Origin of the sequence: Paenibacillus xylanexedens, from assembly GCF_001908275.1 — a bacterium.
Lineage (GTDB): Bacteria > Bacillota > Bacilli > Paenibacillales > Paenibacillaceae > Paenibacillus > Paenibacillus xylanexedens_A.
Genome location: NZ_CP018620.1, coordinates 922,743 through 1,038,085, shown reverse-complemented (window position 1 = coordinate 1,038,085; position 115,343 = coordinate 922,743). Strand labels below are relative to the sequence as shown.

Below are 115,343 nucleotides of genomic sequence, written 5' to 3'. Positions count from 1 at the left end.
GATGAGACCATTTCGGCAATCTTATCGTGATCCATAGGGGCATAACCGACCGCTCCGTATACGTCTCGTGGGTCAACTTCCTTCAGCCGCACACCATCCTTCACATGAGTATGTACGATGTAATCCTTGAGTAGATGAACGCCCCGCGCCGGATCATCTCCGGTCACCATTACCATATTCGCCGGGTCAAAATTCACCGATACTCCGTTGGTCGACAGCGTATCCAGGAATCCTTTTAAGTCAGCAGCCGTCTCCGGTCCTGTCTCAATGGCAAAGTATGCGCCAACACTTTTGGCATATTGACCCAGTTCCTCACAAGCAGCATGCAGCGTAGCGTAGACTTCCGATGAAGGGTCATGTGGGACAATGCCGATATGCGTAGTGACAATGTTGGTGCCCAGATCGAGGGCCAGATCCACGATCCGTTTTGACTTCTCTACTTTCCACGGATTATCTGCCTTGACTTGGAACCCATGTCCACCCAGGTCACCGACCAGTGCTGAAATTTCAAGACCCAGAGAATCGATGTAACTCTTTAACTCTTTGCGCGCCGCAGGTGACAAATTTTCAGGGTCCATCTCTCCCTTGACGGCATAGATCTGCACACCTTCTGCACCCACGTCTTTGGCTTTGTTCAACCCTTCCCGTACACCTACGCCAAAACTATCCACGATGACACCAATCTTATTCGTTAATTTCATGTCATACCTCCTGTGATTGAATGAGTAACTCTACGTTCTCATGTAAATGTAAGGTTCGACTCATTACTGATATCAACAAGTTTCACCGACTTGATCTCATACGGTTTAAAGGCCAATTCGAATGTGCCGTTTGGACAAACCAACGGATGGATCTCATCCTCCAGCAGATTAATGATGGACGCTTTGATTTCCTTTTCAGCCCACTGAACCTGCACCGTTTCCCGACCTCCTGATGATTCGTAGAAACGCAGCACCGTTCCCGAGCCATCTTCTGCAGCCTTAATGGCATCCAGAATGACATGCTCACTGTGGAACCGAACCCAAGTATGTTCACCTGGCAAGTGACCCGAAGATGGACTCGCAGCAACAACCTCCACCGGATGATTAAGCTCCATCGCCCGGCGAACCACGGCGGCTTGTCGCCAATCTCCCTGATGAGGCATGATCGAATACGTGAATTCATGATCGCCTTGATCGGCATGTTCATCCGGCCATTTCGGGGCACGAAGCAGGGACAGGCGGATCGTCCGATCCTTGATGTCATACCCGTACTTGCAATCATTCAGCAAACTCACACCGCTGTTACCCTCCGAGATATCCGCCCAACGATGTCCACAGACCTCGAACTGCGCCTGCTCCCAACTGGTGTTGTTATGAGTTGGACGCTCCAACGCTCCAAACGGGATTTCATAGGCTGCTTTGGCTGCCACCAGATCCACCGGAAATGCCACCTTGAGCAGCTTATGACTCTCCTTCCAGTTCACTTTTGTATGGAAGTCAACACGCCGCTGGTGACGATGCAAAATGATATCCTGGCTAATCTCCGATTGATTCAGCTTCCAGACCAAACGCAGTACATCTCGCGTAGCCCCGCGCTGTACAACCTCTCTGGAGATCAACTGCACCGAACCTGCTCGCTGGGATTCAAATCGTGGATCGATATCCCAAGCATCCCAGTACGTCGGTTTGTCGCGGAAAAACTGCCACTCATTCGCCCGATCACCGGGCTTCAGCCAGTCACGTCCTACCGTTTTGTCATACCATCGGGTGATCTCTCCCAAGTCATTGAACTCAAGGGTATAGAATTCGGTTTCCCATGTGGAAGGGAAGCGTTCTTCTTCCCTTAATGGAAGGATAACATCCGATGCCTCGCGCAGCCATATGGTTGTATACCCAAAAGCAGGAATCGACGGAACATGCACGAGCAGCGTATACTGGTCTTCCTTTTGTTCAAGATCACAGGCCAGACGGTTCCCTTGACGATCAAATGCAGCCACCCCGGCGAGGTGGGCATCCCCTGTAATGGTGATATTCTCTCCACGTTCCCAGCCAAGGCTGTTGAATATAATGTAGGGAAGACCATCCACTTCATCTGTTGCAATGTTCTCCGCAAGGGTATCCAGCGTTTCCCGCAGTGCGGATGTACCTAATGCAAATACTTTCGTGTATTCCTCGGTGGACGTTACGTAAACTTCTGGAATCGACGTTCCCGGAATAATGTCATGGAATTGGTTGAGCATAATCAACTTCCAGCCTTCATCCAGATCATTCTTCGTGTGCGCGCCGTAAGCCCCGGCAAATTGCCCCCAGATCTCCGCTTCCCGATACAATACCTCTGCCTTACGGTTGCTACGTTTGTTCCTCGCATGAGTTGTATACGTTCCGCGATGCAGTTCCAGATACAAGTCCCCGTGCCATTTCGGCAACGTCGGATTATTTAATGATATGTCTTCAAAAAAAGCCCCTGCTGTGCTGAATTTGCTGATTGGCTGTCCAACCATCAAATGGGAACGCTCCGCAAACTCCACCATCTCATTCGTCACACCGCCACCACCATCGCCATGTCCGTAAAGCAACATTTGCTCAGGGTGCACATCCTTTTGTTTAAATGATTGCCAATGTTCATCCACATCTTTGGGACGCGTATGTTCATTCACCCCATGGTTCAGATACGCAAGCACGGAAGTGCCATCTATGCCTACCCAGTCGAAGAGGTCATACGGAAACGCATTGGTATCATTCCAATTCAACTTGGTGGTCATAAAATAAGGAATATCCGCGAGCTTCAGCATCTGCGGCAAGGAAGCACAGTAACCAAAGGTATCCGGCAGCCACTCGATGTTGGAGCGTTTGCCAAACTCCGCCTGGTAGAAGTTCTGTCCATACAGGATCTGCCGAACCAACGACTCGCCACTCGGAATATTCAGATCCGGCTCCACCCACATGCCTCCAACCAATTCCCAGCGTCCTTCGGCAATGCGTGCTTTTACTCGCTCATACAACTCCGGGTAATGATCCTTCACGAAGGCATACAACTGCGGCTGGCTCTGGGAATACACAAAATCCGGGTACGTGTCCATCAAAGTGCACATGGTCGAAAACGTGCGACTGGACTTGCGAACTGTCTCACGTACAGGCCACAGCCAGGCAATATCAATGTGGGATTGTCCAACCAAATGCATAAAGCCACTTCGATATTCCTCCGGGTCTTCCTGCTGTACCGACTGTGCTAATGCATATTCGAAGTTCTGTATCCAGGCTGCATCACTCCAGCGTTCCGGGTCATTGTACATGTTATCCATCACCTGATGAATGGCCTGAACAAGTGCCATCCGCTTGGGCTCCTTCTCGTTATATGCCCGGAGGGACTCGGCGAGTACCGTCACGCTGTACATCAGGCTCTGCAGTGGCTGATATACATGAACCAATGCTGCCCGAATGCCCTGAATAGGCGGCTGAATAACAGCTTGTCGGTTGAGTGGATCATGCGGCTCTGGAATTGGATCGTAGAGTTCGATCTCCAACTGCGGCGTATTGCCTACCCGACTTCGCGGAAGGGGTACGAATCCGTGATTTCGATCCAGTCCGTGATAAGGCATGCCATTCACCTTCAGCAGCCCTTCTCCTCCAGCCTCGAAGACCAGCCCAACAGCTCGATCCTCCCAACTGTCCGGAATCTCCACACATTTGCTCAGAAAATACGTCGTTCCATGTACGCTGTTCAGCGGATTCAAGCTTTGTATGGCCTTGTCTGCCTGTTCGTACTCGTATTCCCCTGGCCGAATGTATCTGGCCCTCTGCATCTCCCACGCCGGAAGCTCGATCGTATCCAGCCATTGCCGCTGTTTCAGATCTTCGATGAATCGCTGAATTCGAATCATACCTCCACCCCCACCTTCTGGATATGCAGACTGCAAGCGTTCCAGTCAGCCGAATTGCGGCCAACCATGAGCCTGAATTCACCCGGTTCTACGACAGACTGGAGACGAGAGTCGATGAGTGCGAGATGTTCTTTTTGCACAGGGAATGTAACGGTCTGGGTCTGTCCTGGCTTCAGATGAATTTTACGAAAACCCTTAAGTGACATTTCAGCCCGCGTAACCGAAGCCGACACATCCGTGATGTACAACTGCACAACCTCGCTTCCCTCAACTACTCCGGTATTCGTGACTTCAACCATCACCTGAGCTTCATCGTCCAGGCCGATGATTTCTGGCATCACTCTTACATTCTCGTATTTGAATTTGGTATAGCTCAGTCCATATCCGAAAGGATACTGCGGCGCCAGATCCATCTCCAGATACCGCTTGCCACGAGTGCGTTTGGCATGATAATAGACCGGAAGTTGCCCAACATGCTTGGGAATGGAGACGGTAAGGCGGCCAGATGGATTCACATCGCCAAACAGAATATCTGCGATAGCGTTACCACCTTCCTGCCCGGGGTACCACGCTTCCACAATGGCATGGACATGCTCATCAATCCAAGGTTCAGCAATGGGGCGGCCGTTGATATAGACGACGATAACGGGTTTTCCCAGCTTATGTACCTCCTGCACCAGCTCCAATTGAACACCCATGAGATTCAGGGAAGCCCGGTCAATGCCCTCGCCACACTCCATGTCGTTCCATGGATAATCGGTTACCACAGACGCACCTGTCCGCAAGTCGATCGTACCTTCACCAAAATCGCGGGCGCTGGAACCACCCATCACCATCACGATGACATCGGCCTGTTCCGCACAGGCGAGTGCTTGTGCAAAGCCCTCTCTGGAATCGCCTTTAATCCGGCAGCCGGGTGCGTACAGCACCTGACCCGAATCCGCACCAAGCTTGCGTATAATGCCATCCAGTACGGTGACGATCTGCTCTCTCGGCTGTGGCGAGGTATAGTCTCCAAGCTGGTTATAGATATGGTTCGCGTTCGGACCAATGACAGCTAGCTTTGGACCTGTTTTGGCAAGCGGAAGAGTATTTCCCTCATTTTTCAGTAAAACAATCCCCTCTTGTGCAACTTCCCTCGCCAGCTGTGTATGGTCTTCACATCCGATGACCTGTTCTGCAAAGTCAGGATCTACGAAAGGTTGTTCAAACAGACCAAGTCTGAATTTCATCTCCAGCACTCGCCACACAGCCAAGTCCAGATCCTTCTCTTCGATCATTCCCTGCTCCAACGCCTGACCGAGATGTTTGCGGTACATGTACCCGGACATCTCCATATCCACTCCTGCTTGAAGGGACTGTGCCACCGCCTGCTCCCCGTTCTCGGCGGTGTTATGTCCATGGACCAGCATCTGAATAGCACCAAAATCAGTAATGACAAATCCATCAAAACCCCACTGCTCCCGCAGAAGATCATTCAGCAGATACGTGCTGGACGTGCAGGGTACGCCATCAATCTCGTTATATGCGGTCATCACGGAGCAAGCCCCGGCTTCCACTGCCTTTTTGAACGGCAACAGATCTATTTCATGTAATTCACGTAAGCCCATATGAACTGGAGCAGCATTGCGCCCACCCTCCGAGCTGCCATAAGCCGCAAAATGCTTAAGTGTAGCGACAATCGTCTGGTTGGAATCAAGGCGGTCACCCTGCAGTCCCTTCATCGCTTCTACTGCAAATTCACCGATTAAGTAGGGATCTTCGGCAAAACATTCCTCCGTCCGTCCCCATCTCGGGTCACGTACGACATCAAGCACCGGGGAATACGTTGCCGCTCCCCCCTGACTCCGGGTCTCCACAGCGATGGCTTCACACATCTTGCGGTATAACTCCATATTCCACGTACTTCCCACCATTAACGGTACCGGAAAAACTGTTGCCCCGATCGCCATATGCCCGTGGGAACACTCTTCCCCAAACAAAATGGGTATGCCCAGCCGGGAATGCTCCATGGCATACTGCTGAATGACATTTGTGGCAACGGCTCCCTGCCGTGGAGTAAGCCCCGTTTCCAGTGTCACTTCGGTCCATGGATCGGCCCGAAGCACACCGTACAGAGAACCGACACCCCCCTGTTCCATGTACGCTTTGAACTCTTCCGTCACCTGTACTGTACCATCAGCTGCTTTATCATACGTCTTCCATCCCATCGGCTGAATGAGTTGTCCAATTTTCTCTGCCATTGTCATCCGTCCGATCAGATCCTGAACCCGCTCCTGAATGGGAAGCGAAGCATCTTTATAGTCCATATGCACATTCTCCTTATGCGTTCGGAATTAGTTAGGCGGGTGCACTTACATCACATGGCTTTGCGGTAGTCACTTGGTGCCACACCCACCACGTTTTTGAAAGCCCGGTTGAAGGAATTATAGTTTGTGTATCCCACTTCCTCACTGATCTCCTGAATAGCCTTATCGGTCTCCTGCATGAGCAGCTTGGCTTTTTCGATACGATGACTAATGAGCAGATCCACAAACTTCTCCCCAATCTCATCCTTGAAAAGCTTGCTCAGATACTTCGGATTAATATCGAATAGATCACTAAGGTAGTTCAGTGACAGATCAGGATTGTTGTAATGCTCTTCGATGTATTTGCGAATCTCCAGAATATGTGATCTGTGTTTTCGGGAACAATGCAGCGTCTGCATCTGCAGCGCCAGTTCCCTGAACCCTTCCCAACACAGCTTACGCAGGTCATCTAAGGTCTCCCAGCCCTCAAGCCTTGGGAGAAGCGGGGTGAATATAGCGGCCCACGAATCCTGGTACTCCCGTGGAAGTTCGGCGAATTCCCGATTGTAATGTTGGAATAACAATTGGATCGTATTCATAATCTCCTGACGGGACAGAACGGACTCACCGATTTGTTCAAACAGTCTTTCAAAATGCTTTTCCCAGACATCGTCCGATAAACGCATCGCCTGTACCAACAGTGAGATGGTCTTCAGGAACTCATACACATCATTGGTCGAATTCGGCACATCACTACACGGAATGATGCGATTTATCCCCATTACAGCCTTGTACTCCAGCGCGTGTACAGCTTCTTTCAATGAAGCTCTCAACCCCCGAATATCGACAGCAACCCGACCAACACCAATGGTCACGGTGAAGTTCAGATACTGATCGATTCTGTCCAGATAACCAGCAAGCAATCGATGCTCAGTCTCCTCGGCCTGTTCCATGTCCGGAATCCAGAGGATGGCGTACAGACGCTGATCGGAGATCCATTCAGCCCATACTTCCGTTCCTTCATGACGCGCACTCTCCTGCAGGATACTGGATAACACAAATTTCAAGAGGGATTGGTCCTGATCATGATACTCCGTCACAAATGCATCATACCGATCCATTTCAACTACCATGACGGCCCAATGATGCTCTAGCTCAGGCAGTTTGAACTTCTTCATCTCCGCTGTCAGCTCCGTGCTCGTAAAGTCTCGTGTGCCCTCCAGCAACTCCTGAAAGAACATTTTTTTCTGCAAAATCAGATTCTCTTCGTGCTCCTCCTGATATTGCCTCGTCTGATCAATCATGCGTTCCAGCGTTGTATGGATGAATCGAAACTCATTCTCCTTGCCATAGCCCAGCCCCGATTGCTTCTGCGAAGAGACGGTCTGAATTAACGTGACAATTTGCTGAATCGGCTTGTAGTTTCTGCGGGTAACATAGATCACCCACACCACACCAATCAACACAACCACTACAGCAAAGGCAAACCAGATATTATAAAATTGCAGCGTCCATTTGACGATTTTTCCATTGTTGAGACCTGTCTGCACCTTCCAACCACTATAACTCGACGTAAATTCGGAGAAGACTTCTCCCGACGTGGTTTTAGTAGAAGCTGCAACCCCTCCTGGCATGCTGCTATCCCACAGATTGCCGCCCGAACGGTTGAAGATGTTCACAAACGTAAATTCCGGATCATACATCTGCATAATGGATTTCCTCAGGGTACTCAGGTCCACATTTGTCACCACAAGTCCTTTGCCGTTTCCTACACTTCGCACAATCGTAATCACCTGCTCCGTCGCTTGCGAAGGAAAAGCTCGGAACGCTCGTGCCCCTGCCCACTTCTGTTCATCCCTTGACCGGCTATCTGCAATAAAGTCTGCATCCGGGAACTCTTCAATCGGAACAGCCTTCCCGTTACTGAAGACCGTGCCATCCCCGTATCGAACGAGATAAATTGAATCAATCAGCGGATACTCTATTTTCAATTCATCAACCACCTGGACCGCCTGAATGCCGGCATACACATCATCGCTGCCAGATACCGAGAAATAATTCTTCAAGTTAGGGTTGGTCAAAATCTCACGCAGTACCTTGAAGTCGATGGAACGTAGGGAGTTGTCCAGATATTGCGTAACCTGTGAGGCCAGAAATTCATTGGCCTTGAGCGCTTCTCTACGGTTCTGTTCATTGAACACTTGAAAGAAAATGAAGAATAGAATGGTCGTCACAATAAAGAAAACAGGCAGATACGATAACAGCAAACGTCTAAACCAATTGTTGTTCATCTCCGAGATCCCCCCACCGTTACTGTTCATGCTGAATGACGACAAACATCTGTGCTGATCGCTAATTTTCCATAAACATTCAGTACATTATATCGGATGACGTGGGGTTGTCATAGGAGAAGACCGTCCCGGTCACGGGTGACAGACGGGACAGCCTCTATATTGAATCCTTCAATTATTGATTCTTCTCAATAGCACGCTGGTAGATCTCAAGGTAATTACTCAGTCCGAGACCATCGAAGCCTTTGACATACGAATCCCATTCCTTATCAATGCTCTTGCTGCCAATAATGAACTGTGCCATATTCGTCTGCACATAATCCTTGATGGCCGTAGTCAGTTGTGCAGCTGATTCCGTATCCTCTGGACGAATAAATACGTTCGCAGGGTATACTTCTTTGGGTGCATAAGGTTCATACACATTGGTAGCTTGAGCCAGACGTGTACCATAACCCTCTGCTTCTAGAGGATTCTGTCCTTCCGCAAACAGATTACGGAATGTGTTGGATAAGTCATGCGCTCCGATCTGTGACCAGCTCTCGTTCACAACAACGTTCGGATCACGCTCAGGCAGGTTGTAGTAGCTGTATTTGGCCGGCTCGCCATTGATGTTTTTCTCATCGTTATCTGCCTTCTTCCAGCCTTTGCCTTCAGTTGGTCCATACTCCGCGTACAGCGCACCTTCTTCACTGAACATGTAGTCTACAATTTTGATAGCGGCAATCTGCTGTGCTTCTGTCGCTTTGTTGGTGATGGCAAACTCAAACTCACCTACGCTCTGCGTGGCGCCTGTCGTCTGCACTCCATCTGGTCCTTTCAATGGAGGAACGATCTCCCAGTGCTGGTGACGGGTGATATCTTTGTCATAAGTATTCACGAGATAACTGACCAGCGCCGTTGTAATGGAGCCGACCACTTCATCGCCTTCCTTGTTCCCCAGCTGTCCAATCGCCTGATCATTCTGTGTAAAGGAAGCCGGATCAATCAGGCCATCTGCATAGAGCTTGTTCATGTACTCCAGCCCTTTCTTCCAGCCTTCCTGATTGGCGGCAAAACTCACCTTGCCATCGTTCACGATCAGATATTTGTCGTTATCATTGTATATAAAACTATTCATCAGGTAGGCATCAATATTGCCATTCCATACATACTTGTTCGGTGCGCCCGTGAGTGGAATCTCGTCCGCTTTCCCGTTACCGTTTGGATCTTGTGTCTTAAACGCCTTCAGAACGGTGTACAGTTCATCAGTTGTGGTTGGCATTTTCAGACCCAGATTATCGAGCCATTCCGTGTTGATCCAGTATTTCTGTGCATACGTACAGTGGTAACATTCATTGAAGATAGGCAGCGCATAGATGTTGCCGTCCGGTGCCGTAATGGCTTCTTTGAAGTATGGTTTCTCTTCCATAATCTTGGTCAGATTCGGACCATACTTCTGAATCAGATCTTGTAGCGGAAGGAACACGCCCTGTTTTCCATAGGTTTGAAGGTCTGAGGTGGTGAACTTGCCGTGAAGAAACACTTCGGGATAATCACCACTGGCCAGCAGTAATTGTCTACGATCCTGCAAGGCGTCCGTTGGGGCCAGATCCCATTTTAGGGTAACGTCGAACTTGTCTTCGATAAATTGGGTGAATTCATTCTCTTCCATGGACGCTTTGCCTTGCGGAGCAAAGAGGGTCATGGTTACAGGACCGCCGCTCTCCCCGCTACCGTCGCTACTTCCACCCGACTCCTCGGATGAACTGCATGCGGACAACAAAGCCACCGAAGCAAAGACCAGAAACAACATCGAAATCCAAGATTTTCTCAATCTGACTCCTCCTTTTTGTTCATAACGGCAAATTATTGACTTGTACTGCACGTTTATAAAATCTACCCCGGAAGCCGGCGTGTTCCTTCCACCTCCTTTCAAGAGGCAACCGGGCTTAACTCACAAGGATTAACCTTTCAGGGAACCAACCATGACCCCTTTAACAAAATGCTTCTGTACAAATGGATACATGATCAGAATTGGAATACTCGCCACAACGATCAGTGCATATTTCAACACCTGCTCGAACCCTTGGTCCCGCATCTGTTGGCTGGTATTGGCGAGCATCGCCGGATCAGCCGCGTTCAGGATGAGCAGATTGCGAAGCACGTATTGTAAAGGGAACAACTTCTCGGAACGCAGGTAGATCAGTGCATCAAAGTACGCATTCCAGTGACCTACGGCATACATGAGTGTCATGACCGCCAGAATGGGCTTTGATAAGGGAAGAACCACGCTGATCAGATACCGGATATCCCGGCAACCGTCCATTTCCGCGGCCTCCCCGAGTTCTTCCGGAATGGAAGATTGGAAGAAAGTCCTTGCCACGATGACCTGGAATACTGCGAGCGCCCCAGGCAGCCACATCGCCCAACGTGTATCGAGCAGGTGCAAATCCTTCATCAAGAGGTAGGTGGGAATCAGACCGCCATCAAAGAACATCGTGATCATCATGAAAATGATGATGGCCCCTCGTCCATAGAACGATTTGCGTGACAAAGGATATGCCAGCATGACGGTCAGCACTACGTTAATGAACGTGCCCACCACGGTGTAGATGATCGTGTTATAGAAACCGAGCATAAGCTGTTGGCTTTTGAAAATGGAGATGTACGCCTTGATGTTAAAGTCGACCGGGAACAGCCACACCTGACCGGATGTCACGGCTCGTGAAGAGCTGAACGAAGAACTGATGATATACAAGAGCGGGTAAAACACCGTTAGCAGTATGGCGAACAGAAAAATATAGTTGAATGTCATGAAAATGCGGTCACCGAGTGGGTCCTTGATCCGGTTACGATTAATCAGGTTGAACATGGATAAGCTCCTCCTTTACCACAAGCTGTTCTGGGATACTTTACGCGATATGCCGTTGACGATAACCAGCAGGATCAGGTTGATAATGGAGTTGAAGAATCCTACTGCCGAGGAGAAGCTGAAATTTGCCCCGATCAGACCCACCTTGTACACATACGTGGAGATGACCTCCGAAGCGCTTGTGTTGAGCGGATTCTGCATCAGGTATATTTTCTCAAAGCCCACGCCCATAATGCTGCCCAGACTCAGAATCAGCATGATAACGGTGACTGGAACCAGCGATGGGAGGTCGATGTGCCATATTTTCCGAAGCCTTGATGCGCCGTCCATCTTTGCTGCTTCATAGAGAGATGGATCAACACCAGCAAGAGCTGCGATATATATAATTGATGAATATCCCATGCCCTGCCACACACCTGACCAGACATAGATCGATTTGAAGTATTCCGGAATGCCCATGAAGTTGGTCATCGGGAAGCCGAGCAGTGTGAACAGCTTGTCTACTACGCCCACATGCGGGGAGAGCATCAGAATGATAATGGATACCATAACAACCGTTGAGATAAAATGCGGAGCGTAAGTGACCATCTGCACGGTCTTCTTGAAGTAACCCGTTCGAATCTCATTCAGCGCCAGCGCCAGCAAGATGGGAATAGGGAAACCTGCGATTAAGGAATAAAAGCTGATGCCTATCGTGTTTTTGATTAACAGCCAGAAGTTTGGAGATTGGAAGAAGGCTTCAAAATGTTTGAATCCGACCCACGGGCTTCCCCAGATTCCTTTGACTACACTGAAGTCCTTGAAGGCGATCTGGACACCCACCATAGGGATGTACTTGAAGATCAACAGATACAACACCGGGGGCAGCACGAGCAGGTAGAGCTCCCAGTGTTTCTTGAGGCTTTTGATGAATGGATGCTGCCGCTTGGGCTCCACATGTTTCCTCTGCTGGAGTTCCATCTTGGCGGGTATGCTTTCCGTAGCTCGACTCATTTGCGTCACTCCTTCTACACCTCAAGTGTAATAATACATTACATTCAAATCCCTTAAACATCCTTTTTTCTGTTCATAGTTCCTTGTTAAACAAATATGATGTAAACATTCATATCAGGTAGCGCTTTCTTTATTTGATAGTACATCGCACAGTAAACTTTTATCAATTTGCAATTTTCTCCGACTTCTCTTTATTCCATAAATCCTTGTGTGGCAAGCGATTGTGAGCCGTTTCTGTCGGGAATTGTATTCCTTATGTATAAGTAAAAAAATCCCGGAGGCTGTGATATCTCCCCCGGAATTGACATGGCGTTCTATGTGGTTCTATGCGCTTGTGACCAATCTGAACGTGTATGTGATCGGAGCTGCACTGGTTGTAGCCGATTGTGGCAGTTCCACGAGAAGTCCATCTTCCGTCTGCTGATACGAAAGTACGTCATCGCTACCAATAAGTTCGATACGCTCTACCTTTTCCAGATAAGGAATGGTTAACTGTGGTTGTACGGTCTCATTCTCGTTTCGGTATAAACGGAAAGCATATACGGTGTTGATCTCTTCCTTCTGCGTGAAAGCCCAATCTTTCGTAAAATACGGCCCGCATATCCGGGTTCCATAGACACCTTCTCCGTGAGTACCCAGCCATTCACCGAGGCCCTTGATGCCTCGAATTGCCCCTTTTGGCAGACGGCCATCGGGTTGTGGTCCTATATTCAGCGCCAGGTTACCGCCCTTGGACACGACTTCGAGTAGAATATGTGCCAGCTGTCTTCCCGTTTTATACTGATCATCGAATCCGAAGGCAAAGGAGTTCCCCACGGTAATACAGCTCTCCCATGGAATGTTCATCGGATGTTCCGGTATGGTCTGCTCGGGGGTAACGATATTCTCATACGGTCCACCGACGGTGCGATCTGCGGACAGGAGCCAAGGCTGTGTGGTCTGACGCGCCCGTTCCACGACTTCTCCAAGCCTAATATCCTGACCGTGACGACCTTCGCGCACCCAACCGGCATCCAGCCACAGACATTCGATTCGCCCGTAATTGGTCAGCAGTTCCATGATCTGCTCATGTGTGAACTCCACAAATTTCTCCCACAACCATGGATACTTATGGGGATCATACGAAGGGCCGCGCCACATATGACGTCCACGCTCCATGCCCGGTGCCCAGTAATACGGGGTATGCCAGTCCGCTTTGGAGAAATACGCTGAGATGCCGAGTCCTTTCGCCCGAAAAGCGTCAAACAGTGCTCGACAGATGTCCGCATACTTATGGGTATGAAAAAGCGTGTCCTTACCCGTAATCCGGTAATCCGTCGTCTTGGTATCCCACATGCAGAAACCGTCATGGTGCTTGGTGGTGAACAGGAAGTATTTGAACCCGTTATCTGCCGCCATTTGTGCCCATTCCTCAGGCTGGAAGCGAATCGGATTGAAGGTTTTGTTCAGATCGAAATATTCCCGCTTGAAGTCTTCCATGTCATCCGTCCAGTCGATGTCATCACGCGACCAATCGCCGTCCTCGTCGCTCAGCGCCCAGGATTCCACGAGGCCAAGCTGAGAATACGGCCCCCAGTGCATCATCAGCCCCAGCTTCTGGTCCTTGAACCACTCTAGCCGCTCATTCAGCAGCGGATCTTCCGGTTTGATCCACTCTTCCTCTTTGCTAAAATTGTGCACCCCGGCTTCGACGATCTGCTCTTCCTGCTCCAGTACGGTTTCTTTGGTTTCGCTCATCCTGTTTCATCTCCTCTGGATTGGATAAAAGATAAACCATGCATGTTACGCCTGGTCACTCCGAGTGCAGTACCATCTTTCGATCGCTGTTATCCCCTGATTTCTCTTATTTCACTTTATAATTGTTGGAAATCCGTTGATAAAGGCGAGCGCTTCGCTTCTTCAGATTGGTTCTGCCCTCTCCGTTTTGGCGTAAACGCTTAGTTTAACTATTAAGGGCGTAGGTAACTTTGTTATTTCGAGTGCGGTGCCATCTTCAATTACTATGAAACCCTTATTTCCCTCATTTCTATAGGGAAATCCACGGGCAGAGAGCGAGCGCTTCGTTGTTTTGGATTAGTTCTGCACTCACCATTTTGGTGTAAACGGTAAGTATTATAGGACGTCTCTTCAACTTCAGTTTAGGAAGATATACGATGATGGATGTCCGCGCGTTTATAACGTCTCGAAATCCAAGTGGTTGATCCTGGCGAATGGGTAGAGAATTTTCTAAGGAATTCAGGGCGTCTTATTTAGCCTTTTGGTCCTCTTTTTAAATTGTAAGGAACATCAGACACGTTATTTCCCGAAATTAGCTGATAAAAACGCTGTAAACTGCTGTTAATTCTCATATAGCGTGTCTCAGGTTTCTTAGATTTCTACTGGTGCTTCAGAGCCTTAAATAAGACGCCTCAGATTCGTTAGCGCTCGCTCCATGCTCTGCTCCAATCGCGGGACGAGAGGACGAATCCATACCCGCCCGGAGCGAGCTTTTCATTGAAAGGGAGCGAAATGCTCATAACTTTCAATGCCACGGGAGTAGTAAAGTATCAACTTGGAGCAACTCCGTACTGCAAAGCCCCTTTTATAGTGTGATTTCGCGGCCCTGACGGGCTGATTCGTAAATGGCGCAGAGCATTTTCATTACCTCGACGCCGTCTTCGACGGGACTAAGTGTTTCTTTGCGGCCCTGCGTGCTATCTATAAAATGGTTGATTTCGTTGCGGAACGATCCCATAAAATCGAATGATTTGAAATCCACCTGTGGAGTCATGTTCAAAATGGTGTTGAATTTCTCGCCAATAATCGAAATTTCCGGCTCCAACTCGGCACCGCCCTTGTCGCCATATAGTTTGACCGAAGTCTCATCCGCTTTGGCATGGAGCGTGAAGCTGACATCCACGAGCAGGCTCGCACCGTTCTCGAAACGGATCAGGGCATTTGCCATATCCTCAACGGTGTTCTGTTCTGCGTCGTAGTCGGCTGCTTTGTAGAACGACAGATTGTTAATGTTCGAGCGGTTCCCCAATCGGTTAGACACGTTAGCGGAGACGGATTTCACCTTCGGTCTGCCCATCAGATACCAGCAAATGTCGATCACATGCACCCCGATATCGATCAGCGGACCCCCGCCGGAACGGTTGATATCCGAGAACCAGCCACCCGGATTGCCCAGACGACGCAGACTGGAGGCTTTGGCATAATAGATCTCGCCCAGTTCACCCTCATCGATGAACTTCTTCAGAATTTGTGCATTGTCGCTATAGCGGCGAACAAAACCAACTTGCAGCAGCTTTCCGCTGCGATGAACGGCCTTCTCTACTTCGAGGGCATCCTCCACGGTTTGGCAGAGCGGTTTCTCACACAGCACGTTTTTGCCCGCGTCCAGGGCAGCAATACTAATCTCCGCATGGGAGTCGTTCCATGTGCAGATGCTGACGGAATGAATCTCGGGCAGTGCGAGCAATTCTTTGTAATCGGTAAACACATGAGGTGCATCATATTGCTTTGCCACTTCTGCGGCACGTTCTGCATTCAGGTCGCAGATGGCGTATATTTCAACGTCCGGATTACTGGCGTAGGCTTGCAAATGGCAATCGGATATTGATCCGGCACCGATAACGGCGACTTTCAATTTGGACATAGTGCTGATTCCTCCATAAATAAAATAATTGACGTCCAGCAGGTAGACGTTCCGGTTGCGAATCGTTCTTCCGATCGCTCTTACCCCCAGATTTCTTTAATCCCCTTTTTCCAAAGGGGGAAATCCGGTGATAAAGGCGAACTCTTCGTTTCTTCAGAATCGATTTCGCCCCCTCCACTACTTTTTCTGACTGAACTAACTTTCTGTTTGAGCCATACGTAACAATTCATATTTCATTTAAAACAAGCACTCAGCCCTATGCCTCTTCCCATAGGCGGCGGACGTTATCCATGGCAATGCGTGAGGCGGTTTTGCAATCCTCCATGCCTTCAAATTCAACCGAGATATATCCGTCATACCCGGATTTTTTCAACACACGGAACACCTCAGGCATGTCGATATCGCCATGGCCCACAATGGCACCGCGCAGGTAATTGCCATGCGAGGTTTGAAACCAGCCTTCACCGGGGTTCCGGTAGGAAGGTCTCCAGTAGAAGTCTTTGGCGTGCACGATCGACGCGTACGGAATGTTATTTTTTACGGCACTCACCGGATCTTCATCCACACAGAGGAAATTGCCGACATCCAGTGTGGTCTTGAAGTTACTCCGCGCTGTTTCGTGTAACAAACGCTGAATTCGCTCACTCGACTGCACATAGTACCCATGGTTCTCAACGCTTGTTGTAATTCCAAAACCCGCTGCATAATCGGCTATGCGCTGACAAGCCTTCACTAGTACCGGCAGGTCGATCTCAAACTGTGCTACGGTTCCCTCTGGTGCAGGGCGGAAAGCCACATCATGACGCATCAGCTTCACACCGAGCGCTGCAGCCACATCCACATGTCGCATCACATTCTGGATCTCTTGCTCCAACGCTTCGGCGTCCTCCTGCACAGCAAAGTTGGCGCCGATGGCATAATTGGAAATATCAATTCCAACCTCTTTTGCCGCAGCTTTAATCTCATCAATCAACTCCGGGTTATCGATCAGACTGAATCCCATCGGTACAATCTCCACATGTTCCCCACCCTGATCGGCGATCCAACGAATGGCATCTGGTACGGTCAATTCTTTGCGATCCAATGCTTGTTGCAGACTGTAGGTGCTGAGTCCAACTTTCATTTCCCCTCATCCTCTCCTGTAGGACGTGTCTCAAAACTCACTGAAGTGCATCTTTTACCACCTTTTCGCCCCCTGCTGCGTCACTTTCCCTTGACGTGCCCCGGCACGCCTGCAGAAAATTTCCTTGCTTGGAACGAAAATTCGGCAAAATCTGCGTCCTTCGGAGTTTTCAGACACGCCCTAGTCATTGTCCATACCCAACGTATACCTTTTTCTGGCGGACACGACAATTCTCAATAATCGTTTGGCTCACCTATTTTCCTTTTTCTAGCTCAAATCCGGTGTATCCACGAACGTTACGGCGAATTCAGACGTCTGATGAAGCTCGAATACGATGATTTCATTCTCACCTTCACGAAGGAGCGGGGCTGGTACATATAACGTTTTTTGCGGTCCTTTATTCCAGTAGCGCCCCAGATTGAATCCGTTTACAAATACAACCCCTTTGGTCCAGTTATCCAGTCGCAGAAAAGTATCTCTTACATCCGTGATATGAAACTCTCCTTGATAAAATGCTGGTCCCTGTACTTCATTAATTGCTTCGCTAATCACATCACTAAATTGCAAATCCGACAGATCAGTTAATGGCAGACAATGAATCGTCCAATTATATAAAAATTGAAAGCCATGTCGCACACCCTCGGTGATTCCCTTCGGATCTCTCAGGTACGGGCCATAGTTGATTCGCCCCATATTTTCAACAAGGATCAATAGATCTACGCCCCCTGGCGGCACTTCAAAGGATACCGATAATGCTGGATTTCCGCGTTCCAATACACCCTGAAATTGCCTATCAACAAACACAAGCGCACGGTCACACACCTCCTGAACCACCAGTTCCTGTCGCTCCCTGGGCCCGGATATTCGGGTCTGATAACAAATAAATCCATAATCCTGACCCAGCTTCTCCATCGGTTCCGGATTCGTACGCTGCACCGGGGCTGATATCCGGTCCAACTGCGCCAGTAATGATGCCTGCTGGTTCAACTCCACCCGCCCATAAGCGATGGTCCCCTTTGATTCTGGCAGCACAAGCTCACCCAGATCTTCATCGCTATACCGAGCAATAAGGTCCCTCACCGCATGGAATTTCGCTGTCGGCTCCCCGGATTCACTAAGCAGTGAATCGTAGTCGTAACTTGTAATCGTTGGTTCGTATTGATCCTTCTGCTGACAGTTCGCCCCGTTGTAAAATCCAAAGTTTGTTCCACCGTGGAACATATAAAAGTTAACCGAAGCTCCCGCTCGAAGCATCTCCTCAAACACACCAGCTACATCAGCGGCTTCTCGGGTATGATGTGACTCTCCCCAGTGGTCGAACCAGCCGTTCCAATATTCCATGCACATTAAAGGTTCGCCCGTCTGATATTCACGCAGCTTGGCGAACGCTCCCTCCGTTCCTGATCCAAAATTAACCGTAGCCAGATGCCCTGGCACTGATCCCGCTTGCAGCATGTGGTCTGTCGGTCCGTCCGAGGTAAATAACAACATATCCATACCGCGCTTCACCATGCCATCCCGTAAATATCGCAGGTAGCTCGCATCATTGCCAAAACTGCCGTACTCATTTTCAATCTGCATCGCGATGATCGGCCCACCAAGGGTGCTCAGAAGGGGTTTCAATTTGGGTAAAAGCACATCATAGTAACGATCCACATTCTCCAGAAATTTTGCATCATTACACCGCAGACGAATATCATCATCAGCAAGCAGCCAGGCAGGTAATCCGCCAAACTCCCACTCAGCACATATATAAGGACTTGGGCGAACAATCACATGTAGACCCACATCTCCCGCAATGCGAATAAAACGTTCCAGATCAGCCATGCCTTCAAAACAATACTGCCCCGGCTGGAGCTCATGAACATTCCACGGCACATACGTTTCTACTGTATTGAAACCGCAGGCTTTCAGCTTGAGTAACCGATCCTCCCAATAGTCGGGGACCACTCTGAAATAATGGATGGCACCCGACATAATCCGAATGGGCTCGTCATCATACATAAATTGTGAACCTTTATACATCAGCACCGCCATTTTACAACCCTCCCCGCTCGCTCAGATATATGCCTAACCCGGACAACGTAGGGTACCATCTGGATTCATGAATGCTTAATCGCATCTTTCTCGATGTGACCTGTGGGAAACAGCAAATTCGCTTATGCCCCACCACCGTCCCCGTGTAAAACGTTTCCCAACCACCATCTGCCCTCTGCGACTCCAGTGTAAAACGCTCAATCCGTTGACCTGTCTGGATATGTTCCATCAGCACCACCCGGTCAAATGATCTTTCTTCCTGCAAATCCAGCTCAATCCAAGCCTGTTCTGTTCCTTCGTGAGGACACCAATACGTATCCCGGCGTTCCGTCAGCACTTCCGATACGGCATGTTGTTCATCCATCGTCTCCGATGCTTTTACCAGCGCCTGCAAGGCGAAATTTTCCTGAAAAATGGTACGCAGCGAATCTCCCAATTCCTGTAGTCGCTGCACATCCGTTTCGTGAATGAGACCACGCCTATCCGGTGGAAGATTCAGCAAAAAGGTGGCGTTACCCCCCACTGAACCGTAGTACACGGCGAGCAGTTCTTCCAGTGTTTTGACCTGATCATCTTCACTGGCATGATAGTACCATCCTGGGCGAATCGAGGTATTCACCTCGGCAGGGTACCAGATCAGTGGCTCACCTTGGGAACGAATGACCTCTCGGCTTCCCAAATCACCGTCCTGCGTATTGATCCTTGTGGCGAACTCACCATCATCCACCTGTTGCGATTGCTCCTGAATCTTCTCATTACCCTGCATATGCGCTGGCACAACGCTCCATTCCGATTCCCGTGTATGCCCTGCCTCATTGCCACACCAGCGAACATCCGGGCCACATACCGAGATGACAGCCTCAGGCTGAAGTTCACGAATAAGCGCATAATAGGCGTCCCAGTCATAGACCTGCCTTTTGCCATTCGGACCCTCACCACATGCACCATCGAACCATACACAGAAGATGTCGCCATAATTCGTAAGCAGCTCGCGCAACTGTTGGAGGAAAAACTCGTTATACCTCTCGGAATCTCCATAAGTGGCTTCATGACGATCCCAAGGAGACAGGTACACGCCAAACTTCAACCCGCCCTCACGGCAGGCATCGGAAACTTCCCGAACCAAATCCCCCCTACCATTCCTCCACGGACTAGCCGCGACCGTATGCGCTGTAAATTGACTGGGCCACAAACAAAATCCATCATGATGCTTACAAGTCAAAATCAGCCCCTTCATCCCCGCAGCCTTGCACGCCTGCACCCATTGCGCTGCGCTCAGTTCAGAAGGATTGAAGATCGCCGGGTCTTCCTCCCCAGTGCCCCATTCCTGATCCGTAAATGTATTTACCGTAAAATGAATAAACGCGTAGAACTCCATCTCCTGCCATCTCATCTGGCGTTCGGATGGGCTGACCTGTGCTGCGGACTTAATCCATTCGGCTGGTTGCAGTTCACGATTCATGGCGTATCACTCCTTTTATTTAGCGCATCCCTATATCAACACCCTTGCTTGGACCACTACTCAGTGCACTACTGTCCATGAATGGCCTTGATGCAAGCAATAACTGCTGCTTGGCTTCTTCAACCAAATGTGGATCAATGGGATAATTAAAGCTCCCTTTGTACCTCACGCCTGATCCCATATGGATTTCCGTGATACCCGTCTGCCTCACTAGCGTTTGAATTCCCTCTATGGTGACCCCCGACCCTGCCATGACAGCGATGTTCAAGATTTGCCCCAATTGCTGAAGCTGTTTCAGTTCTTGCATCGCTTCAGGTGCTGTCTGTTTTCCTCCCGATGTAAGTACACGCCCCACGTTGCCCAATGTGTTAATGGCCTTGAGCGCCTCAGTCAGGCTTGTGCTCACATCAATAGCACGATGAAACGTAACGCCCAAACCCTGAGCTTCGGCCATACATAATTGCATGGATAAAAGGTCCACTTCACCATCTCCGGTGAGGGCGCCGATCACGATGCCAGCGGCTCCAAGTTCCCTCGCCACGCGTACATCCCGGGTCATGGCGTGGATGTCATCTGCGCTATAGCGGAACGAGCGGCTATGGGGACGGATCATGACATACACCGGAATGGATACCTGGGATACCACATGCTCCATGACGCCATAACTGGGGGTAAGTCCTCCTTCGGACATCGCAGACACCAGCTCAATCCGATCAGCCCCTCCCTCCTCAGCTGCTTTGGCATCTGCCGCATCTACAGCGATGACTTCCAATACAGGCTGTCTTTCCATAATGTAGCTCCCTTCACTTCATCGTAGATTATTCCAGCGTATTAAGGTGATCATCAGCAGGACATTATGTCGTAAGTAGATACTTCCGAGATTGCAATCCCGTATTCTCACCCAACCCTCGCATCGTTAACCAGTATTGATAGACATCACTCGAACTGCACACAGCCTGATCCATGACATAAAGGACCGACTGAACGCTTCATCAGCGCTCCTGCGGTCCTTCTTCATCATTATCTGAAGACGGTCAGCTTCCAGATGAAAATCTGCAAAGGCTGGCCGTCCTGAACAATATATGGTTTGTCGGCAATGATCTTCATGATTGGATTCTCCTTTGGGGACCGGAATGGGCTAGCAAATAGAGAGCGCAACGGATACCATATACTTTGTTTGACGAGTTTTGTTATTTTTGTTATTTATAATGTTATTATCGATTAGCAATAGTCTAAAACGTTAGGATCAGAACGTCAATACAAAAAAAGACACCCGGAGGGTGTCTTCGTGTCTTGGATAACCTTCTGGTTATCCGAGCTTTTCTATTTTCTACGCCGAGCCTTCGTCATTCGATTAAACATAATCAGTGCAGCAATAATCATGGCTATCATGGCAATATTACTCGCCACTTCTTGTGATAGTCCGAAAAGAACTCCCAGGTTAGTCACCAGGCCTCTTACAATCAGCGCCACCACAACCAGCAGGATTGGACTCAAAAAATTATAATTTCTCATTCCTCGCAACACCCCTGACTCCATTGTTCAGAACTACGAATCTCATAACATTATCATAACAGTAGCTATTCCGTGTTACAACAAAGGACACCCGCGAACGGTGTCCTTTGTCATGTACCCACGTATTCTACTTTTGATGACAGAACAATCTTTCGATTGTTGCTATCACCTGATATTTCCGATTATCTTCTACACCTGTTTGAATTCGATCCAGTCAATCTGGAGACCTGGTTTCGTGAAGTCCAGTTTCAATTCATACAGTCCTGCTTCAAGATCTACTTTGACAAGTTTCTGTCTGATCCATTTGCCTTCCGTACCATTTGTTTGGATGGTGGTTACCAACTGGTCATTCAGGAGCAGGTTACATGCACTTTGAGCAAGTTCCGGCTCAGGGGACATGATCTGTACGATAATCCGATAATGACCTGCCTCGTCCACTTTCATGTAGACGGGTTCAGCTACCGCAGGTTTCACCTGTGCGTTCTCAACCAGCGCCTGAGCTTTTGCAGCAGATAGGGATGCATTCGCTTGGAACGAAGCGACGTTCTCCACGATCTCGTGTTTTCTGCCGGACACTGGTGCATTCATGATGAACTTGCAGATATTAATCGCCGAGCGTTGCAGCTCTCCGCGAGTCAATGTTCCATTTTCCAAGGATTCAATCGTGTTATCGTCCCAGCCGTTAATCTCTGCGCCATAGTTCGGTACAACCATGTAGAGATCATTCTGCGCACGAATCATCCAGTTGGTGTATTTGCGATCAGCCTCGCCACCTTCGGTCACATCGTTCATAATCGCCCACCAGTCGGTCATGACGATACCCTCGAAATTCCATTCGCCACGCAAAATCGTGGTGTTCAGGTCGTAGTTGGATGCCGCCCAGTGTCCGTTAACCGGGTTGTAGGAGGTCATGATGGAGTTTGCTCCGCCTTCTTTTACAGCGATTTCGAACCCTTTCAGGTAAATTTCACGCAGTGCACGCTCAGAGACAACAGCATCTACTTTACTGCGGTGCTTCTCCTGGTTGTTGCAGGCAAAGTGTTTCAGTGTCGCATTAGAACCACCCTTCATAATACCTTTTGTACACGCTGCGGCAAATACACCCGAGATCAGTGGATCTTCGGAGAAGTACTCAAAGTTCCGGCCATTGAGCGGGCTCCGGCGGATATTGAGTCCAGGCCCGAGCAGGGTATCCACCTGATTTCTCAGCAATTCCTGTCCTTCCATCACATACAACTCTTCAACAAGATCCTTATTCCATGTCGCCGCAAGCAACGTACCAATGGATACCTGTGTTGCTTTCTCGCCACTATCCATACGAATACCGGACGGGCCATCTGCCGTACATGCTACCGGAATACCGTAGTTAAACAGGCTGTCGCTGACACCACCAAATGCAGATGCCGTCCCCGAAGTAACGAGCGGACTGCTCATGCCTTCGCCACGGACAATCGCCGCCAGATCCTGATCACTCAGTTGAGCGATGAAGGTTTCCAGACTCACTTTGCCAGCCTTAACGTCACTCAGCTTGTGGCCCTGGTTACCTGTCTGCTCCAGCGTTTGCGGGAGATTCTGCTCAATCCGATTCGCCATGGATATCTTACGTTTCGGTACTTCTGCATAAGTCAGTTCATAAGATCCATCTTCCTTGCGTGAACCTGGTTTCATCCGTGTAAAATCTTCAGTTGGGGCCATCGCTTCTTGCAGTTGCTCCACCAATTGAAGAGATTCAATACTATAGCCATCCTGGCAATCAATGCTGATATGCTGCACTTGTTTCACACTGGTTCCTACATGCAGTCGGTATGTGCCTTCTTCCAGAACGTATGCGGAAGCATGGCCCGTAACGCCTGCATCATCGTAAGATGCCATCGCATGGATCGGGAAGCTGATCGTCAGAATTTCTGACTCGCCCGGCTGCAACAATCCTGTTTTGCCAAAAGCCACCAAAGCCTTCACCGGTTGTCCCAGTTTGCCTTGTGGTGCTTCATAATAAACTTGCACAACCTCTTTGCCCGCATATGTTGTACCTGAGTTGGTCACATTTACACGAACTTCAATGTAGGTTTCGCCGTCTTTGGACACTGATTTTGCTTCTTCGTGCTGAGCCAAAAACGTCGTATAAGACAGGCCGTAACCGAATTCAAACTGAACACGCTCAGGTCGAAACGTTTCGAAATAACGATAACCTACATAGATATCTTCCTGATACAGGTTCTTGAACTCATTGCCGTAGTTGCTTGTCGAAGGGTAATCTTCGATGGAATATGCAATCGTATCTGTCAGTTTACCGCTTGGTGTAACGTCCCCCGCCAGCACATCGGCAATCGCATTACCACCCTCCATACCACCATGCCAGGAGTAAATTACACCTTGGATTGGATGTAGATACGTTTCGTTTAACCAGCTCATGTCGATGATATTTGAGACATTCAACACAACGATTGTTTGTTCAAATTGCGAAGTAACTTGCTTCAACATCGCTTTCTCATCTTCTGTCAGTTGGTAACTTCCTGGCGCATCCGCATTATCCTGGTCTTCTCCTGCTGTACGTCCAATCACGATAATGGCTTTGCTGGATTTGCTTCTAGCCTGTGCAACAAGTTCATCCGTCAAAGGCATTTCTTTCTGATTCCATGGCTCAGCCGCCCATACTTTTCCGCCATCATCAAATGGATTTTCCTCAATCCACTTCTCATAGACAGCTGCCAGCTCTTCATTGACCGTTATATTCTTTTTGCTGCGCAGACCATCCAATAGATTCGTTGTGTAGGCCACATGAACACTACCGCCTGAACCTGTGCCGCTGCGATAATAATTGACTTGAATCCGTCCAAAAACTGAAACGTTTTCGTTTTCACGAAGTGGAAGCACTTGGCCTTCATTTCTGACTAAAACGGCTCCTTCTGCGGCAACCGTACGACTAAACTCTGCAAACCCTTCCAATGGAACTCCGATTTGATGTGTGCTCAATGATTTCCCTCCTGATTGTCATCCCCATACCTACGAATCGCTATATATAAAATGAACTATATAAATTGAACTAAAGAATATTTACACTGGACACTCCGATGACAGAATAACCTTCCGATCGCTGTTATCCCCAGATTTTATGAATCCCCCTTATATGGGGAAAATCCGGGGATAGCGTATGCTTCCGATGCAGCTTTCTTTCAGAAAGCTTTTAGGCGAACGCTTTCGCTTCTTCAGGTTTTTTCTGTCCTCTCCGTTTCGTGTAAATGTTTAGTTCAATTTATATAACAAAACGTACACTCATTTTATAAAAAGATATTCTATGATCTGGTAGATTCACTTGTACCTAGTCTCATATTAACAGATTCTATAGAAGAAATTAAATTAGATTTGTGCTTTATTTATTTAATTAAAACATGTCCAGGATTATCGGCATAATAAAAAGCCACGGACATCTGTTGTCCGTGACTGTTCTTCATTTGAGATACGCATATCAAGTTGTAAGTTTCGCATACACCAGGAAGAATAACATTTCTTCGCCCATGATGACATAACCCGGTACCTGGTAGACCAGATCCACAAGGACAAATGCCACCAGCAACCCTACCATGACCGCCAGATGACGCGGGCCCAGCCGCAGATGTGCGTGTCTGTAGCGGTGGAACACAAGGGAAGTCGACAAGAAATACAACAGCGTTGATCCAAATACAAACCCTAGCATGAACACATAGTTTAACTGATTCTGATATAACAGCTGAATTGAAGCAGCGATCATACTCATGGAGATGTAGATGAACAGATGACCGTATATGATCGCTTGCCCGGCAGTCTGGATCTCTTTGCTGACCTTTTTCTCCACGTTGTCGAAGTACTGCCACCACATCGCAATGACAAAGATGGACGTAAAGGCGGCAAACAAAATCGATTTCATATCCCAATGATCGGCTTGCAACACAGCGATAATGCTCACCACCGATTCACCCAGCAGGATGAGTGTAAATAACGCGAAACGCTCCAACAAGTGATGGGTCTGAACGGGCACTTTCACCAAGTTTTTGCGTCCGATCAGCGGAAGCAAAATATCAACGGCAATCCCCACATACAAAATCAAGTAGCGCAACCAGGAATCGAAGAATAGTGAGCCCGATGAGATCAATATACCAATGAGGAAACAGATGCCCAAGTAACGAGCGGCTTGCTGTTGATGCTCACTTTTCGACTTGTGAACCGTCAGATACTGAATCGCCGTAAAAGCCCGTGAACCGATATAACCCACGAAGAAAGACAAGTAGTATTGGTCAAAATGGGTAGAGAGACTCGCCGTCATGACCATCACGGACAGGAGCTGAAGGATGAGGAATATTCGATGGATCAGGATATCTTGACCATAGCGGTTAATAAATAAGGTCTGACCGACCCATGCCCACCAAACAGGGATAAAAATAAGCACAAACTTCATTAAATATTCAAACGTAATTACTCCGTGTTCGGCATGTAACAAGACATGACCCGCTTTGGAGACCGCTGCTACAAAGAGCAGATCGTAAAACAGCTCCAGCCAGGTAACCTTTTTCTCCATCATCCTTCGTTGCTCCTTTAGGTTTTTCATTTACACCTACACTCCGATGACAGAATAACCCTCCAATCGCTGTTATCCCCAGATTTTTTTGATTCCCTTTTCCTAAGGGAAAATCCGGGGATAGCATATGCTTCCGATGTAGCTTTCTTTCAGAAAGCTTTTAGGCGAACGCTTCGTTTTCAGGTTTTTTCTAATAGAACTCTTATTAATTCGCAGCTGTAGCAGGTGCAAGCGTTCTTACCACAATTGGTTGCAGATTGTCCTCAATTTGAGGGCGGTATTTCTCAAACCACTCAGGCAGCATCAATTTTTGTCCAAGCGAATCAGCAGGTTCATCTTTGGCAAAGCCCGGAGGATCTGTAGCAATTTCAAACAGAATGCCACCAGCTTCTCTGAAATAGATTGCGTTAAAGTACTGACGATCCCGCACTGGAGTCGGTTGGTACCCGTAATCACGTACAGCTTCACTCCACTGTGCATGCTCTTCATCGTCTTTGGCGCGCCATGCAATATGGTGCACGGTTCCTGCGCCGCCCATACCCAGAGCCATACGGGTCACTGGAACATCTACGACATTACCGATATCCCCGCTGGACCGGAAACGGGCATACTCTTCATTTTCACTCACTCTGACAAATCCCATGATTTTCTCAAGAGCATCCATCGTTCTTTGCGGATTAACACTGAACAGGACAGCACCACCGAAGCCTTTGATCGCTTTATCTGTTGGAATCCCTTCGTGTGTCCAAGTGCTGGTTGCTCCTTCTTCCCGTTCAACAAGCTCAAGCCGCAGGCCTTCGCTATCTTCGAATTGAAGCAGCTCTTCATTGAAACGACTTGTTTTGGTTACCTCAATGTTATACTGTTCCAGCCGATTCTGCCAGAAGCCAATCGACCCAGGAGGAATGACATAGGAAGTGATACCGACCTGACCTCCGCCAATTTTGCCCCGTGGTGATCCAGCGGATGGGAAGAAGGTAATGATGGTACCCGGGCTTCCGTGTTCGTCTCCAAAGTACAGATGATACACATCAGGTGCATCGAAGTTGATTGTTTTTTTCACGAGACGAAGTCCCAGAACTCCGGCATAAAAATCAACGTTGGCCTGTGGATCTCCTGCGAAAGCTGTAATATGGTGAATACCTGCTGTTTGCATAGTCATGATTAATTCCTCCTTGGTTTGGTAAGCATGTTTTGAATTGAGTAGATGTTAGAGTATTTGAGTTAGTTAATTTATTTATAGTAAATTTGTATTATCTTAAAATTAAGATATATGATCTAGCGAATTATATGCTAGTTTTTATTTTGATTGGCCTGTTCTTGTTTCAATTTATCAGGAGTCACGTCATCGCCGTTTGGATCATAGATGGTTGCATTCAGCAGAATGTCGTTGACCGAACCACGAAAAGTTTGCAGATATTCCTGGCGAAGACGAACCTGTTCCTCTTTCTCCATCTCCGTCAATCCGCCCTCTTTGGCTTTTCTAGAAAGTTCATTTATTCTGGTCAATGTTGGGATCATCATCTTGATCTCTCCTCATAATGGATTAAAGATATTTGTTCTTGGCTGTTATTTATATTTAAATTAAATATCTTAAGTTAAAGATAATTGATTTATGATCGGTTGTCAACTCTTTTATAAAAATTAAATGACTGCACCCGTTCCTCTGCTCTACTCCATGTTGCTTTAAGTATGACTCCAAACAAAAAAGGGCTAGCTCCGCAGTAATTTCACTTACTACGAACCTAGCCCTACATGTATTTATTTTATTAGCCCAGTTTTTGACCACAGTTCGGACAGAAGTTGGCTCCTTCATTTTTGGCTCCACAGTTCGGGCAGAAGTTTGGCTTCTTGTTGCCTTCTGTAGATGGAGAGTTACCTGAATCACCGTTGCTATTGCCCGCTGGCTTCTGGTCAGCATTCTGATTCTGAGACGAACCCGCATTGTTGTTCTGATTCTGGCCTTGGTTCTGGTTCATGTTTTTCATCATTTCATTGGCCATATTCATACCCATCATCATACCCGCCATATCCGAAGCTGCGCCGCCGCCCTGTACTTTACCGGATGAGATGCCGTCTGTCATGCTGACCTGCTGATACTTTTGCAGATTACCAATCATCTCATGCGAAGCGGTCTTTGTAATCATATCCTGAATCTCTTTTGGATAATTGAAGCTCATCACCTGGAAACCGGTAATCCCAATTCCGATGTCCATCATCTGCATATCCAGATCTTCCTGAATCCCCTTGGCAATATCCGATGCATTGGCCTGCAGGTTGAACATATCCTTCCCTTCACGGCTAATCCACTTCATTAGAAGCTGATCCAGCACTGAAGTGATTCGGATCTTGACATCCTCGACCAGATAACTCTGTTTGATGCCTGCAATCTTATCAATCAGGGTCACATAGTCACTTACTCTGAAATTAAATGTTCCGTTGGCCCGAATCGGCATCCCGCCCGGGAGTTGTGGAGTCGGAATCAATACCGGGCTTTGCGTGCCCCAGCGCACGGTGAACTCTTTGGTATTTACAAACAATACTTCGACCCGCATGCCGCTGTTGAATCCGAATTTGAACCCTTTTAAGGTAGAAAGGAACGGAATGATCTCGGAATCAATATTAAACGATCCTTCGTCCTCGAAAATCCCTTCCACTTTACCGTTATTCAGGAAAATGGCGTCCTGACCGGAGCGGATGATGAGTTTACTCCCCTTCTTGATCTCCCGGTTGCTCCACTTCCAAAATATCATGTCATCTCTGAACTCTTCCCATTCCACCACATTCGAAAATTGATTTCTGAAAAATCCCATACTCGTTCCCATCCCTTCTATTTAACATACTTCGCAGACTCGTTACTAAAACGAACCTCTACTTCCACTGTGTGAATGACCGCCTCGGGAGGTACCTCCACCGCCGCCTCCTCCACCGTTGTTATTGTTCTTCTCGATTTTGCGCTTGGTTACGGTTGTACGGATGTAACGATCCTGACGATCAATTACACTGGAATTGCTTGAATCCTCATAAGTCGCACGATTGACCGTGACACGTCCTCCGGAACGATAGGTCATAATACCAACAACAATACTGCCAAGAACTACAGATACTCCCAATTGAAACCAGCCGTTGAACAAAATGTTGTTTGGATTCACACCGGGTTCATACCCCATATATTTGTAAGAGAGCTCAATATATTTCTCAAATGCGAGTTTATAATCCCCACTGGACAATTCAGAGGTAATCCGGTTACGGATAGAATCTAGTCGCTGATCACTCAAATATTCTTTTGCCTTATAAAATCCAGCCAGATACACTTCGCGATTATTCATATCCATCGTTAATATGACAGCATTGCCAAGTTTTTTGTCGTACCCTAGCTCCTGCTTATCATAAAAATCTTCAGTTAAGAGTATAACATCCTGATTCTCAACATTATTTGTTGTCAAAATAACAAAGTCCGTCTGCCGTTCCGCGCCATACTGATTCGCAAGTAGATTCAGTTCACTTATCTCCTGCTCACTCAGCAAGTTGGCCTCATCGTAGATGAGATTTTTGCTCTCCGCTGCGGATGCCGATGACATGGGAAACAACGGAGCGACAAGGGTTATCATAAGTAAAATGAGCGTAGCCATCACGGCCAGAGGGGTTCTTTTCCTCATAAGAATCCACCTCCCATCATCCAGGAAACCAGCTTCAGTGACAACAACGAGACCGCAGAGACTCCTGCGAACCATCCGGCCACTTTGGCTTTGCTGATCGGTGGTTTACCGACCACTTTACCTGTCTGACCATTCATGGCAAAGGTATACTGTGCCCGATTGTAGTCATAGTTGACCATCCACACTGGGAGCAGCACATAGTCCGCATTTTTGAGCGTAGTATTAATCTGTTTGTCCGTGTAGCTCACGCTGGTATATCCGGATACAGTTGAGGCAATATAAGAATCAATGTACGATCTCGTTTTATCCTTGGCCCGTGGAAAAAGTTCCTCGTCCGTATAACTATATTTTTCCGCAATGTACCCCGCCAGATACGGGGTCTTGAACAATTTCAGCTGATTATATGGGAAAGGCTCCAGCTTATCCATCAGTTCATCTTTCATTTTCTCCGATGCATCGATGGGCAGGTTCACGTAATTCAGCCGAATCCGGCGGTATATATCGAAGTGCTGTGTTTCCGTGTAATGGTAGTCGCCCTGGGTGTAGGATCTGACCTTGGTGCCACGACCATGCACTTCGATTTTGTTATGTAACTCGTACAACCAGAACGGCACGTACATGCCAGTAATGCTCTGAATCCGATCGGCGGACATGAAGCCACTTGGCGTTAAAAGGCCGTTTTTGCACCACTTTTTGAAAGCCTGCTTGGCTTGATCCTTGTTGATCGAAAAAGGAATCACCATCGCAGGGGCCAGATTGCCCGTCAGCCGATCACTGAGTACAACCGCTGCACCGCAGAAACTACATGTCGTCGCACTGGTCTCCGGTTCTGTCACAATGTCAGCTCCGCAGCTGTTACAGTGGTATTCTTTGACCTCGTTTTCGGTGAATACTTGTCTTTTCAAGGGATCGGGGATCTGCTCTATGTTGTCCTGGCGGCCGCAGCTGGGACAGGATAATGCACCTGACACACTGTCAAAGATCATGCCACTGCCGCAGTTTGGACATTTATATTCAATAACCGGCATCTGCTCACCTCAATGTTAACGAAATGGTGTAACGTATTACTTATTCTTCAGCTTTTCCTGAATCGCTGCGAGTTCTTCCTCTGCACTTGGCGACGCACTCTCATTATTACCCGCATCTGCGTTCATGTCCCTCTCCAACTGGGCAATTAATTCGTCCAAATCATCTTCCTGTGCCCCAGCACGAAGTTCTGCCAAAGCCTCTGCTTCATTCAGCGCCTGGTTCGCCTTGTCTTCCATGGCCTTCAATGCAGCATCAGCTCTGCCCGCAGATGCATTCCGTTGGTTGGCCTGTTGCTGCGCCTTTGCATCTGCCATGCGACCTTTCAGTTCTGCATGCCGCGCCTCCAATTTCCCCAGATCTGCAACGAGTTTATCATTCATATGTTTCATCATCTTCGCTTTGGCAGAAGCACGTTCATAGGCAGCCTGTAATTCGTTCAATTTGTCAGCTAGCTTCACTTTCTTCTCCAGAAAACCGCGTGCCTTATCTTCGTCTCCCGACTCCGCCGATTTTTCCGCATACCGCTGTAACTTCTTGACCTCGGTGCTGCACTCATCCAATGCTCGCTTCGCCCGGCTCTCATCCGACAGCACCGCTGCCGTTTCAGCCTTCACCTGACCCAGATCACTACTCAGGTTGCGCATATACTCATTCACACTTTTCTCCGGGTCTTCCGCCCGAGACAACATGTGGTTCACATTGGCCTTCATCACGTCTCTAAACCTCGATAAGATTCCCATTACTTGTTCCTCCTCCGAAAAGTTCATATGTATACTATAATACATGAATACGCCCACATACGTTTCACATTTCACGATTGGAAGTGGAGTTACTACGATCCAAATCCGTACTATAAAACGTAATATAAGAAAAGACGAGCACTTTATAGTGTCGCCTTATAATCAAAAAAATCACTCATAATTATCAGTATCATTCTTCCTCAATCACAGTTCATTAATGAATTGCATACTTTCATCTGCGATCGGATTTGGATCGGTATTATGGGCTTTAGTCCTTTGTTCCTATCCCACAAATCCCTACCTAACTATGGCTCCACCGGAAGGCTCTCCACCTCTGTGAAAAACACATCCAATAATTCAACGTTATACGTTTTATGGACGTATTCGGTTATTAACGCCACATCCTCTTCCCTCTGATACTCCAGACATGGACGGCCTTCACTCCACAGCACCCTACACGGGAACTTCCCGACAACATCCTTAATGATGTGATCCGGCTCAGCTACTTTATGAATGTCTCCCATATGAAATCTCCTCATTTCTCTATACTTATCGTGTGCAATTATGCATTAATTTGAGATAGATAACGATTCGATTCAGTGTACTTCATCACATTCCATTCGGGAGAGCTATGAAGGCATATCACACAAGCATTTTGCAGACACAACAGGGCTGGTTCCCCCATAGGTGCCATTCCTTCGTAAGTTGGCTATAATAAGGGGATCAAAGTTTTCTATAAAGGCAGGAAAATTATGCGTACACGAGTTCACTTTATTGCTCCCTACGAATCGATGATTCCTATTATACAAGAGTGCATTCCTCGTTTTCCCCAGTTAACCATTCAGACGGACGTGGGCGACTTGGCAAACGGTGTGGAATTAGCAACTCAAGCTGAGAAAAATGGTGCAGAGATTATCATCAGCCGCGGCGGAACCGCCCAACTCATTAAAAAAGCAGTGACCATTCCCGTCATTGATGTGCAGTTATCGGGCTATGATATGATTCGTTCACTTACACTGGCAAGCCAGTTTAACGGCCAAACAGCCATTGTTGGCTTCTCCAACATCACCTCTGGTGCACAATCGATTATTGATCTGATGGATCTGCCCCTCAAGGTCTATACCATACATAGCTCGGAAGATGTGGCACGATTACTCTTGGAGTTGAAAGCTTCCGGGTACCGACAGATTGTCGGAGATGTGATCACCGTCAACACCGCGAAGACCTATGGTCTGGAGGGATTGTTGATCCAATCCGGACAGGAATCCATCCTTAGAGCGATGGAGGATGCGCAGCTGGTCTATCGTTATTTGAGCAAAAATCATGCGATATCTATCATACTGAATGACCTCGTTACACGGGAACATCCCAATTTACTTATTTTAAATGAACGGAATGAAGTTGTATTCGAGAACCTGACCGATTTTGAGAAAAATCCGCTGACCGATAATCACATGTATCTGACCAATACCAGTCTGGAATTTCATCAATCCCAGATCCAAAATGTGTTCATGGTGGACGATTACCAACTCACGGTTAACGCCTATGAAACGACCCTGGATAACAAGAACTACAAGGTATATATGCTGGAAAAAGGACAACCCTATGCCTTTGCACAATTCGGCATAACAACGTTCACGGACGCATCGATGGAGCCCATTGTTGCTGAATCCCCTGCCATGCAGGCGGTATTGAAGAACATTCGGGCACTATACGAGCATCATGAACCGATCTATCTGCTGGGTGAAGCGGATTCCGGTAAATCTTTTCTGGTCAAACACATTCATCAGATGCACTCCGGTGGTGGGCTGCTATTACAGATCGATCTCACGCAAGTTCCGCCCGGTCATTTGCACAAGATACCACTAGCCAAGGTTCGGAATGTAGAGATTAACCGTATGGAAGCACGTATCGAAGATCCCGAGTTGCTCTCTTTTATCCAGAGCTGCCTTCAAAGCCGGATTGGCGTGTTTATACTCGGGGAACAGACCTTGAACCCACAGTGGTCTCTCGACCTGAAGCTTAATACGATCATGATGCCAAATCTTGCGGATAGACCAGAGGATCTGGCTCCACTGATGCAGCATTTCCTAACGGGTTACTACCAGAAATACGGAACTACTGCGGTGAGAATAAAAGAAGATGCACTACAGCTGATCCGGGATCAGATCACACATATGAACGTCAACCAGTTGAAGCATCTGATCAAGCAGGCTGCACTCAATGAACAGGACTATGTAATTACAACGGCTACCTTGTCTCGCTTGCTGGATCAGCAACCTGTTTCAAGCCAAATGAAGTTGAGTGGAACTCTGAAGGACATCGAAAAGGAAGTTATTCAGTTCGTACTCCAGGAGGAAAATAATAATCAATCGAAGGCCGCAGAGCGTCTGGGGATTAACAGGGCCACATTATGGCGTAAACTTAAAGATTAACTTTAAGTTTGCGTCTTTTTTATCGCCTTTATGTGTTGCATTTTTAAACAGTTTATTGTTTATTTAAAATTTACAATAATTTATTGTTGCTATATTAAACGATATGGGATAACATAATCCCTGCAAGCGCTTCATAAAAACGATTACTTCATAAGGAGCTACTACTATGAACATTAAAGCAACTTTAGATCGCATCCCTGGCGGTATGATGGTCGTTCCTCTGTTACTCGGTGCAACCATTAATACATTCTTCCCAAATGCCTTGCGCATTGGCGGATTCACGGAAGCTCTCTTCGTTAACAGTTCCAGTACATTGATTGCACTGTTCCTGTTAATTGCCGGTACACAGATTACATTCAAAACAGCTGGTTCGTCCGTCGGTAAGGGTGTTACCTTGCTTGTCGTCAAGTGGGCAATCGGTGCAGCACTTGGTCTCGTTGCCATTTTGTTTGCCGACTCAAGCGGGTTATTCCTGGGTCTGGCCCCACTTGCCATTATCGCTGCGATGACCAACTCTAACGGTGGTCTTTACATCGCACTCGCTGGTCAATACGGTAAAGAAGATGACAAAGCAGCCTATCCATTCCTCGCGCTCAGCGATGGTCCATTCCTAACCATGGTAGCGCTCTCCATCTTTGGTGCGATGGGTTTTGCAAACGGTATGTTTTCCCCTATGGCCTTTGTTGCGGTATTGCTTCCACTCATCGTTGGTGTCATTATTGGTAATCTGGACCGCAATCTGGCGGAATGGCTGCATAAAGGCAGTGACAAACTTGTTCCGTTCTTTGCATTTGCTCTGGGTATGAACATTAGCTTCTCCTCCATCATTCAAGGTGGTCTTAGCGGAATTTTACTGGGTGTGTTAACCGTGTTATTAACGGGCGGAATCGGTTTCCTGCTCTTTAAAGCCATCGGCTGGAACCCCATCGTGGGTGCTTCCGAAGGTTCAACAGCCGGGAATGCCGTAGGTACACCTGCTGCCATCGTGGCTGCTAATGCTTCATTTGGCCCAATTGCCGAGATTGCTACGGTGCAAATTGCAGCGAGCGTTGTAACAACAGCCATCCTGTTGCCGATCTTCATCGGGTTCCTCTCCAAACGACTGGAGAAATCAGGTGGAGTCGAGAAATACAATCAACGACCAACCACATAAATGGGTATCACCTGATTTAATTTGCTTAATCTGTGCTTAATGGATGATCTGAACGGACTTTTTATTAAATTGTGCTTACAAGGAGGGATGACTGCATGAAATTAGCCATTATTGCAGATGATTTGACCGGTGCCAATGACAGCGGGGTGCAGCTTGCCCGTCACGGCTTGAAGACCAGTGTTCTTTTTAATATAGATGAAGGCCCTCTTACACGTTACGATGCCGTCGTCTTTGATACAGATAGTCGTTCCATATCCTCGCAGGAAGCGTATGACCGTGTATATCAGGCTGCTGAATTGCTGACGAACAACGGATTTGAGACGATTTTCAAAAAAATGGACTCCACCATGCGCGGTAATATCGGCATCGAGATTGATGCTGTATATGATGTCGTAAAGCCGGACTTTATGATGATTGCCCCGGGTTATCCAAAAAATAACCGGACGATATTGGAAGGAATCCATTACCTGAACGGCGTTCCGCTGGCAGATACTGAAATTGCCCATGATCCGAAGACACCTGTAACGATTTCCTACCTTCCGGACTTGTTGAAACAACAGACCAAGTACGAAGTTGGCGAGATCACCGTCGCCGATCTGGAAGCCGGGCAGAATCATATTCGCACTAAGCTAGAGCAGTTGAAAACAAAGAATATCCCGTATGTAATGGTGGACTCCACCGAAGAAAGACATCTGGAACTGATTCTGCAGATGACTCGCGAGTTGGAGTATACGTTTACTTGGGCAGGTTCGGCGGGCATTGCCAATTACCTCCCCGCACATTACAAGTTGGAATCCAGGGCTGCGTCACTTGATATCCCGGAGAATCCCGGTCCAATCCTAACGGTGGTTGGCAGCGTGAACAAAAACTCCCGAGAGCAGCTGCATCGCTTGATGCGCAAGTCCCGCGTAGCTTCAGTCTCCTTCCATTCCTTCAAAGCGGTATCCGCAACCGCAGACCGCGCGGAAGAGATGGAACGTGTCTATAACGAGGTTCGAGACAAAGCGCTGGAAGGACAAGATGTTGTCCTCTACTCCACCGCTGAACAGGTGGATATCGAACTGGCACGAGCAACGGGCGAAATTCGCGGTCTCAATCACACGGAAGTCAGCAACGAGATTGTACTTGCGATGGGTGAGATCTGTGCCAGACTGCTGGAAGAAGGAGTGTTCAAAGGGGTATCCATGACCGGCGGTGATACAGCAAAACAAATCTGTCTGAAATGGAATATTAGCGGCTTCGAGTTGCTGGATGAGCTTGAAATCGGCGTGCCGATCTCCAAGTTTATAGGGATTGATGATCTGCATGTGATTACCAAAGCAGGCGGATTCGGTAAACCGGATGTCTTTATCCATGCGATTCAAAAATTAAAAGGGGGTATTCTCGTATGAAACCTACAATTGGAATTACGATGGGCGACGCAGCAGGTATTGGACCGGAGATTATTATGAAAGCACTGGGTCATCAAGAAATGTACGATCAGTGCAATCCACTCGTTATCGGTGATGCAAAGATTCTGGAGCGTGTGTTGCCTGTCATCGGTTCAAGTCTGAACGTTAACGCGATTCAAGAGCCTTCTGAAGCCAAGTATGAATTCGGTACTGTGGATGTGATTGATCTGAACCTCGTTCCTGCGGATCTGGAATACGGTAAAATATCTGCCGTGGCGGGAGATGCAGCATTCCAGTTTCTCGCCAAAGCCATTGATCTTGCCAAAAAACAGCAGATTCACTCTATCTGCACCGCGCCTTTGAACAAAGAAGCTCTGCATCAAGGGGGGCACCTGTATCCGGGGCACACCGAGATTCTGGCTGACCTGACGGATACGCAGGACTTCTCGATGATGCTGACCACGCCTAATCTGCGCGTTATTCACCTGACAACACACATGGGTCTGATCGATGCCATTGCAAGTATTAACCCGGAAAGAACCTACACCGTCGTGAAGCTTGCTCATGATACGTTGAAAAAAGCAGGCTTTGAGAATCCGCGCGTTGCCGTATGCGGAATCAATCCTCATGCCGGAGAGAACGGCTTGTTCGGTAATGGAGAAGAAGAAGAGAAACTTCAGCCCGGTATCGAACGTGCACAGCTGGAAGGCATTAACGTTGTTGGTCCACTCCCGGCGGACACACTCTTCTTCCGCGCTGGTCGCGGTGACTTCGACATCGTTGTTGCGTGCTACCACGACCAAGGCCATGCGCCGATCAAGGTAATGGGCATCGAGGAAGGCGTGAACATCACCGTTGGTCTGAAAGGCGGTATCATCCGTACATCCGTTGACCACGGTACAGCCTTCGATATCGCCGGCAAAAATATCGCCGATGATAAAAGCATGCTGGCTGCCATCCGCTCCGCTATTGAGTTGGCGCCGAAAGATCAAGTTTAAGAGTAGCCGTCATACGGGGAAATGAGCGAGAGAGTGAGTCTGATCAGGAGGACCATCTCCAGGTAGACGTATCTTTATATAGAAGGAAAAAGAAAAAGGCATTCCCTTTGTATCTTAGAGGGTTTGCCTTTTTTATTTGTCCTCTATACATTCTTGGCTGTCGCGATTTATGCAACACATCTACACTGACATCCCCAGATTATCTCTGTCTTCAATCAGCGCTCAGGACTACCCAAAGATATCAGTTCACGCTCGCTCTGTGAATGTCTGCTACGGCGATATGCACTCGGTGACATGCCATTCAGTTTATTGAAAATGCGATTGAATTGAGAGAAGCTGGCGAAGCCACACTGTGCTGCAATTTCGGTGATTTTTTGGTTAGAGTTCAGGAGCATTTGTTGGGCGTTACGTATTCGGGTCATCTGAATATACTCGGTAAACGTAAAACCTGTGACTTTGTTAAACTGACGGGATAGATGATGGGCACTCACGAAAAACCGTTTGGAGATCTCCTCAAGGGACAACTCGTTCTGATAATGGCTGTGAATATACGAAGCAATGGCATACATCCGCTGCGACATAGACGAACCTGTCTCTTCACGAACGTAGCTATTCTCCGCTGAGTATCGATGGATTGTACAGAGAAACTCAACGAATTTGCTATGAATTGCAACCGAATGAAGTGCGGAGGGATTCTGCGATAAGAAAAAGATTTCGTTTAAAGGAGCCATTACCGCCTGGCGCTTTTCTTCTGTAAATCGGAATATCGGAATTGATTCATCAAAGATCGAAAACAGTTCTGTGTAACCGCTCTCAAGACCGGGTGTATTCCGTGGCATGGCAAAGGTGATCATCAAGCGTTTGGGTGGCACTCCCTTGGGATATTGCGTTTTGTGCAGTAAAGAGGGTCTCAGCAGAACGATATCATACGGCTGAATCTCGTACAAACTGCCTTCAATGATATGCGCAGCCGTACGATCCAGAAGAATACAGATTTCATAGAAATCGTGGAAATGCTGAAACTCCATATTCAGTTCATGGGAACGTTCGTCATAATCCAGATGATAAAAAAGTGAATCTCCAGGCTCGTTCACATGGATCACATATCCCTGCTCGTATGCCAAAACCGATGGTGTCATGGACATGCCCCCTATCCCGATTCTAATGAGTTTATTTTAGCATGAAATGCAATAAAAATACGTTATTTTCAGCATACAATACGTAGTTTCGCCCATTTCTCTTTTGTTATGATAGAGTTGATATGTTAGCGCTTGCAGTATTATAACTCCAACAACGACTACAGCCTGTACTTACTACAAACCAAGGTGGGAAACCAACATGAAAATGAATTCCTTGTATACTCGGATCCATACCATTGTGAAACACTTGGAACGTGCACGACTGACCTCAAAAACATATATCCCTGAGCTTTATCATAAAGAAAGTGGTTACCACTCCTGGGAACTGGTGCATGAGGACCCTTCCTCCTGGAACGTATTCCGTAAGGGTGATGGCTGGGGTGGCAAAGATGTACACAGCTGCTTCAAAACCCGAATTCAAATTCCGGATCATATGGAAGGAAAAAAGGTCGTTTGTGCCATCGTTACTGGTGCTGATGACATCTGGAATTACGATAATCCGCAATTCCTGGCATTCCTCAATGGGGAATTGATCTGTGGTCTGGATGTTAACCATACAGAGATTGACCTGACACCTGCTGCGGCAAAAGGTGAAGAATTCGAACTGGCTTTATATGCGTACTGTAGTACTTCGGCAGCCGATGTCTTTCTCAATGTATATATCGCTGAGCATCATCAGCCTGTCACAGATCTATATTACGATCTTAAGGCTGCACTCGATGCTGCAGATCTGCTGCGTGAGGATGATCTGGAGCGGCTGAAGTTAGTCGAACATCTGAATAAAGCCGTGAATTTGCTGGATTTGCGTCAGGAAAACAGTGCAGAATTCCATGCGTCGGTGCTGGAAGCGCGCCGATATCTGCAAGATCATGTCTATGGTGATATCCGCCCTGCCGGTGATCACATCCCTACCGTGCACTGTATCGGACACACGCATATTGATGTGGCATGGCTGTGGACGCTGGATCAGACTCGGGAGAAGGTCATTCGCAGCTTTGCGAGTGTACTCTACTTGATGGACAAGTTCCCAGAGTATACCTTCATGTCCTCTCAGCCCCAGCTGTATGCATACCTGAAAGCAGACTACCCATCCCTATATGAGAAAATCAAAGAAAAGGTGGCCGAAGGCCGCTGGGAAGCGGAAGGTTCCATGTGGCTGGAAGCCGATTGTAACCTGATTTCGGGTGAATCCATGATCCGTCAGATTATCTACGGGAAACGTTTCTTCAAGGAAGAATTCGGCGTGGAGAACCGTGTGCTCTGGTTACCGGATGTATTTGGTTATAGTGCAGCGATGCCGCAGATTATGCGCAAGAGCGGCATTGATTATTTTATGACAACCAAAATTGCCTGGAATGATACCAACCAGATTCCAAACGATACGATGTACTGGAAAGGAATCGACGGATCAGAGGTCCTGACCCATTTCATCACAGCAACAGACTATGACAAACATCCCGATTTCAGGCAGCGCCGATTCGAAACGACCTATAATGGTCGGTTTAATGCTTCGCAAGTAAAAGGCACGTGGCAGCGATACCAGAACAAAAACATCAATACAGATGTCCTGCAATGTTTCGGATTCGGAGATGGCGGCGGTGGACCAACCGAAGAGATGCTGGAGCATGGCAGACGACTTGATATTGGATTGCCGGGTGTACCCACGGTGAAACGTACCTTTGTACGCGAGTTTTTCGAGAAGCTGGAGCAAAATCTGGCGGATGTTCCTTCCGTTCCTCGCTGGTCGGGTGAGCTGTATCTGGAGTATCACCGGGGTACCTACACGTCCATGGCGCGTAACAAACGGTACAACCGTCATAGCGAATTTGCACTGGCTGATGCCGAGCTGTATGCCATGATTCATCGTCATTCGAATGCACAGGCGGCCTATCCAACCGATGCACTGGAGCATGCATGGAAGCTGACGATGCTGAACCAGTTCCATGATATTCTCCCGGGTAGCTCCATTGAGCAGGTATATGTGGATTCCAAAGAGCAATATGAAGAAGTTCTGCGTGTCACGGATGAGCTGAAAGACATTGCACTGAACGGCATTGCAAGCCAAATTACGTCTGATGGCGAAGCCATTGTAGTATTTAACACGACCGGATTTGTACGGACGGATGTGGTTGAACTGCCTGCTTTTGCGAGAAAAGTGACCGTTTATGATGGAGATCGCCCTGTACCAAGCCAGCGGACTCCCGAAGGCGGACTTGTATTCCTTGCAGAAAACGTGCCTGCATCCGGGTATAAATCCTTCCGAATTACACCGGATCTGACAGGCGAGCTTGTTGCGGGCGTATCGGTTGCACAGTGGGAAGCAGATCGGCGCCACATCCATACACCTTGGTACGATATTCACCTGAATGAAAGTGCCGAATTCACATCCGTATGGGACAAGCTGGAGGGCCGTGAGCTGCTTCAGTCTGGCAAGCGCGGTAACGTGTTGCAAGTGTTCGAGGATCGACCTGCGGAATACGAGGCATGGAACATTGACGATTATTATGAACAGCATATGTGGGAGATTAATGACCTGCAGTCGATGGAGTGGGTTGAAAGTGGGCCAGTACGTTCCGTGCTTCAAGTGAAGCGACAGTTCCTGGACTCGGTCATTGAGCAGACGATCATCTTCTATGCGCATACACGCCGGATTGATTTCCGTACGTTTGTGGACTGGAAGCAAGAGCATTTGCTGATGAAAGCCGCATTCCCGCTGGATATCTGGAGTGAAAAGGCCGTCTACGAAATCCAGTACGGCAACGTTGAGCGTGCTACCCACCGTAATACGAGCTGGGATCAAGCCCGGTTTGAAGTATGCGGGCAGAAGTGGGCCGATCTGGCGGAGAACGGGTACGGTGCTGCTCTGCTGAACGACTGCAAATACGGATATGATATTCATAACTCGGTGATGCGACTGTCACTGATCAAGAGCGCAACGTACCCGAATGAAAATGCCGACAAAGAGCAGCACGTATTCACCTACGCGCTCTATCCGCATCAGGGCGACTTCCGTGAGGGACGTGTCATCCAAGCCGCTTATGATCTCAACCGTCCGCTGGTTGCCCGTGAGATTGCATCGCAAACCGGTACGTTGCCGGGAACATGGTCACTCGCATCGGTCGATCAGGACAATGTCGTGCTGGAGGTTATCAAAAAAGCCGAGAACAACGATGATATGATCATCCGAGTCTACGAAGCACATGGCCGCCGCAGTCGTGCTTCCCTGCAATTGCCTGAGGGAGCAGGTGCTACGGCGTACGCATGTGATTTGCTCGAGAACAACGAAGCGGAATGCGCCGTGGAAAATGGTCGAATTTCTTTTGATATCAAACCGTATGAGATTCTGACCTTCCGGATTCCGAGAGTGTAGCCGGCATTTTTCGGTGAATATGTAGCATAGCCGTTCATATTATGGGTGCTTCTTGTCATGGCTGACAAGGGCACTCTTTTTCTTTTTACCAGACTGCCATCCCTAGGTATCAAAAACACCCCGGAATATCATCGGTAGAGCCAGAAGGCTTTACCATGTTTATTCACAGGGGTTTCTGATCACCGATGGTAGATTATAGAGCAACCAACTTAGCCGTCGGATACGTCGTTCTTTAAAATTCTTCGTACTCGCTTGGGTCCTGATCCCACAACCGTCCATCCGGACGATTAAATGCAGAGATGACCTGCATCTCTTCTGTGCTCAACTCAAAATCGAATATATCGATATTTTCCTGCTGATGCTGCAAGGAGCCAGCTTTCGGAATGGGAATGGAACCTAGCTGAACATGCCAGCGCAGAATGATCTGAGTTGGCGTTTTGCCATGTGTTTCCGCAATCCGAAGAATGTTCTCATCCTTCAGAATATCCTGTACAGCATCATTGCCACGTCCAATCGGACTCCAGGATTCGTTCACGATGCCATGCTTCGTATCCTGTTCCCGCTGATCGGCTTGGTCGAAGAATGGATGCAGCTCAATCTGATTCAGACTCGGCGCTATCCCCGTTTCCTTAATCAGCCGTTCATTGTGCTCAGGCAGGAAGTTGCTGACTCCAATGGATCGGATATATCCACGCTTTTTGGCTTCGATCAGCGATTGCCATGCCTCGACATACATGTCCTTCTTCGGATTGGGCCAGTGAATTAGATACAGGTCATAATAATCCAGATCCGCTCTGTACAGGGATTCCTGAATCGCCACAAGTGCGTTATCATGAGCGTGATAACGCCCCGGCAGCTTAGAGGAAATGAGCAGTTCTTCTCTGGCGATGGAGCTTTGTTTGATTGCTCTGCCCACCGTTGCCTCATTCTCATAGTTATACGCCGTATCAATTAATCGATAACCCGCATCCATTGCGGACGCGATCGATTTAACCCCTTCTTCACCTTTTAAACTATAGGTACCAAATCCAATTGCAGGCACTTTCAAGCCATCGTTCAATGTATATTCCGGAATTCGATGATTCATCTGAAGACTCTCCTTTGCAAAAGGTATACGAACAATATGGTAAAAATAATGCCCCTCTCCGTTTATCTACCCCTCCATATGCGCTTGAATCAATTGGAAGCCACCACTCCGTTTTAGGCGGGTGATGGCTTTCTCGTCTTGCTCTCATGAAAGGCAGTCTCCTTTTCACTCAAAAGAAGAGATCGGCGTGGCCGATAACGGCTGATTGCCTATAAAGTTCTTAATGGCCATAGCAGCATGCTTATACCCGCCAGCATCGCGTAACGTTTTCCCAATAACCTCAGCATGCTCCTTGTAGGAGGCATTACCTAGCACTTCTAATACTGCGTTTCTAAGCACATCAGGTGTAAGGTTATTTTTGTCCACGATGACCCCTGCTCCCAACTCCTGTATCCGGCCTGCTACACGAGGCTGATCCGAGGTTAACGGGAGCATGATCAACGGTACATTGTAATACAAAGCCTCACTTGCACTGTTCATACCTGCATGTGTCAGAAAAGCATCTACACACTGCAACACTTCCAGTTGAGGGACATAGGGTCTTATGATGAAATTGTCAGGAATGAGATCAGCAATGGGCTCTATATCGGTATCCTTCCCAGAAGATAATATAAACTGCACAGGCAAATTACGAAAGGCCGTGAAGCAAAGCTTATAAAAATCAAGATCCTTATTTAAAATGGTTCCCATCGAAATATAAACTGCCTGTTTGTAAAGAGCATACAGAGATTCATTTGCAAAAGCTGGCGCATCCTTGCGTGGGATAATGGATGGGCCGGTGAACACAAAGCTGTCGTCCAGCTTGTCCCCCATGGGTTGAAAATAGCGGCTTGTATAGACAATCTTCAGTTGTCCTGGATGCCCTGAAAGTTCCACCAGAGAAGGCGCAACCACATTGAACCGGGAAGCTAATTGTTGAGACATTTCCATAATACCGTTATATAGCTCCTGGACCTCCTCATTGTCATCCTTCAGATTATGATTACCTGACCCGAGAGGCTCTACAAAAACAAAGGTACTGGTCGAGCAGATCGTGGGTATCCCCAGCTTTTCGCCCAAAATTTGTCCGCCCCAGCCGATTAAGGAATCAAAAATTAAATAGTCATAGGTTTCATTTTCGATCAGATTCAGAACATCCGGAATAAACCGTTGAATTATTTTTTTCAAAATCATATATAAGAATTGGTACGGATGCTTGATTTCAAATGGCTTCATATTGGGATTGTTGAGCAGGGTTGCCTCGTTGAAGGAGTAAGCTTTAAATTGAGCACCTAACGCTTCAATCTTCGTCCGGTATTTTTCAGTACAACAATAGACGACCTCATCTCCGCTCTCTATCAACTCCTTGATTAACCCGAGCGACGGATTGATATGCCCTTCTGCAGGCATCATCACAACTAATACGCGTGCCACGGCACTCACCTCCATTAAATTTTCCAATGAACTCAAGTGGGGGACATGGTAACCCATTCTTCCAGACCATTGGCTTGAATAAATAAAACTCTACTACCTCATTGAGGCGGTAGAGTTCCTATTCATGAGACGTAAGCATTAAAGTCTACGATACCTAACGTTATTTTACTCTCACCAGCTGGTCACGGCACCCAGACATCCCTTTTATAAAAGGTTACGCTGTAAGCATCTGTATCGCTGTAACGTCCATCCTTGCTTACCACTTTAAAATATACATTATTGTAGTCGACAAGAACCGTATCCGCTCCTGACGTATTCGTAGAAGAAGCAACCAAATTTCCAGCGCTGTCATAGGCGTACAAATCGTAATCATAGCCGGAAGGAGAACCCAGCACGACAGATTTGCCATGCCCTCTGAATGTAAAGTAGTCTACATCTGTCGGGGATGATAGATAAGACCAAGCACTTCCACCCCAGTAAGCCGGACCGTAGGGAGTGGCCACCGTTTGCGTTGGGATTTTATACGCGGTGCTTAACGTGTCATTCGACTCGTAATTATCCGCCAAGGCCGTACCCACAATCGATCCTGATAAAAGCGTCACCATAATTGCAGAATACAATGTTTTCTTCATTTCATTCTCCCTCCATTTCTTTTGAAAAGTTAGCACGCCAAAGAGACTTCATGCTTTTCCCTCGTTCATAGACACGCCTGATCAGAAAAAGCTCCAAATCACTCCTTTCAAAATATGGAATTAATTAGATTATAATGTAAAGAAATACATATTGTCTACTAGTTTTTGCAGACATTCTTTTTTGTTATGTTGCACTGAACCCTATCCCATGAACTGACCGTCAATCTCATAAATAAAACATTTGGATGTGTTCCTGTGATTTTAAAAATTAGCCAACTTACCAACACTCGACGTGTTCTCACCAATGGCCGAATTGGAGGGCATCCAAACGTAAAAACGACCACCAATATGGTGGCCGTCACATCTATTTTAATAAATCTTCTTAGTACTCTCGCACATATTGCTTATCCTCTTTCAGTTGCACAATGTCATGTCCGGTTGGATTCTGGAAGGCCCGTAGTCCAAATGTTGACGCCACCGCGAAGATATGGTCAAAGATATCCGCCTGAACGTTCTCATATACACCCCAGTTGATATCATTGCTGAATGCATAGATTTCCAGAGGCAGCCCGCGATCTTCCGGTGCTAATTGTCGCACAATCATCGTCATATCTTTATTGATTTTTGGATGATTCCTCAAATATTGATGGATATATTCCCGGAATACACCGACATTTGTCAGTTGTCTGCCGTTCACGTTGCTTTCGGTATTCACCTCGTGCTCCATATTGTATGCTTGAATTTCCTTTAATTTTGCCGTGACATAATCAGTCAGGTAGTGGATTTTCTCAAATTCAGCCACCATCTCTTCCGTACAAAAACGGATACTGCTGATATCAATATAGATACTCCGCTTAATCCTTCTGCCGCCGGACACCTGCATGCCTCTCCAGTTACGGAACGAATCCGAAATGAGGGCATAGCTTGGAATCATCGTAATCGTTTTATCAAAATTCATAACCTTTACCGTGTTCAGTGTAATGTCGATGACATCACCGTCCGCATTATACTTTGGCATCTCGATCCAGTCACCAACGCGCACCATATCGTTCGACGATAGCTGTACACCCGCCACGAGGCCCAGGATCGAGTCTTTGAATACGAGCATTAATACCGCCGATAACGCCCCAAGTCCACTGAGGATAATGAGCGGGTTCTGTCCGATTAGGCTGGAGATGACGATAATACCCCCGATAATGAACAGGACAATCTTGGCTACCTGAATGTAACTCTTGATTGGGCGAATCTTCGACACCTCATAGGTACGATAGATATCATCGAAGACATTCAGCAGAGCATTCAGAACCGTAATCATGATGACAATCATATAGGTCATTGCTGATTTTTCAATTATGGCCTGATAGGGCGAGAAAATATAAGCAGAATAATAGATTATAATGGCTGGCACAAGATGCGACAGCTTCTGAAATAAATTTTTCTGAACCACAATATGGCCCCACTTGAAACGGTTGTTACTTACGATACGATGAACCGTCTTCAGTACCACTCGCTTAGCAATCACATTTGCCAATATCGAGATCACTGCTATAAAAATAATCATAATGATGTTTGAAAGATAGCCAATGGAGGGTCCACTCATGCCGAGTTCTTCTAGTTGATTTCTGATAAAGTCCATTGTTTCCTCCTGACATAATCTAGTTTAGCCTATTATTATAAAGTAGTTTGAGAGGGCAAGCAAAGTTTGTGCTCCCGCTTCATTCTTCCTATGTATTATATATATTAAAAAAAGACCCTGTCATTCAAAGAATGATGGGTCCTCTTGATTATGTCGTCTTTTCATCATGCTCACGAGAAATGTCTAACAACTCACTCACCGTCACCAAACGGTACCCTTCCGCGACCAGTTCCTCCACCAGCACACGAACCGCCTCCACCGTCTGGGAACGATCCCCGTACCCGTCATGGAATATGAGCACGCTGCCAGGTTTCACCGCAGACCGGGTATGCTCCAGAATGTGCTCAACACCGGGATTGTCCCAATCCCTCGCATCACCGTTCACCGCACCAATCGTCCGATATCCACGCTCCGCCGCCAGAGACAGTATATCATCGTTTACGCCAAAATACGGCGGGCGGAAGCAGCGGGCAGGTTGCCCCGTAACTTCTTGAACAAGATTTTCTGCGCGTTGCAGCTCCTCCCCGGCTTCCTCCAGTGTCAACTTGGTCAGATCTGGATGCGTGTACGTATGGTTGGCAATCTCATGCCCTTCACGATGCACCTCCACCGCAATCTCCGGGTGAGTCTCCATCTCTTGGCCAATCATGAAAAACGTCGCCTGCCCACCCGCACGGCGGAATATCTCAAGCACTTGAGGTGTATACACCGGATGCGGCCCATCATCAAACGTGAACGCCACAACTTTTTTCCGAACTGACTCCTGCTCTACCATCGCGATATTGACCATAAATAATGACCCCTCTCTGCAACTGCCTACTACATACCCCCTTATTATTCCATGACCACAGGCTCCGGTCTAGTCCAGAGATCACACCTTGAGAAATCCCAAATCAAGCCGATATCCACCAGAAAGAGAGTACAGCGCACGAGCAGCAAGCCCTTCTACCGCCACGCCCTCCAGTCCAGCCTCCAGCTAACCTTTGATTGCACCTGCGATCATACTCTTCTGCACCTGTTTGTTCAGCAGCAGATAGATGACCACCGTTGGCACTGTCGTAATCATCAGTCCAGCACCAATGATACCCCATTGCGTAATGTACGTTCCCACCATCGACATCATACCCACCGTCAACGTCTGGTAAGCCGTGTTATTGATAAACGTAACTGCAAACATCAGCTCATTCCAGCATGACAGAAATGTGAAGATGGCTACCGTTGATATAGCCGGGGTTACCAGAGGCAGGATAATGGAGAAAAACGTCCGGTATATGCCGCAGCCGTCGATAACCGCCGACTCCTCCATCTCTCTTGGGATACCTTTGAAAAAACTGCCCAGAATGAATACAGCCATCGGAATGCCAAATGCCACATAAGGAATGATCAGAGACCAGTAACTGTTGAGCAGGCTCAGATTCTTCAAAATAATAAACAATGGCAGCAGCGCCGCATGAATCGGCACCATCATGCCCAGCAAAATAATCGTCATCGTCAACCCGCTGAGCTTCCAGTTCATTCTTGTGATTGCGTATCCCGTCATGGAGGACAGGATCAGTACCAAGACAATGGAGGCCGCAGTAACCAGCACACTATTCATAAAATAGGTCAGCACATGGCCGTCGGACATTGCTTTGGTGTAGTTGCTCCACAGAAACGCTTTGGGCAACCCGGCTACATCACCGCTGAAGATCTCACTATTATCCTTCAGGGAAAACAGCGCCAGCCAGATGAGCGGGTAAATCTGCACAATCGCAACGAGGATCAGAAACGCTTGCAGGAACACTTTCCCGATCGGTCCGGAGATGGACCTCGGCTTGGGCTTTTTTTGCAACATGACTTCTACGGTACTCATGCCTTATGCCTCCCTCTACTCCGTTTTGAACAATGAATTAATGAGGATCGTACACACCAGACACTCCACAATAATAAAGACCGAGATCGCACTGCCATATCCGTACCGGAACGTATCAAAAATGGTAGCGTACATCAGCGTGCTTGGCACTTCAGTGGTATAAAATGGCCCGCCGCCCGTTAGCACATAGATCAGGTCAAACACCTTGAATGCGCCGATGACCGAAAAAACAAGGCTTACCTTCAAAATTGGCTTCATCAGCGGGATCATAATGGACCACGCCGTCCGAACACGGGAAGCACCATCCATTCGAGCAGCTTCGAGCACATCCTGAGACACGGACTTTGCTCCTGCATACATCAGCAACATGTGATACCCCACGTACTGCCACAAGGTTGGAATAAAAGATGCCGCCAGCGCGGTGTCCTTCTGCCCCAGCCAGTCCTGCGCCAGGCTGGATAAACCGATACTTTGCAGCAGCACGTTCAGCAGGCCGTAATCGGCATTGTAGATTTTTGACCACAACTGGGCAATAACCACCGTTGAGATCAACACCGGGATGAAATATACGGTCCGGTAGAAACCTTCCCCCTTGACGTTGGACGCCAGAATCAGTGCGAGCACCAGCGAGATCGGCAGTTGAATGAACACCGAAGCACCTGCGAATAACAGGGAGTTCTTGATTGAATTCAGCACACGGGTATCATTAAACATCTCTACATAGTTGTCCAGGCCGATAAATGTACCCCTGCCTACGCCGTTCCAATCCAGCAGACTGTAATAACTGGAGACAAAGATCGGAATGAGCACAATGCCGCAGAAGAGAATCAGTGTGGGCAGTACAAAGACGGCTATCGTACCTTTATTGGAAAATACAGAGTTCATTGTTGTTCTCCTCTCAAAGGCGTGACCGGGATATTCCGGACCACGCCTTGTTTGGGTTCATCTTCATTGTTAGCAGGCTTCAGCTTGGCAAGCTCACAAGGTCTATGCGCAAGATATTCACAGGTAATTTGCAAAGACTTGTAGTGTAAGGACCTAGGGTCTGTAAGCATTTAAGCTTACAAGCACGTATAGCTGCCTACCTGTTTTCTATAGACTTAGCTCTGTTGGTTTGAGCTGTGCCATCTGTTTGCAGAACTCCTCCGGTGTTACATCGCCGGCAAGCAGCTGGGCAATCAAGTTTTTGTGCGCTTCGGCAGACTCCGCTGGCAGAATGTTATCCCACCACGCGATGAATGAGGTCGCCGTTTTCATAATATCTGCCGCAGACAAATCTAGGGAGGACAGGCTGGACGTGTCGAGTGCATCTGTTTTCCAGCTTGGCAGGCCGGCTCCAGCCAGGAAACCTTGTGTACCAAGCTGCTCGCTCAGATACATGAGGAATTCCACGGCTTCCTTCGAATGCTTGGTATTCTGGTTGATGTAGAAACCATCGACGGCTCCGCCGAAGATTTCGGTATTTGTGCCTTTGCCATCTTCAAATACCGGGAACGGAATCACTTTCACTTTTCCTTTGACTGCGGAGGAGGGGTCCTCAATTCCTGCATTCACCCAGTTGGCCTGGAACATCATCGCCCCGTTGCCTGCATTAAATGCCCCAAGCATCTCGTCATAGCTCATGCTGAACATGCTGCTGTTGAACGCTCCTGCTTGCGCAAGCTGCTGCATTTTGGTGGCAGCGGCAACAAAATCGGGCGAATCCCACTTCGACGGATCTTTAAAGGCTTCCATCACCGCAGCATTGCCTGCCTGACGCATCGCAATAATGTCGTACCAGTACATGCCCGGCCAGCGATCCTTCTCTCCAATCACAGCCGGGGTAATTCCTGCCGCTTTCAGCTTGGTGACTGCATCCAGCAGTTCGTTATATGTGGTCGGAATCTTGGCACCCGCCTGCTCGAACAATTCCGTATTCACGTAAAGGTTGGCGATATGGGTATACACGGGCAATGTGTAGATTTTGCCGTCCATATTGATGGCCTCCGCCATACCCGGCCCCATTCGTTCTTTGATATCGTCTGTCAGGTAACTTGAGATTTCCAGCACATTGCCGGATTTGATGTATGGCTGCATGAAGCTGCCGCCACCCATGCCATAGAACAGGTCTGGCGCTTCACCAGCCGCAATCGATGTTTTGACTTTGGTTTTATACTGTTCTCCTGTCGTGCCCGTACGTTCAACCTGGATGTCCGGATGCTCGCTGTTCCATTTCTCAACAATCTCGGGCAGCAGCTTGGCCGAAGGATCGGTATTGCCAACCGATTGATCCCATAGCGTCAGCTTGATCTTGCCATTACTTTCCCCCTGTGTACCACCGGACGAACCGGATGAACATGCCGCCAGACTGCTTACAATTCCCAGAGTCAGAATTAGACTTGCTGATTTTTTTATTAGCGCTTTCATCTCTATGGACCTCCCTATGCGTTTTAGTTGGTTCTAGCCCATATTTTAGGCAAACTGTGCTTTGTTCTCCATTTAGAAAACAGGCATCGATTTGTAATATTCGAACATATATGGAACTGGAAGTGGAAGTGAGTTTACGCTCAAACCTTCTCTGCACTCCCCCACACTCCCCCTTTTGCATTCTCGTTTTTCAGGTTTTTACATTCCGATACTCATTCATGGATCGGCCAATATGTTTTTTGAACAAGACGCTGAAATAGTGTGGGTCCGGGATGCCTACCTGCTCCCCAATCTCATATCCTTTCATATCCGTCTGTTTCAGCAGCGTTTCAGCCTTCTTCATGCGGAGTTGGGTCAGATATTCCACAAATGTCTGCCCGGTTTCTTTTTTCATCAGCCGCCCCAGATGGCCCGAACTTACGTAAAAAGCAGCCGCGGTGCTGGAAAGCCCCACTTCCGGATTGCCCATATTCTCTTCAAGATAAGCGATCACCCGGTCGATCAGATTGCCTTCCTTGGCCTGTCGCTTGGCTTGTATGACATCCGATACGGTGCGGACATGCTGCTCCAGCATGCTTTTTAGTTCGGGCAAATGATCTGCTGTAAAAATGGCCGCAACGGCCTCTTTGTTCAATGCGTGCTCTCCCTCAATCTGCTGCTCTATGGCAGCACGCTGGCACTCCGTAACCACGTCCATGGCTGCCATCCGAAACTGTGAAACGTCCGAAAACGGCAGAGACAGCATACGCTCCAGCAACAATACGGCTTCTTCCCCCGCACCAACACTGACGTAAAATTGCAGTTGTTGGAGCAGCTGAGCATCCGAGTGGTAGGGCCTTTTCCCGCCTTCGATGACCAGATCCTCGAAGCAAATGACCTGATTTTTTCCCACAAACGCCTGATAATCAAGTGCACGACAAGCTTCCCGGTATCCCACACAGGCCCTTCCCCATCCTGATTGCCATTGCCCAATCCCTACGGTCACATCAACTTCACACCCTTCGAGCTTAAGCGTATGTTGAAGTTCTTCCTGAAGCTGCTGTACCTGAACGGCAAATTCCGTATCCGCACCAAGTGAGAGCACAACTATCCGGTTATGCGGGTCCATGACGATAATCGTTTGCGAATCCTCCGGATAAAAAACCTGCACCTGCTTCATCCCTACCATTCGCAGCAGAATATGTATTTCCTCGGCAGTATGTGGATCAGCTTCTGTCTGATGCTGGCTTAATTGGGGCTGAACGTGTTGATGTTGTTGTTGCTGAGGCCCTCGTTTTACTTGGTATGTTTGGGGTGTTTGGTGATATGGTTCGGACAGATGTGGATATACCTCTGGTGCAGCTATCTTCGCTTGCGGTACAGCAACCTCCACCTCCATTACTGCGATGCGTGATCCTGGTTCACCAGACGAGATAGGAATGTCAAAGAAACGCGCCTTCTCTTGTAGTTCATCCTCAGGTATCACGTCACTTAACCATTGATTTACAAACCTCTCCCTGAGATAAGGCAGGCTCTGCTTCATCTCCTCCCGCAGTTTCATCAGCTCGTACTCACGCCCCATCTCCTGCTCGATCGCCGCTCGCAGCTTCGCCGTAACTTGTAATAATTCAGAAGCACGGATGGGTTTCAAAATAAAATCGGATATGCCCAGCTTCACACTCTGACGAGCATACTCAAATTCATCATGTCCCGTCACAACCACGATCTTTATGTTTGGGTAACGCTCCATAAGGATGCCGCTCAGTTCAATGCCGTCCATCTTTGGCATGTATATGTCCGTGAACACGATGTCTGGACGCAACAGCTCAACCTGGTTCAAAGCCTCTTCAGCATCGGAGGCCTCGCCAATGATGGTCATGCCTTGCTGCTCCCAATCGATACGCATGCGCAGCAGATTTCGGATGAGGTACTCATCATCCACAATCAATACCTTTAATGGTTCCACAGTTAGTTCCATGATTCATCGGCTCCCTTCGGGATCGTTATGATAATGGTTGTTCCTTTTCCAACCTCGCTCTGCAGCTTGAGTCCATCTTCTCTGTCATAAAAAATGCGAAGTCGCTCCATCGTCCCCCATAAGCCAAAGCTTGGATTGTGTTTAGCGTTATAGGTAGGATTAGAAGAGTTAGATGGGTTAGATGAGTTCGAGCGATTAGACCTGTTCATTTCTGTTCGTTGAATCTGCTTCACTTCTTCCTCGGACATGCCGACTCCGTCGTCAGTGATCGTTAGAACTACTCCCTCCTTGGATCGACAAGCTTGAATGCGTATCGTGCCTGGGCTGCCTTTGGGACGAATACCGTGATACAGCGAATTTTCCACCAACGGCTGGAGCACAAGCTTGGGAATCATCACGCGCTCACAATCTGGAGCAATATCGTACTGCACCTCAAATACACCGGGGTATCGTACCTGCTGGATCGTCAGATAATTGCGTACAATCTCAACCTCTTCGTGCAGCGTAATTAGTTCACGGCCTTTGCTGACACTCAGCCGATAGTAACTTCCAAGCGCTTCTAGCAACTCACATACCTTATCGTTCATGCCCGACATAGCCAGGGAGGTAATAGAATCAAGTGTGTTGTATAGAAAATGCGGCTTGATCTGCGCCTGAAGTGTATTCAGCTCTGCTCGGCGGATCGTTTGCTGCTCCTGAATGATGCGTTTCAGCATCTGCTCAATCTGCTCAATCATCTGGTTGTATCCGCCATATAGCTGTGCGAACTCGTAGCTGTTCAGCTCAACCGTCACTTTGCGGAAGTTGCCGCTTGACGCTTTTTGCATGGCACGAAGCAGCTTGTGAATCGGCTTGATGACACTGCGCGAGATGATGAATGAACTGACAAAAAAGACAGTCCCGTTCACTGCGAGTAATATTAGCGCAAGCAGCACCATGGATTTATTACGGGTATCGGTAGCCCGGTATGGGCTCATGCTGATGAATTTCCACTGATCATCACCAGCCGAACGATAGGTCACCGCATATTCCTGACCACCCGATTGCAAGGTGATGAAGCCGGAGGATTGCTCTTGAAATGTTTGTTTTAACTTGGCCTGATTGGCCTCTAACATCTCGTGCATCCCTTCCTGTCCAGAAGCCGAAGACATGGATGCGTCGGATACAGCAGGCACGGCCTTCTTTCCATCGGTTGCATTGGTTGCGATCACCCGCTGATGCTCATCCAGAATGGCGACCTGAAATGAATCCGGTGCAGACAGGTTGGCATAGGCCTGAGCAATGGATTTGCCCTTGATGTTCATGACCAAAAATCCAAGCGGAGACGTATCATCCAAATCCCGGATGAGGCGAATAAACGAAACCACGTCTTGCCCATCATTCTCCCCCGTCGTCGAGACCCCACTGTCGTTATTGCCACCATTCAGCCTGAGCAGATATCGTCCGTTGTGCTTCAATGCCTGTTCGTACCATGGCGCTTCCTTCACATTTGCTTCCATAAACGTAGGCCATTCCTGTGTACCAACCGAGAATCGGTGCCCCGAATTATCGTAAATATATACTGAATCAATAATTGGAACCGCTTGCATAAGATTGGTCAAATAAGCGCTGACCTTGGACTGTGTTTGTAAATTGGAATACACGTTGCCCTGCCGCAGCAGGTTCTGCAAGTTGGGATCGGAGAAAATCATTTTCGAATAATTGTTCACGTTCTCGATCATCAGATTAACGTTGGTCTCAATGGATGTTATCGTCTGCAATGATGCTTCATTGATCTTTCGCTGCGCGTCACTTTCCGAGATTCGATTCAACACCAACGCACTGAACGCCACCGTTAGCAGAATAATGACAAAGTAGGCAAACGGGATTTTAAAAGCCAGCGTCTTGGGCTTGCGTCGAATGAACTCTTTGAAACGGGGAGTCCAATTGTTCTTCATTGCACTGGTGTTCGCTTTTGTATTTGCGTTTACTTCTGCATTGGTCTCGGCATCTGATTGGACTGTTTCTTTTGCTGTTGCTTTCGCTTCAATCGTTGCATCTTCTTCTGCCGCTTCTGCTACTTCTGCTACCTCTGTTGTTGCATCCTTTGCTCTGTTTTGCACTGTAAACCTCCTTTGGTTCCGAGGTGTGATGAGTTTAACGGTTGGGATCGGATGACCTGTTGTGACACCCACCACTATCTCGGATTTTATACAATTGTATATTATAGGACCGTGTATGGAGGAGGCTCAACTCTTTTTATCGCTTGGGGATGGCTTGACTGAGTGAAGTAGAATGAGGCTTTGGGGATCTGGATTGTTGTGAATGTTGGGTGAATGCTGCGTGTGGAGGCCCCCGTAAATGGAACCGCAAGGAGTACGCTTTATAATATGTTCGAGATACAGATAATAAGTTGGAGTTTGTGCCGGATGGGCGTGAAGCGAAGGAAACGAAGGATCTTAATACACAAAAGACGCTGATACACATCTAGCTTGAGATACGCATACTTCTGAGCAAAAATTACGATATGTACGAGCATAATTCTTGCTACTGACAGTGTGTTGATCGAGTGGTTAAGCGGGAGATCCAATCATCGTTTTCTCGTATAATGAATTTAAGTGGGAAAATTGTCGGAGGCAAACCGCCCCCGGGCAGGAACAGTACCGTTCGTTATGGTAAGAAACAGCGAATCGTGATCAAAGCGAGAACTCGGTAACGCCTTTTTTGGAGGCATATTTCAGCGTGTAGCTTCCTTCTATGCCGTATGGCATCGTAGCGATTTGGATGCGGGTGTAATCCAGCCGACTCTCCCTCAGCACTTTTTTAATTAGCGCTATGCTCCGATCTTCGTCCGTTACCACACAGAAAATGTTCATTACATATTCCTTAGGATCAGCCACACGGCTACCCAGATCACATCCATCGACCTCCCCCAAATCCGCCTGGGTCAGAACGGTTTCCAGATATTCCATCACCTTTTCCTTCAACCAATGATCTCGTTTGCTACCCTGCGCGCTCTTCAGTGGATATTGCACCACAAGCCAGTATTTTTCACTCATTTAGCTTCACCAACCAATCTTTATATGTTAGGGCATTACGTTATGTGCGGGCACTTGAACGATAAGGAGTTCATATATCAGCCTTACATTCCTTCAGTTCAAAATGGGCTAGATCATTGACCTTACTGCTTTTTGGAATTGTACTGCCCTTCCATTTGCAGGATGAGGAACATGGTGATGTTTAATGAGATGGGAGCTTAACGTGTCTGCTGACTTTCTGCCAATAGCCACGATCTGAGCATCAGGATTCAGTTGCATAAGCTTTCTGGCGAATAAAACACCATCCTCCAACTCTGCCAAAGTCGGCGTTCGATTTGTCATCCGGTTTTCAGAAGATTGATAAGGATGACAGGGATAGATGTTCCAAAATATAAAGTCCGTTGGTTTCCACCTTGAACTGGATAACACTTCGCCCCATATAATGGATGCTGTCGGTTCTGCGAATCCATATAGTGCCTGACTCCGGTTAGGTTTTGCGATATTGGGCAAGCTTGTTCGAACACCCGGATCACCTGAAAAAATCATCTGGTTATTCACCAGCGAGTGATTCCCGGTAACCATTCGCTCGGACGTCAAGGGTACGCCGGAGAACCTCGCCCCTTGATATCCCACGGCTTCAGCAATAAAAATGTACCGAGCCTTGGACATTCGTGGTTCCAAATACCTGACCAAATGTTCACAACGAATCTTTACCGCTTCGGGGCCGATATCATAGCCCGTCACATAATCTCTCCAAGGATTAATCACATTTACTGGTGAGACATATGCTTGTATCCCTGCAACAAACTCGCGGATCTGTTGCTGCGTTTCGCTCATGCTTTTTTGCCTCCTTTGGGAGATTACAGAGTAAATCGGGCCTACATCAGCTTATTTTACAAAGATTATATCATAAACAGAAAAACCACCAACCAGAATGTGGTCAAGACCCATTTAGTAGACATTATAAAGATACTCTAGGTTGCAAACTGGCGTCGGTACTCTACCGGCGTCAGTTTTTTCAGTTTCCGTTGTGGCCGTTTTCGGTTTTAAAAACGGATATATTTTTTGATTTTGCTTTGTGCTTCGGTAAGCGTTGGGATATGATAAAGATAGAGTCCTTCCGTTTTGAGATGCGAGAAGAAACTCTCCATCGAGGCATTGCCATAACAATTACCTCGGCGAGACATGCTGATCCGGGCCCCAACCTTTGGCAGCATGTCGTGGTAAGCATGAGACGTGTACTGGAATCCCTGGTCGCTGTGAACGACTAGCCCGGTCACGTCTTTTTGCTTCGCAAATGCCTTGCTGAATGTGCGGAGCACCAGTTCATTGTCGTTGCGTTCGCCTATTTCGTAGGCCACAATTTCGTTATTAAACAGATCCTTTATGGCTGAAAGATATATCCATCGCTCTCCCACACGATACTGGGTAATGTCCGTTACCCACTTCTGATTCGGTTTTTCTGCACTGAAGTCTCGCTTCAAGCGTTCTCTGCTACTCGCTGCGCAGGTGCATACGAGCTGCTGGAGCGTCGTTTACGACGGATTCGAGATTGGATACCGAGCATTTGCATCAGGCAGAGCACCTTTTTGTGGTTCATCCGAATCCCTTGATCTTGCCAAAGGAACAACTGGAGTTGTCGATAACCATATTTGCCTTATCGTTGATATGTTTGAAGCACCTAGTTCTTCGCCTTTGCATCGCGATCGAATCGTTTACGTTTTACATAGGCATAAAATCCACTCCGTGACACGCCAAACACATCACAGAGTTTCTGGATATCACCATATGCCGCTACTTTTTCTATGATCTGAAATCTTTCTTGTTTGCTTCCTCCTTTCAGATTACCAAGCACTTTTTTAGCAACTCATTCTCCCGTTTCAGTTTTTGTACATAGAGATCTTGATCCAAGTATTCTTTACGTCGACCTCGCTGATCCATCAGTCTAAACTCACCTTGTTCCCGATATTTTCGCATCCAGCGCTTCACTCGTCCTGGATCATGAATCCCCAGATGTTCATTGATCTTTCGGTAAGTCCACCCCTCAACCGTATGCAGACGAATAGCCTCATTTTTTATCTTCTCCGAATACGTTTTAAACTTTTGTCACTTAATCGCCATAAAAAAATGCCCCCCCTAGAATTTCATCGGCTAAACCCAGAGGGTTTAGCCGATGTCTATTCTAGGGGGGCACTTCAAACGCTGGTGGGTGGTTTTTCACTCTAATGGAGGCTAGGAGCGTCGCCCCCTGTCCAAAGATAAAGGCAAATAAGCTTCTACGGGTGTAGTCACAGTTTTGATGTCGCGTTAAGGACTCCTTCTACTATAAATAAAGATAAATCCAGAAGTAAAAACTAAAGATCCTCTAGTTGTTTGCGTTTAGAAACAACTTCTTCCTTCAGCTTTTTCAAATTATTCAGTAAATCTCCTGCTTCATAGGTGTTATTAGCACTAATTTTATTAATTTGAACTAATGCATTTTTAATTTTAACCTGATGTGTTTTCAGTTTACTGCTTCCCGCTTCCTTGTCGATTGCTTTATCTTCCAATACATCAGATAACTTCATTTTCATATTCACTAAAAATAACTTAACCTGCTCGTCGCTTAAAGAACGGACGAGAATCTCATTTTTCAAGTCATTAACTGTCACAAGTCCCAACTCAATCTTTCGTAACATCGTAGTTCTTATTAGATCCTTATTAAATCTATGAACTAAATCAGTCTTGAATTTTTCAAGTTTTTCTAGCCATCCTATTAAATAGTATAAAGCAAATAGAGTATACACACCACTCGCAAGCTTTTCTTCAATCTCAGAATGTTGATAATATTGAAATACTTTTATCCTTACTGCAATTTGTTTACTGTCAGCCCCCATCTTCTTTGCTAACTCATGAAATGAGCACTTATCCCACATAATCCACATTTCATAAGTATACTTGGCCCATTCATACATACTCCAATCAACTTTTCCACTTTGCACCGAACCAAGTCTCTCGAGTTCCTCCTCTTCTGAATGAGGTTCCTTCACCAAAATAACTGGGATCTTATGTATTCCCAATCTCTTAGCTGCATACCACCTTCTATGCCCAGATAAAATAACGTACTTGGTTTCCTTCAAATAACATGTTATTCCAGATTCCCAGCCTTTTTCTTTTATAATTCTTTGCATATCCTCAGTTCTTGCTGAATAATCCTGTCTAGGATTTAAAGGATTAGGAATAATATTTTCTATATTTACCCAAACCAAATTTATCTTGTACATACTGACTTCGTCCTTAATATATTTATTTTATTTTTCATTATTATCTAATATCTCAAGCAATTGTTTCTCTTTCAGATCAATTTCAGCTAAAAGTTTGTTAAGTTGGTCCATCAATTTACCTGCTTCATTTTTCGTCCGACACTCAATAAGTCGAATTTCATCAGCAATTACCTTAACATTTAACTTATTTTGAGTAATATCTGTGTCACTTTCAACTCCCAACAATTCTATTTCAAGTTGGCAATCATGTAGTCTTTTGTTAATATCTGTAAGAAACTTGAAAATATCTTGAGAACATGCATTTGTTACAAAAGTATTATCATTAGCAATTTTACTATTAAAACATTTGTTCTCATATTTTTTTAGCATTTGCTTTCTGATAAGTTCCTCACCCATTGACTGAAATAAATCAAAATGATACTTTTCCAACCTTTTAATCCACTTATAAATATAATCCAGCATCGATAGAGAATACATTCCATTTGATAATTTATCCTCTATTTCATTTCTCGGGTAAAAGTTATATACGCGAATCCGAGAACTAACTAAGCTCTGAGTAACACCTAGCTTGGTCGCTAATTCAGCATAAGAAATATTACCGGAATTAACCCACACGTCAAAAGTATATTTCGCCCATTCGTATGGTGTCCAATCTACCTGTCCACCTTGTATTGAGCCCAGACGATCTAACTCCTCCGCATCGCTCTCAGGAGCCTGAACAATGTATATAGGAACTTCCACTTCACCCATTTTTCTAGCTGAATGCCATCTCCTATGTCCTGATAGTATTATGTAATACTGCCCCTTTTTATAGCATGTTATAGCTTCAGCCCATCCCTTTGACCTTAATATCTCTTGCATTTGCTCTGTTTCTATAGAATGGTCTCTCCTTGGATTCATTGGATTAGGAATTACTTGATCTATGTTAACCCAAGCTAAAAATGCGTCCATTAAATTATCCTCCATTTTAAACAAAATATTAATAAACCTTAACTATCTTATCAAATTTTGAAGCAAATTCCTCTATATAAAAATATTCCAAATATAAATCCATAAATTAGTTTTACAACAAAATGATTCCTTCTCAATATTGTATTATGGTGCGATAAGTATTTAATCTTATTATTTACACCATCCTATCTAATAATGCTCAAAACCGTTCTTCACATTATCCAAATTTAAATAAAAAAGAAGATACAAAAAAGACCACCAAATGGTCATACCCCTGTCAAGTAGACAGATGAAAAAAGCTATGCTGCCAGTGCGCATCGATATTCAATCGGTGCGCGCTGTTTGAGTTTGGCTTGAAATCGTCGGTAGTTGTAATTGTACATGTAATCTTCCACGGCTTGTCGAATCTCTGCTTCTGAATTACACTGGTTAAGGTACAGCTTCTCTGTCTTGAGATGCGAAAAGAAGGATTCGATGCATGCGTTATCCAGGCAGGTTGCTTTGCGAGAGTGGCTGCCCTTGACGCCGAATGCTTCTAATCGTGTGTTGTACGCCTGAGACGTATATTGGAAGCCCTGATCCGAATGGAGCACGGCTTCCGAAACGTCTCTTTTTTGTGTCCATTGTTCCACCGTATCCAATACGAGCTGAACATCGTTCCGTTTAGACAACTGCCAAGCTACAATTTCGTTGTTGAACAAGTCTTGAATCACGGATAGGTAAACAAACGTGCTTCCATCCGAAATATACGTAATATCCGTCACCATTTTTTGCTGAGGTGCTGTGGCATGGAATTTACGCTTCAGGCGATTTGGATAGATGACAGATGGCGTATAGAAAGACTTCTTTCGCTTCCTGCGAATCACCGATTGGATCGATAGTTCCCGCATCAATCGCCATACTTTCTTGTGATTGACGTTCAGACCAGCTTCCCACAACGCCGTTGTCATGCGAGGATAACCAAACTCTCGGTTTGTAAAATGAATAGCCATCATGTGTTCTTTGATCTCACGATCACGGTCTTGTCTTGCGTCTCGCTGCGGCTGTGTTGCTCGCCATTTGTAGTAACTGGATCGAGGGATCCCTGCTACCGTTAATAGGCGTGTAATGCCATGCAAGCAGCGCAGTTCATCTAGGATATCATAGTTCTCCCGTTGGCTCAGCGCTTCTCCTTTACTAGATTTGGATACCGCTTTTTTAAATAATCCACCTGCGCTTGAAGATAATCTCGTTCTTCCTCCACACTACCAAAGGCTGTGCGGGGGCGTCCCTTCAGTGGATTCGGGATGTTGTTTTTTCGCTCATCGAACGCTTCCCCGTTTTTCCACTTTTTCACCCACACCTTTAGTTGTGAACAGTTTCGAATCCCTTCGCGCTCAGCGACCACCTTGTAACTTGAAGAACCTTCGACATATGATCTAACTGCATTCAATTTGAATTCTTCGGTATATCTCTGAAATGTTTGTCCTTTTTTCGCCATAAAAATATCCCCTCCAAGTGCCACTTAAACCCTCATGATAACATGAAGGTTTTTTTAAGTGTCTACTTAAAGGGGATAATACCAAAATGGTGGCTTTAACTTATACTATTAATGAAACTCCTGTTGAAGTTAACTGCATATAAGCTTCTGGTGTTATTCAGTTTTGTTGTCACCCGAGTAACTAAACTTTATTCATCTATTCTCTTCGTAATGGTTCTAAAAACCTCAATCAATTTCTGAGTATTATATGGAGATTGAATCATAGCTTTGAGTATTTCTTCAGCCTCAACGGCGGTAAAATCAAGGTGGTAACCTGATTCTGTAGCTAATACACGTATAAACTCTCTCTGCGCTCGACCGTTTCCTTCTCTAAAAGGATGAAGTACATTCAATTCGGCCAAATAATAAGCTATTCTTTCTGTGAAAACTTTGTAGTTCAGATCCTTTAACAAGTTCTCAGCTTTAAGCTCCAGAAGTAGTCGATCTGTTTCAGGTTCTAAAAATTGCACGTTAGCGAAGCGAAAAGAGTCTTTTCCTATCTCCTCATTACGATAAACACCAGCAAAAGGATAAATGTCTTGAAAGAGAAATCTATGAATCTCACATAAATGAGCACGGTTATAATCACCTTTTAAAGGTTTTAGATGTAACATTCTTAACCGATCTAAAGTCACTACCCTATCAAAAGCATCTAATTGTCGTTGCTCTTTGAATCCAGGTATATTTATTAATACATTGCTATTCGGATAACAGTATTTTGAATTGCCTTCTTCATACATTTCTTGCAAGTTCCATTGCATGAGCTAGGAATTCACTATTTTTCAAATTACCGTTTAATCTCTCCATAATTAAATTATCTTCTGAAGCAGTGAGATGCATTCCTTCAACCGCAAGTGAAGCTTTTGCATTCATAAGTGCAATAAGTTTGTTCTTACGAGTGTATCTCTTCACGAACAACACCCTCTTCTCATAACGTTTTATTACAACATCTATATTCACTTAGCTTGCCCACCTTTCTTACACTAATACCCTATTTTCTCATTATATCAAACTCCATTTAAAGATGTAACTTGCACCTGATTTGCGTATTTAAGTACGGTCACTCCGGTATAAAGCGTTAGTACTCTAATTGGTGTGATAAACAGAAAAACCACCAACCAGAACGCTGGTTGATGGCTTTTGACTCTAATGGAGGCGAGGGGCATCGCCCCCCATTTGGTACTTAATATTTAGACCATAACAAAAGTGATTTAAAAACAAATAAAGACCAGTCAATTGACCGATCTCTTCCTATTATATATAGCATACTCAGAACACGACTTTAAATGCTCGCATTTATAATTTCTTCTATTTTAATGAAACTGTAATCTTCTTCCCCTCGGACAAGTTTGATCTGCCTGCTCGGCTTATCAATTGATGTGACAACACCCCGCAGCACCTCGTCATCAAATGGGCTGAACACAGTTAACGTTACTGATTTGCATTCCTGGTACGACTCAAAGATAGCTTCCTCAATGTGCTGCATTTCTTGTTCATCTAATACAGGCTTACCTCTCCGCCTTTGTAACGCTTCTTGAGCTAGGTACGCTTCACGATGTTCAGGTAAAATGATACGTGATCCCTCATAGACCCCGTTTGCCGTCAATTTGCTTGCCATGTTGCATTCCTCCTTAATATAGGGTCCAGTAACTTAAATCGTTTAACTGCGCCGGTGGCGGTACCTTGGGAAGCTTAGGCTTCTCCGATTCCCGTTCCCAGCCTTCCAGGATAACAAGATTACTGGTGTCTGACTTGTCTTCCCACTGTATGTATTCCGCTTTGATTAGACCATCAAGAGCAGCCATGACATCCGGCTTATCCTTCCCGGTCTTAACCGTAAGTTCATGAATCGTCGGTAATCGTCTGCGGCCGCTACTGTAATTAAACAAAATCCTTAGTACTTTCCGCTCGTAATCAGTCAACATGTTTATGCCCCCTACGCTGTCGTTCTGATCGGATGGCATGCCAGTAAACCGGACTCCTTGAATGTCCGCGGCTGCCCCGACAATAGATCATCAGCTTTGATAATTCCGGACCGAATGCTTTTGACCTGGATACGGCGTTTTGTGATCTTTCCGCTTTGATCCTCATAGATAATCTCGACCAACCACCCTAAATATTTCACTGGCATGTTCATCCCTCCAATAAGAACATTTGTTTGCTTTTTATTAGTATATGCGAATGTATGTTTGTTATTCAACAAGAAAAAAGCCCCACTGATATCAATATCAAATGGAGCTGGTATATAACATATTTTAATTAGGATCAGGGTAAACTTGAAACCATTCTGTTCCTTCTTTATCTGTGTATACATATTCTTCAGGATCATTTTTAAAGCGGACTGTGACAGGGTACATCGGCATCTTACTTCTACGGGCATGTATACTTAAAATTTCGGTGCTTTTTATTCCTTTCTCGTTTATCAAATAATTGCGAAGACTTTCCTCCAAATTGTGCATCTTCAACTTATAGTTTATATACCAACCAACAGAAAGAAGGATAATAATAACAACAAAAGAAGAAACTATCCACAAAGTCTTATGCTTTTTCATTTTACCTCCTGTTTACAATAAGTTAATATCCAAATTATATCAAAAAGACCGTACACAGGATACGGTCCTTTTAACTTAATTTAGTTAGCAATAAATGAACATTTTAACTCGAAAGAATTACTATTAGTAAAACAAAAATGATAGGCAGCTAGGCTGCAAAACTCTTGACCAGAAGTTCTCTTACCAGTTAGCAGTAAACGAACCTTTCGAAACGAAATAAATACTATTAGTAAAAGCGAAAGGATAGATTAGGCCAACCTCTTTATCAGAGGTTCTCTTACCGAGCATATCAAAATTTTCTCCATAATAAAATGCTTGCCAAAGGAATTTAGAACAGTAATTTGGAGTCATTACACTAAGTTTGTCCAAAGGATTAATTAGATATTTTGTAGCTCGACTGTAATTACTTTTAGCCCAAGCTGCTGCTTTAACTCCTCGACCGTCACGTGGAGTATAAATGCTAAGCTTTTCACCAGATTTATGCAATCTTACATATGAAGTCATATCACTTGCTGCGCCACCATTCCATGCTGGTGTAACATGATATATCTTATAGTCAGATCCTACGATACCTACATGACCAACAAAATATGTTGATTCATTCGACTTACTTGAATAGAGAATATCTCCAACTTGCATTTTGATATTTGTCCCTGGATATGTAGGCCCAATCTCAGCAAAAATACCGATATCTTCATTAACATTAGTTTGAGCCTCCACTTCTGGTTCACCAGTTGTAATAGGCGATGCACTAACGCTGTTCAAATTGAAAAAGGCTCCAAAGAACAATACGGTGAAAAATGATAAACCTAATAAATACTTTTTCAAATCAATTCCTCCTTTTTTTAACAACAAATGAAATATTACATTTTAAACCCAGCATGTTCAATGAGCAGTATGTCTCATATTATATATAGTTCATATGTATTAATATTTATTTTATTTTCCATATTTTTGTCGTATTTTGTTGAATATCCACCTTTAACTTTCATTGTATTAAAGTTTCTGAACTCTTGGGAGGTACTGATACATAACTTGTAATGCGCATTGATGCGTGTTATAATATATTTAGGAGGTGAGGAACAGGAATGAAGAGTTATTCTTCAAGAGAGGTGCTAAGGATTTTGAAAGCTAACGGATGGTATCTGGTACATACTGTAGGCGATCATTTCCAATACAAACACCCAACAATAAAAGGGAAGGTTACTATAACCCACCCAGTAAAAGATGTAGCACTACACATCATGAAGGACATCGAGAAGAAGACGGGGCTGAAATTCTAGCCCCTCATCTTTCAAATATACTGGCAAGTCAATTGCACCACATCAATCAATGGAAGGATGCAATCAAATGAAAAAAGCTTATGTTTACCCTGCTGTTCTCACCTTTACAGAAAAGCACATAGAGATATCTTTCCCTGATCTTGAAGAAGCTTTATCACAAGCAGAAACAATTGAGGAAGCGATTCGTAGAGCTGAAGAAGTATTAAAACTCACAATTGAGAGCCGTTTAGAGGATAAAGAAGAAATACCTTTAGCTACACCCTTAAACAAAATCCATCTTGCTGCTGATCAACGAACAATAATAACGAATGTGATATTGGAAGAAAAAATTAAGTATGTAAGCAAGAACTTGACTATTCCTGAGGATCTCAACTTAGCTGCAATAGATGCAAAGATAAACTTTTCGCAAGTGCTCCAACGAGCATTGCGTGAAGAACTTGCCAACAAAGATTGAAAGAAATAGCGAGTTATAGTTTTAAGACAACAACAAAAGGTACTGTTTTTATATGTAAACAGTACCTTTTGTTACTCTTCATTAACTTATAGCTACATGGAGTACACTCAAACTAGAAATTGTTACCACAGATACATTCTGCATGTTATATTCAAAATGTAAGCTCTTATAAAAATTATATTTAGGGGGAATATATTTGTGAAGCCAGAAGTTGAGAAAGATAATATTAAGATACTTGATCAAACGACGATTGATACAGAACCACAGCCGCGTAAGGAAATAGATGACGCTGCACTACTTGCACTATTCTCTGATATAATGGGTCAATCAACTGAATCAGCTTTGACCTCTCTCAGTAAAAAAAATCAATTAGACAATGTAGCGATCTTTGTTGACTATGATAATGTTTATTGGACACTCATGAATAATTATTCTCACGATCCTAACCATAGTGACCCATTAAAAAATTTATTTGTGCAGTTGTGGGAACGTTATGGACAAGAACAAGTAAGAACGTTTAGGGCTTATGCAGACTTTGAGAAAATCAAAACTGAATTGACTAGTTTGCAAAAAAAGAGGGTTCAAATCCGCCACGTATATTCTAATGGCAAGGATGGGAGTCACAGAAAAAATTCCTCTGATATTGAACTCTGTATTGATGCCATAGAACATACATACAAAGATCCGAATGTCTCTTGTTATGTTTTTGTTACGGCAGATAGCGATATGATACCTGTAATTAGTCGAATGGTGTATAAGGGTAAACGTGTCGAACTATTTTACCTATCAAATTCAGTTCCAAAGCATATAGATATGCTTACTTTTGCTAATTATAGTGAGGATTTACTCTCTTTTCTCAATGTATCTGTTGAAAAAGTTACTATTGAGAATTATGTAATTGAAGCATTAAAGATTATACAAGATTGGCATATTGTTAACAGCAGTAAAGATCTCTTTCTCGGAAATAGTTATTTGAGAAAAGATTTTACTCGGAAACTTTCTATACCTCCTAATACATCAAGTCAATTGCTTGAAAATTTGACTGTTAATAAACTTGTTGAAGATGGCGTAAAATTAATGAGTTCAGGTGACAAAAAGAACTCATTAAAACTCACAGATGAGGGTACTGCATTGTTAGCCCGCGCCGTTGATACTGCTGCACCAAGTAAAGAATAATTTTTTTCGAGAAGTTGACATATCCAACTGATTTCAGTAATATACTACTTATATAAGATCTTATTCGCTATGATTTATTCGTTATTTCTTAAATTCATTATTTTATGCGTTATTATTAAAAAGGAAGGGCTATATGACCCTTCCTTTTTGCCGTTTAATTTTGCCTATAACATCCAGCAACACATACTCCCCAATAAAGTATTGCATCTTTATGAATATTATTATATAATCCTGGCATATAATATAAGGTATCAAAGAGACTAGTGACAATCCACACGTGGGTTAGAGCGCTAGTCTCTATTTATTATGAAGTCGTACACCATAAAAATTCTTCTTAGGGATGTTGGTAGGAGTCTTGCCCCTTCGTCCTTATATCGGTTTAATTTAGCAAGAAGATACTCCCTCAGTTGATCTCTATCCAAAGCTTGTGCATTGTACGCGATCACATCAAATTCCTTTTCTTCCTTAAACTTAAGATCAATAATAGCTTGGAGAGAATTTCTTTTTATTTTATATGATGCGCTAATCGTACGTGTACATTCACCTACATCCGAGAATTTAGTTATTCTTCGTTTTATTTTATCTTTATCAAAATTGTGAAGGTTAGTCTGATCCACATCGACTTCCTTAATATACTTCAAAAAAGGTATTCTTGAATTATCAGGTTGACTTGCAATATACCTTAAAGCTATATCAGTATGAATTACATCGGATTCAAAGAAGTAGTTATATACATAACTCAGTAAATCAGGCATTTGGAATATATATGTTGCATCTCCTAGTGCAACAATTAATTTATTGTCTCCTATTCGTCTCTCTACCTCTTCCAACTGCATAGGAGAGACTAATAGTGAATTTAAACTCCCCTTCTTTCCGCTATCTACTATCAATTCTTTAATGACATGTTTATATTTTCTCACTTCCGAAGGAGCAACACCTTGATTTACGGCGCTGATCTTGTCAAATACTTTTTTAAAATTGTTAGTTTTTAAAACTTTAAGTTTACAACCTAAATCTCTATCATTAAGGACTTCTTCAATTAACTCTTCTTCCCCTTCGCTCCATTCAATTAAAATGAGCCTATCTTCGAGTAATTGTACCTCTTCATCTGAGATTGACCTCGTGAAATCTTTAATAATCCTTCTAACATTAACATCGGTTAAAGAATACCCCATAAATATAATCGGTGAGTTTAGCATTATTGATATTATTTTAGCACTTATCAAAACTGAATTTTTTTCAAATTTAATATAATCCTCTTTTGTAAGTACGATATCATCAGGACTTTCAGCACATCCATGAAGCTTGTAAAGTTCAGCGTAATCATATGTATCTTTAAAGAAGCCTCGCTGACCTATGTACTTTGTAATTTTGTATGCACTAGCTTCATCATAAGATTTTTCAATGAAAGTATCATAATTTGTCGTCAAAATTATTTGAGTCTTTAGTAACATCTTAACGAATGACTCATACTCTTCTTCAAAACCATCCCGAAACGAATAATTTTCAAATCGATTAGCAATTGCTTTTTTTAGAGGAGAAAGCTTTGTTAAGAATGCATCTTTCTGGCTAAAGTTGTGAATTGATAAATCACCTTGATTAAAAAGTAAATTGTACTCTCTCTCTAATCTAGCACCTAACTGTATATATGCTTCATGCTCCGTTTCTTTCTCGTTAAAGTCTGGATATTCTCTTTGAACCTGCGATCTAGTGTTATTAAGTTCTCCATAAAAATTCTGAAGGCCAGCCTTTTCCCAGAACTCTCTAAGCAAATTTGGCCAATCTGGGAAGTCGACTAAAAACCGTTTAGAAATGCCTGATCCAATAAAAACAATAGGGAACTCATTCTTTACAGCAAGAGTATCTAAAATATTAGTCATTTTATCCCCGCCTTAGTTTTATATGCTTATTGTAAATAATATCATGGAATTGAAAATATTAAACGAAAAAAAGACCCCACCAGCGTTATGCTAGTGGAGTCCTTTTTTACCGATGCTATCGGATTTGTTCCTATATTATCACAATTATCCTTCTGCTTCAATCTTCTTCAGTCTCTCATCCATATCGGACACGTTTCCGTTAATCCCTGCAATAAGCTTCAGGAAGTTTTTCCTGAGCCGATTTATGACGACTCCTGTTTCTTCACGCGTGATTGTCGCCCCCGGACGTGTCCCATCAAAATAACCATTGGCTGTAACTTCTGCCCATGCCGCTTCTGCCCACTTGCTCGGCACATTGACATCTCTTACCGTCACTGGCTTGTCCTCCTTAATAGGCGTTTGCCCATTGTAATTAATTAAGTATTGTGTCGGCTCCACAACTCCCGCTTCTGTGGCCGTATAACCATATTGCGGACTGAAGGCTTTGCGCACTTCATAATGCAAATGCGCCCCGCTGCTGATGCCTGTACTGCCCTGCTTGCCGATCAGTTGACCACGTTTGACTTGTTGACCAACTTTTACGCCTGCAGCTGATAAATGGGCGTAAACGTGCAGACAACCTTTGTCGTCCTTAATGGCAACTGTCACACCGTAATTTCCGAAGCCGGATCCGGACACGCCCATTTTAGCGTGCATAACCTCACCTGCTACAAATGCATAGATTGGCCCGTCTGCAGGTGTGACAACAAGATCTACACCCCTATGAAACTTATTGATGCCACTCACTGGATGCTTGCGCATACCAAATGGGCTTGTGAGCCGGTACCCTTCAAATGGATTACTCATGTCTTTCTCCTTCCCATATCGTTTCTTGAGATCCGCCAACGTCCCATTGAACTCATTCAGATCCACATTGCCACTGATACCCGGTACCTTGCCTGAATCGCTATATTGCCATATGGTCCAGGTCTTCCAAGCTGGTTGATCGTCAGGAACACGAGTGTTACTGTAACGTGCGATCCAGAGATCATAACCGGAAAGGCCAGTATCAAAATTGCTTGCGAATGAGTTGCCCGTATAGATGATCGGTTTGATCCCTGTCAGCCGCTCCAGCTCAGTCAAGAAAGCTTTGGCCACAATGTTGATCTGTGCCTTTCTGATCCCTTCAGGATTGTTCTCATAGTCCATCACAGGCGGTAACTGCAATGCTTTTGCCCCGCCGATCTCCTCGAGGGATTTTGCATAATGAGCCGCCTCGGCTTTTGCTGCAGCTGATGTTGTTGCCTTCAGGAAATGATACGTTCCAACCAACAAGCCCGCCGACAAGGCACCCTTAACGTTGGCCACAAAATTCGGATCAGTGTATGTCTGACCTTCCGTAGCTTTGATAAATACGAATTCCCGCTTGTCTGCCTTCACCTGCAGCCAATCAATCTTGCCCTGGTAACGGGAGACATCAATGCCTTGAACATTTCCTTCTTTACGTGCTTGCACCTGTACCAGCTCCTTTATCGTTGTCGTTACCGCCTTTACCCTTCAGGACCTCAATTGCCTGCTTGATCACGTTTGGAATAGGCGCTCCCATTTTCCCACCATTTTCAGTGATAGAAATTAGCTCATTCGCAATGTAGAAGAATGCCACCGTATCCCTGAATAAGTGGCCATCACCAAGGATGCCATCCACCAAGTGACCGACAGCCACCATCGCAAAAATAAAGACCTTCCGGGCAATCCCGATAAGGCCAATTTTGCTTTTTAATCCTCCAATAGATCCGGCAGCCACAACACCCGTCAAATAATCCAAAATAACGAAGAACAGTAATACTCCCAACACTCCAGACCAACCCCCAAATAAATAAGACACTAACCAGCTCCCTAAGGCCAAAACCCATTTCCCCACGTTCTCCAAAATCATATCCCCCATCTATTGATTATGAAATTCACTGACTACTCCAAGCACAAATAAACACGATCCGAATTCGGACGTGCTCTTCAAATATCCCCTTTCCCCCTGTTATCTCTAATCTAAGCGGTCGCAACTCTGAAATATTGCATGTATATACCTGCTGCAGTTACAGCGTAGTTGTTGCTAATACACAAACCTAGTTCCATTGGTCCGGAATCTGGATCGAAACTTGAAGGTTTTGAAACGAATGACTGTGACCATGACCCGGTTGTCACAGGGTTTTGTGCGCCTAACCTCCACCCCGCTAACGCAGATTCATCCGTTCTTATGCTTAATTGCGAATGACTTACGTTGATATTCCCTACTCCAGCATAAGTATTATTTAAAGGCCAAATATTCCCCTTCGAATCTTTCAAACCAATGAATATAAAGGGATTGGCACCACTGGTGTAGGTTACGGTTAGTCTTGCTGCATCTTGAAGAGGGGCGATACTTATAATTCTTGTGCCTGCTGGTATTGAAGCAATCACAGTACCCATACCATTAGTGCCTGCACTCCAAGTCGAGGCATTATTTAAAAGGGATGGCATTAAAGATAGAGATTCAACCCCTCCACTCGGACCGCCCAACGTATAATTGCCCAGTGAGAAATTATCAAGTGTCGGCATGTTATCCCAACTCCTTGCCCGTGATGTAGTAATTAATCCCGTAACCAGAAGCAGCAATAACTTCTGTTGCCGGGATTAACAGGTCCGTCGTGGGTACAAGTATGGTTTCATATGCTTTGATCATGAATCCTTGTAATATATTCCGGGTCGAAACATTCATATAGACCCTTGTATCTGCGCTGTTTGTGTTGCAAAGAATAATCCCCTTAACTAACCGATCTTTTGCAGATGAGGTAACAATATTTCCTAGGTCTGAGGGCACTAGTCCCAAACCAAACCGCGTTACATCTATATACTCAGGGTCAGTTGTCAATGCCTCGATACCGGAAATGTAATAACTTATTGAATTTCCAGCAGACGCGTAAAATGTTATCGTGTTTCCCGCAATTAAAAGCTGATCCATCACAGGTACAACTATTGTGTCGTACGGCTTCATAATGTAATTAAATAAGATTTCGACGCTACCCATACGAACAATAAGGTTCACGTTACCAGCAGAACCGTTTGAAATGATGAAAGATTTGATTATAGCTTTATAGCTCACGGGAACGGTGTAAGCTGTTAGCGTACTGTTGGCGGCGGAAACATTGCCTGCGCCTAACCTTTTGAAAGTCGCAGCCATTATAACGCCCCCCAAACTCTTTTTACTGGTGCTTGTAACTCCCAAGACCTCCAAATGGAATTGGGCCACCGATGCCTAACATACATTGTCGATGATCCGGCTTTGGTTGCGCGTTGGAGTATGGCGTTGGAATCTGCAAAGACTTCAAAATAGTAATCCCCGGGATCAGGTGGCAGCCCTGTAACCGTTGATCCAACGTAATAAAATCCGGGATTGACAAGATCATTCGTAGCCCCTGAAACAAACCTTTTCACTTTTCCGTTATCCTGTGTCAAGGGGTACTTCTGCCACGGCCTTTCGTTGACGTAAGCCTGACCATTCTCGTCAGCCTGGGGCAGTATCTCTTCAAGTTCATCTCTTGTAGGTACTTTTTTCCACGGCCCCCATCCGAAGTAGTAGTTTCTTTGGTACACTTCCAGATTCCCAGGCTGGAAGGTGGTTAGGGTTTGCAACACTCCCGCATGCGGCTCGACTGTCAAGTGAAACGCCTCTCCTGTTGGGGAATTAAGCAAGGTTTCTACAGTAGCATTAGCAGGACAATAATAGTTGCCCTCTTCCATGTAGGTATTAAGGTCTTCTCCCGCAGGAATGACAATCGATTTCTTAATGAATCCATTATGCAGCTCATTAATTTCTTCTCCGATCGCGTTAAAGTCATTCGGCAATACAGAATCCTCAACCGTCCAATCCGTTCTCGCCATTAATCTGTCACCTCTTCTATTTCAAAAGTTTCGAGCATGAGCGTATCCGACAAGTTCGGGACGTTTACAGCCTTCGAACTCACTCGGATATTTTGGCCTTTAACTTCGATTAATGTGACCATGGATACATCTGCAGCCGGAATCAAGAAGTTGAGTGCAACTGTTGAATCCGAGACCGTTTTTTCCACAAAATCTGTGATCTCGTACACACCATTCAGGACCACTTTTGTAATTCGTGAATGGAGATACGTGGCCAGCTCGTTCAATGCTTCTTGATCCATTACAACATCACCTCTGGTCCCAATGTAGCAAATGGTTTCTCGCCAAGTTTCCAACTGCCGTCAAGCTTATAATTCCAAGACACATCTCGTTTGGTGGTCGTGTGCTTAACACCGATCCTGTGCCGTAAGGATGTGTTTTGCTGGTATACCATGTTCGCAGGCTTCACCGTTTGAATGGTGTGCTGCACTTCCCGAAATAAATTTGCATTCTCTATATTCGTTGTGACCAGCAACAAAAACTCTGCTGGATTAACCGACACAACGGCCAATCCTGGACCAAGTAGACGATCCAGTTGCGATTGCAACCAACGATGTGTAAATGGGGGTTTAGTCGATTGACGGTTAATGATGCGCCTGCGGCGGAAATCTAACGATTCTGTAGCGGGGTCAGCTTGGATGCGCAGCATCTTTTCTCTACGCCGTACTGCCGTCGAGCTGGCTGTCATAATGAACATGTCATTACGTTGTCGTAAGACCCCCGCAGCAATGTTGTCCAACTCTATCTCCTGTGCCATGAGTAGCGTGGACATTTGCTTACTGTCCAGGTAATACGAAGGTAAATACTCTTGTAATCTACTCACTCAGTATCACCGTTCCTCTCTGCGGTACCAGTTCAATTCCAAGAATAATGTTTGTTTTAGATCCGTTTAGCTGAGTACCAATCACGTCTACAACCCCGGAAACAGTCAGTATGCGTGACTCAAGCGGAGCAACCCGTATAATCAATGGTGCATCGGATTCCCATGTTGATTTGAGTGCCTGAAGGTATCCATCGATCACATCTTCAACATCTTGTTGTACTTGTCCAACCGATATATCGGAGTCCAATGTTAACGTAGTTGTGATGTTAATCGTGAACCAGTTAACCCCGTCTATCGTCACGGTATGACCGATTGGAGCTAACCCAATTCCCTCTCCTGCAAAAGCCACTGGATCAACTACCTCTTGCAACTGTTTGATCAAAGCGGTTGAAGGCGGAACATTACCTGTTGCCATAATCGTTGCTTTAACGGAGCCGCCCCCTTGCCAAACTGGAGTGATCCGCACCGCTCCTACCCCATCCAAGGCTCTAATCATCTGCCGGTAATCAGCAACATTACCGCCAAAAGGTTGTTCATTAATTTCAACAAAAAATCGTTCACGCAGCTGGTCGTCCGTTTCCTCGTCTTCCCCAGGTACCAGGATGTCGCTCAGGGTTGCCGACGCTAAATCGTTAATGTACTCCATTGGTAGCAACGAACCGAATGGGGCATTTCCCAAGACTCCTGCAGTTTCAGAAGTCACTTTGTACACGCCTTGTGAAACTCTTTCTGTGACTGAGTAATTCAAATCCTCAATAAAAAAGCGGCTGCCGATGGTTACATCCATACCTGCTCCATTCGAATCCAAAAACGTGCCTTTTCGAACTGCAAACGTTGCTTGCTTCCGATTAACCCCCCATTCAGCCGCTCCTTCAGTAAGGTATTCTCCCGTTGCTGTATCGACGTTGTATAAGTCGTCACCCGCAGACAAATCGATATAGACTTGAGTCAATTCGACTGCTACAGGCGCTAAGGCATCATAAATGATACTGCCTGGTCGCTTATCAACGATATCAGGTACCCGGTCAAGCATCCTCTGCAAGATGGCTTCATATTCGTATTCTTCTGTATCAAACACTCCCGACCACCTCCGTTAGCCGCAGATCCCCTTCGTTTGTGACAACGGTGAATGTGACCGTGGCGTTGTCTCCCTGCTGCTCGATATCAAAATCCTTTACCTCGCTGATTCGCTCATCGTAAATCAATGCCTCAGTGATAACCCTTGGCAGTTCCGATGCTACAAAACCCGCACTTGTCGCCAGGCCCACAACAGTATCAGATTCGGCCCCGTAGGAGTCGGGATATATGACATGCTCAAATCGGATCGTCCGGATGGCTTTAATGATAAATTGCTTCATCGCTTCCAACCCATCGATGGCACGACCAATTTCGCCAGTTGCTGGATCAAATGAATATGTCCGGGTTGGTTGGATCTCCGAACTGAAGAGATCCGGCACTTGAATGTTCAAATCAGGAGTCAGCACCATATTTCACCAACCTTTCTGAAATGACGTAAGACTGACCACCTTGTACACTCATAACCAGCACTTTGTCTCCTGCTTTCAGTTCATCAAGGAACGTAACCGTTCCCGAACAAATACCGGAACCCGTTATTTTTCCATTCCCAGAATACTCATCGGTTTGAATCGTACCTTCCATTTCAAAATCACCTTCTATTTCCACCTCACGAGTATAGGAGGTAAGACGTTCCGATACTGACAGCATTGCCGCTGGTATCGGGTTCTTGGTGTCCAACCCTATTTGGATACTCAGTCCAGGCGGTGGTGTTAATACTGTGGCTTCAAGCAATTGAACAGGACCGGCTGCTTCCATTGCGGCTATTGCAGCTTTCTTGATAATGTCCAACATGTCATCACCCCAAAATTTCCTTGCGAAGCTGTTCCGCAAACTCTTTGTCTTCATCTTCCTTGCTCTTTTTCTTGCTGTCTTTCTTCTTGGACTTGTCTTTGTCCTTATCTTTGTCAGAATCACTTTCCTCTGGTTCGACAGTCACGTCGATATCTGGCAGATCATCGGTCTTGGTCAACGTAAGAGACATCATATGTTCGTTACCGCTAAAGGAATGGTTATCCTCATCAACATAAAAAGCCCGGCTTACGCCGAGCTCTTTGGCTATTACATATACTGCAGATCCAGAGATCACAGGTGCAATACCGAGCGCATCGATGCTGAAGGTCTCGCCTATCTTGCCTTTCTCCATCATCATGGATGTTGCGCGTTGCATCAGCTGCGCCTTGTTCAGCTCGTCAGACACTTCCTCGTAATATTGGAGTGTACCGAACCGCTTTTTAGTCGTTGGGTTATCCACCTTCGCAATATGAGTAGCACTGACCTTTTTCTTTTGGATCGTTTCCTTTTTACCCTTTTTGACCTTGGTTTCAATGGTCGTATTGGTTGTAGACGTCAATTTAACTTGAGTATAGGTATCCTCAATCGACTGCGCGAATGAATAATCCACCAGGTTAGCCCCGTCCTCGATCACCCATTTATGTGCGAGATCCACGCGCTTGGTCAGGTGAAGCTTGCCCTTCTCGGAATACAAGTAGTATTTAACGCGGGTGTGCTTATATGTCAGGCTTATTGCAGTCAAGATCATATCAAACAACGTCCCCTGAAGAATGCGGGTAAGCTTATGCGGCGTGTCTGCTATCTTGCCGATCGGGATACCGAAATCACCACAAATACGCCGGACTATCTCACCCAACGTTTTCCCGGTAAATACGTATTTGTCCTCAGATTTGGTAAGGTACACTAGATCGTCATAGGCTGTTAAAGCCAGGCTGCCACTCTTGGTGCGATCCTTGGTAAAAACAGTTCCTCGGAAAAGTTCCTCACCTTTCCACTTGAATAACAACTGATCCCCCACATCCACTGGCTGTTTTCGATGCATCCCCCGCGTCGTGGATAGGATAGTCGCCGTAAGGGTTCGGGGGGCTTTCAACTTTTGGCCAGACCATTCCACATCCTGAACAGGCAACTCATACGTTCCATTGCTTCTAACAACAAACAGATCCATCATTTCAGCTTCAGCCCCTGCCCTGGCTTAATAGAGTATGGCGCTTTGATTTTGTTCAGTTCAGCAAGCTTCTGCCACGTTGTTCCGTTTGCTTGTGCGATCTTCCATAAGCTGTCGCCAGACTTCACCGTGTAACTGGCTGGTGTCGTCTTTGTACTGGGTCGTGCCGCCGTGCTGCTCGTGGTCACCTTCGTGGTTCCATTACTGGCCTTTTTGGAGGTATCAAGCTTACGAATCGTCACGAATTTGTATTCCCTAAGAGATAAGTCATAATAAATCGTTTGGACGTCTCCGCCTTCTTCCCGGTAAACAAAGTCTTCAACCGTTGCCGCGAAATTCCAAGCGGTACCAGAGACAAGGAAACGGATCGGTTTATTTGATGCCTTCCACTTTTCGATCATGGCCACTGCTTGTTTAGGGTTCGGAATATCCTCATATTCGCAATATGGCCCCCAAGTAGCGGGAAAGAAGCTACTGAACTCGAACGTCTTGAGAACCGGATCATTGATAATGGCCACTTCACCGATCCCGGCCACATCAACGGTCGTCGTTTGGCTGGCGTTTCCGATTGTGATATCGGGCGGATTGACCGGCAGGCGCAACCGCTCAGCGTTGTTGTTCCATGATAGCCAAATTTCACGGCTCCGACTCATACGAATTGCACCCCCTGTGGTCCAAGATTCAATTCTTCTTGCAATGCCTTTTTGATCACACGAACTACTTTATTAGCGTCCATATCGTTGGAGTAATGGTTGTCACCTGTGATATTAATGCTGATTGGCGCTGCTGCAGGTGCAGAAGCCTGACTTCCACCCGAAGCTGCCATACCACGGATCAGTTCCGCTTCTTCGCGTGGCAGAACGGTTTCACCTTTATGAAGGTTGGCCTTGTAATTGTCATATGGGATGTTGGAAATCCCCTTAGCGTGACTTGGCTCGTCAATAGTTTTAGGAGTGAAGCTTTTAATAAGATTTGGAAAGGATGAGACTGGCGCAGCCTTTCCACTCATCATAGGACTGCTTGGCGTTTTACCACCACCAGTCAGAGTGGAAACTGCTTTTTTATTGGTTTCGCGCATTGCTTGAGTTTCTATTAATTGAATTGTAGGTATGTTATATCCGAACACATCTCCTAAACCATTCAGTTTCTCAATTAACCAATTCACACTTTTTATAATTGCGTTAACGCCACGTGCAACAATATCTTTGGCTCCTTCGAAAGCCGATGAAACAACACTTTTAATCGTATCCCAGTTCTTCCAGGCTGCCCAGAGCAAACCAAGTGCGGTTATAACCCATCCGATGACAGGTATAAACCGCACCAACCCACCGGCTACACGACCGATCCAAGGCAAGAATGGTTTTGCCCATTTGAGGACCGTTACAAATCCTCTACCCAACCAAAGCAGTGCACTTCCTACCCATTTCAATACACTCCATACGACCTTGAGCACCTTCCACAATCCCTTGAACACCGGACTTGCTACTTTGAATACCTGATATCCTTTCGCAGCACCATAGACACCTAAAAATGCTGCACCTACAACCTTCAGGATGGGCAGTAAAGTGTCCCAGTTTTCAATCACCCATTGGATGCCTTTGGACAACCCATTGGCAAGTTCGCCCGACAGTTCAGCTACACTTTCGGTAAACTTGGCTATCGATTTTTGTCCTTCGGGTGAGGATGCCCATTTGTTGAGCTCAATGAACGCTGGAGTAACTGCGGTTATCACTGATTGCCCTATAGTCTTAAGTGTCTTGCCGAGGGTACGACTTGCATCGTTGATAGGTGTCATGGGATTGTTTTCCCGCATCGATGTGAATTGTTTCTCCAGTTCTTTGCTGGCTTCGATTGGCTCATTGATAGCACGAGCTGCGGCCAATACCGGCTCCTTGATGTCCTCGTACTTGGTACCGAGTAGTTCAGTTGCGTACAAGGCACGTTGGGCTTCGCTCGGTATTTTGGACAAGGCTGTAGCAAATTCAAACATAACCTGTTGTCCGGATAACGTTCCCGCATCCATAGACTTGTAAAGTTCCCTAGTACGGGCCTTGCCGAGCACTTTAGCCATAGCTGTAATCTGGTTGTCCGTCAATTCATTCCTACGAATGTTGAATTCACGGAACATATCTGCAGGTTCATCGAAATTCCGGCCACCAGCTTGAACGGCGGCGACAAATGCCGAACCTACCTGACCCATGTTAAGCTGCAGGTCCTTAAACGTAGAACTGTATTCATTGATCGTATCAAGGTAGTCATCATATTGGTCCCCTGCGTTCTTGATGACATAGGCAGACACATCGCCAATCTCGCTCATGCTGCCGAGTTGGTTTTTATATGCCGATGCAAAAGCACGGTCAACCTCAGGTATGTCTTTACCATACAACTGCGCAAACATGGCTGATGTTTTGGCGGCTTCTTGAAGTGCCTTTCCTTGGAGATTAGTCTGCTGAGCGAAATCAACGAGAGACTGAGCAACCCCAGAACGTTCGGTGCCGATGTTTTCGCCATAATAAATTTGATCCGTCATAGATGTAACCTGAGGTTGGCTGATACCGCTGATTGCTGATGCCCTTGCGTCAGTCTCAAATGCATTTGCACCTTGTGCAAGGATGGCGGTACCACCGACTGCTGCCCCCAGGCTAAACATACGGTTTTGGATCCCCGCTGCGGCACTCTCGATACGAGCCATAGCACGAGTAGCCAAGTCTTTGACTTTCACAACTACTGTCGCAGTAATAGCTCCCACTCGAAGGGCTAAAGCACGCACCTTATGTAACGCACGGGTAGCCACGTCACGTACCTTTGTTTGTAAAGTCACTCTCATACTGTTAAGGTTACGGGCCAATGAACGCAACCGCGTCAGTCCCCTGGTTGCAGCATCACGTAAACGAGTGCGCAGAGTTGCTGTATACGATCCGAGTGCCGTTGCAAGTGAACGAATACGGGTTAACCCCCGTGTTGCCAGATCCCTCAGTTTGGTTCCGACAACTACCGCTCTCCGATGAATCGAATCACCTAAACGACGTATGCGTACAAGTCCCCGGGTCGCCATATCTCTCAAATGTGTCCTCAATACAGCTCTGCGCCATCTAAGATAAGCCATGGTCGCCCTGATCCGAACCAATCCGGCTGATGCTTCATCACGCAATCGTGTACTGATTACAGCAACCAGGCGACTTATACGCGGTACTCGTGCGGCTAAATCATTAAGGGCTCTAGTAGCCCAGTCTCTGACACGAGCTGCAACCGTTACTGGTCTGCGACGAATATCTTCAGCCAAGCGTCTGAGCCGTGTTAAACCTCGACTGGCCCGATCTCGGATAGCTGTCCGAATAACCGTGGCACGCCGATTCAGATAGTTTTGCAGATCCCTGATCCGATTTAGCCCCCGCGTTGCATTATCGCGTAGCCGAGTTTGAATAATCGCCCTGGTACGCGATAACGATTCAACCCGCCGTTGCACTTGGTTTATAGTATCCCTCAGTCGCTGAAAATTTCCGCCCATTTGCCTAACGCGATTACTTATACGGTCTCGGATATCAAACAACGCCGTTAACGTTGCCATTCACATCTTCCTTCCTACGCAAAAAAGGGGGCCCACCGGCCCCTTACTTACGTTTCTTATTTTCTCGTTCTTGATCAGTAAGATACTGATCGATTGAGCCGTAAATAAAAGCCCGATGGTACGGGTCCATCCCCCATAGATCCTGCGGCAAGATATGCAGCTTATGCAGGGCATAGTGGGCGTATACGGCATCCCGATCATCGGACTTGATTAGTTTTTTACGTCATCGATCAGTTCATCTTCGGATTCGTCAAAACCGTTGATCCGATTGGATTCCTGCATCCATTCCATATATTCTCCACCTACAGACAGGACGGCCTTAGCCAAATCAACAGGATCGGTCAGACCGTATGACTTGAGCAATTCAGCATCTCTAAAGTCAGGGTACAACGTTGACTCAATGGCAATCCGGAGGGACAACCGTTTGCCGTCAAGCTTTTCCCCAACTTTCTTACCCTTCTTAATTTCCGGTTTGGTGCATTCCGTTTCCAACTCGTCAATCCGGGTTGTCCCCAAGGCCTTCATGATAAACGGGATAACCTTTCCCTTTTCATCTTTATAACGCTGAGTGATAATGACTTCCTCTTCTTTAACCTCAGCTGCCTGCCCTTTCATGAAAAACGCCATATTCTTACTCATTGTTCAATCTCTCCACTTCAATTTAAATTTTGTTAACCCAATGTCGGGGCAGTAAATGTATTTGGCATATCAACATCGTCAAACGTGAAACTAACCTCTTCATCCAACGCATCTGCCTCGGTGTCCAACTTGGCAATAACCACGCTGTCCAAGTTAACGCCTTTTAGCACCACCGTTTGCTCACCAATGCTGGAAGTGGGGTCGTCATTCGTGATTTGAATATCAAAATACGTATCCTTACCATTTTTCATATATTCCAGCATCAGCTGACGATAACGGGATGTGGTGTAGTAAATAGTCATCGACCCCGAACCAGACCAGCCCGTTGCTTTGTGTTGTACACCACGACGACCCAGTGTCTTAATCTCAGCCTTCTGCTTCTCAACTGTGGCTTCAAGCGTCTTCACATAGAACATTTCTTCTGCAACGCCGTTAATTGTAGCGAAAGCTCGGCCTTCCTGCCCTGAGATGGCATCCTGCGCCTTCAAATATCCTGGCATAGATTACTTCACCCGCACTCTCATATAAATTTTCTCGATACTATCCACTGGTTGGATGTCCAGTTCGACGAATATAGCATCCTTGGCTTCTCCAGCCAGAACAGACACATCCGTTTGACTATTAAAATTCTGGATAGCGCCGAATCCCTGATAGCTGTTTACAATGTTGGTCAAGGCAGAACGGAACAAATTGCGACCATCTGCGGAATTGTCCGTTTTGCCAATGTAGTATAGCTCGAATGTGTCCTTGAAATCGTTAGCTAAGCCATCCAACACCCGGATAACCCGGTTCTTGGAACGTTCTGCCCCCTTGGTCAGGGTATACGTCCGGAAGGTGTTAATGTCTTGTTCCACAATGGCACGACCCCGGCTTGCCGTGAACAGGAATTCCCCACCCAACAGTGCCTCTTCGATCTGGGTGTTGGTATACTTCACATCAACATCCACTGCATCGTCATATGCGGCATAAGTCAAAGACTGACTAACCGCAGCTCCGGCCGTTGCGCCGGCAACCCAAGCAACAGCTTTCACCCGGTCAATCACAGTCTGGTCGGACAATACAACGCCGTTTTTAACACTGATCACGCCATCATAGTCGGCTGTAGGGTAGTTCGGTACCACCAGTTGAATCTTCTTACCTTCATTCTCTCGCTGCCGCTTAACAAAAGCGGTGTAGATAGCCTTAAGTGTCATATCATCCGACATCAGTCCCACCGTGTTGAAGTCAGTCACTTCAAGTAGTTCCAGATATTCGGTGTGATCAGCATTGGTTACTGGCCCATCGGTACCTCCTGTGAGCGGAACACCTGCGGAAGCAGTGAGATCCTTGTCTGCTCCGGATGCTGCGAATGTTACCCAAGCGTTTTTGATGAGTCCATCGATGTCGGAAACAGTCTGCTTGTCCTGTTCTGCGCCAGCGACCAACGTGGAAACGTCAAATTTAGTCGTATCATCGATATTGGATTGAATGACAATGGTGATGTCGTTACCCCTCACACCGCCATGAATACCCGTCACTCTCAAGTTACCGCTTGTAGCCGTTGCCTTAACTCCTTCGTTCAGGCGATAGAGCAATAACTTCTGCGCACGTTTCAACGTCTCGCGAACGGGCAACATTTCGGCCGCTGTGATGTCATATCCAAGCACATCAAAAGGATCTGCTCCAGCTTCCACGATTACCAGTTGTTTGGACGGCCCCCAACTCATCGGTACCGCCATGGTCACCGTACCACGCTCTCCGAGGGCTGTTGTTGCAGTGCCCACAGATTCAAAATTCATATATACGCCAGGGCGAACCTTATTTTGTCTTGTCCAAATTCCTCCAGCCATTAGCGCACCTCCCTCGATTTAAATGCATTCATCTGTCGTAGGACTTCTTCATGCGTGTACGTCTGGCCATCTTGCAACAAAGCCACGAGTACGTCCTTTTGCGCATTGCTATAACGGCTCGACTGCAAGAACTGTTCTTTGCTGAAGCGAGGTTCTGCAGGTGCAGCCTTGGCCGCCTTCGTAGTACGTTCTTCTTTCACATCACTCATGATTTCACCGCCTAATTCCTTGATTTAAAAACAAAGAGCCCATCTTCTCGTATTCCACCCGGTTGTACTGATACCGGGAAGTCCACGTAAAAGTGAGCTGTGCAACGCCTTCGTCTATGATGCGAGAATCCATTTTGCGGAGTCGCATGTATTTCCCCGTGTTATGGCCATCCTCATCGATGATGGGAATGACCATACGAGATTGTCTGATTGTCTGAGCGATTTGTTCAGCCGCGTCAGCTGCTTGCTCGTCCGTTTTGGCAAATACCTTAACCGCCAATGAACGATCCACTCTGTACGAACTGATGGAGCTGGGCGCGTCCGCGGTAATCGGCTGCGGGAAATAAAGAGACGGTACAACAAAGTCCTGCGGCATGCGATCGGTGTAAACTTGTACGGGATGTACCCGAAAGCAAGCCGCCATGATCGCCCCCACGTCACTATTCACCGTCTGCGTCCCCCTCGTCTATTAGCACGGCGGCCTCTTGGTAAAGCATCCAGCCATTCCTGCAGGCGACGTTCCAATGAAGATTCGAACAATCTTTCGAAGATCAGAAGAGCAGTATCCCAGTAATGTGTGCCTTCGACCCATTGGCGCCTGAGCATCATCCCTGTGCTTGCTCCCGCGTCATAATCAAATCGATCACCGTGCCAACGTCCAGGTACCCACCGCTGTTCTACACCTTCCTTAGTTGTCCAATGGCCGTCATTAACGAATTGGGCATACTCCAGATTGGTACCCACCTCAAGCCGTAACCCACCGGAAGACATAGACCAAACGTTATCACCATCGCCCCTGTCAAAACTGTTAAGCAGCCGCCGAGTATCTACCGTCTTCGTCCGGATGATCTCGTCTTGTATTAACTCAAGAAACTCGAACCCCATTGCACCAAGCCACAGAGCATATTCCTGTCGTAACCCACCATTGGCTGCCTGATCCAAACCACTGATCAATTCATTAAGCCCGCGGATCTCTGCACGGTTCCTGCTCATAGGTTAGCCCTCCTTGTTGCTGTGACTTCCCAATGATGCCCCCGGAGATCCCGGGGCACCTGCAGTGTCAGCTCCACACCATTCCATACCACCTTGTCATTCACTCGAACGTCTTCGTCTGGAAGGAAATGGACCAGGAATGTGTGAAGGATCTCGTTGTTTGGTTCAGCCTGGTTAATGGTTTGACCTTTCTCTACGAACAAGCATGTAACTTCTGTCGCATCCGGGAGTGAACCATATTTGAGATCAGGCGCAGCAGGAACACCAAATCTCGGGGAAGCTGAAGCAGATTGCATATGGTAGATGTCGCATCGATCCGTCAGCATATCCTCAAAACTCATAACAATCGCATCCTCATATTGACGTTACCCTGTACCGGCTGCGCTTTGAATTTACGCAACATGGCCAAGATAGACGCCTTACTGATAATCTGGCCGTTGTCCAAAGTGTACGAATAACCGCCGATACTTTCAGACTTGATCCCCTTGGCAATCGACTCATCGCCGTTAACCAGGGCATAATATTGTGCCAACTGGATCAGGGCAAGCCGTGCTGCAGGTGGAACGGGGTAAAGGGTCGAATCACTGAAATCGTGACCGACCTCTTCAAACACTTCCGTTTCTGCCTGCAGGATATCCATCTGAAGCAACTGCGGGGCTCTCGCCTTGACCTTCTTGAACACCGTGTAATCAATGATTTCCTGCGGTGTGATTAGGGACATAGGCTATTCCTTCCGGACAGAGAACAACGCATTATTCGCAAGTCGTGAATGCAAACTCTCCGTTACTTCCTTTTCTTCGCCCACCTTGAAGACAATGCCGCCCACATCAAATGTCTTCCCTCGCTCCAATGTTGCGTAATATTGAGGGCCTACTGTCTCAACGGATTGTTCTTTGGATTTGTCAGAAGCACCTTTCCCTTGTTCATTCGGTGCATCCGGTTGTGTCTGATTTGTATCCTCTACTGTGTCTTTACCTTGTTCCTTTTTAGCTGCTGTCATTGCTCATTACCTTCTTTCAAATTAGATTTATTTATTAGCCCTTGATGTGAATGATCTTAGCTGTTGCATCTTCTTCTTCCAACTGAACATCAATTTTAGCTGTCAGAACGATGATGAACACCCGGCGAGAAATATCTTTGTCCACCTCAACTTGAATCTTACGATTCATGCCGACTACGATATTTTTTGGATGCGTCAGGATGGAGTCCGTAACATCCGTGTACGCTGGAGAAGTGACGTTGTACGGTTGCAACATGGCGATACCATTGACCGGTACTCCATACGCATTCATTAGGCGACCGCCGTCAAGGTTCTGGTCTCCCCCGGATGTTTGACGATTGGAAACTGCGTCTCTCCAGTCAAGTTCAACTCCTGTGTTTGTGTAAAATCTCCATTCAGCAGGATTGCGAAGATACTGATTCGGAACGGCTTTGATGCCGCGTTTGAAAATCTCCTTTACAATGGCTGCGCCCTCGGCGTCAACGATGTGGGATGTGACTTTCTTCCGCACACCATCGATCAGGGCCAAGTAAGGATCAGATGAAGTCTTATCCCCATTGATGATCAATTCCTCCAAGTCAAGCGCAGCACGATCAGCCAGCAAATTCATGATTGTCGTCCGAATATTGTCGCCTTCGATGTTGTTCTCAATCGTGTCATACGAGATATTGATCTCCGCGATAACTTCTTCTGTATTCAGTTTGATCGTTCCTGTAGTCGGTTTCGTACGTTGTTCCTCCGAGAGCGCTTCTCCTTCTACACCCGGACGCAAAATGCGTTGACCAAAACCAATTTTTTCAATTTTTTGACTATCAGAGGTCATCGGAACAGTACGAGCTGAATTTAGAATCGTCGGCGCTGCAATCATCCGGCGGTAAAATGTATTAAACTGTTGATCGTTCAGACGACCGCCGGACGCAAGATCCGCAAGGGTCATAGTAGCTTTTTCGATAATTGCTCTGTTGCTTGGCATAATTAAATCAGTCTCCTTTATTGTTTAAAAGTTTAGTTAGGATTAGAACAAGCCTTTGTAGGGATCATTGTCATCGTGGTCAGCCTTATGAATAGACTCAGACTCGCCCTGACGGGAAATGCCTCGGGCCTTCTCCACAGTTGCCAGACGGGATTCAATCGGCGCCAAAGCTTCCTTCATTACATCTTTCAACTGATCAGCAATACTGTTACCCTCAGGCTCCGGTGTCGGCGTAGTCCCTTCTGGATTCTCACCTTCACCTTTCTCCAACTTGTCCAAACGGTCAGTAACCGGAGCAAGTGCACTCTTTACGATTTCTGCAATGTCTTCTTTCTTCACTTCTTCGTCCCCCTCATCGTCCTGCTCGTCATCTGCAGGCACTGTTTTGTTTTTCAAATCGGTTAGTGCAGCAATGGCATCATCGATATGCTTCATGTTACCGTCGGAAATCTTCTTGCCTGCCTTAAGAATGCTTTCAGGTGGTTTACCAATGGCTTTTGCAATATCCTCTTGGATCAACACTTCTTGGGCAATTGTAATGAAGTCTTGGAGTGCTTCGCGGATCGTTTCAGGATCGCGTTCTACTTCACTGTTCCAATCGTCCCAATTGAAGATGACACTATTGAGCGCATCCTGTGCCGCCCAAAATTCACGACGGCGACGATCACGTTCGTATTTTTCAGCCACTTCGCCTTTAGCAATCTTCTCAGTGCTTCCACCCGTGAAGAATGCTTTCATGGTACGAAAAAAGCCCATAGCTTCGTCATCCGACTTGGCCACAGGCTCTTGATCTTGCTTTTCAATTGTTTCTGCGGTCCCGGCCATTGAATAACCGGTAATCTCTCCGCTCTGGATTTGTTCCCAAATTTCATCACTTGCTTTCGTAACGAGTACCCACGACCCTTTAAGAATCGTCTCGTCACCCAATTCAAAATCTACAGGAGCAATATAGCACTCCACTACATCACCGACACCTGGATCAAAATCATGCTGCGTATCCATGACAGCACCTTTCGCAATTGCTAGGTTGGTCATAAATCCATGAACAGCCTTTTCAATCTCAGCTGCGGTCATCATATCACCATGTGTATCTTCTGCTCCTGGCTCATACACCACACCATATACAAGCTTATTCGCGTCTTCTGCCTTTGCAATCAGCCTGACTTGCTTCTGGAAATCTGGCTTCTTAGCGGATTTAGTAAGGAAGAACCGTTTTTGGTTCGCGCCCTTATCAACATAACTTATATGCGTGATATCCACGTTGGTTAATTCTCTTGGCATTTTCTTTGTTCACCTCCTCTCAGAATCACTATTTTTGTAGTCATTGGACAAGTATATTGAAAGCCGCCAGGCACCAACGATACATCAACGTTCTCGTGATCCCATAAACATGATGGACAATCAATGATTTTCACGTTCAGTCCTCCAATTCATCCAGAACTTGCTGCCGGATAGCTTCCTTTTCCTCCGGTGAAAGTCCTAATATTTTTTTATCCGTAACAGGTGACATCACGCACTTGCATCCAATGCGCTCCCCTGGAGGGAGCTTCGGATCGCGGGGATAATCTCCGCTATGACCATTTACATCAAATGGATCATCTACCGGCACCTCATCGCCATCCATCTTTACGTGAGCTTCCCGCGGGTTATTGTTCTTACTCCCACTATGCCGCCAGCGCTTGGCAACGACTGACGGGCTTTGCTTGTACGCTTCCCACTGGCTCCGACTCGATGCGGCCAATATCTCCGTTTGTGCGGTAACCCGAGCACGTTCACGATCAAACTGCGGAAGATCCTTGATCCGCTGAACGGCCTGCTGAACCGATTCGCCTTCATCCACTGCTGTGATCAGGGCTTCCTCTACTGCTTTATGTGAGTTGAGGGCCATAATCTTACCAAGATCCTCACCCCACTCCTTAATCCATTTGGTCGTGCGTCCTGATAGGGTTTTAAAAGAAACGTCCTTATCGATGGCAAACATCATGTCAGCCACCAGATCCGTGATAGTCAGTGTCAAAAAGACAGAAGCTTCAATCCCCAACAGTTCAGCAAGCTCGTCCGCTGCAAACAGATCATTCATGACAAAATTGATGATGGTATCCAGTGTTTCGTCTTTTGCCACGAACGTATTGATCCCATCGACAAAATACTTGCGCTGACCACGTAACAGCTTAGCAACGGCCGATTCAAAGTCTTCCACGTAGTCCGGGACCTTCTGGAGTCCCGGGAAATCGGGAATGTCTTCGGTCATGTCGCCTTCCTCAGCTTTGACGATGGTCGAAATGGACACTAGCAAACGGTCAATTGGTTCCACGTTGCATTCCCTCCAGTACGTCCCGCAAATCTTTCAATACGCTGACGATCTCTGAAGGAGTAGCAGCCGATTTAGACAGTGCGATCGGGAATGTGCTTCCCGCTTGCTGTTGTCTAAGAGACAACGGAATATTGGCTCCCTCGTCTTCGAAGGGTTCAACCGTTTTGCCGAGGATCTTGCCCACATCATCCCGAACATCATTCGGGGACACACCACCGATCTGATTGTAAACAGTCAATAGCTTGGCTTTGTCTTCGCTGTCGGAAATGTCTGGACCTTCGAAGAAGACTTCGACATGTTTCAGGTTATATGGCTCAAGCAATATGTTATTCAAGATGAAAGCCAAGCTATCTCGCTCAGGTTGAAAAACCTGTTCCTCCGTGATTTCTCGCGCCTTATCTGCTGTAGCTCGATTAAAGTCACGGCTCCGGCCAACGAAGATATCCGGCAGCCTGAATGCGGATTGCTGTTTCATACGCGAGTTGTCGTCGTATGTCTGAAACAGCGCATCGCCTTGGAGAATATCGGCCAACGATTTCATTTCAATGTCGACCTTGGTCTTTTCATCCTCAGTAATCCCTTCGTCCAATCCTTCCACTTCAAGGACCAACCATTTATGCGCATGATCAACGCCGTTCAGGTTACTTGCATATTCTTCGAGTTGCTTCACGCTCTCGTCTGTAAGCAGTCCGTTTTTGACAAGTATGGCCATTGGCACATGGCGGCCCTGATCAAAATAGTTCAGATTCAGGATTTCCGCCTTACGGCTCCCCGACATATGTGGCGACTGGCTAATCCATCGTGGTTCGCCATATGCTCCGCTGCCAATTTTGAGGTGCAGGATTTCGTTTGCTTCTTCTTCAGGCGGAACATCATCGCCATACTGGCCTGTCTTCCAGGACATTTTACGCGGATCACCAAATGCCTTGAACCAAACCTTAGAACCGTTTATCTCTTGCAGATACCTACGGAATTTCTTTATTCGCTTGAATTGCTTCCCATTACGCCATATGGTCACTTCCACCGGATCTCCAAGCTTGGATACCTTGACATACTCTGGTTCCATGTTTTCAGCTTCAGCAGGCAGGCCAGTTCCATCACGGATAATTTCGATGTACCCGTTCCCCGTTTGTTCACGGTGCACAATCGCTTCGGCCCATACGTCCTTGAATGGCTTATCAAAATTGAAGAACTGTAGGATATCCTTGACACGTTCCCACTCCTCTTTCATTTCAAAAGTTTCATCGACCTTGGTATCATCCTCTTTGTACTGTAGACCAAACCCAAATCCAGCGATATTTTGTTTGTATGCATCAATACATTGGGGGATTACGGTACTCTCCTTACTCATCTCGATCAAATCAATCGGACGATAGAGTGGATAAATGAGATCACCCACTGAACCAGAATCATCTTTAATTGCTGTGGAACTGCTGCTCTTGCTGACTGAAGTCGATTTAATCACACGTGCATTGACCTTTCGCATGCTTTCTCCCTTCTACCGACCTCGTCTCGGGCGTTCTCGCTTCGGCCGCGGTGTCGGTGCGTTCTCCCTTTCGGAACGTCGTTGCTTCGCACGTTGCATCAGGTAATCCGTATGGACACCATACCGCCGTGCATCACATGTATGGTCGTTCTGCTTAATGGGCTTGTCTTCACCGCGCTGAGCGGCTTTATTATCCCAAATGTAAGAAACCAACTCTTTGAGTGAGTTGGAGTTGTCGGCAGAAATATAAAGTTCGTTGTTCTGAAATCGATTGGATACGGTTTGAATACCGTCCAACACGGCGTTTACTGCTGCCCTGATGTGATTAATCCCCCTACGTTTCAGCTCAATGATAAAGGCCTTGGCGCTTGGGTCAATGAATATTGCATACTCATCACCATCAGCAAAACCTTGAAGGTCATCGGCATATTCGCTGTTCGTCTTCTCTCCCTTTAACTTGATGTCGTGGTAATACTCATCCAACTCGTAATAAACATCCCCCAGGACCCCGTATTTAAGGAATGTGGTCGGGTTGTTGGCCCCGTAGTCAACACAAAGGAACTTACGATCAAACTTTGTAGGAAACCACTCACGCGGTTTCTTGTGGAGCTTGTCGCTGAACTTGGAGAATATAACGCCTTCAGCCATAACCCACAGTCCAAGAATAAAACGGTCATAGAATATCCCCGTGTACATCCTCCGGTACCGATCCCGAACACGTTCGGACAGTGATAGGTTATCCTCCATCGTAAAGTGAAGATGAACGGCACGTTTAACGATCAGATTGTCCAGCCATTCCACCTTGAACCAGTGGTACGGACCTGCAGGGTTACAGTTAAACCACATCTTTGCATCTTCAACCGAACAACGAGCAGTTGCCTGATCCACGAAGGACTTCGGCATCAGGGCTACCTCATCGAAGAACATACCTGCCAAGGTGATACCTTGAATCAACTCTTGTGAACGTTCATCCTTACCCCCAAAGAGGAAAAACTGGTTACTTACAAGACCACGGGATACAGTCAGAACGTTATCTGTCTTGTTGTCATGCACCTGGTACCCACGACTGGCCAACATCCTTTTAAGTGGACCAATAACGTTACGGCGCAGCGCACCGATCGTCTTTCCTGCCATACCAAATTGCTCAGACCGGAACGTTTCCGTTGCCCAAACGATGTATGAAAAGGACATGGCCACTGTCTTGCCGGCACGAACCGACCCGTCGCAAATGATGGCATCCATATCATGATGAGGGCTTTCAGGCATCCACCATGTCAGGACTTGGACTTGCTTATCAGAGAAAGGCTGCCACTTGAAAGGTGAAGGTTTAAGCTTCAGTGTTGCCATCTTTAGCCCACACCTCCGCAGCTCGTCCCCTCAGAGCATCCATAAAGCCGTCATCCTCAACTTTATCTGGTTCAGTACCGCCGCGTTTGATCATCAGCTCATGTTTCAGCATCTCAATCCGGACGCGTTTCTCTTCGTCCAGGAGTCTGGCCTTCATCTCAATTGCCTTTAGCTTCTGAGTCTGCACACGGGTTAACGCTTCTTCAAGTGAAATGATGTCATCGATTACGCGGAAGGTCTTTTCTTCTACCTGAGATTCGACCAGCTCCGTTCGTGTCACAGGAATGGTCTTCGTTTTACCCGTCATTTCATCATGAACCGTCATGGCTTCCTTGATTGATTTGAGCTCGTAAAGAACACGCCGTTCCCTCTCGGTCAGACCGTCGGTCAGTCTCTTGATCCGAAGCAACATCCTACGTTCGCGGATCTCAAACTTCATTATGGCTTCATCAGCCTGTAGAATCGGGTCAGTATCAATCAGATCGATGAGATCCAGCTCGTCATCTTCCAAAGCATCAAGCCAAATGGTTTCATATTCACCTGTGGTTACGGCTTTCTTATTCCCGTATGGTCCACCGTTTCCGCCTTTATTGCCGACAGCACGTTTATTCCCTGGCGGTGCTCCCCCGCGATTCCCAACAGCGTTCTTGTTACCTTTGGGCGCTCCGCGTTTGGTAACGTTACTAATGGTTTCAATGGTAACGTTACTATTCAATTCAGCCGCCCAACCGTCCTGAGACTTCCACTTTCGGATCTGAGTCTCCCCAACAGAAAGAGCGGCGGCGATGTCCTTTAACTTCATCGACCCGCCGCTCTCCAGCCACATCAGTTTTGCCTTGTCCCGTTCAGGACTTCTCACTCTGGCCATCTACATTCATCACCACCCCCAACAAAGAAGGACCGTGACAGTCGCCCGTCACAGCCCCTATTTCACTACATTGTATTCAGCTTCAAATTCAGCCTGCTTCATGTGTTTCAGTGTCCCGGCTGCGTCCTTAACAATATAATCCCCGACAAGCACCACCAAGGGTTTCAACGGGTCAACGATCACTCGAAGCTCTACAACATTTCCCGCCAGATTGATTGAAATGGGAAACTGAACAAAAGTGAAGATCTCATCTGTATGTGTCGAGCTGTTTCCCTCAAACTGAATGGCCGTAGCCGGAATGATCTTTTGATAGCTTTTAACGGACACATGAATTCCTCCATTCTGTTACATTGTAAATTTCTTCATTTCGCTAGTTGTATCCATCCATCCCATCACCGTAATATACTAATTTTATGCTTCACTCACACCGATAAATTTCTCATAACAATAGGAGGCCATGGACCATGTCATATGAAAGAATAAAAGAGATTGAGAAATACTTTATGAAAAAGAAAGCTCAAACTCCTGAAGATATAAAGATAGCTAGAACACACCTATTAATGATTGCAACCAAAATGAGTGAGGAAGATTTGAAGGATGCTAAAATTTATTACCAGAGTCAGTTATCCTCTGCAGGAATGATAGGAAATTTCCTAACCATTATGGCTATAGTAATCTCACTATTAGCATGCTTAATTAGTTTAATTTCAAGTATATACAACCCCCAAGAACCTCTGATTAAATATTTTATTGTATTCCTTGTTCTTGTTATTCTTGTATGTGCAGTGTTAGCAGAGAAGATTACTAAACAGCTCAGTAAAAGTTCCAGAATAATTACAACATATACTATTATTATCAACCTAATAGATGAGGTAATAGAAAAGTAATATCTATATTAGATCAAAAATCATCCTGTTGAAGCTTGATATCCAATTCAATGAGACGTTCCAGGTCCTGGACAGTCTGCATCTTTATATTTCCAGCCTGCAGGTCTTTCACCCACTGGGCAATTGATGCCTTGACGATCTTCCTGTATTGCTCCTTACTCTCAAGGATACCCTCGGCGACTTCGAGTTCGTGCTGCAACAAAATTTCATCTTGTGTTCTCATGTGGAATCCCCGACTTTCCGTTATGATGGAAAACGAGATAGCGGCGGTGTCGATAAATGCCGCGCGCGGCGGGCCGCTATCTCAGCCGGGGGATACCCTGGGTTGATGGGAGGACGTTACCGCGTCCTCCTTTTAATTATGTCGTGGGAATAACACGATGAATAAGTACAGGCTCAATGCCGGTGGACTCCTGGTACCGCTGCTTGATTACATCGCAGAACTTAGGATCAATTTCCATCGTTCTGCAAAGGCGATCCATTTGATCACAAGTCATAAGCGTTGACCCGCTACCGCCAAAGAGATCCACAACCGTGTTCCCAGGTCGGCTACTGTTCTTGATCGGAATGGCCAAGAGCTCCAGTGGCTTTTGTGTTGGATGAACGTATTTGCCAACATTCCCGCGGGAGACTTCCCAAACCGTCGATGGCTCTGGCCCCTCCATCATCAACCCCGAACGCCATACAGTGCTTTGGCGACGATCCCCGTACCAAGAGGGGGCTTTCTTCTTTAAGTGAGCATAGAAAACAGGTTCATGCTGCCAGCGGTACTGTGACCAGCCGAATGATGCAGCATTCTTAACCCACACGCACTGACTGCAGACCGTGATACCTGCAGCGTTCATTGCATCTTCAAATTCACGCTGATAGGAAGAGGGATGGAAAACATAAATACCTGCTGCCGGACCCATCAAACTGGCATAACGTTCAAAAACTGCATGCAAAAAGCCCACAAATTCCTCTGCGGGCATATCGTCGTTCTGTATGCTGCTTCGTCCATCTGCAGCCAAGCGGGCAGAGTCGCTTTCAATAGCAACGTTGTAAGGTGGGTCAGTCACTACCAGGTCGGCCAGCTCCCCATCCATCAGGCAACCGACATCCTCTTCACTGGTTGAATCTCCGCACATTAGACGGTGTGGGCCGAGCTGCCAAATGTCTCCCAGTTGTGTCTCAGGCTCGCTGATATTGTCCAATGCACCTTGAACGTCAAAATCATCCTCAGTGACTGGAACTTCAATTTCCGTATCAGGTATAGTACCGAACTCTGCAATTAAGTCCTCAAATTCCTCCTGGTCAAAGCCAGACAGTGTTAAATCTGCCCCGCTGTCCTGCAATTCGTCCAACAACTTGCCCAAAGCTTCATCATCCCAGCGTCCCGAAACCTTATTCAAAGCAATATTCAGGAGCCTTTCCTGCTGATCGTCCAGATCCACCACGGATACCTGCAGCTCAGTATGGCCAAGCTCATTGACCATGATCTTATACCGTTGATGACCGCCGACCATGTTCCCGGTGCGTTCATTCCAGACGATTGGCTCCACATAGCCGAATTCCTCTATGCTGCGGCGAAGCTTCTCGTACTCGGGATCGCCTGGCTGAAGGTCAACACGGGGGTTGTAGGCTGCTGCATTAATCTGATCGATCGGCACGATTCTGATATACATATCCATCACCTCAAAATTAAATTCCAAACTCTCAGCAACTATCTGGGGGGATGCTCCGATTGTTAAGCTGACAAAACAATTAGGAGGAATATCCACATGACAAACGAAATGATTTATGAACTCTTACACACTCTACTGAGTGACACATTGCCTGATCTACTCGTCGCACTTAAGGTTTATTTTTGGTATCTCGGGCAACGAGAGATTACAAGAAGAATGAAGAAATAAAAAAGGACCAGCTCAAAGGCTCGTCCTCGCTAATCATATTTACTTATAATTAAGAACTGTTTTAACCGCCAACCATAAGCCATCACGCAACTCTGGATGGATTATGTAATGGCTTAGTCCACCATCAGGCAATTGAAATTGCGGTATATCCCATTTGTTATAGTCATATCTCGTATCATGACTATGTTTGAAAGTAAACTCACTCAGAGCCTTAAACTTTATGATCTCGATCATCTGCCCGATGGAGAGAAGAGGAAGTGCTTCGCCTGTAGTGAAGTCTTCAGCAAAATCCCTTACTCCTGAATTAACAAATGGCCCTTCGTACTTCAACCCATCGTCGTACTTGTACAACACCACATACAAGTCAAACCTGCCGGGATTACTTGCATACCACCAATCTCTAAGATTATTCTTTTGTTCCTGCGACAACTCTTCCAATTGCTCAATTGTGATTAACTGTTCCATTTGAACACCATCCCTTTGGGCAATAATACCATAGAATTAAGTTGAGTTGGTTTCAACGTTTGGATGACCTCATATGCATGCGTAGGCTCACTCAGACGCTGTTCTCCGCTCTTCAATGAACTGATCCCTGCAAACGGACGTTCTCATATAAAGAAGCTCAGAACGGCGCACATTCTGTCATATGAGAGCAAAAGAAAAAGCACCACAATGGGTGCTTTTTCTTAATAAAATTCATTAAGTATCCATTTAGCATCCTCGTCTTCTTTTTTGAAGAACATAAAGAGTTGCATCATGGCACTATCTAAAGCTTCACTTACACTACTACCGTGTGACCTGGACATTCTGTAAGGACCAGATTGTCCAGTCCCTTTATACAAGTGGCTTGTGTCAAAGTGATACTGCCCATCTTTGCCTAACTTAACTTTTATTTTGACCAGCTGATGCCCAATGTGATCATGTTTAACCCATATCTCCCACTCACCTACAATTTCGTAACAATCAATAACAGAATCGAATTTTTGTAAAATATCAAAATATTTAGACAAAATGATCCACTCCCATTCTATGGATTATTACTCAACTGTTCTAAATGTAAGTTTCCAATAAGGCTTTTTTAAGTTATACAAAGAAAACTCCTTACCAACTAATTTAACCGTTACTGAAGATGTTCCCGTCGAATGGGCTTTTGGATACTCAATTAAATCAGAACTCAACAATGCTGCAACTTGCGCTTCATTTAATTCAAGTTCATGATCATTCCAACTTTCAGATGATCCATTAGATTCTTGGAGATACGTTTTCACAATAACCATTACAATCCACCTCCCCTAACACTATTAGAACGTGCTAGAGATGATATACGCGCTTTGGGATATTATGGTTGCAAACAATTTAGATTCGTTTTGATATAGAAAAAGCACCCCGAAGGATGCTTAATGTGTTATTACTTTCGTAGACCTAATTCTTTAGACAGTTCAGTCAATCTTGTTTGCTCCATTTTCCCTTTTATCGCATCATCCAGTTTCTCGACTTTTTTCCAAAAGGGATGTTGCGTACCTGTTGAGCGGATGATATCAGCTATATCTTGATCGATAAGCTCAGGATATATCTTTGTTATTTTATCTAGAATATCTCTGTATCCCATTAACAGCACCTCCTCTCGACATCATAATTCGACATCAGGAAGATTTTTCCTCTTTAGAACAAACAGGTCTACTACAAAACTGCTTCACTCCATCCCATCTGCCCCATACACAACCTTTGCATTTCTCAGGCTGCTTGTTAGGACGAATGCGTATCTTCTTCCGTCTTCTGCTGATCACTTCAATTCCTCCAATGAAAAAAAGCCGATCCAGTGAAGGAACGACTTTAAATGTGTTATGTATGAAGTTGGTGTTACGTCCTAAAAAGCATGCGCCCGAAACGGTCGCCGCAAAAACGCTGCGCTCTTTGCTTTAAATGCATACGTGCTTTGTAACTATAGAGGAAGAACAAGACCATTTTACTGAAGCTGTCAAAATCAAGTCAAGCGAAAAAAGGAAGATTAAACTCGATCACAACGATCTAGCACACGATTTCCTTTGAATCCCTCGCTATTTCATACTTTGAAAAACTATTTGTTAGTTCATAGTAAAGAATTTAAATAGATGATATTGTTTATAAAATATTGTTTTTTGGGGGGATTTCATGCATACAAAACTTTTAACGTCTGCTACACTTTTTGTTTCATTTGCTGTTTTGTTTTTTGCAGTAGTGTTTTTATTTAAAGGTACTAACGATATAAACAACCTTAGTGAAATATTTGAGAAAGTAACGTCTGTTAATTTTACACTTGCCATTGGTTATTCAGCGTTACTGGCAGCAGTAGCAGCACTAGCTTCGCATAATACAAGACAAGATAGAAAAATAAAACAGGACATTCTGGATTTTATATACATTACAGTGTTTTATGTTTTATTAAATCTCATGATTCTAATCGTCTCCTTCATTTTAAATGAATTTTACTCAGCATTAATGGGGAGAACAATGATTGTAGTATTGATAATCATTTTGCTAATTTACTCAAATTTGCTTTTGAAAACATTGAAACAATTAATCTTCTAATTTTTGAAAAAAAGGCGAGAAGAGGAACGCCCCAGTCATATGCCGCATGTGCAGCTGTGCGTTTCATTCTCGCTCGATTTCCACAATACAAATATATCACGCCTAAAGTCCAACGAACGGCCATCATATGGCCATATATCGGTCAAAAATAGGTCACTTTTTTTTCTTCAAACGATTCTCTCTTTCCTCCTTTATGTTCTTACTTGATTCCTTCACATCTTTAAGAAATTTTTCTTGTTCCATATAAGCGCTATCTATACAATCTTTTAAACTTATGATCCACTGGTATCTCAGAAAGAATAGCGAAAAGCTTAATAGTAGCATCATCATAACTATAATCAGCATTCTCCCATGAGCATCTTGAAGGCTACTTATATATTTTGCGTAGTCTGCTGACTCTTTTAATATAGCCTCTGTTATATATTCCGCTTTTTCCTCAAGACTTTCCACTGGGACTAGTGCTTCTTTATAGAGGTACATATTTTTCTCATGTTGCCAATCAACAGGTTTTAGACCTTGTCCTAAATAAAAAACAGTTGGAGATAAGATAGCAGTTAACACGAATGTAACAATAACCCAAATAAGATTAATTTGCTTAGCTATCTCAGCTTGAGTAGTAATTCCGCTTCTAATTACACCCAACTCATCTAAATTAGGATGCTTCTCTTTTATCCTCTTTTTTAGTTCCGAGGATGTGTTCAAACTAATTGAGCCGAAACACTTAAAGAAACTCCCAGTAGCTCCATGTTTCATTAATAAATATCTACTCGCACTTGAATATTTAAATCCCAAATGAACTCCCCCTTTTAAACATATATCGGAAAAAAAGGAAAATAGGAATAGGCCGGCATTTAGCCGACCCCAATTTCTTCTTTTGATTCAAAATACACTTCAAGTCCCAAAGCTGAACCTAAAATATTTAGCCCTTCGGTTTTAACCCTACGAAATGTCCTATCACTTAATCCCAGTTCTCCTGAAATAATCGCATCATACTCACCCTCGTTATCTAAATAACTTCGCTGGATGACATCACATTGTATTGAAGAAAGTCTCTCCATTGCCAAACTGAGTAACCGATCCTTTTCCTTCAGTTCAGCCTCTTTATCGACATTATAAATTGCAATCCGTTCAGTCTGTTTGCTGATTGCATTAGTGGATTGATGTTCTCTATATACATAAGCCTGCGTGATTGCTGCCTCACGTCTAACGAACCCGATCTGCCGGTACTGACGAACGGTTTCAATAAATTCTTCCACAGCGCGGCGGGTAGCTTTCTCGTCGATCGGCAGTATGTTAAAAGTTAATTGTAAGTTGTTTTTTCGGCGTTTCCCCATTTTGATCCCCTCACCGTGTTATAATTTTTGGTGAGGTTTATTTGATGTTTCCCCCGCCGTGCCGCCAAGCTTGCGGGGGATATTTGTTATTCCTGGAGGACCTTACTGCAAAATTGATCCCACTCCGCTTCACAGTCTTCAGCACTCCATCCACTTACCAAGTCTTCCGGATATCCGTATTCTAAAAGCAATGCTCTAAAATTCCTTTCCAACTACCACTCACCTCCACGTTTGTAGTACCTACTGTTACCATTATGCTGTTGCGGAGCAGTTACAGCCTTTTGCAGCTTGTCAGGCCGTTTTGGTGGATGCTCAGCCCCAATTACCTTCAAGTGATTTGCTATCTGCTCTGGTGTCCACACTACCGTTTTTACTTTGCGATAATCGATCATCAGCAGATCCTCCCCGATTGAATGCCTTCCTGCAAATCTGACAACAAATTATATACGTTGGCATCATGTTTTTCCTCAATACCTTGATCTTGAATCCATTTCAGGATACCTGATTGGGTCACGACCTTTGGCCGTTTGCCCTTCTTGGTCAACGCCAAGGTGCGAACTCCTCCTGCTGTATGTGTAAGGTATCCCTTTCGAATGAGTGTGTTAATGTGTGAATGAATAGTAGAAGATGACGACAACATGAGCGCTTCAGCAGTCTCCCTGATCGTAGGAGCATAACCGTTGTCTTCAATGAATAGTCGAATATAGTCATAGACTTCCTTCTGCCGACGGCTGAGAATCTTCTCTAATGTTGCTTTCGTTGCCACTGTGCTTCCTCTCCTTGTCTTTTGAATTTCGTACCCATGTAAATCCTCGGTACCGGTCTTCGATCAGATATGACTTACCCGGCGGCACAAAGTTACTAGGCTCTACCCGCAACTTACCAAACCCCGTTTCAACTGATCCTTGCTGTACCAGTTCCGTACCTGTAGCACATACCATTTTGATCTGATCGATGCGGCAACCGGACCGGATCAAAGTTGCAAGCTTCTGATCGATTAGCCGGATAACTTCCGTCGAAATTGCCATTTCATCCAGCTCCTCAGAATAATTGCATTTGTCCGACTTGTCCGGCAGCGACCGGGTTTATCCAGAGGACTTCCACACGCGGTTTACCACGATCTGCTGTTGATGCTCGTTCCTCGCGATGCCAATGTTTCAGTCGCTCGTTGTACATTGGATGACGGTAGCCTGATAGCAAAACAGGTCCTGGATGTTCATCCAATACGTCCAGTAATTTCATATGTGCTTCTTGGTCGGTTTCGCCTTTTTCAGCCATTTCATGACGGTACATCCTTGATGATCTTGTTTCCAGCAAGTACGGTGGATCTGCATACACCAAAACATCTGTGTATTTATATCTTTTAAGCAGTTGAATCGCATTCTGATTCTCAATTTGCACATCTTTCAAACGGCCACAGCACCGCATAATTTCATCAGGAACGTTTTGCCATTGTTTCGGCCATATCTTGTGCGGAGCCTTCTCATATTGGATGTTACTACGCCATCCAGTGCGGTCACTCGTCTTCGCACCGATAGCCTGCCATGTCCGGACCAGAAAGCGTCTCGCTCGTTCCAGTTCGTCCGTTACAGTCTCATATGAAAGGTAGTATTCCTCTCTACTGTATGGGGTCCACTCAACAGAGAATGATAGTTCTTCTGGCCGCTCGCGAATGACTTTAAACAGGTTTACAACATCACCATCAATATCATTGATTGTTTCCAATGCACTAACGGACTTATTGAACAGCACAGCACCGGATCCAAAGAATGGCTCCAAATAAGTTTGATGTTGCGGAATGTAACTGATAATCCAATCGGCTATGCTCCACTTGCTGCCGGGATAGTGCAGGATGCGAGGTACCTTCATAGTTATCTCCTTTCAAATGCTCATTGCCTATAAGGCAAAACCATGTAAAAATATATTAATTAAACGAATAGTAGGTGTTAGTTACATGACAGAATCAATAAGTTTAGAATTAGCTAGAAGAGATTCCATGTGGAATCGTTTAGTAAGCGAGAACGACCCCAACAATGTAGAACCCCGAATTCTTAATCAGTCCCGCTTCTTCTTGGGACAAGCCGGCATATATCGTGATGCCACAACGACTCAGAGTTATACCGAAGATAAAGCAGGAATAGCAGTATCAATATTACATACAGGTAGGCACTATCCTGATGAAGTCTCTGAAAACGAAATAATATATCATTATCCAGTAACAGATAGACATAGCTCTTTAGATAGGAATGAGATTCAATCTGCTAAAAATGCAGCTATTTTCAACCTACCAATTTTCGTGATTTCTGAAGTAGGAAAGAAGATGAGGAAAGTGCAGTTGGGTAAAGTCGTTTCCTGGGATGATATATCCAGAACTTTTCTGATAGAGTTGAATCCTCGAAACTTTTCGACTCAGCCTAATGAGATAGACCACCTGGATGATACGACTTTTGAACCAACTGTTCCTAATGCCCCTTCCAGGACTATTACAGTGAGTAGCAGAACTGGCCAGCCAAAATTTAAATTTAATGTAGTTAAACGTTATGGTCCCTGCTGCGCGGTATGTGCAATGCAAGCACTATCACTGCTCCAGGCTGCTCACATTATCCCAAAAAAATCAAATGGTTCTGACGATCCACGTAACGGACTTGTCTTGTGTGGAAATCATCATTTGGCATACGATTCAGGACTGTTTTCTTTTGACCCTGATACATTAAAAATTCATGTCTCGAGTAAAACCACCACGCAGAGCATACAAATCACTCGTCAAGATTTGAGCCATCTTCAGAAGCTACCTCATGACAAAGCTCTCAAATGGCACTGGAAGCAGTGGCAAGCTGCACAGAAGGAGCTTGAATAATATGAAAATAAAGACAGTATGGAAATGGACAAAGATTACTTGGGGACTAACGTATATAGGTTTTGTTGTAATATTTGTAATAGTACTAGGCTTCTTTATTGCTGGAATGCTCCAAGACAAAGCAGCATTAATTGATACCGTAGCTATGAGCACTGTTACATTGTTACTTGCGTTTGCTTCACTACCTAATTTGTTAATCCAGCTAGTCTCGCTTCTCGAAATCAATCAAAAGAAGACTTTTACTGCTACTAAAAAGTGTCCCAACTGTAGACATACTATTGACTTGAAAATCACTGAAGATTAAAGATTTAGTACATGTTTTCTATTTATTGAATGCAGTTGATCACCCCGGCTAACGCTAGACCGGGGGATGCTGCTAAGTGAAGGGGGCTTAAGCTACCCCGCTACCTACCATTTGTTCTTTAACAGCCTTCTTGTAGCGGGAAAGCATACCACTCAGTTTTCCTTGAGACATGCCCAAGTCGGCTGCAATTTCACGCCATGTCACATCACTGCCGCGCTTACGTTCAATGGCAGCGGGGATGTCTAATGTGATTTCAGGAATAATCGGGCGGTTCTCCAAGATGTAGCGCTCCAGTTCGTCCGGATCAACATCACCAGAACCTCCTTCTGCATTACCTGCAGGTGGATCTTGATCTGCTGACGGCTGTTGATCACCTTGCGATTCCTCGGAAGAGAAGTCCATTTCCCTCGATCCGGACTGATCATAGCCGCCATCCTTCATCCAGTCTGGAATGTCATTGTTTTCGTTATCACCGTATGGATCATCGGAATCACTACTCGGATCATCGGCGCCTGTCGGTGGAACAGTTGGCTGGTCGTCACCTTCTCCCGTTTCCTGACCGTCTCCCGTTAGCTGCTCTTGATCAATTGGCGGCTCTGCTGGTCCAAATAACTGAGCTTGATTCTCGTCCTGCTCTGGTTCAGAACCCGGCTTCTCGATCTGTGTTACTACACCTGACGCATCCGTCGTTACACGGCGACCACTGTCCCAAGTACGGTACATAGCGTCCCGTTCATCCTCTTCAAACTCAAATGCAGCTTGTGGATCTCCTAGGAACACATTGATTTTTTCACCTTGGTTAGTGGACAAGAACATGAAATTATCCTGAACAACCTTCAACGGCAAAGTAAGTTTAATCTCCACATCAGACTCCCCGACTTTAAATCCTTTTCCCATAGTTGCGCTGAATTTTGCAAAGTTTTTAATCATTCCAGTCATCTCCTCAAATTTTATAATTGTGATAATTCCTTGATTTTCACTTCAATGCGTGGTCGTGCGCTGTATCGCTTCCGGGCAAACACCTCAACAACCTGGCTATCGTCCTTCCAAATCACACCTTTCAGGGCATCCTTTACACCCTTCAGGTAATTGTCCACATCCGGTTTGGTTGTTGGTACGATGTGACCAGCTTCGGCGAGCATCGCCTTCTTTGGGCTTTTGCTGATGGATTTTGGTATAGATCGGTAAACCGTCAACACCATGCCGATAGGTCCGAGTAACAAAGCATCAGGTGCGTGTTCACTGGCTGCCAGCTTCACGTAATCTTTGTAATCCTTGGATTTCTTCGGATCGTACATCTTCACAAAACCTGTTCTGGTCGAAGCTTTTGGACGCCCCTGCGCCACCGGTTCACCATATACCGTGAAAGTGATCATCTGGTTCGCCGTCCTTTCGTTCTTTCTCTACGCCTTTGACGTGCAGGCAGCATGTCCCGCTTAATGACAAACACCTCGGCCAGTTTACGGCCATCGTCGCCGCGGACAACAAAACTCAAATGTGTCTGATGGTGCGGATCAATCAGCTTTCGCACGTTGCACCTCCAGTTCCGACAATTGCATCAAACTCAGCGATCCCTTCACGGAGCTCAGTTTGATCAATTCCCTCAAATTCCGCCTGCAGCTCATCCCGATCAGGAACTTGTCCCGTGTTCATGAATCGATGTCTCATGTACTCTGACACCGACCATCTGGTATAAGGACTGCCCATCAAGTACGTACCTTGTACGGCCGCAACATGCCATCGATCTTGTCCAGCAACCAGCGTTTCCCCGAATGCTTGTTCAGCAGTACAACACCTTCAGACGTTTCCCGCTCAGACAACCAGTTTTCCAACGTTACGCCTGGTCTGGCCTTAAGCAGATCAATTTTTTGTTTCTTGGTAAGCCGTTTACCTTGCTTCATGCTCGTTCCCTCCTTACGCCCATTGGCGTTTTTCTATATCTTCAGGCTCCGGTGGCGTTGGGCCATAGTTATGCTTCCGCTCATAGTTCACGAATTTATTGAATTGTTTCAGGAAGACCAGTTCAACGGTGCCTACTGGGCCATTCCGCTGTTTACCGATGATGATCTCTATGATGTTCTTCTTCTCGGTCTCCTGGTTATAGTAGTCATCCCGGTACAGGAACGCTACGATGTCGGCATCTTGCTCGATCGAACCCGATTCCCGCAAGTCACTCATCATGGGACGTTTATCCTGGCGTTGTTCAACCGCTCGGCTGAGCTGGGACAATGCAACAACCGGAACATCCAATTCACGAGCCAATTGCTTCAAAGTCCTTGAAATCTCGGAAACTTCTTGCTGTCGATTCTCAGAACCTTTTCCCTGACGACCTGCGATGAGCTGAAGATAGTCGATGACGATCATCCCCAGTCCTTCCTGCTTTTTAAGGCGGCGACACTTCGCACGGATCTCGTGAACAGTAATACCTGGCGAATCGTCGATACGAATATTTGTTGCACCTAGGATTCCGACTGCTTCAGCAAACTTTGTCCAATCGCCTGAAGCAAAATCGCCCATCCTCATGTTACTCGCGTCGATGTTCCCTTCGGCACACACCATCCGCTGAACAAGCTGAGCTGCTGACATTTCTAAGCTGAATATAGCTACAGGTTCGGTATTCCGAATGGCGACGTTCTGGGCAATGTTCAGAGCGAAAGCCGTTTTACCTACTGATGGTCGAGCAGCAACAATAATCAAATCACTCTTTTGCAATCCGGCTGTGATACTGTCCAAATCGGTAAAGCCTGTTTGAATACCTGTGACTGTACCGTTCTTAAAGTTGTCAAAACGAACCTCAGCAGATTCCACAACTTCGATCAACACATTTTCAATGCGCTTAAAATCCTGTTTTGGTGCTGCTCGATCAGTTAATTTGTTCTGTGCTTGTTGAACGCTGGACATTAACTGCGACAGTTCGGTTCCAGCAGCAGCTTGCTGTATCAGAAGCATATTAGTCCGGATCAGATCCCTGCGAACTGCCATATCCTGAAGCTGTTCGAAGTAATAACCGGCATTTGCGGCAGTCGGTACTCCCCCCGCCAACTTAGCAAGGTAACTCACTCCACCGATGTCATCCAGCTCACCTTTATCCTTCAGGCTTTCCGTTACTGTAACCAGATCGATCGGATTTTGCCTTTCAGCTAATCCTGCAATCGTTTTGTAAATTAGGCTATGGGCCTTATCGTAAAACGCATCTGCAGTGAGTATCTCTGCATGTTCCAAAGCTTCCACTGACTTCAGTATCAATGCACCCAGGGCAGCCTGTTCAAACTGCATACTGTGGGGAAGGTTATTTTCTATGTCGAAGCTTTGCAAGTAACTCATCCTTCCATCCCGGCGGCGGCGGGCAAGCCTTAAGAGCCGCTGCTTCTCTCTCCGCAAAATATGTTTCTGTTAAATCTCGCATCCGTTCACGTTCAATCTGTTCGCCAAGTCTTCCGCGGATCTCCGAGATGGTCGGCGGCCACTTTATAGTCTTGATATGCTGATCCAAGTTTTGAATAGCTGCTTCATACGGAAAATCTTGAAGATGCTTGTAGTGGCGATCCACATTCTCTTCACTGTCATCGAAAGTCGGGTATTCGTCGGTGATCGCCATGAACAATCGAATAACATCAGCCTTTTCCACGGGCTTCCTCCTCCCTCAGCCTTTGTTCTAAACTGTCCCTCTTTTGCTGCCTTAACGGTTGTTGTCTCCGACCACTCGGTACAGAACCTGTTGTAACTGAAGAACCTTTCCTTGCTTCGAAAGCATCGTCCAACGCTTTGGCTGCTTCAAATGTTTTGGCCCCAGACCTCAGATAATCTCCAAGGATCTTGGTAATAAGGGTGAACCTGTACCCTGAAGCAGCTAATGCCGCACGTTCCATCGCCCGTATAACCACAGCCTCGTCCATGTGGTCCTCATCGATGTAAACGATAAGTTGCTGTGCTTGGAATGGATTGCACTCGAATCCAAACACTCGCTTGTGAGCTGAGTAAAATGATTCATACTCCGGATCAGGTGGACGATCAATTTGATTTCCGTCTGCAGTAGCAGAAGATGAAGCAGAAGAAGAAAGAAGAAGATCTTTTAATACAGGGTCTAAAATTTGTTCCACTTTTCGTTCTACTTGTGGAAAGTGGTTTAAATTTTGTCCTACTTTCTCACCTACTCCTTCAAAGTGGTCTAATTTCTGTTCCACTTCCTGCCCTACTTCGTCGGAGTAGCTATCCGAGTGGTTCAAATTTTGTTCCACTCCCACACCCAACAAGTCGAATTCGACGCTGTAATCTCCTTTTGATTGCCCTCTTGGTGGTTGAATGTAAGCAATCAATCCTGCATCAACGAGCTTTTTTCGATGAGCATTTAGCGTACCTTTGTTCGTAATTCCCGTTTGGACCATGAGATCCTTATTGGTCATTTTCCATGCCTTACGCCACCCAAGCTTTGCACTGCGTCGCCATAAGGCAATCATTATTGCTATCCCTTCAGGACCAAACTCTTCCGGCCCGCCAATGGCTTCAAATTGTTCCAGAAGCCCGGAAAGGGTCGGTCTGGCTGTCTCGGTCACTTGCGTCTCCCCCTCCCGTAGCAGCCGTGATTTCAGTGCCATACACCAATGTTATTTCTGTTGAACAGCGTAAACAGCGACATCGAACTTGCTTTCTTTACCTGTAATTTCTTGAATAACCGTTTGTATTCCATGTCCGAATTGTGCAATTAGATCGTTGATTGCATCTGGCATTTGGTTCGGTTCAGTGATGATAGCTGCCTGTGCTCCCAATGAAAAAGCAACGTCTCTTAAATGGGATTCGATAGCTTCTGGCCCTTCAATTACAGCTTCCTCAAACATCTTCTGGAGCTGGTTAAATGTCGCTTTTCTGCTGGTCTGTGTGCTGTTGTTCATTCTGATTGCTCCTTCCTAATCCAATTCGAACTTGTTTTTGGACCCTTTCCCATGCATCAACGTATACAGCTTCTGGATCATCATCGTCATGTAAGTCAACAACAATGCTGGCTTCCACTTTCAGACTTTGGAAATTGCCCAGGTTCTTCGTATATGAAGCCCCAACAGAGACTTGCTTAACAGTTGCCATGTATCATCGACCCTTTCTATTTTGTAAGAATACATGCGGATACTTGGCCCGCTTTACTTCCCAATCAGGGTACCCGCGTTCAAAATACGTAATGGTTTCACGTTGAAAGGCTGCCTTGTCAGTATCAAACAACTTCCAAATCCGATCCCCCATCATGCTCTTCAGGAGCGGCTTGCCTGACAGATCGTTCATATCGATCACCTACCCGCTACATATACCAACTTGCCTGTCAGTGCTGCTATCTCTCGTTTAAACAGTGCTTCATCGGAATTGTTGTCCGACAGGTGAAGCAAGTGAATCTCCTGCACCCGCCGCATGTCATTGGCTTTGATGAATTCCTTCACGTTCTCGAGCGAAAAGTGAGAACGAAGTAATCTATGTTTCATCACCGCCGGCACATGGCCAGCGGCAATATTTTGATTAAGGATCTGAATGGAATAATTGCACTCGATCATGATGTGAGTGAGTCCGGTAAAACGATGCTTGATGTAATAGGTGTCTGTCGCAAACAGAAGCTTGTCCCCTGCTGTATTAGCCAAGAGGAACCCCAGGGGCTCCGCTGCATCATGCTGTGTATCAAACGGTAGAATTGACCAGGTACCAATGGTGAACGGCTCAAGTGCCGATACACGCAGCACACGGTGACTGTCGAGACGCAAAGCATCTGCGGTACCGGAACTGGTGTATATGTCCACTCCTGCCTTCATCAGATCCTTGATAGCGATACTATGGTCGCCATGATCATGACTCACAAGGCATCCGGCCAGCTCCGACACACGGAAGGCAAGACCGCGCTGAATGTCTTTATATCGAAGCCCTGCATCCAGCAGGAGCGGCGTTTTTCCATCCGTGATTCGGTAGGCGTTACCCGCGCTACTGGAGCCGAGGGAAGTAATTTCGATCATCAGAATCCAGGTCCAGTTCCACCGGAAGTATCTTCATCACCTGAAGGTTGATCATCGTTAGGAACATCATCCAGGTGTGGCGGGGTAACATCAATTACGTCACGATTTGCATTCGCTCTAATCTCTTCTGAAACCTCAGCATCTGACAAGTCGCTCTCTATCTGTTTCAGGCGCAGATAATCATCGTCTATCTTCTGTGAGTCAATGGTGATATCGTTGTGCGCCGCACGATAAACGGTCTTCCAACACATTTTTTCGTGCCATCCTTCAACTGTCTCCTTACCAACCTTTTTCTTATTCTCCCAAACATCTTTCTCTCCGCCCCAGAACTCAACACTCGCTTTTTCTGGTTTACGTTTTTCAATCTCCTTGAGGGTCATCATGACTAATTTATTTTTTTGAGGAGTTTTGATAAAAGAGTGAAAATAGAATCCGCCAAGGATAGTCCCACGGTCAAAAGGATTTTTTATCTCAAACTCATAACTTTCATGTGGGTGGTTTGCATCTTTCTTAATAGGTGCAAAGTAATCATTGGAGTAAACCAGTTCAACAGTTACATGGTCAGGAACTTCCAAGCCGTATTTCACTGATTTGAGTTCAAGGCCCCGATACCCTTCGATAAAGCCGATATCGTATTTACCTGTATTGTTATTTTTAAAAGGTATCAAGCTAATATGATTTGGCTGCGCTGGATCAAAACCAATACGAGCATAAGCAACTACATCGCGTGACAACTTATCCATGTTCACGTTCGCCCAAGTCATAGGAACAGGATCACGATACTGGTCAGATTTTTTCAGGCGCTTTTCTTCTGCAGTCTTCAACACTGCATCCAGTGCTATAAAGTAATTCTGAGCAAGACGTTTCTGGAAGTTGGTAAGAGCAACTTCGCCAACGCTTGAACCAAATTCGGAAATGACTTTGGTCATAAAACGTTCAGATTGTGTCGGTTCTGTTTTAGCAATTGCTTGCTCCCCTGGTTGGGGAGCTTGTTGTTTTTCTGTACTCAATTAAATCGCCTCCTGGATGTCGTTATGCTCCAAACGGAGCTTCTTGTTTCTGTCTCTCCAAGCAGCTTCAGCATCTTCATAACTGCCATGTTGTTTGCTGAGTTCTTCCTGTACTTCTTCTGGCAAACTACTGAATGCCGGTGGAACAACCAAACGAATCATTTGGGCATCTGTATCGATGAGCTGCGTCACGGCTTCAGCATTGTCCACAAATATCGGTGCTGAGAATCCGTAATGCTGTCCAAGCGTATTGATGATGTCCAAACCTACGTTGATCCGAGCAGCGTTGTTCAAACCGCCCTCATATGGAACTCCGTTGAACAATGTCTTGCAAACGTCCTTCAGACCACCATTGATCTGTTCTTCAAAGAGTCTGAACCGGGCATATTTGAATTTGCTATTGATCTTGGATTCAAGAAGCGACACTTTCGTGCGGGTGAATTCTTCTGTAAGGTAAAGCTCGTGTTCAAGCTTCTCGAACTCTCCTGCAAGCTTCCGCTCTTCCTCGCTCAGCTCAGTGATCCGCTTCTCAGTAGCCGCTACTGTCGCCAGTTTCGCTTTGTCTGATTCCAGGTCGTCCACCTGCGAGCGGATCAATCTGATCTCAGCTTGAACCTTTCCAATAGCATCAGCAGCCGAAGAACGAAGTTGCTCAATCTCAGCGCTAACCGTCTCACCTTCGCGTTGCTTGGCTTGGTATTCCGAATCATCTGCAGGATCGGCAACGTTCGTTTGCAAACTTTGTAAGGTTGCTTCAGCCGCCATAACTTCTGCTGCCTTCGATGCAACTTCCTCCTGCAGTTTGGTTGACTCATCCTCAAGTGCTTTCAACGCCTTTTCAAGATCGCTTTTCTCTGCAGCAGCGAGTTTACCATCATTGCTTATCCCTTCAAGACGCTTCGATTTGTCGAGGTTAAAGTCAGCAAGTGCTTTGTCTTGCGCTGTCTGCATTTGATCAACAGGCAACGATTGTCCGCATGTAGGGCAGTTATCGTCATGCTCGTGTATGTGAAACTCAAGACTATTTGCGGTGTTCCACTCTTCGCGAAGCCGTTTGACTTGGCTATCAGAACGGGCAATCTGCCTTTTGAGCTGATCAGCTTCCCGCTGTCCAGATGAGATCCGAGATTGTAAATCGGATGCTTCCCCTCGTAATTGCGACAGCCTTCCTTGTTGCCCTGCAACTGCTTGTAATCCATCTGCTTGTACACGTTGCTTGATGTCTGTCAGTTCCGCTTTGATCTCACGCAGGCGAATCTGCTTGGTCGATAACTCACCACCCGATTGAATGCGTTGGAGCTCTGCGGTCTTGGCATCCACCCTGCCTCGCATCGTTTCGATGTCCTCCTGAAGCAGTTCAGCATCCAAGTCGGACACGTCTGGCATGCTTCGGCGGGCTTCATCGATGCGAACAGGAATTTTATCCAACTCTTTGTTGATCTCCGAACGCCGAGCAGCGATCACTTTACGGTGATCTTCAAGGCTTCGATCACCCAAGATGTCAGTCAACGGTGCTAACTGCGTATTACCTGCAATGATCTCCGCATCGGTCATCTCACCACTCACATCCAAGAGTACCCGACGCCGAGCTTCTGGCTTCAGAACCTCATTGAAATATGAAGGGCTTGTCAGGAGTTTGAAAATGTCCTCGCTGATCAGCCCATCGACTTCTGCAGTGTATTGACTGAGTTTGACCGGCACCCCATCAACGTAATAATCCGTTGTATGGCCACTGGATTCAGCAATAGCAGCACCGCGTTTCTTGGTGAATTTTTCGTAGTACACCTTTTTGAAAGAACGCCGACGACGGTCAACCATCAGAACCGCTTCGACTTCATGTTGCAAGCCGTGTTCAGCTACGCGCCCCTGATCGTCCAAGCCCTTAATTTCAAAAGTGGTCCGATTCTGACTGTCCTTATGGAACAATGCCCATAGGAACCCATCGAACAACGTTGTTTTGCCTGTGGCATTGTCACCGTAAGCAGAAACACTGCGACCGTCAGCTTCCAGCACGAAATCCCGTAAACCTTTGAAATTACGAAGGGTCAGGGAAGTCAAAGTAATTTGTTTCATGCGGTTACCTCCTCTTGAACCGGAGGAACCGGCTGCGGATATTTAATCTTGTTAAGATGATCCTTAATCGCATATTCGATCTCAGCAAGTTGCCCGTCAGAAGCAACGATCTGAATGCTTCCGAAGCTACCCTTGATCTCAAGTGCAGCCGGATTGTAAATGTCGGCTGGGAGTACCTTTGTTTCAGTGTTTTGTTGACTCAAATCGACCGTATATGCCGAATGCGGCTTTGCCATAACATCAACTCTCCTTGTTTGGGACGGTCACCCATGGTAAGATGACCGTGTATTTAGTTTTCAATGTTCTGAGATAGCCCGCTGCAACGGGCTATTTTTCGTTTAATTCTTCTTGCAACTCGGCAACTTCTTCTTGAATCTTCTCGTGTGCTTCTTCCAACTCTTCTGCCTGATCTCTGATTGCTTCAAGTTGAGAAATCACATCACTGAGCTCACCATCAGTAAATTCCGCCAATCTGCGAAGGATGTACGGTGTATTATTAATGGCGTCATTTGTGTCATCCGCCAGACTGCTGAGCAGATTCAGGATTTTTCCTACCGATTCATGAATCGTCATATACGCTGTTACTCCTTTCATCTGTATTGATGCGTCAGCCGCATCTCACCGCCAACGGAACGGGAGTTGGTTATGAAACCCGTCCCGCAAGCAGTGAGACAAGGCCGACAATGGCCTGTCCATAACTTGTATCGTTAAATCTTTTCAATCTCCGCCACGGCCTGTGCCATGTATTCTGGCGGCAGCTCACGCAAACTTGAAGCAGCGTTCTGCCAGCGATTGTAGATCATGTCCCTTTCCTGCCAAAGTGCTTCGAAATCCGTTCCTTGAACCGATCCGTTGAAGGACATAACAGCCGCCGTATTCTCACGTAAGGCCTTGGCCGATTCTGTATAGTTAATAATGATTTGGATGTACAATGTATCTTTCATACTGATTCCCCCTTGCGCTTTGACTCGGGAGACGATAAAATGAGCAGCAGAAGAGACTTTAATCGAGTTCTCAACGTGAGTGTCCGCCGTGCCAGGCGGGCATTTTTTATTTCTACTTCCGCGAACCGGATCATCCGGTTGAGATATTCCTCTGCATTTTTCATCTTCCCAGGTAACATTCTTTCAGGCTGCTTCCGAATCAATTTCAAGTTATGTAAAGAATGTTTTCCAGCTTGCAACGCTTCGGCTGCCAATTGTTCACGCGACATTCGTTTATCCCCCTATCAATCTTTGAATCATGTTGATCCCGTCCATCCCGTACAAGAATGCAACGACGACTTCTCTAGCGCCTGTTACCTCTGCCCACCGCATCATCGTCGTCATGTCCGGAATCTTATGATCCTTTTCAAATTTGCTTACACAGGCTTGCGTGCGATGGAGCTTGTCCGCCATTTGCTCTTGCGTGAAACCAGCTCGTTCTCGGCAAAGCCTCATAACCGTTCCGAACTTCATATCCAAGCGTGTTCATCTCCCTCTTCGGAATATTCCATATTGGAATGGAATTGCTGTTAACAACGGATTATGATTGTCTCATGAGCTTCCCCGCTCGTGATCCCTTCATTGCCCGCCAGCCGGTACAGCTCGGCGGGTTTCTTGTATCTTGCGAATTACTGCTTCAGCGTCTTTCTTGAGTCGCTTAAGCTCTCGTTCCGATATCAGATGAGGATTCTTACATTGAATTTCGAGTGACAACGTGTAATCAATTGCTTGATCTACCGTCATTTTCTTAAGTTCAGACCGGATGGCGACGGCAGATATGAAACACGCTCGTGATGTGGATTTGATCCAATGGAATCGCATGATGTTCACCTCACTTGACTGATTTCTTGGAGACGAGCTTTTCTTTATTAGCCTTAATTTCGCGACACGCTCTTTCGAGTAATTCGCGGTCGAACACGCCTATATCAATAGTGACCTTGGTTTCACTGGGCTGTTTAGGTGTATCCACTAGCTCGCTCCTTTCTTGAAAGAACACGTTTCGTGCGGTTCAAAGTCAAAAAAAATTTCCTGTACTGTTTTTCCATAGTAATTGGCGATTCGTATTTTAATTTCGTCTTTCGGAATCCGCTGAGCATTTTCATACATCTGCAACGCACTAACGCTGATTCCTATAGCGTGTGATGTTTCTTCTCTGCTGGTATCGCCTCGAAGCTCAATAAGCCGCTTAGCAATCAATTGTTTCATAGTTGTTGGCCCCACCTTTCAAAAACACATATCGTGTTGTTGACCTTATTATATAAAACACATTTCGTGTTGTCAACACGTTTTGTGTTTCTGAATATTTTTTAACACGTATTGTGTTAATATTATGAATGGGTGATAATTAATGGCCACTTTTGGGCAAAAGTTACGTGCAATCCGCACGGGAAACAATTTAACGCAAAAAGACCTTGCTACAATATTCAAGGTCAGTGAAAGCGCGATTGGTATGTATGAAAGAGACGAACGGGAACCGTCATTTAAATTTATTAATGATGTTGCGGACCGTTTTGAGGTAACCACAGATTACTTGCTAGGAAGAACTAGTGATGCAAATCAAGGCACATCCAAGGTTATTTCAAAAGGAGCAAAAGAATTCCTTAGTGCAGTTGAATTAGCTGACGATGAAGCAATCTTAAAACTAAAAGGAATGTTGCGCCACGAAGGTAATGAATTATCTGACGATGCTATAAGAGAAATTATTTCTTATGCTCGCTACAAAGCAAATCAAGAATAATATCTGGTAGTTCAAAGCCGAGTTCTTCAAAAATGTCCTTAACTTCGTATTCTTCTGTTTTCTCTTGGTCCATGATGCCACTTCCGTTCCTGTTTCTAGTAAAAAATTAGAACACTTGTTCCTATTTTATTCTAACATGTGCTCCTATGATTGGTAAATCCTCAACAGTTATTTCTTGAGAATTATATCTATAGATCAGCACAGGAACGGTATGAGTTGGCTCACACTATGGTGAAGATTTACATCTGACGAACGGCTTATCAAATTAAAATCTTACCATCACCTCGTATACCGTCTTACGTAGTGATGTTTACATATAAACACTAATGTACGAGTAAATTCCCCAACCGATGGGACATAGAAAAGAGAAGGTATGGAAAGATGAAAAAAGTAGCTTTATTTACTATGGTTTTTGCACTTGTAGCAGTATTATCAGCATGCGGAGATACAAAGGAGAATTCTTCTTCACAAGCCAGCCAAACAGATACCAAACAAACAGAAATTGAAGCAGAAAACCAAAAACTAAAAGAAGAAGCTGAAGCTTTGAAAAAAGAGTTGGCTGAAAAAGAAGCTTCCGAAGTTGCAACTGCAGCTACTGAGGTGAGCACAGAAACTCAAGAACAAGAACCAAAAAGTGCTGTTACTGCGGAAATGATGAGTTTAGTTGTTCCTAATCTTGTAGAGGGTGGCGCTGTCGACCAAAAAACCTATGACTATCTGGTAAAGCATTCTGACCTCTTCCCAGCTGTAACTGCAGAGACAAAAAAGGCCGCTTCAAAGGAAGTAGATAGTAAGATCACTTCAAAACATCTATTTAAGAACATTACTCCTTACCTTGATAAAATGGTAAAAGTAACAGGTACTGTTATTCAAGTGCAAGAAGAAGAAACTGATTTTGGGACTGTAGCAACGGTACATATCATGGACGAATCGGGAAACTCTTTGATCGGTTATTATAATAATTCAACAGGAGATATTCTTGACGGTGATGACGTGACAATGCGCGGAGTTCCTACAGCAGTGTATTCTTTTGACAATATAAGTGGCGGAACTACGAATGCTATTATGTTGGCTGTTTCTACAGT

Annotated in this window: 127 protein-coding genes (2 of these 127 cut by a window edge); 14 read left to right on the top strand and 113 right to left on the bottom strand. The window is 45.9% G+C overall.

The window, feature by feature from the left end; genetic code table 11:
- The 23 genes from BS614_RS04620 to BS614_RS04510 form a co-directional block, all read right to left on the bottom strand.
- On the bottom strand, positions 1–701 hold the 5' portion of the coding sequence (locus tag BS614_RS04620) for a sugar phosphate isomerase/epimerase family protein (protein WP_074093080.1). 175 nt of this gene lie to the left of the window's left edge; the window shows 701 of its 876 coding nt (coding positions 1–701); it begins with the start codon at positions 699–701; the stop codon falls past the left edge of the window.
- Positions 702–739: 38 nt separating this feature from the next.
- The gene (locus BS614_RS04615) at positions 740–3,862 is read right to left on the bottom strand and encodes an alpha-mannosidase (protein WP_074093079.1); all 3,123 of its coding nucleotides are present in this window, start codon (positions 3,860–3,862) and stop codon (positions 740–742) included.
- Positions 3,859–6,171, bottom strand: coding sequence for a glycoside hydrolase family 3 N-terminal domain-containing protein (locus tag BS614_RS04610; protein ID WP_074093078.1), 2,313 nt, complete (start codon positions 6,169–6,171; stop codon positions 3,859–3,861). Before BS614_RS04610 ends, BS614_RS04615 begins: the two co-directional genes overlap by 4 nt.
- A 50-nt stretch (positions 6,172–6,221) precedes the next feature.
- A complete protein-coding gene (locus BS614_RS04605; RefSeq protein ID WP_074093077.1) occupies positions 6,222–8,441 on the bottom strand; it encodes a helix-turn-helix domain-containing protein in 2,220 nt (739 codons plus the stop codon).
- A 175-nt stretch (positions 8,442–8,616) separates the two neighbouring features.
- Positions 8,617–10,254: a type 2 periplasmic-binding domain-containing protein gene (locus tag BS614_RS04600; RefSeq protein WP_084174395.1), complete on the bottom strand. Its 1,638-nt coding sequence runs from the start codon at positions 10,252–10,254 to the stop codon at positions 8,617–8,619.
- Between the two features lie 129 nt (positions 10,255–10,383).
- Positions 10,384–11,292, bottom strand: a complete 909-nt coding sequence (locus tag BS614_RS04595) for a carbohydrate ABC transporter permease (RefSeq protein WP_017691189.1) — start codon at positions 11,290–11,292, stop codon at positions 10,384–10,386.
- Between the two features lie 15 nt (positions 11,293–11,307).
- On the bottom strand, positions 11,308–12,285 hold the full coding sequence (locus BS614_RS04590; RefSeq protein ID WP_074093076.1) for an ABC transporter permease: 978 nt from the start codon (positions 12,283–12,285) through the stop codon (positions 11,308–11,310).
- A gap of 324 nt (positions 12,286–12,609) precedes the next feature.
- The gene (locus tag BS614_RS04585; protein ID WP_074093075.1) at positions 12,610–14,022 is read right to left on the bottom strand and encodes an alpha-L-fucosidase; all 1,413 of its coding nucleotides are present in this window, start codon (positions 14,020–14,022) and stop codon (positions 12,610–12,612) included.
- Between the two features lie 844 nt (positions 14,023–14,866).
- Positions 14,867–15,925 (bottom strand): Gfo/Idh/MocA family protein, encoded by a 1,059-nt coding sequence (locus BS614_RS04580; RefSeq protein WP_074093074.1) that lies wholly within the window; start codon positions 15,923–15,925, stop codon positions 14,867–14,869.
- Positions 15,926–16,181: 256 nt separating this feature from the next.
- A complete protein-coding gene (locus BS614_RS04575) occupies positions 16,182–17,048 on the bottom strand; it encodes a sugar phosphate isomerase/epimerase family protein (RefSeq protein ID WP_074093073.1) in 867 nt (288 codons plus the stop codon).
- Positions 17,049–17,315: 267 nt separating this feature from the next.
- Positions 17,316–19,085 carry a glycoside hydrolase family 35 protein gene (locus BS614_RS04570; protein WP_074093072.1) on the bottom strand — a complete coding sequence of 590 codons (1,770 nt, stop codon included), beginning with the start codon at positions 19,083–19,085 and terminating at the stop codon, positions 17,316–17,318.
- A 1-nt stretch (position 19,086) separates the two neighbouring features.
- Positions 19,087–20,547, bottom strand: coding sequence for an alpha-L-fucosidase (locus BS614_RS04565; protein ID WP_074093071.1), 1,461 nt, complete (start codon positions 20,545–20,547; stop codon positions 19,087–19,089).
- Between the two features lie 19 nt (positions 20,548–20,566).
- Positions 20,567–21,337 (bottom strand): copper homeostasis protein CutC, encoded by a 771-nt coding sequence (locus BS614_RS04560; RefSeq protein ID WP_074093070.1) that lies wholly within the window; start codon positions 21,335–21,337, stop codon positions 20,567–20,569.
- A gap of 533 nt (positions 21,338–21,870) precedes the next feature.
- Positions 21,871–22,062 (bottom strand): hypothetical protein, encoded by a 192-nt coding sequence (locus BS614_RS04555; RefSeq protein ID WP_017691199.1) that lies wholly within the window; start codon positions 22,060–22,062, stop codon positions 21,871–21,873.
- 189 nt (positions 22,063–22,251) lie between these two features.
- Positions 22,252–25,035, bottom strand: coding sequence for a glycoside hydrolase family 3 C-terminal domain-containing protein (locus BS614_RS04550; protein ID WP_074093069.1), 2,784 nt, complete (start codon positions 25,033–25,035; stop codon positions 22,252–22,254).
- A 493-nt stretch (positions 25,036–25,528) separates the two neighbouring features.
- The gene (locus BS614_RS04545; protein ID WP_074093068.1) at positions 25,529–26,617 is read right to left on the bottom strand and encodes a low temperature requirement protein A; all 1,089 of its coding nucleotides are present in this window, start codon (positions 26,615–26,617) and stop codon (positions 25,529–25,531) included.
- Between the two features lie 202 nt (positions 26,618–26,819).
- Positions 26,820–27,776 (bottom strand): ring-cleaving dioxygenase, encoded by a 957-nt coding sequence (locus tag BS614_RS04540; protein WP_074093067.1) that lies wholly within the window; start codon positions 27,774–27,776, stop codon positions 26,820–26,822.
- A gap of 131 nt (positions 27,777–27,907) precedes the next feature.
- Positions 27,908–28,135 carry a DUF896 domain-containing protein gene (locus BS614_RS04535; RefSeq protein ID WP_074096683.1) on the bottom strand — a complete coding sequence of 76 codons (228 nt, stop codon included), beginning with the start codon at positions 28,133–28,135 and terminating at the stop codon, positions 27,908–27,910.
- Positions 28,136–28,383: 248 nt separating this feature from the next.
- Positions 28,384–29,427: an SPFH domain-containing protein gene (locus BS614_RS04530; RefSeq protein WP_074093066.1), complete on the bottom strand. Its 1,044-nt coding sequence runs from the start codon at positions 29,425–29,427 to the stop codon at positions 28,384–28,386.
- Positions 29,428–29,472: 45 nt separating this feature from the next.
- Positions 29,473–30,273 carry a TPM domain-containing protein gene (locus BS614_RS04525; RefSeq protein ID WP_074093065.1) on the bottom strand — a complete coding sequence of 267 codons (801 nt, stop codon included), beginning with the start codon at positions 30,271–30,273 and terminating at the stop codon, positions 29,473–29,475.
- On the bottom strand, positions 30,270–31,301 hold the full coding sequence (locus BS614_RS04520; RefSeq protein ID WP_074093064.1) for a TFIIB-type zinc ribbon-containing protein: 1,032 nt from the start codon (positions 31,299–31,301) through the stop codon (positions 30,270–30,272). Before BS614_RS04520 ends, BS614_RS04525 begins: the two co-directional genes overlap by 4 nt.
- A 36-nt stretch (positions 31,302–31,337) precedes the next feature.
- The gene (locus BS614_RS04515) at positions 31,338–32,042 is read right to left on the bottom strand and encodes a PspA/IM30 family protein (RefSeq protein ID WP_074093063.1); all 705 of its coding nucleotides are present in this window, start codon (positions 32,040–32,042) and stop codon (positions 31,338–31,340) included.
- A gap of 305 nt (positions 32,043–32,347) precedes the next feature.
- The gene (locus BS614_RS04510) at positions 32,348–32,566 is read right to left on the bottom strand and encodes a hypothetical protein (protein WP_074093062.1); all 219 of its coding nucleotides are present in this window, start codon (positions 32,564–32,566) and stop codon (positions 32,348–32,350) included.
- Positions 32,567–32,794: 228 nt separating this feature from the next.
- Here BS614_RS04510 and BS614_RS04505 point away from each other — a divergent pair, with 228 nt between their 5' ends.
- The 4 genes from BS614_RS04505 (at position 32,795) to pdxA (ending at position 38,019) form a co-directional block, all read left to right on the top strand.
- Positions 32,795–34,477: a sigma-54-dependent transcriptional regulator gene (locus tag BS614_RS04505; protein WP_074093061.1), complete on the top strand. Its 1,683-nt coding sequence runs from the start codon at positions 32,795–32,797 to the stop codon at positions 34,475–34,477.
- Positions 34,478–34,643: 166 nt separating this feature from the next.
- Complete coding sequence (locus BS614_RS04500; RefSeq protein WP_074093060.1) at positions 34,644–35,630, top strand: 2-keto-3-deoxygluconate permease; 987 nt, start codon at positions 34,644–34,646, stop codon at positions 35,628–35,630.
- A 95-nt stretch (positions 35,631–35,725) separates the two neighbouring features.
- Positions 35,726–37,021 carry a four-carbon acid sugar kinase family protein gene (locus tag BS614_RS04495; protein ID WP_074093059.1) on the top strand — a complete coding sequence of 432 codons (1,296 nt, stop codon included), beginning with the start codon at positions 35,726–35,728 and terminating at the stop codon, positions 37,019–37,021.
- A complete protein-coding gene (pdxA, locus tag BS614_RS04490) occupies positions 37,018–38,019 on the top strand; it encodes a 4-hydroxythreonine-4-phosphate dehydrogenase PdxA (protein WP_074093058.1) in 1,002 nt (333 codons plus the stop codon). Before BS614_RS04495 ends, pdxA begins: the two co-directional genes overlap by 4 nt.
- Positions 38,020–38,234: 215 nt before the next feature.
- Here the strand turns inward: pdxA and BS614_RS04485 are convergent, their stop codons facing one another.
- Positions 38,235–39,158, bottom strand: coding sequence for a helix-turn-helix domain-containing protein (locus BS614_RS04485; RefSeq protein WP_074093057.1), 924 nt, complete (start codon positions 39,156–39,158; stop codon positions 38,235–38,237).
- 199 nt (positions 39,159–39,357) lie between these two features.
- Here BS614_RS04485 and BS614_RS04480 point away from each other — a divergent pair, with 199 nt between their 5' ends.
- Positions 39,358–42,528: an alpha-mannosidase gene (locus tag BS614_RS04480; RefSeq protein ID WP_084174394.1), complete on the top strand. Its 3,171-nt coding sequence runs from the start codon at positions 39,358–39,360 to the stop codon at positions 42,526–42,528.
- 232 nt (positions 42,529–42,760) lie between these two features.
- Here BS614_RS04480 and BS614_RS04475 read toward each other — a convergent pair whose 3' ends face one another.
- The 26 genes from BS614_RS04475 to BS614_RS04355 all read right to left on the bottom strand — a co-directional run bounded on the left by BS614_RS04475 (position 42,761) and on the right by BS614_RS04355 (position 65,641).
- Positions 42,761–43,615, bottom strand: coding sequence for an aldo/keto reductase (locus BS614_RS04475; RefSeq protein WP_074093056.1), 855 nt, complete (start codon positions 43,613–43,615; stop codon positions 42,761–42,763).
- Between the two features lie 165 nt (positions 43,616–43,780).
- Positions 43,781–45,028: a macrolide family glycosyltransferase gene (locus BS614_RS04470; RefSeq protein WP_074093055.1), complete on the bottom strand. Its 1,248-nt coding sequence runs from the start codon at positions 45,026–45,028 to the stop codon at positions 43,781–43,783.
- A 182-nt stretch (positions 45,029–45,210) separates the two neighbouring features.
- Positions 45,211–45,660: a hypothetical protein gene (locus tag BS614_RS04465; RefSeq protein WP_074093054.1), complete on the bottom strand. Its 450-nt coding sequence runs from the start codon at positions 45,658–45,660 to the stop codon at positions 45,211–45,213.
- Between the two features lie 382 nt (positions 45,661–46,042).
- Entirely contained in the window at positions 46,043–47,296 is a 1,254-nt protein-coding gene (locus BS614_RS04460; protein WP_047841472.1) for a mechanosensitive ion channel family protein, read from the bottom strand.
- A 148-nt stretch (positions 47,297–47,444) separates the two neighbouring features.
- Entirely contained in the window at positions 47,445–48,086 is a 642-nt protein-coding gene (locus BS614_RS04455) for a polysaccharide deacetylase family protein (protein WP_074093053.1), read from the bottom strand.
- A gap of 186 nt (positions 48,087–48,272) precedes the next feature.
- The gene (locus BS614_RS04450) at positions 48,273–49,148 is read right to left on the bottom strand and encodes a carbohydrate ABC transporter permease (protein WP_017691224.1); all 876 of its coding nucleotides are present in this window, start codon (positions 49,146–49,148) and stop codon (positions 48,273–48,275) included.
- A gap of 15 nt (positions 49,149–49,163) precedes the next feature.
- The gene (locus BS614_RS04445) at positions 49,164–50,033 is read right to left on the bottom strand and encodes a carbohydrate ABC transporter permease (protein ID WP_074093052.1); all 870 of its coding nucleotides are present in this window, start codon (positions 50,031–50,033) and stop codon (positions 49,164–49,166) included.
- A 207-nt stretch (positions 50,034–50,240) separates the two neighbouring features.
- Positions 50,241–51,554 carry an extracellular solute-binding protein gene (locus tag BS614_RS04440; RefSeq protein ID WP_074093051.1) on the bottom strand — a complete coding sequence of 438 codons (1,314 nt, stop codon included), beginning with the start codon at positions 51,552–51,554 and terminating at the stop codon, positions 50,241–50,243.
- A 190-nt stretch (positions 51,555–51,744) separates the two neighbouring features.
- Entirely contained in the window at positions 51,745–53,511 is a 1,767-nt protein-coding gene (locus tag BS614_RS04435; protein ID WP_074093050.1) for a response regulator transcription factor, read from the bottom strand.
- Positions 53,502–55,613, bottom strand: coding sequence for a cache domain-containing sensor histidine kinase (locus BS614_RS04430; RefSeq protein WP_244898262.1), 2,112 nt, complete (start codon positions 55,611–55,613; stop codon positions 53,502–53,504). The genes BS614_RS04435 and BS614_RS04430 overlap by 10 nt, the downstream gene beginning before the upstream one ends.
- A gap of 573 nt (positions 55,614–56,186) precedes the next feature.
- On the bottom strand, positions 56,187–56,549 hold the full coding sequence (locus tag BS614_RS04425; RefSeq protein WP_074093049.1) for a hypothetical protein: 363 nt from the start codon (positions 56,547–56,549) through the stop codon (positions 56,187–56,189).
- A gap of 108 nt (positions 56,550–56,657) precedes the next feature.
- Positions 56,658–57,365 carry a uracil-DNA glycosylase gene (locus BS614_RS04420; RefSeq protein WP_074093048.1) on the bottom strand — a complete coding sequence of 236 codons (708 nt, stop codon included), beginning with the start codon at positions 57,363–57,365 and terminating at the stop codon, positions 56,658–56,660.
- 209 nt (positions 57,366–57,574) lie between these two features.
- Entirely contained in the window at positions 57,575–58,012 is a 438-nt protein-coding gene (locus tag BS614_RS31380) for an IS3 family transposase (protein WP_157116020.1), read from the bottom strand.
- Positions 58,009–58,128, bottom strand: a complete 120-nt coding sequence (locus BS614_RS32535; protein WP_425320268.1) for a hypothetical protein — start codon at positions 58,126–58,128, stop codon at positions 58,009–58,011. Before BS614_RS32535 ends, BS614_RS31380 begins: the two co-directional genes overlap by 4 nt.
- A gap of 239 nt (positions 58,129–58,367) precedes the next feature.
- The gene (locus BS614_RS32530) at positions 58,368–58,541 is read right to left on the bottom strand and encodes a hypothetical protein (protein WP_425320275.1); all 174 of its coding nucleotides are present in this window, start codon (positions 58,539–58,541) and stop codon (positions 58,368–58,370) included.
- A 341-nt stretch (positions 58,542–58,882) separates the two neighbouring features.
- Positions 58,883–59,791, bottom strand: coding sequence for a ParB/RepB/Spo0J family partition protein (locus tag BS614_RS04405; protein WP_074093047.1), 909 nt, complete (start codon positions 59,789–59,791; stop codon positions 58,883–58,885).
- A gap of 27 nt (positions 59,792–59,818) precedes the next feature.
- On the bottom strand, positions 59,819–60,742 hold the full coding sequence (locus tag BS614_RS04400; RefSeq protein WP_074093046.1) for a ParB/RepB/Spo0J family partition protein: 924 nt from the start codon (positions 60,740–60,742) through the stop codon (positions 59,819–59,821).
- Positions 60,743–61,041: 299 nt separating this feature from the next.
- Positions 61,042–61,881 carry an IS3 family transposase gene (locus tag BS614_RS04395; RefSeq protein WP_244898324.1) on the bottom strand — a complete coding sequence of 280 codons (840 nt, stop codon included), beginning with the start codon at positions 61,879–61,881 and terminating at the stop codon, positions 61,042–61,044.
- A gap of 20 nt (positions 61,882–61,901) precedes the next feature.
- Positions 61,902–62,222, bottom strand: a complete 321-nt coding sequence (locus BS614_RS04390) for a transposase (RefSeq protein WP_074093044.1) — start codon at positions 62,220–62,222, stop codon at positions 61,902–61,904.
- Positions 62,223–62,410: 188 nt separating this feature from the next.
- Entirely contained in the window at positions 62,411–63,001 is a 591-nt protein-coding gene (locus tag BS614_RS04385) for a Fic/DOC family protein (protein WP_084174392.1), read from the bottom strand.
- Positions 62,994–63,221: a hypothetical protein gene (locus tag BS614_RS04380; RefSeq protein ID WP_074093042.1), complete on the bottom strand. Its 228-nt coding sequence runs from the start codon at positions 63,219–63,221 to the stop codon at positions 62,994–62,996. The genes BS614_RS04385 and BS614_RS04380 overlap by 8 nt, the downstream gene beginning before the upstream one ends.
- 322 nt (positions 63,222–63,543) lie before the next feature.
- On the bottom strand, positions 63,544–63,879 hold the full coding sequence (locus BS614_RS04375) for a YolD-like family protein (RefSeq protein WP_074093041.1): 336 nt from the start codon (positions 63,877–63,879) through the stop codon (positions 63,544–63,546).
- Positions 63,880–63,892: 13 nt separating this feature from the next.
- Entirely contained in the window at positions 63,893–64,186 is a 294-nt protein-coding gene (locus tag BS614_RS04370) for a hypothetical protein (protein ID WP_074093040.1), read from the bottom strand.
- A gap of 11 nt (positions 64,187–64,197) precedes the next feature.
- Positions 64,198–64,392 (bottom strand): hypothetical protein, encoded by a 195-nt coding sequence (locus BS614_RS04365; RefSeq protein ID WP_074093039.1) that lies wholly within the window; start codon positions 64,390–64,392, stop codon positions 64,198–64,200.
- A 124-nt stretch (positions 64,393–64,516) separates the two neighbouring features.
- Positions 64,517–64,813, bottom strand: a complete 297-nt coding sequence (locus BS614_RS04360; RefSeq protein WP_074093038.1) for a DUF3139 domain-containing protein — start codon at positions 64,811–64,813, stop codon at positions 64,517–64,519.
- 180 nt (positions 64,814–64,993) lie between these two features.
- Positions 64,994–65,641, bottom strand: coding sequence for a hypothetical protein (locus BS614_RS04355; RefSeq protein ID WP_084174391.1), 648 nt, complete (start codon positions 65,639–65,641; stop codon positions 64,994–64,996).
- A gap of 260 nt (positions 65,642–65,901) precedes the next feature.
- Here BS614_RS04355 and BS614_RS04350 point away from each other — a divergent pair, with 260 nt between their 5' ends.
- The 3 genes from BS614_RS04350 (at position 65,902) to BS614_RS04340 (ending at position 67,726) form a co-directional block, all read left to right on the top strand.
- Positions 65,902–66,096: a type II toxin-antitoxin system HicA family toxin gene (locus BS614_RS04350; protein WP_074093037.1), complete on the top strand. Its 195-nt coding sequence runs from the start codon at positions 65,902–65,904 to the stop codon at positions 66,094–66,096.
- Positions 66,097–66,163: 67 nt separating this feature from the next.
- Positions 66,164–66,550, top strand: a complete 387-nt coding sequence (locus tag BS614_RS04345) for a type II toxin-antitoxin system HicB family antitoxin (RefSeq protein WP_074093036.1) — start codon at positions 66,164–66,166, stop codon at positions 66,548–66,550.
- 198 nt (positions 66,551–66,748) lie between these two features.
- A complete protein-coding gene (locus BS614_RS04340) occupies positions 66,749–67,726 on the top strand; it encodes an NYN domain-containing protein (protein WP_244898261.1) in 978 nt (325 codons plus the stop codon).
- A gap of 290 nt (positions 67,727–68,016) precedes the next feature.
- Here BS614_RS04340 and BS614_RS04335 read toward each other — a convergent pair whose 3' ends face one another.
- The 30 genes from BS614_RS04335 to BS614_RS04185 form a co-directional block, all read right to left on the bottom strand.
- Positions 68,017–69,606 carry an SIR2 family protein gene (locus BS614_RS04335; RefSeq protein WP_074093035.1) on the bottom strand — a complete coding sequence of 530 codons (1,590 nt, stop codon included), beginning with the start codon at positions 69,604–69,606 and terminating at the stop codon, positions 68,017–68,019.
- A 144-nt stretch (positions 69,607–69,750) separates the two neighbouring features.
- Positions 69,751–71,100 carry a GH25 family lysozyme gene (locus BS614_RS31075; protein WP_084174389.1) on the bottom strand — a complete coding sequence of 450 codons (1,350 nt, stop codon included), beginning with the start codon at positions 71,098–71,100 and terminating at the stop codon, positions 69,751–69,753.
- Positions 71,087–71,515 carry a phage holin family protein gene (locus BS614_RS04320; RefSeq protein WP_244898260.1) on the bottom strand — a complete coding sequence of 143 codons (429 nt, stop codon included), beginning with the start codon at positions 71,513–71,515 and terminating at the stop codon, positions 71,087–71,089. Before BS614_RS04320 ends, BS614_RS31075 begins: the two co-directional genes overlap by 14 nt.
- Before the next feature lie 116 nt (positions 71,516–71,631).
- On the bottom strand, positions 71,632–72,180 hold the full coding sequence (locus BS614_RS04315) for a hypothetical protein (protein ID WP_074093034.1): 549 nt from the start codon (positions 72,178–72,180) through the stop codon (positions 71,632–71,634).
- A gap of 1 nt (position 72,181) precedes the next feature.
- On the bottom strand, positions 72,182–72,802 hold the full coding sequence (locus tag BS614_RS04310; RefSeq protein WP_074093033.1) for a hypothetical protein: 621 nt from the start codon (positions 72,800–72,802) through the stop codon (positions 72,182–72,184).
- A complete protein-coding gene (locus BS614_RS04305; protein WP_074093032.1) occupies positions 72,802–73,503 on the bottom strand; it encodes a pyocin knob domain-containing protein in 702 nt (233 codons plus the stop codon). The genes BS614_RS04310 and BS614_RS04305 overlap by 1 nt, the downstream gene beginning before the upstream one ends.
- Positions 73,503–73,784 carry a ketopantoate hydroxymethyltransferase gene (locus tag BS614_RS04300; RefSeq protein WP_074093031.1) on the bottom strand — a complete coding sequence of 94 codons (282 nt, stop codon included), beginning with the start codon at positions 73,782–73,784 and terminating at the stop codon, positions 73,503–73,505. The genes BS614_RS04305 and BS614_RS04300 overlap by 1 nt, the downstream gene beginning before the upstream one ends.
- Positions 73,784–74,365 (bottom strand): putative phage tail protein, encoded by a 582-nt coding sequence (locus BS614_RS04295; RefSeq protein ID WP_074093030.1) that lies wholly within the window; start codon positions 74,363–74,365, stop codon positions 73,784–73,786. The genes BS614_RS04300 and BS614_RS04295 overlap by 1 nt, the downstream gene beginning before the upstream one ends.
- Positions 74,358–75,443: a baseplate J/gp47 family protein gene (locus tag BS614_RS04290; RefSeq protein WP_244898259.1), complete on the bottom strand. Its 1,086-nt coding sequence runs from the start codon at positions 75,441–75,443 to the stop codon at positions 74,358–74,360. Before BS614_RS04290 ends, BS614_RS04295 begins: the two co-directional genes overlap by 8 nt.
- Positions 75,436–75,852, bottom strand: coding sequence for a DUF2634 domain-containing protein (locus BS614_RS04285; protein ID WP_074093029.1), 417 nt, complete (start codon positions 75,850–75,852; stop codon positions 75,436–75,438). The genes BS614_RS04290 and BS614_RS04285 overlap by 8 nt, the downstream gene beginning before the upstream one ends.
- Positions 75,836–76,234, bottom strand: coding sequence for a DUF2577 family protein (locus BS614_RS04280; protein WP_074093028.1), 399 nt, complete (start codon positions 76,232–76,234; stop codon positions 75,836–75,838). The genes BS614_RS04285 and BS614_RS04280 overlap by 17 nt, the downstream gene beginning before the upstream one ends.
- Before the next feature lie 4 nt (positions 76,235–76,238).
- Entirely contained in the window at positions 76,239–77,405 is a 1,167-nt protein-coding gene (locus BS614_RS04275) for an XkdQ/YqbQ family protein (RefSeq protein WP_074093027.1), read from the bottom strand.
- Positions 77,402–78,055, bottom strand: coding sequence for a LysM peptidoglycan-binding domain-containing protein (locus BS614_RS04270; protein ID WP_074093026.1), 654 nt, complete (start codon positions 78,053–78,055; stop codon positions 77,402–77,404). The genes BS614_RS04275 and BS614_RS04270 overlap by 4 nt, the downstream gene beginning before the upstream one ends.
- The gene (locus BS614_RS04265; RefSeq protein WP_074093025.1) at positions 78,052–80,970 is read right to left on the bottom strand and encodes a phage tail tape measure protein; all 2,919 of its coding nucleotides are present in this window, start codon (positions 80,968–80,970) and stop codon (positions 78,052–78,054) included. The genes BS614_RS04270 and BS614_RS04265 overlap by 4 nt, the downstream gene beginning before the upstream one ends.
- A gap of 210 nt (positions 80,971–81,180) precedes the next feature.
- A complete protein-coding gene (locus BS614_RS04260; RefSeq protein WP_074093024.1) occupies positions 81,181–81,609 on the bottom strand; it encodes a phage tail assembly chaperone in 429 nt (142 codons plus the stop codon).
- Between the two features lie 32 nt (positions 81,610–81,641).
- Positions 81,642–82,109: a phage tail tube protein gene (locus tag BS614_RS04255; protein WP_074093023.1), complete on the bottom strand. Its 468-nt coding sequence runs from the start codon at positions 82,107–82,109 to the stop codon at positions 81,642–81,644.
- Positions 82,110–82,112: 3 nt separating this feature from the next.
- Positions 82,113–83,438 (bottom strand): phage tail sheath family protein, encoded by a 1,326-nt coding sequence (locus BS614_RS04250; RefSeq protein WP_074093022.1) that lies wholly within the window; start codon positions 83,436–83,438, stop codon positions 82,113–82,115.
- On the bottom strand, positions 83,438–83,647 hold the full coding sequence (locus tag BS614_RS04245) for a hypothetical protein (protein ID WP_074093021.1): 210 nt from the start codon (positions 83,645–83,647) through the stop codon (positions 83,438–83,440). The genes BS614_RS04250 and BS614_RS04245 overlap by 1 nt, the downstream gene beginning before the upstream one ends.
- A 4-nt stretch (positions 83,648–83,651) precedes the next feature.
- On the bottom strand, positions 83,652–84,095 hold the full coding sequence (locus tag BS614_RS04240; protein ID WP_074093020.1) for a phage tail terminator family protein: 444 nt from the start codon (positions 84,093–84,095) through the stop codon (positions 83,652–83,654).
- Positions 84,092–84,640, bottom strand: a complete 549-nt coding sequence (locus tag BS614_RS04235; RefSeq protein ID WP_074093019.1) for an HK97 gp10 family phage protein — start codon at positions 84,638–84,640, stop codon at positions 84,092–84,094. The genes BS614_RS04240 and BS614_RS04235 overlap by 4 nt, the downstream gene beginning before the upstream one ends.
- Positions 84,637–84,981, bottom strand: coding sequence for a DUF3599 family protein (locus tag BS614_RS04230; protein WP_074093018.1), 345 nt, complete (start codon positions 84,979–84,981; stop codon positions 84,637–84,639). The genes BS614_RS04235 and BS614_RS04230 overlap by 4 nt, the downstream gene beginning before the upstream one ends.
- Complete coding sequence (gene yqbG, locus BS614_RS04225) at positions 84,978–85,361, bottom strand: protein YqbG (RefSeq protein ID WP_074093017.1); 384 nt, start codon at positions 85,359–85,361, stop codon at positions 84,978–84,980. Before yqbG ends, BS614_RS04230 begins: the two co-directional genes overlap by 4 nt.
- A 3-nt stretch (positions 85,362–85,364) precedes the next feature.
- Positions 85,365–85,640, bottom strand: a complete 276-nt coding sequence (locus BS614_RS04220) for a hypothetical protein (RefSeq protein ID WP_074093016.1) — start codon at positions 85,638–85,640, stop codon at positions 85,365–85,367.
- A 34-nt stretch (positions 85,641–85,674) separates the two neighbouring features.
- Positions 85,675–86,613, bottom strand: coding sequence for a phage major capsid protein (locus BS614_RS04215; RefSeq protein WP_074093015.1), 939 nt, complete (start codon positions 86,611–86,613; stop codon positions 85,675–85,677).
- 42 nt (positions 86,614–86,655) lie between these two features.
- Positions 86,656–87,894 carry an XkdF-like putative serine protease domain-containing protein gene (locus tag BS614_RS04210; RefSeq protein WP_074093014.1) on the bottom strand — a complete coding sequence of 413 codons (1,239 nt, stop codon included), beginning with the start codon at positions 87,892–87,894 and terminating at the stop codon, positions 86,656–86,658.
- 136 nt (positions 87,895–88,030) lie between these two features.
- Complete coding sequence (locus BS614_RS04205) at positions 88,031–88,927, bottom strand: phage minor head protein (RefSeq protein WP_074093013.1); 897 nt, start codon at positions 88,925–88,927, stop codon at positions 88,031–88,033.
- Entirely contained in the window at positions 88,914–90,413 is a 1,500-nt protein-coding gene (locus BS614_RS04200; protein WP_074093012.1) for a phage portal protein, read from the bottom strand. The genes BS614_RS04205 and BS614_RS04200 overlap by 14 nt, the downstream gene beginning before the upstream one ends.
- 12 nt (positions 90,414–90,425) lie before the next feature.
- A complete protein-coding gene (locus BS614_RS04195) occupies positions 90,426–91,760 on the bottom strand; it encodes a PBSX family phage terminase large subunit (protein WP_084174386.1) in 1,335 nt (444 codons plus the stop codon).
- Positions 91,741–92,628, bottom strand: coding sequence for a phage terminase small subunit-related protein (locus BS614_RS04190; RefSeq protein WP_074093011.1), 888 nt, complete (start codon positions 92,626–92,628; stop codon positions 91,741–91,743). The genes BS614_RS04195 and BS614_RS04190 overlap by 20 nt, the downstream gene beginning before the upstream one ends.
- Positions 92,629–92,685: 57 nt before the next feature.
- A complete protein-coding gene (locus BS614_RS04185) occupies positions 92,686–92,955 on the bottom strand; it encodes a hypothetical protein (RefSeq protein WP_074093010.1) in 270 nt (89 codons plus the stop codon).
- A gap of 137 nt (positions 92,956–93,092) precedes the next feature.
- Here BS614_RS04185 and BS614_RS04180 point away from each other — a divergent pair, with 137 nt between their 5' ends.
- A complete protein-coding gene (locus BS614_RS04180; protein WP_074093009.1) occupies positions 93,093–93,515 on the top strand; it encodes a hypothetical protein in 423 nt (140 codons plus the stop codon).
- A gap of 13 nt (positions 93,516–93,528) precedes the next feature.
- On the opposite strand, the gene BS614_RS04175 is transcribed toward BS614_RS04180, so the two are convergent.
- The 6 genes from BS614_RS04175 to BS614_RS04150 form a co-directional block, all read right to left on the bottom strand.
- Positions 93,529–93,738 carry a hypothetical protein gene (locus tag BS614_RS04175; RefSeq protein WP_074093008.1) on the bottom strand — a complete coding sequence of 70 codons (210 nt, stop codon included), beginning with the start codon at positions 93,736–93,738 and terminating at the stop codon, positions 93,529–93,531.
- A gap of 136 nt (positions 93,739–93,874) precedes the next feature.
- Positions 93,875–95,179, bottom strand: a complete 1,305-nt coding sequence (locus tag BS614_RS04170; RefSeq protein WP_074093007.1) for a site-specific DNA-methyltransferase — start codon at positions 95,177–95,179, stop codon at positions 93,875–93,877.
- A gap of 267 nt (positions 95,180–95,446) precedes the next feature.
- Positions 95,447–95,872 (bottom strand): hypothetical protein, encoded by a 426-nt coding sequence (locus tag BS614_RS04165; protein WP_074093006.1) that lies wholly within the window; start codon positions 95,870–95,872, stop codon positions 95,447–95,449.
- 221 nt (positions 95,873–96,093) lie between these two features.
- Complete coding sequence (locus BS614_RS04160; RefSeq protein WP_074093005.1) at positions 96,094–96,417, bottom strand: hypothetical protein; 324 nt, start codon at positions 96,415–96,417, stop codon at positions 96,094–96,096.
- A gap of 27 nt (positions 96,418–96,444) precedes the next feature.
- The gene (locus BS614_RS04155) at positions 96,445–96,684 is read right to left on the bottom strand and encodes a hypothetical protein (RefSeq protein WP_074093004.1); all 240 of its coding nucleotides are present in this window, start codon (positions 96,682–96,684) and stop codon (positions 96,445–96,447) included.
- A gap of 131 nt (positions 96,685–96,815) precedes the next feature.
- Positions 96,816–97,016 (bottom strand): hypothetical protein, encoded by a 201-nt coding sequence (locus tag BS614_RS04150; protein WP_074093003.1) that lies wholly within the window; start codon positions 97,014–97,016, stop codon positions 96,816–96,818.
- Between the two features lie 542 nt (positions 97,017–97,558).
- Here BS614_RS04150 and BS614_RS04145 point away from each other — a divergent pair.
- Positions 97,559–97,975: a hypothetical protein gene (locus tag BS614_RS04145; RefSeq protein ID WP_074093002.1), complete on the top strand. Its 417-nt coding sequence runs from the start codon at positions 97,559–97,561 to the stop codon at positions 97,973–97,975.
- A gap of 153 nt (positions 97,976–98,128) precedes the next feature.
- Here the strand turns inward: BS614_RS04145 and BS614_RS04140 are convergent, their stop codons facing one another.
- The 6 genes from BS614_RS04140 to BS614_RS04120 form a co-directional block, all read right to left on the bottom strand.
- A complete protein-coding gene (locus BS614_RS04140; RefSeq protein WP_074093001.1) occupies positions 98,129–98,767 on the bottom strand; it encodes a hypothetical protein in 639 nt (212 codons plus the stop codon).
- Between the two features lie 59 nt (positions 98,768–98,826).
- Entirely contained in the window at positions 98,827–99,309 is a 483-nt protein-coding gene (locus BS614_RS04135) for an ArpU family phage packaging/lysis transcriptional regulator (RefSeq protein ID WP_074093000.1), read from the bottom strand.
- 212 nt (positions 99,310–99,521) lie between these two features.
- Positions 99,522–99,701: a hypothetical protein gene (locus BS614_RS04130; RefSeq protein WP_074092999.1), complete on the bottom strand. Its 180-nt coding sequence runs from the start codon at positions 99,699–99,701 to the stop codon at positions 99,522–99,524.
- Entirely contained in the window at positions 99,701–100,075 is a 375-nt protein-coding gene (locus BS614_RS04125) for a LexA family protein (RefSeq protein ID WP_074092998.1), read from the bottom strand. Before BS614_RS04125 ends, BS614_RS04130 begins: the two co-directional genes overlap by 1 nt.
- On the bottom strand, positions 100,017–100,337 hold the full coding sequence (locus BS614_RS31370) for a hypothetical protein (protein ID WP_157116017.1): 321 nt from the start codon (positions 100,335–100,337) through the stop codon (positions 100,017–100,019). The genes BS614_RS04125 and BS614_RS31370 overlap by 59 nt, the downstream gene beginning before the upstream one ends.
- Before the next feature lie 13 nt (positions 100,338–100,350).
- Positions 100,351–101,178 (bottom strand): DNA adenine methylase, encoded by an 828-nt coding sequence (locus tag BS614_RS04120; RefSeq protein WP_074092997.1) that lies wholly within the window; start codon positions 101,176–101,178, stop codon positions 100,351–100,353.
- Between the two features lie 85 nt (positions 101,179–101,263).
- Between BS614_RS04120 and BS614_RS04115 the strand changes: the two genes are divergently transcribed.
- Together BS614_RS04115 and BS614_RS04110 are read left to right on the top strand one after the other, a co-directional pair.
- Complete coding sequence (locus BS614_RS04115; protein ID WP_167544376.1) at positions 101,264–102,166, top strand: HNH endonuclease; 903 nt, start codon at positions 101,264–101,266, stop codon at positions 102,164–102,166.
- Between the two features lies 1 nt (position 102,167).
- The gene (locus BS614_RS04110; RefSeq protein ID WP_074092995.1) at positions 102,168–102,470 is read left to right on the top strand and encodes a hypothetical protein; all 303 of its coding nucleotides are present in this window, start codon (positions 102,168–102,170) and stop codon (positions 102,468–102,470) included.
- 87 nt (positions 102,471–102,557) lie between these two features.
- On the opposite strand, the gene BS614_RS04105 is transcribed toward BS614_RS04110, so the two are convergent.
- The 21 genes from BS614_RS04105 to BS614_RS04010 all read right to left on the bottom strand — a co-directional run bounded on the left by BS614_RS04105 (position 102,558) and on the right by BS614_RS04010 (position 113,726).
- Positions 102,558–103,400, bottom strand: a complete 843-nt coding sequence (locus BS614_RS04105; RefSeq protein ID WP_074092994.1) for a hypothetical protein — start codon at positions 103,398–103,400, stop codon at positions 102,558–102,560.
- 20 nt (positions 103,401–103,420) lie between these two features.
- A complete protein-coding gene (locus BS614_RS04100) occupies positions 103,421–103,846 on the bottom strand; it encodes a RusA family crossover junction endodeoxyribonuclease (protein ID WP_074092993.1) in 426 nt (141 codons plus the stop codon).
- Positions 103,843–104,001, bottom strand: coding sequence for a hypothetical protein (locus BS614_RS31365; protein WP_157116016.1), 159 nt, complete (start codon positions 103,999–104,001; stop codon positions 103,843–103,845). The genes BS614_RS04100 and BS614_RS31365 overlap by 4 nt, the downstream gene beginning before the upstream one ends.
- Positions 103,989–104,123, bottom strand: a complete 135-nt coding sequence (locus BS614_RS32345) for a hypothetical protein (RefSeq protein WP_280523083.1) — start codon at positions 104,121–104,123, stop codon at positions 103,989–103,991. The genes BS614_RS31365 and BS614_RS32345 overlap by 13 nt, the downstream gene beginning before the upstream one ends.
- A gap of 53 nt (positions 104,124–104,176) precedes the next feature.
- Entirely contained in the window at positions 104,177–104,371 is a 195-nt protein-coding gene (locus BS614_RS04090) for a DUF6906 family protein (RefSeq protein WP_074092991.1), read from the bottom strand.
- Positions 104,372–104,384: 13 nt separating this feature from the next.
- On the bottom strand, positions 104,385–105,794 hold the full coding sequence (gene dnaB / locus BS614_RS04085) for a replicative DNA helicase (RefSeq protein WP_074092990.1): 1,410 nt from the start codon (positions 105,792–105,794) through the stop codon (positions 104,385–104,387).
- Complete coding sequence (locus tag BS614_RS04080) at positions 105,760–106,098, bottom strand: replicative helicase loader/inhibitor (RefSeq protein WP_074092989.1); 339 nt, start codon at positions 106,096–106,098, stop codon at positions 105,760–105,762. Before BS614_RS04080 ends, dnaB begins: the two co-directional genes overlap by 35 nt.
- Positions 106,085–107,023 carry a DnaD domain protein gene (locus BS614_RS04075; protein ID WP_074092988.1) on the bottom strand — a complete coding sequence of 313 codons (939 nt, stop codon included), beginning with the start codon at positions 107,021–107,023 and terminating at the stop codon, positions 106,085–106,087. Before BS614_RS04075 ends, BS614_RS04080 begins: the two co-directional genes overlap by 14 nt.
- A 51-nt stretch (positions 107,024–107,074) precedes the next feature.
- A complete protein-coding gene (locus BS614_RS04070) occupies positions 107,075–107,359 on the bottom strand; it encodes a hypothetical protein (RefSeq protein ID WP_074092987.1) in 285 nt (94 codons plus the stop codon).
- Positions 107,360–107,552: 193 nt separating this feature from the next.
- The gene (locus tag BS614_RS04060; protein ID WP_074092985.1) at positions 107,553–107,741 is read right to left on the bottom strand and encodes a hypothetical protein; all 189 of its coding nucleotides are present in this window, start codon (positions 107,739–107,741) and stop codon (positions 107,553–107,555) included.
- A 5-nt stretch (positions 107,742–107,746) separates the two neighbouring features.
- Positions 107,747–108,454 (bottom strand): MBL fold metallo-hydrolase, encoded by a 708-nt coding sequence (locus BS614_RS04055; protein ID WP_074092984.1) that lies wholly within the window; start codon positions 108,452–108,454, stop codon positions 107,747–107,749.
- Complete coding sequence (locus BS614_RS04050) at positions 108,454–109,464, bottom strand: recombinase RecT (protein ID WP_074092983.1); 1,011 nt, start codon at positions 109,462–109,464, stop codon at positions 108,454–108,456. Before BS614_RS04050 ends, BS614_RS04055 begins: the two co-directional genes overlap by 1 nt.
- Entirely contained in the window at positions 109,465–111,537 is a 2,073-nt protein-coding gene (locus BS614_RS04045) for an AAA family ATPase (protein WP_074092982.1), read from the bottom strand.
- On the bottom strand, positions 111,534–111,773 hold the full coding sequence (locus tag BS614_RS04040) for a hypothetical protein (RefSeq protein WP_074092981.1): 240 nt from the start codon (positions 111,771–111,773) through the stop codon (positions 111,534–111,536). The genes BS614_RS04045 and BS614_RS04040 overlap by 4 nt, the downstream gene beginning before the upstream one ends.
- A gap of 91 nt (positions 111,774–111,864) precedes the next feature.
- Positions 111,865–112,110 carry a hypothetical protein gene (locus BS614_RS04035; RefSeq protein ID WP_074092980.1) on the bottom strand — a complete coding sequence of 82 codons (246 nt, stop codon included), beginning with the start codon at positions 112,108–112,110 and terminating at the stop codon, positions 111,865–111,867.
- Positions 112,111–112,244: 134 nt separating this feature from the next.
- Positions 112,245–112,481, bottom strand: a complete 237-nt coding sequence (locus tag BS614_RS04030; protein ID WP_074092979.1) for a hypothetical protein — start codon at positions 112,479–112,481, stop codon at positions 112,245–112,247.
- Positions 112,478–112,750 carry a hypothetical protein gene (locus BS614_RS04025; protein WP_074092978.1) on the bottom strand — a complete coding sequence of 91 codons (273 nt, stop codon included), beginning with the start codon at positions 112,748–112,750 and terminating at the stop codon, positions 112,478–112,480. The genes BS614_RS04030 and BS614_RS04025 overlap by 4 nt, the downstream gene beginning before the upstream one ends.
- 4 nt (positions 112,751–112,754) lie before the next feature.
- Entirely contained in the window at positions 112,755–112,994 is a 240-nt protein-coding gene (locus BS614_RS04020) for a helix-turn-helix domain-containing protein (protein ID WP_074096675.1), read from the bottom strand.
- 105 nt (positions 112,995–113,099) lie between these two features.
- The gene (locus tag BS614_RS04015; protein ID WP_074092977.1) at positions 113,100–113,342 is read right to left on the bottom strand and encodes a hypothetical protein; all 243 of its coding nucleotides are present in this window, start codon (positions 113,340–113,342) and stop codon (positions 113,100–113,102) included.
- A gap of 10 nt (positions 113,343–113,352) precedes the next feature.
- Positions 113,353–113,490 (bottom strand): hypothetical protein, encoded by a 138-nt coding sequence (locus BS614_RS31360; RefSeq protein ID WP_157116014.1) that lies wholly within the window; start codon positions 113,488–113,490, stop codon positions 113,353–113,355.
- Positions 113,490–113,726, bottom strand: a complete 237-nt coding sequence (locus BS614_RS04010; RefSeq protein ID WP_074092976.1) for a helix-turn-helix transcriptional regulator — start codon at positions 113,724–113,726, stop codon at positions 113,490–113,492. The genes BS614_RS31360 and BS614_RS04010 overlap by 1 nt, the downstream gene beginning before the upstream one ends.
- Before the next feature lie 142 nt (positions 113,727–113,868).
- On the opposite strand from BS614_RS04010, the gene BS614_RS04005 reads away from it, so the two are divergent.
- Positions 113,869–114,258, top strand: a complete 390-nt coding sequence (locus tag BS614_RS04005) for a helix-turn-helix domain-containing protein (protein WP_074092975.1) — start codon at positions 113,869–113,871, stop codon at positions 114,256–114,258.
- A gap of 381 nt (positions 114,259–114,639) precedes the next feature.
- A protein-coding gene (locus BS614_RS04000; protein WP_074092974.1) for a hypothetical protein crosses the window boundary here: on the top strand, positions 114,640–115,343 show its 5' portion. The gene runs 16 nt beyond the window's last position; 704 of the gene's 720 nt are visible here — the first part of the coding sequence; its start codon is at positions 114,640–114,642; its stop codon lies beyond the right edge, outside the window.

Bases quoted from the DNA above. Each gene is read 5' to 3' on its own strand.
- BS614_RS04570 (WP_074093072.1), bottom strand. From the start codon at position 19,085: ATGGCGGTGCTGATGTATAAAGGTTCACAATTTATGTATGATGACGAG.
- BS614_RS04035 (WP_074092980.1), bottom strand. From the start codon at position 112,110: ATGACGATTCATGAATCGGTAGGAAAAATCCTGAATCTGCTCAGCAGT.
- pdxA (WP_074093058.1), top strand. From the start codon at position 37,018: ATGAAACCTACAATTGGAATTACGATGGGCGACGCAGCAGGTATTGGA.
- BS614_RS04365 (WP_074093039.1), bottom strand. From the start codon at position 64,392: ATGCCAGTGAAATATTTAGGGTGGTTGGTCGAGATTATCTATGAGGAT.
- BS614_RS04615 (WP_074093079.1), bottom strand. From the start codon at position 3,862: ATGATTCGAATTCAGCGATTCATCGAAGATCTGAAACAGCGGCAATGG.
- BS614_RS04200 (WP_074093012.1), bottom strand. From the start codon at position 90,413: ATGCGAAAGGTCAATGCACGTGTGATTAAATCGACTTCAGTCAGCAAG.
- BS614_RS32535 (WP_425320268.1), bottom strand. From the start codon at position 58,128: ATGAACCACAAAAAGGTGCTCTGCCTGATGCAAATGCTCGGTATCCAA.
- BS614_RS04540 (WP_074093067.1), bottom strand. From the start codon at position 27,776: ATGACTATGCAAACAGCAGGTATTCACCATATTACAGCTTTCGCAGGA.
- BS614_RS04300 (WP_074093031.1), bottom strand. From the start codon at position 73,784: ATGGATCAAGAAGCATTGAACGAGCTGGCCACGTATCTCCATTCACGA.
- BS614_RS04025 (WP_074092978.1), bottom strand. From the start codon at position 112,750: ATGTCGCGTGAACAATTGGCAGCCGAAGCGTTGCAAGCTGGAAAACAT.
- BS614_RS04255 (WP_074093023.1), bottom strand. From the start codon at position 82,109: ATGCCAGGATATTTGAAGGCGCAGGATGCCATCTCAGGGCAGGAAGGC.
- BS614_RS04310 (WP_074093033.1), bottom strand. From the start codon at position 72,802: ATGGCTGCGACTTTCAAAAGGTTAGGCGCAGGCAATGTTTCCGCCGCC.
- BS614_RS04165 (WP_074093006.1), bottom strand. From the start codon at position 95,872: ATGGAACAGTTAATCACAATTGAGCAATTGGAAGAGTTGTCGCAGGAA.
- BS614_RS04385 (WP_084174392.1), bottom strand. From the start codon at position 63,001: ATGTATGAAGAAGGCAATTCAAAATACTGTTATCCGAATAGCAATGTA.
- BS614_RS04360 (WP_074093038.1), bottom strand. From the start codon at position 64,813: ATGAAAAAGCATAAGACTTTGTGGATAGTTTCTTCTTTTGTTGTTATT.
- BS614_RS04305 (WP_074093032.1), bottom strand. From the start codon at position 73,503: ATGGCGAGAACGGATTGGACGGTTGAGGATTCTGTATTGCCGAATGAC.
- BS614_RS04285 (WP_074093029.1), bottom strand. From the start codon at position 75,852: ATGGTGCTGACTCCTGATTTGAACATTCAAGTGCCGGATCTCTTCAGT.
- BS614_RS04505 (WP_074093061.1), top strand. From the start codon at position 32,795: ATGCGTACACGAGTTCACTTTATTGCTCCCTACGAATCGATGATTCCT.
- BS614_RS04010 (WP_074092976.1), bottom strand. From the start codon at position 113,726: ATGAAACAATTGATTGCTAAGCGGCTTATTGAGCTTCGAGGCGATACC.
- BS614_RS04315 (WP_074093034.1), bottom strand. From the start codon at position 72,180: ATGCCGACACTTGATAATTTCTCACTGGGCAATTATACGTTGGGCGGT.
- BS614_RS04370 (WP_074093040.1), bottom strand. From the start codon at position 64,186: ATGTTGACTGATTACGAGCGGAAAGTACTAAGGATTTTGTTTAATTAC.
- BS614_RS04005 (WP_074092975.1), top strand. From the start codon at position 113,869: ATGGCCACTTTTGGGCAAAAGTTACGTGCAATCCGCACGGGAAACAAT.
- BS614_RS04215 (WP_074093015.1), bottom strand. From the start codon at position 86,613: ATGCCAAGCAACAGAGCAATTATCGAAAAAGCTACTATGACCCTTGCG.
- BS614_RS04565 (WP_074093071.1), bottom strand. From the start codon at position 20,547: ATGAATCGTGAACTGCAACCAGCCGAATGGATTAAGTCCGCAGCACAG.
- BS614_RS04180 (WP_074093009.1), top strand. From the start codon at position 93,093: ATGTCATATGAAAGAATAAAAGAGATTGAGAAATACTTTATGAAAAAG.
- BS614_RS04280 (WP_074093028.1), bottom strand. From the start codon at position 76,234: ATGTTGGACATTATCAAGAAAGCTGCAATAGCCGCAATGGAAGCAGCC.
- BS614_RS04480 (WP_084174394.1), top strand. From the start codon at position 39,358: ATGAAAATGAATTCCTTGTATACTCGGATCCATACCATTGTGAAACAC.
- BS614_RS04445 (WP_074093052.1), bottom strand. From the start codon at position 50,033: ATGAACTCTGTATTTTCCAATAAAGGTACGATAGCCGTCTTTGTACTG.
- BS614_RS04585 (WP_074093075.1), bottom strand. From the start codon at position 14,022: ATGAGCGAAACCAAAGAAACCGTACTGGAGCAGGAAGAGCAGATCGTC.
- BS614_RS04400 (WP_074093046.1), bottom strand. From the start codon at position 60,742: ATGGACGCATTTTTAGCTTGGGTTAACATAGATCAAGTAATTCCTAAT.
- BS614_RS31370 (WP_157116017.1), bottom strand. From the start codon at position 100,337: ATGGCAATTTCGACGGAAGTTATCCGGCTAATCGATCAGAAGCTTGCA.
- BS614_RS04020 (WP_074096675.1), bottom strand. From the start codon at position 112,994: ATGAAGTTCGGAACGGTTATGAGGCTTTGCCGAGAACGAGCTGGTTTC.
- BS614_RS04120 (WP_074092997.1), bottom strand. From the start codon at position 101,178: ATGAAGGTACCTCGCATCCTGCACTATCCCGGCAGCAAGTGGAGCATA.
- BS614_RS04110 (WP_074092995.1), top strand. From the start codon at position 102,168: ATGAAAATAAAGACAGTATGGAAATGGACAAAGATTACTTGGGGACTA.
- BS614_RS04500 (WP_074093060.1), top strand. From the start codon at position 34,644: ATGAACATTAAAGCAACTTTAGATCGCATCCCTGGCGGTATGATGGTC.
- BS614_RS04420 (WP_074093048.1), bottom strand. From the start codon at position 57,365: ATGAGCGAAACGCAGCAACAGATCCGCGAGTTTGTTGCAGGGATACAA.
- BS614_RS04455 (WP_074093053.1), bottom strand. From the start codon at position 48,086: ATGGTCAATATCGCGATGGTAGAGCAGGAGTCAGTTCGGAAAAAAGTT.
- BS614_RS04235 (WP_074093019.1), bottom strand. From the start codon at position 84,640: ATGAGCAGGAACCGTGCAGAGATCCGCGGGCTTAATGAATTGATCAGT.
- BS614_RS04245 (WP_074093021.1), bottom strand. From the start codon at position 83,647: ATGAGTGATGTGAAAGAAGAACGTACTACGAAGGCGGCCAAGGCTGCA.
- BS614_RS04135 (WP_074093000.1), bottom strand. From the start codon at position 99,309: ATGGGGAAACGCCGAAAAAACAACTTACAATTAACTTTTAACATACTG.
- BS614_RS04335 (WP_074093035.1), bottom strand. From the start codon at position 69,606: ATGACTAATATTTTAGATACTCTTGCTGTAAAGAATGAGTTCCCTATT.
- BS614_RS04535 (WP_074096683.1), bottom strand. From the start codon at position 28,135: ATGATCCCAACATTGACCAGAATAAATGAACTTTCTAGAAAAGCCAAA.
- BS614_RS04515 (WP_074093063.1), bottom strand. From the start codon at position 32,042: ATGGGAATCTTATCGAGGTTTAGAGACGTGATGAAGGCCAATGTGAAC.
- BS614_RS04030 (WP_074092979.1), bottom strand. From the start codon at position 112,481: ATGAAAGATACATTGTACATCCAAATCATTATTAACTATACAGAATCG.
- BS614_RS04610 (WP_074093078.1), bottom strand. From the start codon at position 6,171: ATGGACTATAAAGATGCTTCGCTTCCCATTCAGGAGCGGGTTCAGGAT.
- BS614_RS04575 (WP_074093073.1), bottom strand. From the start codon at position 17,048: ATGAAAGTTGGACTCAGCACCTACAGTCTGCAACAAGCATTGGATCGC.
- BS614_RS04560 (WP_074093070.1), bottom strand. From the start codon at position 21,337: ATGGAAAGACAGCCTGTATTGGAAGTCATCGCTGTAGATGCGGCAGAT.
- BS614_RS04070 (WP_074092987.1), bottom strand. From the start codon at position 107,359: ATGAACAACAGCACACAGACCAGCAGAAAAGCGACATTTAACCAGCTC.
- BS614_RS04375 (WP_074093041.1), bottom strand. From the start codon at position 63,879: ATGGCAAGCAAATTGACGGCAAACGGGGTCTATGAGGGATCACGTATC.
- BS614_RS04545 (WP_074093068.1), bottom strand. From the start codon at position 26,617: ATGATGGAGAAAAAGGTTACCTGGCTGGAGCTGTTTTACGATCTGCTC.
- BS614_RS04450 (WP_017691224.1), bottom strand. From the start codon at position 49,148: ATGAGTACCGTAGAAGTCATGTTGCAAAAAAAGCCCAAGCCGAGGTCC.
- BS614_RS04145 (WP_074093002.1), top strand. From the start codon at position 97,559: ATGCATACAAAACTTTTAACGTCTGCTACACTTTTTGTTTCATTTGCT.
- BS614_RS04485 (WP_074093057.1), bottom strand. From the start codon at position 39,158: ATGACACCATCGGTTTTGGCATACGAGCAGGGATATGTGATCCATGTG.
- BS614_RS04275 (WP_074093027.1), bottom strand. From the start codon at position 77,405: ATGATGGATCTGTTTGTTGTTAGAAGCAATGGAACGTATGAGTTGCCT.
- BS614_RS04195 (WP_084174386.1), bottom strand. From the start codon at position 91,760: ATGGCAACACTGAAGCTTAAACCTTCACCTTTCAAGTGGCAGCCTTTC.
- BS614_RS04590 (WP_074093076.1), bottom strand. From the start codon at position 12,285: ATGAGTCGAGCTACGGAAAGCATACCCGCCAAGATGGAACTCCAGCAG.
- BS614_RS04595 (WP_017691189.1), bottom strand. From the start codon at position 11,292: ATGTTCAACCTGATTAATCGTAACCGGATCAAGGACCCACTCGGTGAC.
- BS614_RS04350 (WP_074093037.1), top strand. From the start codon at position 65,902: ATGAAGAGTTATTCTTCAAGAGAGGTGCTAAGGATTTTGAAAGCTAAC.
- BS614_RS04525 (WP_074093065.1), bottom strand. From the start codon at position 30,273: ATGAGGAAAAGAACCCCTCTGGCCGTGATGGCTACGCTCATTTTACTT.
- BS614_RS04100 (WP_074092993.1), bottom strand. From the start codon at position 103,846: ATGATCACTTTCACGGTATATGGTGAACCGGTGGCGCAGGGGCGTCCA.
- BS614_RS04405 (WP_074093047.1), bottom strand. From the start codon at position 59,791: ATGTACAAGATAAATTTGGTTTGGGTAAATATAGAAAATATTATTCCT.
- BS614_RS04115 (WP_167544376.1), top strand. From the start codon at position 101,264: ATGACAGAATCAATAAGTTTAGAATTAGCTAGAAGAGATTCCATGTGG.
- BS614_RS04155 (WP_074093004.1), bottom strand. From the start codon at position 96,684: ATGGTTATTGTGAAAACGTATCTCCAAGAATCTAATGGATCATCTGAA.
- BS614_RS04060 (WP_074092985.1), bottom strand. From the start codon at position 107,741: ATGAACGATCTGTCAGGCAAGCCGCTCCTGAAGAGCATGATGGGGGAT.
- BS614_RS04250 (WP_074093022.1), bottom strand. From the start codon at position 83,438: ATGGCTGGAGGAATTTGGACAAGACAAAATAAGGTTCGCCCTGGCGTA.
- BS614_RS04190 (WP_074093011.1), bottom strand. From the start codon at position 92,628: ATGGCCAGAGTGAGAAGTCCTGAACGGGACAAGGCAAAACTGATGTGG.
- BS614_RS04210 (WP_074093014.1), bottom strand. From the start codon at position 87,894: ATGCCAAGAGAATTAACCAACGTGGATATCACGCATATAAGTTATGTT.
- BS614_RS04510 (WP_074093062.1), bottom strand. From the start codon at position 32,566: ATGGGAGACATTCATAAAGTAGCTGAGCCGGATCACATCATTAAGGAT.
- BS614_RS04260 (WP_074093024.1), bottom strand. From the start codon at position 81,609: ATGAGTAAGAATATGGCGTTTTTCATGAAAGGGCAGGCAGCTGAGGTT.
- BS614_RS04170 (WP_074093007.1), bottom strand. From the start codon at position 95,179: ATGTATATCAGAATCGTGCCGATCGATCAGATTAATGCAGCAGCCTAC.
- BS614_RS32345 (WP_280523083.1), bottom strand. From the start codon at position 104,123: ATGAACACGGGACAAGTTCCTGATCGGGATGAGCTGCAGGCGGAATTT.
- BS614_RS04435 (WP_074093050.1), bottom strand. From the start codon at position 53,511: ATGGAACTAACTGTGGAACCATTAAAGGTATTGATTGTGGATGATGAG.
- yqbG (WP_074093017.1), bottom strand. From the start codon at position 85,361: ATGTCCCTAATCACACCGCAGGAAATCATTGATTACACGGTGTTCAAG.
- BS614_RS04045 (WP_074092982.1), bottom strand. From the start codon at position 111,537: ATGAAACAAATTACTTTGACTTCCCTGACCCTTCGTAATTTCAAAGGT.
- BS614_RS04175 (WP_074093008.1), bottom strand. From the start codon at position 93,738: ATGAGAACACAAGATGAAATTTTGTTGCAGCACGAACTCGAAGTCGCC.
- BS614_RS04555 (WP_017691199.1), bottom strand. From the start codon at position 22,062: ATGAGAAATTATAATTTTTTGAGTCCAATCCTGCTGGTTGTGGTGGCG.
- BS614_RS04425 (WP_074093049.1), bottom strand. From the start codon at position 56,549: ATGAGTGAAAAATACTGGCTTGTGGTGCAATATCCACTGAAGAGCGCG.
- BS614_RS04520 (WP_074093064.1), bottom strand. From the start codon at position 31,301: ATGCCGGTTATTGAATATAAATGTCCAAACTGCGGCAGTGGCATGATC.
- BS614_RS04605 (WP_074093077.1), bottom strand. From the start codon at position 8,441: ATGAACAACAATTGGTTTAGACGTTTGCTGTTATCGTATCTGCCTGTT.
- BS614_RS04580 (WP_074093074.1), bottom strand. From the start codon at position 15,925: ATGTCCAAATTGAAAGTCGCCGTTATCGGTGCCGGATCAATATCCGAT.
- BS614_RS04055 (WP_074092984.1), bottom strand. From the start codon at position 108,454: ATGATCGAAATTACTTCCCTCGGCTCCAGTAGCGCGGGTAACGCCTAC.
- BS614_RS04090 (WP_074092991.1), bottom strand. From the start codon at position 104,371: ATGAAGCAAGGTAAACGGCTTACCAAGAAACAAAAAATTGATCTGCTT.
- BS614_RS04130 (WP_074092999.1), bottom strand. From the start codon at position 99,701: ATGATCGATTATCGCAAAGTAAAAACGGTAGTGTGGACACCAGAGCAG.
- BS614_RS04015 (WP_074092977.1), bottom strand. From the start codon at position 113,342: ATGCGATTCCATTGGATCAAATCCACATCACGAGCGTGTTTCATATCT.
- BS614_RS04475 (WP_074093056.1), bottom strand. From the start codon at position 43,615: ATGAATCATCGAATTCCGGAATATACATTGAACGATGGCTTGAAAGTG.
- dnaB (WP_074092990.1), bottom strand. From the start codon at position 105,794: ATGAGTTACTTGCAAAGCTTCGACATAGAAAATAACCTTCCCCACAGT.
- BS614_RS04465 (WP_074093054.1), bottom strand. From the start codon at position 45,660: ATGAAGAAAACATTGTATTCTGCAATTATGGTGACGCTTTTATCAGGA.
- BS614_RS04220 (WP_074093016.1), bottom strand. From the start codon at position 85,640: ATGACAGCAGCTAAAAAGGAACAAGGTAAAGACACAGTAGAGGATACA.
- BS614_RS04440 (WP_074093051.1), bottom strand. From the start codon at position 51,554: ATGAAAGCGCTAATAAAAAAATCAGCAAGTCTAATTCTGACTCTGGGA.
- BS614_RS04345 (WP_074093036.1), top strand. From the start codon at position 66,164: ATGAAAAAAGCTTATGTTTACCCTGCTGTTCTCACCTTTACAGAAAAG.
- BS614_RS04265 (WP_074093025.1), bottom strand. From the start codon at position 80,970: ATGGCAACGTTAACGGCGTTGTTTGATATCCGAGACCGTATAAGTAAT.
- BS614_RS04150 (WP_074093003.1), bottom strand. From the start codon at position 97,016: ATGGGATACAGAGATATTCTAGATAAAATAACAAAGATATATCCTGAG.
- BS614_RS04495 (WP_074093059.1), top strand. From the start codon at position 35,726: ATGAAATTAGCCATTATTGCAGATGATTTGACCGGTGCCAATGACAGC.
- BS614_RS04460 (WP_047841472.1), bottom strand. From the start codon at position 47,296: ATGGACTTTATCAGAAATCAACTAGAAGAACTCGGCATGAGTGGACCC.
- BS614_RS04390 (WP_074093044.1), bottom strand. From the start codon at position 62,222: ATGGCGAAAAAAGGACAAACATTTCAGAGATATACCGAAGAATTCAAA.
- BS614_RS04530 (WP_074093066.1), bottom strand. From the start codon at position 29,427: ATGGGATTTTTCAGAAATCAATTTTCGAATGTGGTGGAATGGGAAGAG.
- BS614_RS04230 (WP_074093018.1), bottom strand. From the start codon at position 84,981: ATGAGTTTTGAGGATATGCTGACGGATCGATGCGACATCTACCATATG.
- BS614_RS04270 (WP_074093026.1), bottom strand. From the start codon at position 78,055: ATGAGTCGGAGCCGTGAAATTTGGCTATCATGGAACAACAACGCTGAG.
- BS614_RS04105 (WP_074092994.1), bottom strand. From the start codon at position 103,400: ATGATTAAAAACTTTGCAAAATTCAGCGCAACTATGGGAAAAGGATTT.
- BS614_RS04040 (WP_074092981.1), bottom strand. From the start codon at position 111,773: ATGGCAAAGCCGCATTCGGCATATACGGTCGATTTGAGTCAACAAAAC.